The sequence below is a fragment of the Bacillus cereus group sp. RP37 genome (assembly GCF_040459695.1).
Lineage (GTDB): Bacteria > Bacillota > Bacilli > Bacillales > Bacillaceae_G > Bacillus_A.
This window is the reverse complement of sequence record NZ_JARVHP010000001.1, coordinates 2,122,505-2,237,000: the sequence shown is the minus strand read 5'-3', so window position 1 is coordinate 2,237,000 and position 114,496 is coordinate 2,122,505. Positions and strand designations below refer to the sequence as shown.

The following is a 114,496-nucleotide window of genomic DNA, read 5'->3' as shown; positions in this document are numbered from 1 at the left end:
TACTTCATCCCCTACTTTCACATTTGAAAATGAATCCATATATACACTAACAGGTTCTTCGTATTGCTTAGATTTTACAACAATTACACCGTTATCTACTTCTACCACTCGTCCTTCTAATGTTGAGAAATTCGATTCAATAGAAGCAGCACTCGCTTTTGTTAGTTCTAACCCTGGTAAATTCGTTCCTGATAATGCTGCGATCCCTAAAGCACCTGCTAAAATTATTTTTTTCATACCCATATGTAACCTCTCCATTCATGATGATTTTATTTTTGATTGGTATCGACCAACCTGTAACTATTATAGTTACAAGTTGTAGGAAATAGCAACCATCTTTCTTATGCAATGTTGCATACTGTAACTTTTAAATATGCAGCAAGAGGACTAAATTCTCGAATTATAATAGTTAATTTAATTCAAAGCTAAAATAACCTTATGGGCACGGTATAAAGAAATTAAGAGCCGCTTTCGGTCCTAAAGTTAGCGAATAGCTTTATAAAAACTCAATCAAAATCTATTCAACGAATTGAAAAATGAACCATGTCGAATTTTATTTTCATAAATTTCAAATTTCAAGGAGGTTTTACAAAATATTACACAGAATCATTCGTATATCGTAATATAATCGGTAATTTTTTACGATTTATTTCATTTTATCTACCACGTTTAGACAAAATGGAAAACCATAGCAAAAGGAGAGATATAGATTGAAAAGAAAAATTAGTACAGCTGTTGTAGGTTTATCGGTATTCAGCTTTGGTCTTTTTGGTATAAATATTGGGGATGGCGGCGTTGTAAAAGCGGAGCATGGCGATGTTCCTGCTCCTAAACTAGAGAGCCATGCTGATCTTCCTGCCCCGAAATTAGAGGGACATGGGGATTTCCCTGCTCCGAAACTTGAGAGCCATGCTGATTTCCCTGCCCCGAAATTAGAGGGACATGGGGATTTCCCTGCTCCTAAACTAGAGAGCCATGCTGATCTTCCTGCCCCGAAATTAGAGGGACATGGGGATCTTCCTACTCCTAAATTAGATTCACATGGAGATTCATGGGCTCCTGCTTATGATCATGGAAGACCTCCTATTTCATCATATAATAAAGGGGATACTTGGGCTCCTGCTTTCAATATTGGCGATACTCCTGCTCCGAAACTTGAGGGGCACGAACATTTCCCTGCTCCAAAACTAGAAGCTCACGGTGAAACTATTTAACACACACCCCCCTAGCTATATAACTAGGGGGGTTATCTTTTCATCCTATTCAGACCTCATGCATACTTTCTCAACTTTTATTTTAGTACTGTGCATGTGACATCATTTTATTAAGATTCTATAGTTAATTATGATCCCTTTCCCCCAAAAAACATGGACAATACTATAAAAACATATAGATTGACAAGTTTAAAAATTCAGAATATTATTTATCAAGAAAATATTCCATATAATTACTTTTTATTATGTTACCATTATAGTTACAATTATATAGAAAAATATACAAGGGGGCTAATATGAACATTTCATTAAAGGGACATACGTATACAACAAAACATTTAGAAGCTTGGTACCATGCAATCTTAACGCAAAACGTTAAGGAAGCACAAATTCAGTTTCAAGAAGCTAAAAAAGAACATGAAGAAATGCTTTTGAAAGAAACAGAAACATTTCCACTTTATCACTTATATTACGCATTACTCCAGTTCCGACATACAGCTCTGACAGATGGACTATCAATCACGAAAGATAGTTTTCAAATCATAGAAGACCAGGAAAAACCAGAAGATAAACATTTATCTTACCTATATCATTATTATAAAGCGATTCATTTTGCAGCAATTAATCATTATCAAGAAGCAGAAGAATATTTCTTAAAAGCACAAGCACTTTTATCCGGACACAGCCAAATTGAACAAGCTGATTTCTATTACCGATACGCTGCTTATCATTGTCACCAACAACAACCAAGTTTTGCGATTGTAAATGCTTCTAAAGCATTAGAATTTTTTGAAACGCAACACGGATGTGAAAGAAATATTTCATCCTGTTTAAGTGTACTTGGTGCTTCTTATGTAGACGTAGGACATTTTGAACAAGCTGAGGAAAGCTATAACAAAGCGTTAGATATTCTCCAAAAATTAAATGAAGAATCATTACAACTGTATGTGCGCGGTAATCTAGGTCATCTATATGCTAGCCAGAATCTTTCTGAAGAAGCGATTCGTCACTTGACACAAGTTGTTGAAAAAATCCCATCTCACTACAAAGCTATATTCTTACTTGCACAAGAACATGAAAAATTAGGACTTATCGACAAAGCAAACCACTACATTAAAATAGGGAAACAACTTATTTCTGAACTTGGTAATGAAGAGCACAAACATCACTTTGCTATATTAGAAGCTTTTACGAATCAAACTGAATTAGACAAAATTGAACCGATTGTTTTAGAAGGAATTGAATACTTCAATAAAGAATCTTTATATATCTATGTTTCTGAGTATCTTGAAAAACTAGCTCTTGCGTTTTATAACAAACAACAACATGAAAAAGCAAGTTTATACTTCTTTAATAGTACAATAGCAAAAAAATCAAATGAAAGAGGGTTAAAGAAATGAAAAAAACAATTGGTAAAATCGCTTTAGGTATTGCATTTACGGGTATTGCTGCATTTGGCTTAAACGCAGGTTTCACAAATCAAGCTGGACATACTCACTTCCCGTCTCCACCAGCTCCTTCTTTTTCTGAGGGCCATACTGGCGGCGCTCCTGCATTAAACATCGGTGACACTGGTGGGGCTCCTGCTAATTCTGAACATGGTACAGGTTGGTAAGTTAACAAAATTAAAATCTATTTAGATTACCATTTTCATATACTTACAAGGAAACCATTCGATGTAACGAATATTATGTATATACATGATTTCTATTGTGATACACTCTACCCGAGAGAAATTTCCAATACATATGTGGTTTTCAAGTCTAAAAAATACACCTAGTAATTAGGTGTATTTTTATTTTACCTCTCTATCTAATAATTAAAGAATACTCCCCTAAAAATCCCAACAAAAAAACCGAAGAAACTACCTATGCCTCAGACACTTAAAGTACTACGAACGTTGCGATTTTTAGTGACACTCCGTATCCAATCTCACTTTCATCCCAAGTGCCTAAAGGCGATAGCTTTCTTATTCAGGAAAAGCTGTAACCTCTCCATTCATGATGATTATATTTTTTGATTGGTTACGACCAACCTGCAACCAAAATAGTTACAATTAGTGAAAAATAGCAACCATCTTTCTCATGCAATGATGCATACTGTACTTTTTAATATAAATCGATTATTCCTATATTCAACACTACTGCTAAATTCTTGCATATCAGCAGGTAAACGGATTGATGATGAAGAAACTAATGTCATGCATCATGTTTTTTCAATGATACAGTTTGTATAATTGTAGTCCATTACATTATGTAGGAGCGGTGTTAACATGTTAATAAAACCAAAGAGGTTACAAGCAGGAGATATCGTAGCAACAGTAAGTCCTTCATGGGGAGGCGCAGGTGATTCTGAAATAAGCTGGCGATATGAACAAGGAGTAAAAAGATTAGAAGAAGTTTTCGGTCTTACAGTTGTCCCAATGCCGAATAGTTTAAAAGGTAGCGAATTCATTTATAACAATCCACAAGCTCGTGCGGAAGATTTAATGACAGCATTTAAAGATACGCGCGTGAAAGCAATTATTGCGAATATTGGCGGTGAAGATAGCATTCGCTTACTTCCTTATATAGATTTTAATGTAATACGTGAAAACCCGAAAATTTTTATGGGATACTCTGACGTTACCGTTTCACATTTATTTTGTCATAAAGCAGGTCTTTCCTCTTTTTATGGTCCGGCAATTTTGACCGACTTTGCCGAAAATGTAGAAATGGATCCATATACAATTGAAATGGTAAATCGAACTCTCTTTTCAAATGAAACGATTGGCGAGATTCAATCAGCTCATGAATGGACGAGTGAGCGTTTAGAATGGATAGAGATAAATAAGGATACAAGACGTACAATGCAGCAAAACAGTGGATATGAGCTACTTCAAGGCTCTACTACTGTACAAGGGCGCTTAATTGGTGGTTGTATAGAAGTATTGGAATTTGCAAAAGGAACGGAACTTTGGCCTGAGAAAAAACATTGGGAGAATAGTATTCTCTTCTTTGAAACTTCTGAAGATCATCCAGAACCAAGTTATATAAAGTATTGGTTACGAAATTACGCAGCGCAAGGCATTCTACAAAAAGCAAAGGGTATCATCTTTGGTAAACCAAAAGACGAAATGTATTATGAAGAATATAAACATGAAATACTGCAAGTTATGAAAGAACATAACTTAGAAGATCTGCCGATTCTTTATAATTTAAATTTTGGCCATACCGAGCCGAAGTTTATTTTACCTTACGGTGCGATGGCAGAAATTGATTGTGAAAATGGGTCTTTCTCTATTTTAGAGAGTGGCGTGGAATAAAGGGAAACTTTAAATAAGTATAGCCATTTTCCTGATCCTACAGAAAAAATAGCGTGTTTTTTCATGTTAGAGAGTATTTTATTTTGGTTAGCTTGATAGCGACATGAAAGGACCCCAATAAATAAAATTACTCCTATGAGATATGACTGTGAATTGATACTTTTTAAAAGTATATAATTGGAGGGAGATTACGTGTATGGAAGTAACATTTACAGTAAGTAAATGGGATGAAAAACTAATCGATGATACTAGAAAAGATTTCCCTATCAATATTGCCCATGTTGAATATGATATTGATGGTGAATTAAAAGGAAAAGCTTTTGTTGAATACTTGTTATATTATTTAGACTCAAATATAAATGATGGTCACTTGGCTACTGCTAAAATTTCTGGATTTTTACACTTTGAAGGAATTTATAAGGGGCAACAAGGGACATTTACAGCTATAGAGCAAGGAATATTTGATAAAGGAAATCTAGATTCCCCAGGAACAATTATTAAAGCTACTGGTAACTTAGAAAATCTGAGAGGATCCTATCATTATCAGTTTACAGTTCAAACTAGTAAACTAATTTTAGAGTTTGAATTTTAACAAAATACCTTACATTTTAGCGGAAAGGACATTTCTTGTAATACTAGGAATGTCCTTTTTGTTGACGAGCTTATTCAACTATTTCCTAATAGTTAAGAAAAGAACAGAGTATATTACATAAAATTTTCGTTCTGAGAGGAATTAAAACTCTAAGTCTGAGAGGCATGAAGCCCCCACCTATTCATTACTTTTCCTACTAACTAAAGAATAATCCCAGAAAAACTCCCCTTCATTACTTCTTTTTCAATTTGATTTATACAAGTAAACATCGCAATAATTTTTGTTCGATTTTTTTCATCGGGCTCAAATTGTTCAATGGTTACGTCACAACGAATTGTATCACCGCTAAAAACAGGACGTATAAATTCAAAATCCATCTTGCGAGCTAGTACGTTATAATCACCGCCAATTTTTGTAGGCAGCGTTGATGTTAACAGCCCTTGTACAACAAATCTCCCCTGCTCATCTGGAGTAACATGATGAACACCTTCATCTTTAGATACTTCTGTAAATAAAACAACATCCTCTTTCGTAAAAGTTCGTTCAAAGGTGATTTTTTCGCCTACTTGCAATTTCATCCCTCCCCCTCCTCAAAAACACTTTTAAAATAAGAAAAACCGAAACTAAAAATCATTTCGGTTTTTCAATCTAAAGAAGTCTATATTTACTTTAAAGAATGTACAAACAACCCGCTGCGAAGTTTCGGTTCAAACCACGTTGATTTTGGTGGCATAACTTCTCCGGCGTCTGCGATTGCTAATAAAGCTTCCATTGATGTCGGATATAACGAGAACGCTGCTTTATATGCACCGCTATTCACAAGGCGTTCTAATTCTTCTAATCCGCGGATTCCTCCGACAAAATCGATGCGTGAATCAGATCGCGGATCGTGTATTTCAAGTACTTGGCTTAATAAATGATCCTGCAGAATAGATACATCTAAACCTTTCACGAGATCATTCGCATCAAACGTTTCTTCTTTCACAGTAAGCTTATACCATTTCTCGTTTACATACATTCCAAATGATTTTGGCTCATTTGGTTTATACGGAGAAACAGATGCTTCTTCTACATAAAAGTATTGCGTGATTTGCTTTAAAAACTGATCTTCTGATAAGCCGTTTAAGTCTTTTACAACTCGGTTATAGTCCCAAATGGATAATTCATCGTGAGGGAATAAAACCGATAAGAAGAAATTAAACTCCTCTTCTCCTGTGTAATTTGGATATTGTTCTCTTCGCATTAGCCCTACTTTTGCCGCTGAGGCAGAGCGGTGATGTCCGTCTGCAATATACAAGTTAGGAATATCTTCAAATAAGTTTACTAAACTTGCAATTACTTCTTCATCAGCTATTTTCCAAGCAACATGCCTAACGCCGTCTTCTGCTGTAAATGTATAGATTGGCGCATGTTCTTCTTTCCAGCTGGCAATGAAACGTTTCACTTCTTCTTTTGTACGATACGTTAAAAAGATTGGACCTGTATTTGCGTCACACACATCTACGTGACGAATGCGATCTAGTTCTTTTTCATGACGCGTTCTTTCATGTTTTTTAATTGTATCATCTTCATACTCATCAATAGATGTACAAACGACAAGACCTGACTGCGTTCTTCCTTGCATCGTCAATTCATAAATGTATAGCGCTGGCTCTTCATCTTGAATGAACACTTCTTCTCGTATAAATTGATTTAAATTTTCACCCGCTTTTTCATATACACGATCATCATACGGTGAAAGTGCCGGGTCTAAATCAATTTCTGCTTTATCAACGTGTAAGAAAGAAAATGGATTCCCTTTTACAACCTCTTTTGCTTCTTCACTATTTAATACGTCATACGGTAAAGCTGCAACTTGTGCTGCTTTTTCTTCTACTGGACGAATGGCCCGAAACGGTCGGATTTTTGCCAAGTTTCCCTCTCTCCTTTACACAATCATTCGAACGGCTACAACACCTGTAATTTTGCTTATATTTTCCACAATGTTCTCTTTTATTATATCATCAATTCCGTTATCAATATCAATCATCGTGTACGCCCAAGAATGTTTACTACGATTAATCATATCCGCAATATTAATATGATGTTCTGCTAAACATCCTGTAATTTGTCCTACCATGTTCGGAACGTTTTGATGCATAATCGTAATTCGTTTTTTTCCGATATACGGCAGTTCGACGTTTGGATAGTTGACTGAATTACGAATATTTCCTGTCTCTAAATATTCACGTAATTGACGCGCTGCCATGACTGCACAATTTTCTTCCGATTCAGACGTAGATGCACCAAGGTGTGGCGTCGCTGTTACATTTTTCATCTTTATCACATTTTCATTCGGGAAGTCCGTTACGTAATGTGTAATAATATCTTCTTCTAACGCTTTTTGAAGAACCTTTTCATCTACAAGTTCTCCTCTAGAGAAATTGAATAGACGCATTCCCTTTTTCATCGTCTCGATAGCGTGTTCACCAATAATCCCCTTCGTTTGATTCGTAAGCGGAATATGCAGTGTAATATAATCACACGTTGCGAAAATTTCATCTAAACTAAATGCTCTTTGCACATGTGTAGAAAGACGCCAAGCTGTTTCAACTGAAATGTAAGGATCGTATCCGACAACGTCCATTCCTAAAGCTAACGCATCGTTCGCAACTAAAGCACCAATTGCGCCAAGACCGATAACCCCTAGACGTTTCCCCGCAATTTCAGATCCAACAAATTGTTTTTTCCCTGTTTCAACAAGCTGAGGTACTTCTTCACCTTCTAAATTTTTCGTCCAGCTTACTCCATTAATAATGTTACGTGAAGACATAATAAGGCTGGCAATAATAAGTTCCTTTACTGCATTGGCATTAGCCCCTGGTGTGTTAAATACTACAATCCCTTTTTCTGTACAGCGATCTACAGGAATATTATTTACACCAGCACCAGCTCTGGCAATCGCCTTTAAATCTTTTGAAAACTCTTCTTGATGTAAAGAATAGCTGCGAAGTAAAATACCGTCTGGGTGGTCCATTCTCTCCCCTATTTCATAGCGCTCTCCGCTAAGCACTTGCAAACCTTTTTCTGCAATTTGATTTAACGTTTGAACACGAAACATATCCCCATCTCCCTATCTATTCTCAAGCTCAAATTCTTTCATATAATTTACTAATTGCTGTACGCCGTGTGCTGGCATCGCATTGTAAATACTAGCGCGCATACCACCGACTGAGCGATGTCCTTTTAGCGTAACAAGACCGCGTTCTTTCGCTTTTTGTAAAAACTCATTGTTTAGCTCTTCTGACGGTGTTGTAAACGGAATATTCATAAGTGATCGATACGTAGGATCAACTGGTGAAGTAAACAATTTTGATTCATCTAAGAAATTATAAAGAAGTGAAGATTTCATTCTATTCTGTTCTTCAATCGCAGATACCCCGCCCTGCTCTTTTAGCCACTCAAGTACAAGTTTCGTTACGTAAATACTAAAGGATGGCGGTGTATTATATAAGGAGTTATTTTTGCTGTAAGTTTCATAGTTTAACATTGTAGGACAAGAGCGATCTGCTCCTCCAATTAAATCTCTTTTTATAATCGCAATCGTTAAGCCCGCTGGCCCTAAATTCTTTTGCGCTCCCGCATATATAAGACCAAACTTCGAAACATCATATTGTTCTGATAAAATATTTGAGGACATATCCGCAACGAGCGGTACTTTATCTACATGTGGAATGTCCACATATTTCGTCCCCTCAATTGTATTGTTCGTTGTAATATGTACATAATCTAGGTTTTCATCGCTTCGTAAACCATTCAGTTTAGGAATTGTCGTAAACTTCTCATTTTCAGAAGAAGCAATCACTTGTACTTCCCCTACTTTTTCAGCTTCTTGCATCGCCTTCTTAGACCATGAGCCAGTCAATACGTATCCTGCTTTTTTATACGTATTCATTACATTTAACGGTATCATAGAGAATTGTAATGACGCACCGCCTTGTAAAAACAATACCTCATACTCATTAGGAATGTTCATTAATTCACGAATTAGGCTACTCGCTTCATCAATAATACTTTGAAAATAAGAAGATCGATGACTCATTTCCATAATAGACATGCCTGTCCCGTTATAATTTACAAGCTCCTTTTGCACTTTCTCTAAAACTGGCAAAGGGAGTATAGATGGTCCAGCTGAAAAATTATATACTCTCTCCATCACCCTAATAACCTCCCTCTTTCTCATTCTTATTATTTTTTAAACTTTCTGAATTATAACCCGAAATATAATATACGGTCAATTTGTTTTCTATTATTACGGCGCAAGAAGCAATGGAATCGCTTGCATGTGCAAATACTTTTTTCACAAACATACAAAAAAGTGTTAAGTACATAATCGTACTTAACACTCTAGTAATAAAAGAATAATAGCTAATTGTTCGTAAAGAACCGATCAAAAATTTGATAAATAGCAGAAAGACCAAAGAGCCAATAAATAGTGTCCACAAGCGCCGGCATAGAACCAAACCATTTCTCAACTACATTGTAATCTAACGCCACAAATAACCAATTCAAACCGCCAAGAATCACCAAAATTACTGTAAGGTAAGACAAAAATTTCATTATGATTGCCCCCTAGGTGATAAGATGGTGAAAGGCCTTTCACTAGAAATATATGTGGTGAAATTCAAAACTTACCTATTTAATAAAAATTATTTTTGGTACCAGCCATTAATAACCATTTCGGCTTCTTTACTATGTATTTGATACGCATGTGTACTATCATTAGAGCCAATAAACCAAATTGAAAAACCTTTAAAATACGGTTTCGGTTCTAATACATCACGGTAAGCGCGCCATCCGTTTAATTGTACGTCTTTTGAAAACACATTTGAAACATCTGGATTCCACGGATTTTGTAGTCCAAGTTCACGCGCTGGAACGTTAAACCCACCAAAATAAACTGGCTTTCCTGTTGCTTTATGTAATTGTTCCAATTGCTGAACAACGTTTTGCCCACGATTATATACTGTCGTCGCATATAAACTTTTCTTCACTTCTTCGTATGTTGGATTTCTATTTCCTGAAACTTCAAACCAACTATCGATACTAACAATGTCTACCTTCTTTAAATACGGACGGTTTATTTTCTCTACAAACTTCGCTTCATGAGATGGATCCCAATTTGCTGTTAACCACCAATTCATTTGATACAAAATATTTCCTTTATACTGCTGGCGGACGAAATCAATCGTATCGCTCCAATATCCTTCTGCATATTCCATATTAACGAAATTAGAAGCAATCTTGAGCCCGTACACATTGTATTTACTTGTAATGGAATGAAAGATTTCTTGTAGAATTACCGTTTTCCAATTCCAGAAGAAATCATTAATATTACTTGGATTCCATTCTGTTTCCCCAACATTTCCTTGCTGAATATATGGGAACGGTTCCACAATAACTTGAATATTACGCTTTAATAATTCTTGAATTAAAATAATCGCCTGTTGCTTTTGCTCTTGATTAATTACCATGTTCGTAGAAGTCACGTTCGGAATATCTACCTGAATCGGTACATTTACTGTATTTAAATTTAAGCGCTCTACATCAGCTAACACTTTCGCCACATTTCCAACTTCCCATACCGTTACGTTTCCTGATTTTATTTTTCCAGATTGAACAGTATTTACATCTGCCTGTACATTTCCTTGAAAACAAAAAGAAAGCAACATAATAAACACTCCTAAAAAACTTATTAAACTCTTATTTTTCTTCACAACTTTCCCCCTATAATTTTTGGCATTCTTGCTTATTCTATACAATGTTTCACATATATTCCATAAAAAAAGGGGGGGATTTTCATCCATAAAAATGCTATTCATCCTTTATTCAACCCTTATTCATACTAACCTCCTAAAAATAGTAAGGTAAATAAAAAAGGAGCGTATTTCCGCTCCTTTTTTTCCCTTATATGATTGAATTTATTGACTTCCTTCAGGTAACTTAATTGGATCAAATTTATCATATGAATCAATTTTTATGCTCACAACTGTATCCAATTTTTCTTTATCCGCACTAGATTTCTTATCTGTATTACGTTCACTCAGTTTTATAGCTGTGCGCATCTCTTCAAATTTATAATCTTTCGTTATTATATATTCAACAGTTAACGCATCCATATTAAATCCTTCCGTTAATTTTTTCATATCTCCATTAATTTTCTGTAATGTATCTACTGCTTCTTTCCCCTTTAAGTCAAGTGTAAGTTTATATGTATCTCCATCCTTCTTTGCTTTCATTTTTTTAGCTAAAGCTTCCGGTAAATCTAACTCATTAAGTAAATTTTTACTTACCATTACGTCATCAACATTAAATTGATCATTTGGTATCGTAACTAACTCTCCTGTATTAGGATCTTTCACTTGAACAGCGACCTTTCCATCTACTTCGTACGTTATAATATCTGTTCCACTTATTTTCATTTCTGCTCTAGAATTCTTTCGTTTCGGCTCCATTTGAATGTTCATTTTAATCTCTTCTGATTGGCTGTTCCCCTTCATTGACATAAGAGACGTTAATGTGAGAAATTCCTCTTGTTTTAATTTATCACCTGCTTTTTTAAAAATATCTTTCGCTACTAATTCTTTTTCTTTTTGTACAGATACTGGTTTTGTAACATTCGTTTTCTCACTACTACAACCACTTGTCAAACCTACTATTAACGCCAAACTAGATGCTATAATCATTTTCTTCACAATGATCCTCCCCATTCCCTCTTAAAAATAATTACACTTCATATATAGTAAATGAAATGAATTAATACAAAAACAGATACCATACTTATTTAACTTCTAAACTAAACCAGTTATTCAATCCATATATTAACGTAACTAATGCTCCTATAACACCAAAAACAACAATATTTATACCAATTGACGAACCAAATAAAACAGCCATCATTGACACCACCAGTAATAGCATGGCAATACTATTTATCTTAATTTCTACTACATCGCCATCCTTTACTTTCTTTTCTTTACTTCCAAAAAAGAATTGTTTCACTTTTATATTTGCTTCATCTAACTCGCAAGGAAGCGTATATTCTTCGTTATTTTCAAGTTTCATTACTACTTCATTATCTACCTTTACAGCGACTCTTGCTGCTCCTCCCATCATTCCGGTTGCCCTTATTACTTTAATACTCATGCTAAATCCCCCCCTGTTTCAACACCTTGTAACTCTATTTTCCCAAGTAACTCTTCATATTTTTGCATCTCTTCTTGCGCATTATTCCAGCTCTCACCATAAATATGAGTTAACTTTCTTGACGTTATTTCAATAATAAAAGAGCTATCTCCATTTTGAAGTAATACATACGTTCTTGTATCTTCTTTATATATTTTCATAGGAGTTGCTTTTTTTAACTTCTCCCCGGCTGGCTGTCCTACTTTTTCTAACATAACCGGTACATAACTTTTCTCTATAGCTCCCTCGATTGTACTTCCATTCCAATCACCTTTTCTTAATACGTATAATACAGTTACTACTTCTAACTTATCGAATGATTCTTTTGTATCTTTGAGAGCTTTATCTTGTTGCTCCACAATAATATCCTTCGTTTCTTGGCTAATTTTCGGTGTCGTATGCGTCGCATTTGTATTATTTAAGTTATACAATTTCCCAACTTTAAATATAAAGGAGATCGATAAAACGATAATTAAACAAATATACCATTTATTATATTTAGGTGATTCAATATCTGAATATGATTGAATCTTTTTATGTTCAGCTGATGATAAAGCGGGCTCTTTCACTGCCGCAGCAACCTCTTGCTGCCCCTCATACACAGTTCCTTTACTCCAAAACCCTTCTAATTGTGCTTCCAGTTCCTCTTTTGATAGTTTCGCAGTCGGAATAGTAGTAGCCTCTTCTTTTTTAACTGTACTCTCCATATTGGAAATTTCACGATTTCGAATGATTTTATTTCTTTTCACATTGTATTCAGCATCAAAGGGGGTTCCTAATCCTACTTCTTTATGAATCCGTCCTTTTATAATAGATGAAATGCTATACATCATAAAAATAACTATATACACGGAACCGGCATACCAACCTGTTAAATATACAGGGAGGATTATCCAACCTAAAAGGCTTAAAATAACTAAAATATAATGCAATTTAAGATTCCTCTTACTTGCAAACGAAAATATTTTACAAAACTTAGAAAAAACATTCCAAAATGTATACGTAAAACTTGCCATAAAAGCACAATACTTGTTTTTCGTTCCGATTGTATCTCTATAAATTTTGTAGGCACCTTCATGATTCGGCTCTAATCGTATTGCAGTTTCAGCTAGCATTCTTGCTTTTTTAAAATTCCCTTTTTCTCTTGCTACATTTGCAAAAGAGACTAGATTTGTTACATTTTCCGGATTCAGCTCTAAAGCACGTTTTTCCGCCTTTATACCCTCTTCTATTCGTTTCGGATAATAACTCAAAAGAATAAAAGCATATCTTCCTACATACATATCATTTTCAGGTTCTAATTCTATCGCTTTGTTATAGTAAGTAATACCTTTATTTAGCGATTCGATATGTATTTTTGCCTCGCCCACATAAAAGTAATATACGCCTTCTTCCGGATAATTTTTTATCCCTATTTCTGCTATCTCTTTTAATCTCTCAAAATTTTCTTGCGCATAAAAAATATCTAGTGCTGTTAACAAAACATTTTCATCTAAGTGATCTATTTTTAGTGCTTCTTCTAAATATTTACTCGCTTCATCAATTTGACGAAAACCAAAGTAGTACACATGACTTAAACAAATATAACCAGTAGCATCTTCTGGATCTTCTTTAATCATCCATTCCGCTTCTTCTTTTGCGAGCTCAACATCACCAAGCTTCAATAAGTGCGAAATTCTCCTAAGTTGCTCTTCCATCTATTCCTTTCCCCCAATCTAATATCATTTACTTCAATTGGTGTTCTTCCATATACTCTAATACTTTGTCAAAATCTTTATTTACATCACTAAACGTTGCATAATTTTTTGCGGTTGAGAACCAGTCTAAAGTTGTCGGTTGTCGCTTTTTCATTGCTGTTAATAAATCTTCATTAGATAAGGGTTGTAACTGTCCTGTTTCAAATGAACGCTGAATAGCTTCATTAATAGCATCTTCCACTAAATACGTTAAATCGGCCCCTGAAAAATGCTCTGCATACTTCGAAACAAAATCTAACTGCAATTCCATTCTCGGTTTATCCTTTGTTTTCAACTCTAGTATTGTCAGTCTTTCCTCGTTATTTGGTGGTGCCACAAAAACAAGTGAATTAAAACGGCCTGGTCGTCGTAACGCTGGATCAATATACCATGGTGTATTTGTTGCCCCAATTATATAAACACCTTCATTAAAAGAATTGCTTCCGTCCATCTCCACTAGCAATTGATTAACTAGCGTTCTTTGATGATGAGCGCCCATCTTCTGTCTATTCCCCCCATATGCGTCTAATTCATCTATAAATAAAATACAAGGCTTTGTTTTTCTTGCCTCTTCGAACACTTCATGTAAATTTTTCTCTGCTTCTCCTGACCACATCGAGAGTATTACTTGCAGCTCTAAATGAATAAAATTAGCATTTATCTCGCCTGCAACTGCTCGCGCTAAAAATGTCTTACCACATCCAGGTGGCCCATAAAATAATAAACTGCCTCCTACTTTCTTACCAAAAGCCTGAAAATACTCCGGATTCTTAATCGGCATAATAAAGTCCATATTGATTTTCTTTTTAATATCTTCCATTCCGCCAACATCATCAAAAGTTATTTTACTCTCTTCCACTTCAACCATTTGATTTTTTTCTCTATCAAAAGAAATCACTTTAATTTTCTCACGATATTTCTCCATGTCGTTCATTCTTGTATTTATCCCCCTATAAAACCCTTTAATTTAGAATACATGTATCCCTATTGCTATAAAACCTTAAACAAAATATTCCAAAAAAAATTATAACAAAGTTCTACAGATTTTTTTGTCAAATTTTGTCACATGACAAAAAAGAGACCCTTACCTATAGTAAGAGCCTCTTCTAACATTATTTCGGCTGTAAAGTTAACACTTTCCCTTCTATCCCATTCGTATTCAATGTAGTCGTATGATACGTTCCATTTACCCAATCATCTATTTGATCATGATACCAATCACTTCTAAAATGTCCTGATTGTCCTGGCCCTACGATATGATAACCGTTTGACATATCTTTCGTATCAATCACGAATCGCCAAGATGCACCGTGGTTTACAATACCGTTATCTCCGTAACTCGCTGCTTGAACGGTAACTTGACTTCCGCCAATTGGAACTGGTTTTTCACGATTAAATGCAAGTAGTGCTAACATACTAGATGATTTTGAAATTGGATGTGTAAAAGCAAGCTGATGGTAGTCGCCCCACTTCCACTCCGCAACATCGGGTCCATATTCCTTCTGTAATTTCTTCATTACATTCTCGTACGATGTATGCACAACTTTCGTGAAACCTCCGTACTTCGTAAACCAAGCGCTATTTTCTCCCGCTACTTCTTTTCGAATCAATTCGTCAACAACTTGTGACTTCCCTTCAAATAACTCCATCACATCTTTCGGTATTTCTTTTGAAAATAACGTATTTGAGATCTCTTTCATTAACAAATGGAATAGTAATGGTGCCGCTTCATCTTTACTATCGTAAAAATTCCACTTTGTTAATTGTTTTACGCCTTCTTTCTCTACTTCATTTAAAGATGCTTTATTTAACTCTTTTAAAAATATAGGAGCAAACTCTTTCCCATATAAATTTTTTTGATCCATCTGTAAATTTTCTAAATCTTTCACCGTATACTTTTCCTTCTCTTGTAAAAACTCTTGAATACGCATTTGCCTATATGGCTGCGCCCATGTATTACTAATATGGTACGGATAATTATCATCAACAATTTTATTATTCGCAGTTGAAATAAACCCTTGTTTTGGATTTATTACTTTTGGAAGCTGATCAAACGGGATATACCCTTCCCATTCATATTCATCTGTCCATCCCGGCACTGGTAAACTACCATCTCCTTTTTTACGCACTGGTATATTTCCATTCGCTTTATAAGCAATTGTGCCGTCGTTTGATGCAAACACAAAGTTTTGAGTTGGTGTATGAAAATCTTGAAGTGCAGTTTCAAACTCATTCCAATCTTTCGCCTTATTCATATTTAATACAGCCTTTAATTCAGCGGACGGTTCCAAAGCAGTCCATTTCAAAGCGAATACTGTTTTCGTTTTCTCTTTCCCTTTATCCGCAAACTCTGAAATAACTGGCCCATGCCTCGTAACCGTAACGTTATACGGAATTGTTTTCCCGCCTTTTACTTTAATAGATTCATCAACAACGGTAGCTTTTTCCCACTTATCGTTATACAGAAATTCATTTTCATTATTAGGATTTCGCTTCTCAATATATAAATCTTGCACATCAGGACCTGTATTCGTAACGCCCCATGCTATTTTGTCATTGTGTCCTAATATAACGCCTGGTACTCCAGCGAAAATAACGCCACTCACATGCAAATCTTTCATTTCAAGTTTTGATTGATACCAAATAGAAGGCGTCGCAAGAGATAAATGAGGATCATCTGCTAAAATTGGCTTACCAGACGTACTCTTCTCACCGCTTATAACCCAGTTATTACTTCCATTAAACTCTGGTGGAATGATCGTTTTTGCAAATCTTTGTGCTACATTCACATTTGTATTTTCCAGTTCAGCTAGCAATCTAGGCGCATCTTTCGGATATGTAGGAAATAGCTCATTTGCTTGCTCTTTCGGTAGATTTTTCAGCGCCCAATATCGAAACGCCTGTCCGTGCCAATGTCCTCCTAAATCAAACGCCATATACTTTCCAATCGTCAAAGAATCCACGATTGACCATTCAGCAGGCTCATAGCCTAATACAGTAAACTCAACTGGCAATTTCTTTTCCTCTTTTGCCTCGCGTATAAAAGCGTTCACCCCATCAGCAAATGACTGCAGGGCATACTTCGCGTCTCCTTCATATTGACTAACAGACGCTTCTGCCGCGCGCCGTAAACCGAGCGTTCGAAACAACTTATCTCGATCAACTGCTGCTTCCCCTACAACTTCACTCAACATCCCAGAAGCTTGCCTCCTACTTAAATCCATTTGAAACAAACGATCTTGCGCTTGTACATACCCTTGCGAAAAATATAAATCATGTGCATTTTCCGCTTTAATATGCGGTACCCCTTTACTATCCCGCTTTACCTGAACAGCATGTTGTAAATCCTCTAGCTTAATCGTTCCATCTATCTTTGGCACAGATCTAAGCGTATATATGTTCAAAAAAATCGCTATACAAATAACTAACAAAAGAACGATGCTACTAGACCAAATAAAAATTTTCTTCCCTCTAGTTCGTTTCTTCTTTATGACGACTTCCATATAACCCCTCCTTTCTCAAACAATTCGCTTCTATTTAAGGAAGAACCTTTTAGAAAAGTTGAAAAACCCATACTTTCTCATACTATGGATCATACAAACTACATACATCTCCCTTTTGTACACCTTCCTTTCCCTCAAGGAAATCTACTTGCCCTTTCTTACACCAATTCCTCAAAATCCCCTTCACATAAGCCAGCGTTCTCTTATTCTGTTCAAACGCAATTTTAAGTGCCTCTAGTACTGTCTCTCCTGAAACTATTTGTATCCATTCCTTCAATTCCTTCACGATATATGGAGATAGATTACTTATATGTCGTTCGTAAAACTTATAAACTTCACTATGCGACGTATCTTCTTCTATCTCTTCCTCCTCAGCAACTTCTTGTAAACTACTATTATCCTCTTCTTTCGGCATACCAAAATGCTGCAATAACAATGGAATCTTCCATTCTTCTTCAAGACATGTACGTAAAAACATATGTATGAATTCTTTACTTTTTACAGTCTTTAGCTCACGTAACACACACTTCTCTACATTCGTATTTAAAATAGGGTTATAATGTAGCCAATTTATTATGTATAACTCTTTCGTTTCTGCATCGTATAAAATCTTTCCATATTCAACAAACCTATTTAACAGCTTTTCAACAGTTTCCATACTGTAACCTGTTTCCAGTTCTGCTAAACGTTTCGGTAATATGTAAATTCCACATTGCTTCGTTTTCGTACCAGTTAACAAATATATGTAAAAATAACGCTCCTCTGGCGTTAAATCTAATATGAATTCATCTTGCCAAAAGTTCACCTGCACATTACGGTACACGGCCATATGTTTACCTCCCCCTTGCAATCATAAAGTGAAACTTTAATCAGTGGGGTTTTGTTCCTCCCCCACTGATTATTAGTTGAACCAATCGGGCTTTTACGGGCAGTTGATCCCCCACCTAAGTTCTTTGCTTTTGCTGAATTTTGAGGTGGGGATCTTACTACCCGTTAATGCGGGATAAAAAGGCAGATTTTAATCCTTCAATATATAAATAAGACTGAGGGCTTAGTTTTTGCATTTGAATTCAAAATTTTTTTAACTACTACAACGACGGTTTTATTTTCTCGCGCCTTTTGTTCTTGTAGTTGTTTTTGTTTTGTATTGTTTTTTCTTAGTGATTTATTACTTGGTAGGTGCTTATAAGGGGCTTGGAAGGGGCTTAATAGTGGCTAATATAAAAAGGAGCTGTTCCATTTGAATAGCTCCTTTAAAATCCTTATTACTTTTTCTTGTACCAGTACCAACTACTACATACAATTCATTTATTTCTGCATAGAGTCTAACATCTTCACTAAAAAGGCAGCTGCTTCACCACGAGTTGTTGTACCTTTAGGGTTAAACTCATTATTTCCAACACCTGTTACTACCTGTAAACTGTATAATCGTTGAACAGGCTGTTTGTATGTGATCAAATGTTGATCTGTAAATGGTAATGCGACTAATTCACCTGTAACGCCTTTATACTGTAATGCCTTGTCAATCATAACCGATGCTTCTTCACGAGTGATTGGGGCATTCGGGTCAAAAATACCCCCACCACGACCGCTAATAATTCCTGCACTTGCACTACGTTTCATACCATTATGAAGTGACGGATGCGCTTTGTTAATATCTACAAATGACTTATTTCCTTCTGGTAGCTTTAGAGCATTTGAGATTAATGTCGCAAACTCAGCTCTTGTTATATTTCGATAAGGCGCAAATACACCATTACCTTCCCCATGCATAATTCCTAGGCTGTTCAGCTTACGAATATGCCCTTCAAACCATTTACCTGTAATATCATCTTTTGGTTTTTGTACTTCTTTATTTGGCACATTGTAGTTTATCTTAATCCAGCTTGGGTTATAGAAAATCCACTCATCGTTACCTACTTTATACCAACCGTTTTTAACCGCTAACACTTTGTAACGGTCTCCTTTTGAAGCTTTACGAACGGTACGATGTTCCAGTCCTGCACCACTACGTACGTTTATACCGTCACCATTCACTACAAGTTCCATGTTAGGTTCAGCTGGATTATATTCATTTGAATCAAATAGCTCGTTTCTTTCTTGTAAAGGCGAATCAATTTGTGCGTTAACATTTGCATACCATTGAACACCTTGTACAAAGCCAGTCCAATTTCCACGAGAAATTAAAATATCAGGACAGTTTTTACCGCTCCATTGTTGGTGCCTGTAGATATGGTCTGCACTAATTCCTTCTTTGTTCATTAAATAACCTGCAAGTCGCTTTGCATTCTCTAATGCTTTATTGTAATCTCCATCTTGGTTAACTGAAATTTCGATACCGATAGACTCTCTATTTCCTGAGCCATCCCCATCTCCTGCATGCCAACCGTTTTCGTTTGTTGGTAAGTGCTGATAGATTTGTTTATCGTCTACAGTAAAATGCCATGAAGCTGTTCGGAACGTACCTTCCGTTGCTTGTTTATACAAATATTTCGCATGATTTTCAGCATTCGCACCGCGAGCTGTGTTTGCAGTCTCGTGAATTGTAATATATCGTGCTTTCATCGGATTAGCAGGGCGAATATCAGGGTTTTCTGCTGGAACAATCCACTCTACAAACGGTACACCTGCAAGTGTTCCATATTTCTTTGTAGTCATCGATGCACTATACTGAATAGCTCTTGGCTTTTCAACCGGCTTCATCTCGCGAGTAGAACCATCATTTCGACCGTCTACATGTTCAAATGCCTTTTCAATATTTGAAATCGCTTCTTCATCCGCTACTTGACCTTTTTTCGCTTCTTTCATTTTATTTAGTTCTTCTGTTTCAGAATGTTTATGCTTATATTCTTCCAAAAGTATTTTCTCGTTTTCTGATACTTCCGCTTCGTTAATTTGCATGTGATCTGGAGTTTCTAGATTGAAATCAGAATAACTTAATCCGTTCGTTCCACGTTCCCCTTGTGCGATACGAAGTTGATCAGTTTTACTCTCTTCTGCTGATATCGCTATAGGTGCGCTCCCTAACATTACTAAACTTGTTGATAGTGCAATTACTCTTTTTTTTATGATTGTATTCATTGCTGTAATCGATATCTACACTGTTCGTGCAGTATCTCAACCTCCCTTTATATTCTCATTAGTGAAAAACTATGAATCTACTATGTACTTTTAACAAAACTTTCATCACCTATGTATATTCACCCTTTTATACATACTTTCATTTTATCCCCAGCAGGTGAATGATAGTTTCTATAAAATTCCTTAACAGACATTATTTTATAACCAATTGCAATTGTCGTCAAAAGCACTTATCCCCCTTACACGCCACTGCTTCTCAAAAAATAGATTAGGATACCTTTTACTCATTTTCTTCAACTAGAAGGACCTTTACGTTTTTTCATAACTACTATGTATCTATTAATTAGATCCTGATTTAATGTAATTTCTCTATTTGAAAATACTTACATTTTTCAATTTTCCACTATAATATAGTTATCATCTTTTTACATTGAAAGGAGTTTTTATATGGAAGAAATTGCTCATATTTTACTCACTAATATTGATACATGAAATGAAGAAAACCAAAAAATTGTAAAGAAACTAGCTAGTAAGTTAAAATCTTTTGCTCATGCACCACTACATAAAAATCACTGCTGTTGAAATATTAAAACAAACAGTACGAGTTTATGAGATAATACGTTAAAGGGGATGAACGAATTGTTAGATACGATAGTTTATGATAAAGCCAAGTACCATTATCAAGGTGATTTTCCTGAGGACTTACCAATCGATCAAGCTTTTGTACATACTGGCATGTTTTTAGGATGGATAATTGAACGTAATTTATGTAGTCAAGAATTTGAAGAAGAGTCTCAAGACGAAATCAACCAGTTTAAACTTAGACAAATGACTAGCACAGAAATTTATATGAACTGGGATGGCGTTTTAGCAGACGACATGTTAAATGATGAGGGGAACCAATTCACAATGTACTACTTTAACCATGACGAGGACTGGAAATATATAAATGATTACAGTAATGTTTTTATAGATGAAGGCGAAACCCTCTACCATGTGCAAGATACTTGGGACAACTATTTTAAATTAAAAGAAGTTATTGATAATAGCTATAATTTTTGGAAAGACAACTTACAAAATAAATAAGTATAAAAAGTCGATTTCTTATGTTAATAAGGAATCGACTTTCTTAATAGTAAACTTAAATATTTTTTCATTCTAGCCTCTATTACAAATTCCCTTTAACGTTTTCGACAATCTCGTTTATCGTATTTCGATCAAACTTATCACTAATTTCGTATGTATCACGATCTCTTACTAATTGCACCCCTACGATATCGTTGCGATCCTTACCATATTGCACTTCTATAATAGACCCACGCTCTATTTGCTTCCAAACGAGACCTGCTTCATCTTTATTATCTAAAATAATACAGTCCGCAATATTTTCATCAATCCCTACTAACTTGTTGTCATCTATAAACCCAACCTCGTATTGTTGACGTTCTTTCGCTTTACTGCTTACTAATATACCTTTGCTACCATATGAGTAATCCATATAATCCTTTTTCTCAGATTGTACCGCTTTCGTCTCTTGTACTTTAGTCTTTTCAGCAGTTCCACAACCTGTAATAAGAACGATTGGTATAACTACAGTTAATACTAGTCTCGTAAATTTCTTTATCATTTGTAACCAATCCCATATATTTAATGTGAAACTCCATTTATTACTTTATTAAAGAATTGCATGATACTAAGTAGACAAAACCAAAGATAACATATTATTTACATACTCACACTTTAATTAAGGACCAGGCCATTTAAACCTAGTCCTACTTAACTTTATCTTTGCTTCACATACTGAATTGTATTGAATGAAGTCTCATTAAATAATCGCAAGTTTTCTCCATCATAATCTTGAACTTTATATGCTATTTTCTTTTTTTGAATTGTATCTTCTACACCGTCTACTAAACGTTTATTGAGATGTAAATAGATTGTAAAAGCTTCCTTATCATATTCCCAAGTTCCTTCAATATAATTCTTTTTATTTGGATACTCACCTTTACCATACGTTTCAAATGTCTTATCACCTTTTAGAATAAGTGACATAATGAAACCGTCTGTTCCTTTGAATCCCCAATTACCGATTAATTCCGTACCATCTTTCACATTCTTCATAACGTTATCTGTATTAATTCCAGCATTCTTATCTAACTCTTTCAAATCTTTCATAGATACTGTACCGTCACCGATTTTAATATCCCTTTCAAGATCTTTGAATGCCTTAAGCCAGTAAATATCTCCTTCTTTCACTAACTTTTCGGATTTCTCGATTAACTCTTTATCAGTCTTATCGCCTTTTTCTCTTTTTTCTTTTCGGGTGAATACTTCATTTATTAAAGAAAAAGACTCTCTAAAATAACCAATTGCTTTTTCAAAATCCTTTTGTTGATTTACATACTCTGCAGGGGGATCTATCGACTCGAATTTATCTAACATTTTATTTAATTCTTTCACACTATCTACTACATCTGATTTCTTTTTCTTACCGTCAAAAACCTCTCTTGTAATATTGTTATGCTCCGCAAACAACTTATCAAACTCTACCCCTAATGTATACACTTTATTAGGATAGTCTTCCTTTGAAACCTTTTCTTTCTTACTATTAGACTTCGATTCTTTTACTTTAGACTCTTCCGTTTTCTCCTGTTTAGAAGTGTTCGTTTTCTCAGACACTCCACAACCAAATAACAACATGACCGGAACTGCTACCCCTAGTAGTTTCTTTGCATTCATGACTGATTTCCCCTTTTACTTGAATAAATTACTCTTACTATAGCCATCCTCTTTTTTATCTTGTAATTAAAGTTACAATCGCAATAACTCCTAGAATCGGTCCCCAATATTCCATTTTTATAAAAAATAGTGAGTGTTTTTTGTTAAACATAACTTTTTCACCAGTTTCAGCATCTATATAAACTTTCCCATCTGGTTTATTAATATATTTACCCAAATACCAAGACATAACCCCTGATATAATAAACATTACCGCCATTGGCCAACTATGGTCTTGAAAATATGTAGCGTCTCCCGTTATAGATCCAAAGATAACCTTACCTAAAAGAGCATTAATAATTACAATAATTGCGACTAAAAAACCCCAACCAGACCAAATAATCATCTATTTCTCCTCCTAGAACATACAACTTTGTACTTTATTTTAATTTGAACTGCAAACGAAAACGTTCAAAAAACCGAATATTCAGACGTAAACAATTATATTTAGCCTACATTCGATTCTAACTTTAATGTTCTAAATGCAAATGAACCAGACATAATTTGTAATATTGTTGGAATAAGTAAAAAGAATAATGACATAAATAACATAACTATAGGAATCACAATCATACAAACTCCATAAACTTTATTATTAACCTTGTTTACTAAACACGATAAAATAAGCAACCCTATTTGAACCGTTAAAATAATAGAGTAATAAGCTAAAAGTTCGTAATCAAAACCTTCCATAATATTGAACGCTACAACTATTAATAGTATGGAAATAATCATTCCCAAAATGCCACCAATTAAACCTAGTACGAATTCAGGCGTTCTTTTCAATACAATCCTCCTTTTATGAGCTACTAACAACTTGTATATTTTTCCCATTCACCATCATACCAAATATTCATTGGAAAAACTATACAAATGTATTTTTTATTCTACTGTAATTTGCTCGTAACTATAGATAACTTATAACAGTTACAAAATCAAATCCTTCAAAATCACTAACCGAATTGTCATACTGAAAATTATAAATTAAAACAATAGAATTATAGGATTTCTTTACTTTAACTACTTCCTTAATTCGAGATAGTATTTTATCATCATATGAACATCCCGTTAATAACATAGAAATGTCATCACTTGCTTCTTCTAACACTTCCTTTTCAATAAAATCCTCATCTACATCAATCATCTCTATATTAAAATCAACAAGAAATCTTGCTGGTATAGCGTCTCCTTCTTCATCATACGTAACATCCATATATGTATCCAATTGATCTTGCGTTTTTATATTACCTAACCATATTGAAACCATTCCGTGTACTTCCATTGTAGTTCTCCTTTATTTTTTATCTTGCAGAACCAATTTTAAAACTCATGATTTTTATAAAAACCATTTCTACTTTCCTTTCAGTCAAATAGGATTATTCGGAAATTCGTTATCATACTTAATAATTAGCGCTTTATCATTTTTATCAATTGGTACTTCACCTAAGTATTTATGTTTCCAAATAATCATTTGATCACTAAAACTATATTCTGTATCGAACCAATTTGTATAATCGAAATGCATGTTAAATTTCCCACTATGTTCAAGAGACATTGTAAAGGAATACCAAAGTTCTTGGTGGTTATCTTTGAAAACATTTCTTAATTCATCACTCAATTCAAATAACTTTCTTCTATTCCTTCTAAATTCTATTTTATCAACAGCAAAGTAAAACGGGATTTTCACACTATAATTAAAATCTTCTCTATCTTCAAGTGTATTATAGTAAAAGTAAGTTCCCCCTCCAGTTTCTGATATTTGAGCGTAAAAATAAAATTTCTCCCACTCTGCTGGAATCATTTCATTAACCGTTTCCGCTATCTCTCTATATAATCGATTCAGTTTTTTTTCCAATTGAATTCCCCCTATTTGATTTTCATCGTCCACTTTTTCTATATTATACCATCCTTTTAATTAGCTCTTTATTTACAATAAAGCGTAATGTAGTTCATCCAAAAATCAAATCAAGTTTCGATAGCTTTAGAAAGTAGACATACCTCTTGAATACAATTAGTATTAACATGAGAAATATGAAAGACTTAAAAAGGCTTTTATATGAAGGAAGGAAGTGCACAACTATGGATTTTAAAACAGTTATGCAAGAACTTGAATCTTTAGGTAAGGAACGAACGAAAAAAATATACATATCTAACGGTGCGCACGATCCAGTTTTTGGCGTAGCTACAGGTGCTATGAAACCAATCGCTAAAAAAATAAAATTAAATCAAGAGCTAGCTGAAGAGCTTTATGCCACAGGCAACTACGATGCTATGTACTTTGCAGGTATTATCGCAGATCCAAAAGCTATGAGTGAATCTGATTTTAATCGTTGGATGGATGGGGCGTATTTTTATATGCTATCTGATTATGTAGTAGCAGTAACTTTATCGGAGTCAAATATTGCACAAGATGTTGCTGATCAATGGATTGCAAGTGGGGACGAGCTTAGAATGTCTGCGGGCTGGAGTTGCTACTGCTGGCTTTTAGGAAATCGTAAAGACAATGAATTTTCCGAAAGTAAAATTTCCGATATGCTTGAAATGGTGAAAAATACGATCCATGATTCGCCAGAACGAACAAAATCTGCTATGAATAATTTCCTAAACACCGTGGCAATTTCATATGTACCACTACACGAAAAAGCAGTCGAGACTGCAAAAGAAGTTGGTATAGTTGAAGTCAAACGTGCTAATAAAAAAAGCAGTTTGTTACATGCTTCCGAAAGTATTCAGAAAGAACTTGATAGAGGCAGACTTGGTTTCAAACGTAAGTATGTAAGATGTTAAACAGATTCGTACCTGGGTGTCAATTCGAGAAAGATTGACACCTTTTTCATTCAGGTTATATATATATCCCCTAACTTATATTAAAAAATAATATCCTGATAACCTACTTTCATTACCTTTTCATTTAATAAACGAACTCCTACACCATTTTCTATATCCCACGTACAATTAAATGTAATTCCAACCTCTCGTCCTTCCGTAATATCTGCATACGGAACAACAATACCATCTAAACTGATCATCTCTAGTATTTGATCAGTTGTTTCAACTAATGGATAATTTTCTTGCACTCTAATATCATATCCTAATTCACATCGCCTTTGTTTGTAATAGTCTAATATAGACTGTAATAAACTTATTTGTACCTCTTCCCAATTTTTTATTAATGATTGATACGCTACATACTGCTCTTCATCAAACATCCCATCTTCTTCACCATCTATCATCAAATCAATCTCAGTTACATTGCCTATAAAAGTTATAGGCATACACTTAGCCCAAGCATAATTATATTCAATCTCTCCAAAAACTGAATCGTTCACTCTCATTTATCCATCATTCCTCTCACACTTATTACTAAGGTATCCCTACCTATTGTTAACTTCCATCAACACTTAACACTTGAAATACTCTTTCAAAAACACATAAAACGTTGGCCAACTCTCCTTTAATTCTCCATTTAAAAGTAATTCATCTCCACCTTCAAAATTTACTGAGTAAACTTTATCAGTTACACTATCAAGTACCAATGCAGCATTCGCTGTCATTTCCGTTAAAACTAAATACTTATTAGGAAATCCTAGTTCCTGTCGAGCAATAATTGTGTAGTATTCAATATTATTCTCTTCATCTATAATATCAAGTAATTCATAAGGAACGTGCTCGTCCCAAAATGGTCCTGCAAATCGATGATAAAACTCTCTAAATGTATTAGACACTTCTACACCTAACCTATTTATTACTTCATTCACCTGATCTTTATCTTCCCGTTTATATATATCTTCTTCCGAAACTTCTTCTAAACAATTTGGCAAAGCTTGCATTCGTATCCCTCCTTTATAAGGTTTATCCATGTATTTATGAAATAAATTAGCAGCTCCGTACAAACTACCTGTATGGCATAGAACCAATAAATGTAACCTCTAAACCATCAAACATATCTTCGCTTTTCGCTTCATTATATTTAAAATCATAAAGAACAATAGCAAAGTTAATATCGCTCGCTAAACTATCTCCATTTATTAGCTTTTTTATTTTAGGAATAATTCGTTCACTATAAGAAAAATCACTTAAAATATGTTCAACGTCCCTTTTATTATTCTCATAAAAACAAATTTCAATATTATCTTCATCATAATAACCGAATTCAAAGCTCGTCCCAAACTTTGAATGAATTGAATCACCATCTATCGTGTAATCTATATCGACATACTCTTCAAGATTTTGGAGTGATTTAGAAATTCCAAACCAAACTGAAACCATTCCACTATATTCCATTTCCCCACCCCATCTAGCCGTTCTATAATTCATATAAACATTATTTTTGTAATCTCAAACTAGAAATCAGCTCATTTAAACTATTCGAAACCTCTATAAAGTGAAACTTTAATCAGCCCTCACCAATCGGACTTTTACGGGCAGCCCGACCCCCACCTAACTTCTTTTCTTCCGCTGAATTTTGAGGTGGGGATCTTACTGCCCGTTAATGCGGGATAAACAACCCACGTTTGAATTCCTCCAATTGAGCCTTCCACTTACATTATTTATAACAACTAGTGAACCATTTCCTTCTACTCCTATAGGAATCGTATATAGTCCCTTAATAACTCGTGATTAAGTCTTCGCCCTCATATCTAGGGTCTTTCTCAACTTTACCATCTTTTGTTTTGATGACTTTTAGTCTACCTAGCCACTCTGCTCCGTTATATGTCTCTTCACTTACCCATACATTATGCTTTTTACCATCTACCTCAACTACTAATGTGGGGTGTGTAAACATGAATTCCTTCTCTACATGCCTACCTACAATTTCTGCATGTAATGATGTACCTTCTTCAACTAATTTACTATTTTGATACCCTTCGATAATAGGTAATCCAATAAATACAAAGAATATCAGTCCAAATACGATTACTTTCTTCTTTGTACTCCATTTATTCTTTTCTTTCAATTCCTTCTGTCTCGCTTCTCTTTCTTCGCGTTCATCCAAACTCTCATTTAAAGCATCTTCCCATGCCTTAATTTCCGCTTCGATTTCTGCTTCAGCTCTTGCTAGTTTTTCTAGTTGTTCATCGGTTGCTACCATCTCATATGAGTTATCTCCAACCACACGAATTTCAGCACCATTTTCTTTTACTTTCCGCAAGTCTTTTTCTGTACAATCAAACTCTCGAATGATTTCCCCTTGTGTGTTTACAAGTCTAACGTAAATGTTTTTTTTCTCCTTCTTCTTAAACATCTGAACTCCCCCTTATTTGTTTCCTATCATAGATAACCCTACTGCAATTAAGAGAAAGAAAACGATAATAAGGAAAGTCTTCCCTTTGCTTACTTGTGTTGTAGAACCTTCCAAGACAGCCCATATAAGAATTGGGAAAAGAAGAATACCTAAGAGAATATCAACCAACTTGTTGCTACTCTTCTTTAGTGGTTTTTCTTCTTCTACTATCGGTTTTATCCGAACAGCTTCTTTTCTTATTTGTTTCGGCTTCTTTTTCTTGCGTCTATGATTCACCCAACATACCCCTTTTAGAATAACTTTTTACAACTATAAAAATACCGGAATATCCCCTTTTCACTTCCACTTATTCATATAAACTCTCAATTTCAATACACCAAAAAGAACCCTTTTCCATACACTTATCATCAATTTTTTTCAATTCTTCCTTCAACCAACTTATTGTACACCCCGGTATATTATTATCAATAAAGGCATCCTCACCATTTATCTCTACTGCCTTATCAATCATTTTTGAATATACTAATAAACATGCTGCAAATTGTTGTATAGAAGAATTCATAAACACTTCTTTATACGCATCACTATTATTTAGAAATACTATTTTTTCTTGTTTTTCAATTATACAAATTGGATCTCCAGAACTAATTGTTCCTAAATACCAATATTTTCGAAACTCTTCTGGCATATGAAATACATTTGTAACAGACCTTACGAAAGACTGAGATGAAGTAAACTCTAAATATGGTGACGGTGTTTCTGGTAAGCCTCCTATAGACAAAAATCGTTTCACTTCATCTGAAAAGTTTTTGTTTATTAATTCTTTTTCAGGAAATGTAATGAGTGGCCCATCTTTATTAACATCCCATTTCTCTCGAAAATCCTCTGGTAGTATCATTTTTTCACCTTCTTGATGTGTTTATATCTTTTAATATTTAATTGGGCTACTAGATGTATTTTTATTTTTTTCCACACTAAAAATACCATCTAGTATTATCTACACTTATTCACTAAAACTCCCTAGTTCCTCTGTCCAAAAACATCCTTCCGTTAAAGCAGCTGCATCAATTTTTCGAAGTGCACTAGAAATCCACTCCACCAAACCTTTAGGTATATTTTTTTCAATATAAGCCTTTCTTCCATTGGCAGCCTTTACTTCTTTTATAAATTCCACATAGACAAGTAAAGATTCTGCAAACTTCTCTATCGTACTATTTATAAGAACGACTTTATTTTCATTGTCATAATCTATATATACGAGTTGAGATTTAGATTCATCAATACAGATTGGATTTCCACTACCAGTAAATCCAAAGTATATAAACTTATCATACATCGTACCTAATTCATTATGTATCTCGCTCAACTTTATCCCACCACCGTTATCTGCAGATTCAAATGTAAGAAATGGAGGAGCAGACTCCGGAAAACCTGCTTTAATTAAAAAGTATTTCGTTTCTTTCGAGAAGGAAAACGAGTGAATGATTTTTTCATTATAATGAATTAAACCGTATATTTCTTCATTCCAATTCACTAAAAAATCTTGTGGTGAGATCATTTTATCCTCCTGCATATCATATTATTATCTCTGCTCCATTTTTAAATTACTTATCAACTCAACTAGGGAATTAGAAAGAAACTCTTTTTCTTCTGTTTCAAAGTTTTCTATTAATACTTCTCCTGTTTCATTGTCAAAAATGATAGCCCTATCTTCCGGAGAGACAAATCCTATCTGTATATACCTAAATTCTCTCCCTTCACTCTCCTCATACCGTTTCATTATTTGAATAAATTCTACTATAGATTTATTCGGTTCCACAGGTTCAAGGACAACTAATTTTGTACCGTAAAAGCCTTGTATGTCTAAGAACCAATAAGAATTAAAGTATTCTTTTATCGCATCGTGAATATTTACACTCAGTTCTTTCTCAATTTCTATAAAATTATCTATCTTATTTTTCTCAAGAGGTTTCCAATATACATATCCTTCTTCATCTGGATTACTTAAATATAATAAAGGATCCACTTCTGCATCCCACGGTACTTTAGGATACGTTCCATATTTTTTCTCCCATACATTCATAAGTGCTTTAAAATACCGATCTAACGCTTTTTTTATTTCCATGTTTTCCCCTTCCCACTAACACCTAATAAGATTTCATTTCCTACTGAATTATTAATAAATGAAAAATAATTGGATTTCATATCCCACCTTCATACTAATAATAAAGTTATATAGCGATTCTTATTACTTTTTCACTACAAATCTCTTCAATTGATCCTGCCTTATTTACACGTATTCTCTCGATTAAAGTCAAATGCTGCTTCAACACCATTTTTTAGTAATTTTTGTAATAACGTATCTAATCCTGCTTCGAAATAACATTGGATTTCTTCTTTATATAACGGTAATAAGGTATGAAAATAAACCGGCCAGTCACCCTCTATTCTTTTACCATCTTCACGAAATTCCATTTTGAATGCCTCTGAACACTGTGGAATTGGTGGCACAATCATAACACCAGAAAATTCCGTCTCTTTACTATATGGGTGAATTGACGCATTGTAATCTCCCTTACCTTCATCTAATTGATTCGGAAATATAAGCCATTGCCCTAATCCATATTCCCTTGCCATTTCTCCAAATTCTTGTAAAAGACGCAAAGGCCAACTGTATTTCGAACTCGCCAAAGCGGTTACTGAAACATCCCAATCCTTCGGCAGATGCATGACAAGTTCTGCATAACCACTATCTACACTTGATGGAGCTGGCATACGGAAATAGCTATTCCGATATGTTACTACTGTATGGTAATCAACTATTTTATTTGGTCCAACATCATATAATTCTACATCGGTAATCCTTTTTGTATTTGCTTCTATATGATTCGTAATCAGTCCATAATGCAGCTGAATATGTGACTTAAAATCTTCTATTGACGTTGGGCGTATCATTGGATTATTTTCTATTTTTTGTTCATCATTTTTCTCATCAGATTCCCATACTAATTCAAACTCAAATCCTTTTAGTTCACTTTTTGCAACTCTCTCTTTAAATTCGTTTGATACGAAAGTTTGTACAGATACAATCGGAAAATCCCCATATTTATGCTTTGTATTCAATGCACAAAAAATATGCTCCCCCCTAATTTTCTCTGTAATAAAAGCGAATTTATCAAATCCACCGAAATCATCAGGGTCCGCATTCTCATAATCAATACAATCTAATACATTTAATACATGTATTGCATAACATTCATATCGTTCATGAACAAGTGGAAGAATTTCAACTTTCCTTTTAATTAAATCAAGTACTACTTCTATCGCTTTTTTTGTAAAAACAAGTGGTATTTCACTTAATAAATCTGATGGTTCCCCCTCATTTAAAAGTTTCATTTGCAGTGGATCCCATTTATCAATTACTGATTGACCTTGACAAGCATTATCAACGATTTCTTGTCCTTCCTCATTCTCACACTCTAATTGATCAAAATTAGAATTGCTAATAATTTTCCATATTTTCATTATACTCCGCCTTTTACTCTATATAAAATACGCATTTTCCCTGCCAACAACCATTTCTCATCTATTTTATCCTTTAATGCTTTTTATCGTCCACTGCTTATATGTATTTTTCATCCCACTATCTGCTTTACTATTTCCTTTTTACGATTTAACTTCTTCTAATCATGTAACTTATTTAAAAACTCCGTAAAATTATTAGCAATATAGAATACATTTTCTCTCGCTACTTCCTCTGCTTCCTTAGCCGTAATCCCTTCGCTTTCCATCAATGTTTCCTTTTCCCATGCTCCCTCATGTTCCCAAAAGACGACAATTGGATCTTCTTCATGATTTTTATAATCAAAGCAAATTAAATTTCCTGCTGGATCAAATGCGAAAGGAAATAATTCTTTAGGTAATGTATCGATAAAGTCACTATATACATCAACTATATATTCATCACTATTTTCATTAAAAGATAATAAAGTACCGAAAATTCTTTCGTGATTATTCACATTAAATAATTCTGGTTCTACATTGGCACCATTATTTACAGCTACACATTTTATATAATCAATTGGAAATTTAAAACCTATTTTATTACTAATCTCTCTCACAAGATCTTCATTTACAGCTTCATCAGCAAATTGCCATTCTACTTTTCTCACCAAGTTCCATCACCCCATGGTTATTTACTCTTAAGTAATTTTACAAACTGTCCTATATGTTACCAATAATATATTGTAATTTTTATATCAACGGATTATCTTCTCGTTTAGAGCATCGGTTGATGAATGCTAATTCCTCTTTTGTCGGTGCAACTTTTTTGCTAATTACATCCCCATGTTTATCCCATTCTGTATAATGTAAGCAAATGCCAAACTTAAATTCCCCTTCATATTTGAGTACTTCGCATTCATACCATTTTTTCCGTATCCCTCTTGTCTGTCCTTTTATCATGTAATCCGTAGTTTTCACTTTTCCGCTCTGATAAAACTTAACATAATTCCCTTCTTTAAAACCATCCCTATAGTAACAATAATACGCTAGGGTGCCATTGTCATATAACTCATATGCTAAACCAGTAAAAGGTTTCCCATTCTTTTCTTCTGGCTTATCTAGCACTTCATCACTGGATGAGGTAAACCATAGTTCCTCATCAAAATTTATTCCATGCTCTAATACGTATTTTTTACTTAGTACATCCATCTTATTCTCCAATTTTATTCACCTCTAAACAACAATCAAAGCTTTCCGTTATAGTAAAAATCACTCCTTAACAGAGTGCCATAGAATGGTTTTATATTCATCACATATATCGTTTTCTTATACGACTACATGTCCATAAAAATACTTTTTACCAATCTTCCATTCTTTCTCTGTTAGAACATCGATATATGAAATCAACTCTCTATTTTTTTCATCTGTTATTATCGTATCGTATTGAATTGGACATTTGATTCCACTCCAAATTGATAAAACGGAAGGTATAGTAACAACATTATAAGTAGTTCTATCTCTTAAAGAACTCATAACTTCCGAAACTAACTCCTTTGCCAAATCTCCAGGAAAAGATAGTCTATTACGATAATAATATTCTTGCGTATCGTTATTTTCGATAAAACCAAAATAAGCTTCATTAAATTCTTCTAACGGTACTTCATAATACTCGTCCTCCATTCCAAGCATCCATGAAAGTTCATTTCTTATAGCTTTTTCAACAAAGGTATCTTCCCACTCTTCTAGTAACGCTAAAAGATATGGTACTACATGATATGAAAGAGTTTCACCAGCACTTACTACAAAATTATGAACTCCATCCTCTGAAGCACTTGAAAGGAATTTCAAATTATTCGTTTCTAATAAATCATCGTGAGTAGCTACTGAACAAAATAGTCTAGTGCATAAATGTAAAACAAGCCCATTTCGAGTACTATTCATAAGTTCAATTAGTAATCCCTTAACGGAGAAATCACCTAACTTTAATAATTCGTTAATTAAAATAAAGCATTCTGTCTCTGTTACACTATCCCTTAAGTTAGACTTAAGAGTTTTAATTGTATGATTAGAAACTTCTCCATACCAAATATCTTTTTTTAAATGTTCTAAATCCATCATTCTCCCGCCTTTTATTGCTGCTTACATTTATACGAACCATTTCATATGAATAATATTATTAATCATGTAACTTATTTAAAAACTCCGTAAAATTATTAGCAATATAGAATACATTTTCTCTCGCTACTTCCTCTGCTTCCTTAGCCGTAATCCCTTCGCTTTCCATCAATGTTTTCTTTTCCCATGCCCCCTCATGTTCCCAAAAGACGACAATTGGATCTTCCTCATGATTTTTATAATCAAAGCAAATTAAATTTCCTGCTGGGTCAAATGCGAATGGCACCAATGCATTTGGTAGAGTAGATATATACTGATTATATACTTTAACGATATATTCACTACTATCCACATCATAAGAAAGTAAAGTTCCAAATACCTTTGTTATTGTGTCTATTTCAAATTTATAAGGTAACACAGCTGAACCATTATTATTTGTAGCACATTCTACATAGTCACATGGAAATATGTAGCCTATCTCTTTTCCCACATTGTTTATATATTCTGCTGAAACTGGCTCATCCGGTACTGGCCATGTTAAGTCATTTCTCATTTAACTTCACCTCCTAACAAATCACATCACGTTTATCCGAAATAACTTATTGCATCATCTGAACTTTTATGCAAATTCAAGTCTAATTACGACCTCGCTTCTTTTAACTTTCCAAATACTTCTTCCAGGCGACATTAGGAGAATAGGTTACAACCATCCGACTTTCATGAAATCTTGGTATAGCTATTACTTGAGCTGGTTCCAAATGATTCATTACAGATAACCAACTATCGAGTAACGTATCAATATGTGCTTCTAATGGATTTTGTAAAAGGTCTATACTCAGCCCGCCCCAATTCAATTCCGATACAACCCCCGGGCTATTTAACAATAGTTTCTTATCAAAAGCTTCTAAAATATAACTACTAAAATATGTTCTAGCTCCTACCCCCAAAGGACCGTTAGGAAGAAACCTGACTGGTATAGGTAGCGAAGATATATTCATTTTCATATGTAAACTCTCACGTTCCGTATTCCACGGATAATTTGCTTTCCAAAAAATATGCGCCACTCCAAAACTTGGCTTTGCGATTTCTGCGATTTGATCAGATAACTCAAAAAAAGCACACCACAATTTTTTAGGTATCGATTTATGAAACTCAAACTCCAAATATGAGCGACGATTCAATTTAATTTTAAAACTTCCTCTATAAATTACCGATTTATCGCGATACAAATGAACTTCAGATACCCTTTGCTCCAAAATTACTTTTTCTATGATTTCCTGGCGATTATATTCTACCTGCACCGTTTCACAGTTTCCCCAATGAGTAGGAGCGAATTTTTCATTTGACTCAAACACATCTAAAAGACGATTTAATATCTCTTCTTCGTTAAATGCTACAGTCGGATACATTGCGATTGTAAAATAATTCGGTTTCATTTTACTACTCCTTTTATTTGCTTTATCACAGCCAAATAAGTTTAAATCCCTTTCCCACTATTAATCACGTAACTTATTTAAAAACTCCGTAAAATGATTAGCCACAAAAAATACATGTTCTCTCGCTACTTCCTCTGCTTCCTTAGCCGTAATCCCTTCGCTTTCCATCAATGTTTCCTTTTCCCACGTCCCCTCATGTTCCCAAAAGACGACAATTGGATCTTCCTCATGATTTTTATAATCAAAGCAAATTAAATTTCCTGCTGGATCAAATGCAAATGGCACCAATGCAATCGGTAATGTGTCATTGTAGTCATTGAATACCTCAATAATATTTTCATCATCATCCATATCATAAGTTAGTAATGTACCAAAAACTTTTCTCTTCCCCTCAACTTCAAATACTTCTGGGCTAACATGTGCTCCGTTATTCTTCATTACACATTCTATATAATCTAAAGGAAAATGAATGCCCAACTCTTTTTCAACATTCTTTACATTTTCTCGCAATAAAGGCTTATCTGGTGATCTCCATTCTACTTTATTCATCTCCTACCACCCCACTGAATCTCCTCAAGTCTTTTTTTCATTTATATTTGTTCGCGCCATAAACATACTTCTATATTTCGATACCTCTTCACATTTCCTATATATCTTTCTATGACTATCTCTCAGTCGAATTATAATTCGTTATTTTATTAATATTCAATATTTTTAATGTAGTGTTCCTTACTTGTTTAAACCGCTACTGAATTTTTCCGCATATAATATATCGAATTCAGTTGGTTCTATTTTTTGTTTTACAACATTCCCTTGTTCATCATACTTTTTAAAAGTCATTTCACGTCCCGCAATATATTCAGACTCATGCTTCTTCATTCCGTTTTGAAAAAATTCAACATAGTAGCCTTCAACCGCGCTTCTATTCATATTGCTGATTCTTTTTAGATTTCCATCTATGTAAAACTCCACATACTCTCCTTGTTTAACACCATTTTCTACATAGAAATAACATTCTATATTTCCATTCTCATAAACATCATAAGCTAAGCCAGTAAATAATTTTTCTTTATCATCATCTGCACACTCTACTATTCCTAGCCCATAAGGTCCCCCATATTCTAAACACTCTTCAAACTCAAGGCCATTCTGTATTATATACTCCTTCGTTAACACATCATTTAACATCTTCAATCCTCCTTTACAATATTAGCTAATGGTTATGTTATGTAAAAGTAAGTTTTTATCGTGATATACTTCTATTTTTATTATGTAATTTCTATATACAATGAGAGGTATTTTCTAATATTTGTTTATAACGTATGCTATCCATCATAGGCCTTTAAATGTTCAAAATTCATTTATTTCTCACCATATTTCATATTTGCTTTTTCATACTTCCTTTAAACTTGGCTCCTTCTATCTTTGCTCCCTTCCAAACTGTACCGTCAAGTTTAGCACCAGTGAAATTCGCATCCGTAAAATCCCCATTTAAAAGGATCGCTCCTGTTAAATTTACATTTCCCAAATATGCTTTTTCAAAATTTCCTACTCTAGCCTTTCCCCTTAATTCACTCTCACCTTCAACGAACTCATATATTTCTATACAATTTGTATTATCTATTCATTCATATAACTTATCACCAGACACACTTTTCTGTTCAATCCAAACCTCTCATTTACACAGTGCATCTCTTTCAGTAAATTAAAGCAATAGAAACTATCTTTAGTTTTTCCTCTTCTCTTATTTTTTCCCACAACTGTTTGCTAAGTGAACATGTTCATTAAAAATGTTGTTGTTAATTTGTTTTTCATATTTTTTTAATTCTTCATTGATTTTACTGCCAGTTTTACTTTCAAAACTTTTCTCTAATTCTGCTGCTATATCTCTTAGACTCGTTTGTAATTCATGAAATGCCCCTATGTTTTTTTGAAGAGTATATGTATCTTCTTTTATAATGTCTATTGATTTAAACCCTACTTCTGTTTTTAACATCATACGCTGCATTTCTCTTTCAATCTGTTTTTTAGCAGCTTGTAACTCCTCAACTACCTGATCCGCTAAATCTCCTGTAACACTTTCGATTTGCTTTTCTATCTTTTTAATTTCCCCCATAAAATCCATCATATAATTATCTCCTTATCTAAACTGAAAATTCCCTGCTAATTGATTGTCTTTATCCCTAAGTGAATTTGCTGCATCACTAATTTCGTCCCCAAATCTACTTAAACTTTTTTGTTCTTTTCTTAAAAGATGAATTAATTCTTCTGCCATGTGTACATCGTGAAAATAGTCATTTCCACCTTCTTTCGTTTTAGCAATTCGTGAGATGGCTTCATCTATTTCGTATGCTTCTAATAGATGATATTTCCCACCTGGCCCTGTTTCATATTTTAATTGACTTTTCAACTTTTGAACCGCTTCAGCTTCTCTTCTTTGAAACTCTTCTATATTTTTTGCTATATCTGATAATCGATTGCTGAGTGTTTGAATTTTTTTTGCTTGTTTTATAATATCTTCAGGTTCTAATTTTAATATGGGGCTTCCATTTGAATGAAAGGATCCCATAAATGTATCTCTGCCGTGTCCGTCCATAGTTAAACGTGTAAAAAGTCCTTGTTTTGTATCGTTCTGTCTCACTGTGTATTGCTTACCAATTAGAGGTGCACCGAATTGAGTGTGGTTACCAATCGGGTCATTTTCATGTGTATAATCAGTTGCTTTATTTTCCATTTTTCCTTCATTTACTCGTTTTTTTGCTTCAGGACTTAGTACACCATAGGGATTCGGTGCAGCCCATGTAGTTGCATAACAATCTAATTCTGCAGCGATAAGGTCCGCTTCTGCACCACCTTTACTATGTCCAGTAGTATGAAGAGAAGAAGGGTTATATTTTGCTACGATGTCATTTTTTGCCCATTTTAATCCAGTATCAAATGATGTTGCAGAATCAGGTTTTATAGTTTGACTGTTACTTGGAGTAATTACTTTAGAATGTGTTTTAATTCCAAACGTAATCTGATCGATATCTGTTTCGAAATCTGCTAATTGCGTAGGCTCTGTTCCACGAAATGCTAGGATTATATCATCATAATGTGTTGCATTTTCATCATATTTGTCTGCTGGTACTACTGCGATAGCTTCTAATCCATTTTTTACTTTTTGACAATCTGCATCAATTGATTCTATAACTACCCACTTTTTACCATCTGCCATTTTTATTTCTTTACCTTTTTCTAAAACTTGGTCATCATAAACTTGATCTGCTAGTTCGAAATAATTTTCATCTGTCGCAATTGGATTCTTTTTAAATTCACCCATATGTTTCAACTCGTTTCATGGTATATTTTAACTATATTTAAATACAAGGGGATTTTCTATGAAGAAAAAAACGGTAATTATTTTATCCATTATTTGTATTATAGCAGGAGGGTATTTTACAATGGAATACTTAAAACAAAAAGAAGAAGAGGAAAAGTTTTGGAAAGTACAAGAAGCAAGGGTAGAAAAGTATATTCGTTATAATATTCAGGATGTAAAATCGATTACGTTTACAGAAAAGAGTGTAAGTCCTATGGGAGTCCCTAGATTAAAAGGCTATATAAATAATAATAAAGAATTAGATTTCATAGCTCGTATAAGTACAACTGAAAACTTTGAAGGCCAATTTACGCGTTCTGGGAAATTAGGAAAACTGATAAAAGACCCTGAAAAATCGGTATCCGAAATTGAAAAGGAGGAGAAAGAAAAACATCAAGAGTAGTCTTTGCACTACTCTTATTTTCTGTATCCTATTTTAAGAAGAGTGCAATGGTAAGTTTTTTATAAGGGGATTTTTTATGAAGAAAGTAATGATTTTATCCATTATTTGTATTATAGCAGGAGGATATTTTACTATGGAATACTTAAAGCAAAAAGAAGAAGAGGAAAAGTTTTGGAAAGTACAAGAAGCAAGGGTAGAAAAGTATATTCATTACAATATTAAAGATGTTAAATCTATTACATTTACAGAACGTGAAACTAGTCCTATGGGCATTCCTAGACTAAAAGGGTATATAAATAATGACCAACAATTAGATTTTGTAGCTCGTATTAGTACTACAGATAATTTCGAAGATAAATTTGACTGTTCCGGGGAATTAGGAAAACTTATAAAAGACCCTGAAAAATCCGTATCCGAAATTGAAAAGGAAGAGAAGGAAGAGAAAAAACAATAGTCTTTGCCCTATTTTTGTCTTCCCTACCCCATTTTAAGAAGAATGCAATCGTAAGTTTTTCATAAGGAGATTTCCAATGAAGAAAGTAATCATTTTGGTTGTATCTGCTTTGTTACTCATGGCAGGAGGATTTTTTACTTTAGAATACTTAAAACATAAAGAACAAGAAGAAAAGTTTTGGAAAATACAAGAAGCAAGAGTAACGAAGTATATTCATTATAATATTAAAGATGTAAAATCGATTACATTTACAAAACAGGATGTAAGTCCAATGGGTGTTCCTAAATTGAAAGGGTATATAAATAAAGATGAAAATTTATGGTTTATAGCTCATATTAGTACTACAGAGAATTTTGAAGATGATTTTGGATGTTCTGGAGAACTATACGATAACTATGTTAAAAAACCGAAAAAATCAGTATCCGAAATTGAAAAGGAAGAAAAGAAAAAAATCAAAGAGTAGTCTTTAAGATTACTCTTTTGTTTTCCTATAAAAAATAAACCAAAAGTTGGTTATTTTTTATATAGTAATAATCATTTTACTATCTATAAGATAAATTTTTTTATATTTGATACCCATATGCCTATTAATCTCTTTATTTTAGTCTTATTCCTTTTCCAATCTTTATTATCTCTCATCTATCTTACGTTTTATGTATGCAGCGATTTCTATTCTCTTGTTTAGCTATGTCTCTTACATTTGTAGAAACATGAATTATTCAACCGAAGATTTATAATCACTCTTTACATTTTTTAATCCTTCTATTACATTATTAATTCTTATCGATAAATCTTTTATTTCCTCTACTGTCAATTCACCTTCTGCCTCTTGAAGATTAAACATACTTAGCTTCTTTGTTATACCTTTAACACGCCCAACAAAAGCCATATTGATGATTGACTGCTATTTCTCCTATGGCAGTATCAACGATAACATCTTCAATCTTTCCTACATTATCAAATTCATCCGCTAGTTTTGCCATAGCATATCGATACCCTCTCTCTTCACCTAATAACTCTTCATACGCCTCCCGAATTGCATGAAATAATTCATTATACTCCCAATCTTTCATACATGCTCCCTCAAAAAAATCCCCATGCTTATGTGAAAATAATCTTTCAACACAAATATGAGGATTTCCTTATTTCATTACTATACTTTATACATTTTATTCGTTAGAATCTTCGTCTTTCAATTTATATACTCTATCTCTTTTCTCATCACTTTTGACAAAAATAAGCTTTTCTTCTTTAACAAAACCTTCTAATAGTAAGCATACTTGCCCATATGCTTTAGGCTTATTCGTTGTGAATCTCTCATCTGATATTTTACCAGCTCGTATTAATTGTTCGCATAACTCAAGTGCACTTATTTCTTCAGAATTAATTAACTCTAAAATATCCTTTTGTAAGGGCGATAAAGGTTCGGGAATCTCAGCTACCTCCACCTTTTCTCGTTTGTTTTCTTCTTCAAATAAATCTTCGAATGAAATTTGATTCATACTTCTTTTCCTTTCTAACGATTGATTTGTATAACATGAACTGAATCCTATAGCATATGTATTATTATGTATTACTTACCTTTTTCATAAATCTCAAACTCATGTACATCGTTTCATATAGTATATTTTGATTATACCAAATATACGTTCTGTTTTCTATTGTAGAATTCGTTATAATAGGAATGAAAGTAATTATGAACATTTTTCTCGTTGTTAGTCGTATAACCCCTGTAAAAAAATAGAAATACAATCTATAAATTTGTATAATAAAATAGCACGAGTGAAATTTTATTATAGAAAGGTTCTGGTAATATGTTAGGTATTCATGTTGAAAAAACAAAAGATGAACTAATTATTTCATGGCAATTCTCTAAAATTCATATTCCATTATGTGAAATCACTGAGGTAACGGAAGATAATACATATGCTGGTGTTGAAGAAAAAAGCGTAATCCGAATTGGAACAGCATATGGTACAACTGATCGTATTTTAATTAAGACAGTAAAGCAAAATTATTTACTATTCACTACTAATAGAGTATCCATTTTAAATAAAATAAAAGCTTAATTGTTTTTCTTCCTATATTTAAATGTTAAACGCCTACATTCTATTATAGGAAACGCTACAAAAGATTCGTTGATTACTCCTGCTCCTAATTCGGAAGCATATGGTGAAACTATATAACACAAACCCCTAGCTCTTCGCTAGGGTGTTCTTACTTTCAACCATAATACAACCCTTCTTAACCTTTATTAATACGATGTACTTATAACATCATATTAATAGTTTTATAACGGATTGATGTCTTCATTTTTCTACTTAAATCGCGACATCCTAATAACCTATTCTTGTTATTTCTTCATTTATTAAACAAATATCTAACCCAAGAAAAGGAACAAACCCGAAACATTCATTCTATGTAAGTGTTCCATACTTTTCTATTACATCAATATATGGCTTCCATCTCAAGTGTACATTTTTAAATATTCAGCAATTTCTACTTCTCCTCTTTCAATAGCAAATTCGTAAGCTCCCATCTCTTTCATAGTATCCCCTGTATACTTTACAGTACTATCAATACCATTCTGAACAAGATACTTTACAATATTAAGATGCCCACCATAAATCGCTGAGAATAGAGGATTTCTATTTGGGTCACTAACATCTAATATTGCACCATTATCAAATAAGTACTCTACAATACCAATTTCACCTTCACTAGCTGCATGTGCAATAGGCGCTGACTTTGGTACACCTTCATTAAGGTTAATATCCATACCAGACTCAACAAGAAATTTGATCATATCCAATTCACCAGCTCTAGCCGAAACATGTAGCCAAGTTCCAAACGGTGTTACAAAATCAAGTAAACTTTTATCAGTGATAATTATCTCTTTCGCTTGTTCTATATCACCATCGCCAATTAAATCATAGATTTTTATCGCTTTTTCCCTACTTTTCATAGAATCCCCCTGCATTATTTTCATCTAGCTTAAGTAGTTACACATTGACTACGATACATTTAGCTTATTGCTGCTGAGAGAGCAGATTTAAGCATAGTATCAAAATCGCAAAAAGTTTCCATATGCTCGCCTGAAGGCTTGTCTAGTTCAACAAATTTCTTTTTGGAAACATTATAACAATACCAAGCTATATCTGAATCTCCGAAAAAAATCAGCTCCTCTTCGTCTTTAATTGATTCCCATATTTCATTAGCATCAAAAAAACTATCTACCTGATTTATTGGCTTAAAATCTAAAAAACTTTGGTCAATCCCATATATTATTAATCCATTAAATTCAATTCCATTAACTGTTTGTAAAAATTCATAGTACTGCTGTGGCAGGACATCTTCACCAAATTTTTCTACTACAGATTTACGAAATTTTGATAACTCCTTTTCGTTGATAGGTAAATTGAGTTTTCGATTTCGTTTCTTTCCTATTTTGGATATATGATTAATCTTCTCTCTCCACATAACTTCACCTTCTAATAAATATTCAATCCTTTTTTAGGCTAGAATTACACAAAGTTATCCTCAATAGTACGCCCCATTACAAGGATTGGTTTCAAATTGCCCATTGCTTTTGGCGTGCTATTCAAATATTTTTGGAAGCCACTCTAGCTAGTATTAACCATATGATTTATCTAGATTGATATTTTAATGAAATATATTAAAGCTATTTTCATGATCCTACACGCAAACTTTAGAGTTATTTTATAATTAAAGTATTAAATAACCTCTTTACAAATCAAATCAACTTTTTCAAAATATTGTTGTGGTTGTTTCTCACTTATTTCTTTCAAAATTTTAATAACGCCTTCTTTATTTGTAGTTTTAACCTTCTTCAATACATTAATAAATGGAATAATAAAATCATCTGAAGCTAGAAGACTTCTATAGAACCTTTTAGCACAATATTTAGCTTGTGGCAAAACAATACTTATCCCTTCAATAACTTTACTTAAACCATCTTCAACTCCATTTTTTTCGATTATATAAAAAATCGATTCAATTAAATCACCAACAATCGAAGGTTCATCTATTTCATCATGAAATACACTGCATAGATCAATAATTACTTTATTATCTGCCTTTTGCAATATTTCATTTAAGATTTCTTCAAATAGCTCAATGCTATCATCTTCATGCTCCAGAAAACGTATTCTTTTTAAAATAGATATCTTTTTTTCTAATGACATTTATTCCCCTCCATACTTTGAGTATAGTTTATTAAAGCGTTTCAAAAAATTCATAGTTTAATAAAAGAATTAACTTTTAGAATACGAGTCTATCTTTTGCTATTAATTCAAATAGATTGGTAATTGATTTAACCATTCTTCAAAATTATCGGCTTCCTTAGTTACACCATGTTCTTCATGAAAATAAAAGTAAACTCCCGTTTGCTGGCTCTCTTTTGAATGAAGACAAAAGTAATCTCCATTACCTATACTATAAAAAGGGATTAGTTCGTTTTTCCAAAAACCTTCTTTCATTTCATAATCATAAATAAATTCAATAGTATCATTTCCGTTCGTCTTACCACTAGAAACATTTAAAATATCCCCTGGAAATACATATTCAGACATTAGTTCAATAAAGCATTTAAATTCTTTAGGAAATTGACATCCAAATTTTTTCTCCAGTTCCCTCCAATCATTATCTGAAGGGGAATCTAAATCCTCTAATTCTTTATCTAACATACTGTCTAATAAGTTTGCAATTTCATCTTTTCCCACAAACTATCCCCCCTTATACTGGAAAAAAGGCTGAATTCTATTTTATTTACAAGTATTCTCTCGATTAAAGTCAAATGCTGCTTCAACGCCATTTTTCATTAATTTTTGTAATCATACATCAAGCCCATTAGTAAAATAACAATATTTTTTCCTCAACTATTACTTGTATCTAGTTCTATACATCTATTCCTTAGTAACATTTTGTTTACCAACCAGTATGTTACTAGGAAAAGACCCTCTTTTGAAAAAACGAATCAAAAGAGAGCCTTTCTTTATGACTATATTTCCTATCCATATCTTCTGTCTAAAAGACTATTTAATTATTATGCATTTCTACGTTTCATAAATAATATTGCTCCAAGAGTTAATAACAAAAGACCGGCCCCGACTGAGAACCACGTAAAGTACATATTTCCACCTGTAGCTGGTAATGTTCCAGCTTTTGATGTTTTTCCTGTTTTAGGTTGCTCTAATTGCGGCTTTTCCTGCTGTGTTTTTTCTAATTTTTCCACTTTGAACTTCACTGTATGGTCCGCATCTTCAATGTCAACGTTGATTGCTACTAAGATATCATCTTGATATAGTTTTTCAAATACTACTACTTCTTTACCTTGTAGTTTAGAAGCATTAAATGTGAAATCAAGTGTGATAGAACCATTCTTCTCTTTTGCAGTAAATTTAGATTCTACTGCTACTTCTTTACCGTCAACTAGTAAAGGTTTCTTTGTTGCTTTATCCATTAGTTTACCTTTTGCTACATATTCTTTTCCTACGATTAAGTCTTTGTATTCCACTTTATCTTGGATCGTGACAGATTCGTTTGCATGTATCTCTTTTCCACCATCTGCTTTGTTTGTTGCTGTTGTTTTGATTGTTGGTTCTACGAATCGAACTGTTTGCCCTACATCGTTAATGTCAGATTGAACTGCCACTAAAACACCGTCTTGATATACCTCTTCAAACACTACTACTTCTCTTCCTTGCTGCTCTGCACCAACGAAAGGAAAGTCTAGTGTTACAAAACCATTCTTTTCTTTTGCTGTAAACTTAGTCTCAGCTGTTACTTCCTTTCCATCTATTAATAATGGTTTGTTCATAACCTTGTTCATTAATTTACCTTTTACAACATATTCTTTTCCTACGATCAAGTCCTTATATTCCACTTTATTTTGGATCGTGATGGAATCTTTTGCATGCATCTCTTTTCCACCGTCTGCTTTGTTTGTTGCTGTTGTTTTAATTGTTGGTTCTACAAATCGAACCGTTTGCCCCACATCGTTAATGTCAGATTGAATTGCCACTAAAACACCGTCTTCATATACCTCTTCAAATACTACCACTTCTCTTCCTTGCTGCTCTGCACCAACGAAAGGAAAGTCTAATGTTACAAAACCGTTCTTTTCTTTTGCTGTAAACTTAGTCTCAGCTGTTACTTCCTTTCCATCTATTAATAATGGTTTGTTCGTAACTTTGTTCATTAGTTTACCTTTTACAACATATTCTTTCCCTACGATTAAATCTTTGTATTCCACTTTATCTTGAATCGTGATGGAATCTTTTGCATGCATCTCTTTTCCACCATCCGCTTTATTTGTAGCTGTTGTTTTGATTGTTGGTTCTACGAATCGAACCGTTTGCCCTACATCATTAATGTCAGCATGAGTTGCCACTAAAACACCATTTTCATATAGTTCTTCAAACACTACCACTTCTCTTCCTTGTTGTTCTGCACCAACGAAAGGAAAGTCTAATGTTACAAAACCATTCGTTTCTTTTGCTGTAAACTTAGTCTCAGCTGTTACTTCTTTTCCTTCAATTAATAATGGCTTATTTATAACTTTATTCATTAGTTTACCTTTTACAGTATACTCTTTACCAACAACTAAGTTAGTGTACTCTACTTTGTCTTGGATCGTGATAGACTCCTTTGCATGCATCTCTTTTCCGCCATCAGCTTTGTTTGTAGCTGTTGTTTTCAATGATGGAATCTTTTCAATTTCTGCGCTAGCCTTTGGTAACATTAAGTTAAAGAAAAGAGATATGACAGAGAGTAAAGCTAGAATCCTAATTACATATTTCCTCCCCATATTTACAACCTCCTGTTTGATTTAGATTACAAACATTTAAAATATTCTTACCAAAACACAATTCCATTATAAAACAAATAATTACATACTTTAACATTTTATTTTAATTTTCCGAATTTTGATTATTGGGATTTGCCAATGACTTGTTATGAAATGAAGCGTATTTCCTGAAACAAACTAGGAATTACGTGCTCGATTTAATTTATACATGAAAGATGATTCGGTGAGAATCATTGAGGAAAATAGATTGTTGGCAAGAGTAAACGATGAGTTGTGTGTAACCATAGATAATAAGTATAAAAACGTATGAGATGAGATATTCGATACAGTAAAAAATGAGACACCTACCCTATGATAGGACAGCTATCATAGGATATCTATTTTCAAACACCTTATATCTATAACCCTAGTAAAGATCATTTTTGTGTATGAATATATTCTCTAATTAGTTTCACATCACTTTCTCTCTTTTCATCAGGAGAAACTCTTAACTTTTTATACTTCCATATAAGTAATCTCTCATAATAATTATAATTATTTTCTTCCTCTAATAAAGTATAATCAAATTCAACATCAAACTTACCAGTAGAGTATAACTCAAATGTTATATTAGTCCATGGTTCCTTCTTATTTCTTTTAAATTCTTCCCATAACTCTCTAAAGATACTGTCAAGAAGATTTAATTGGTGATCAGTCTCATCTTCATCAATCCCTTCCATATCTTCAATATCTAAACTGTATATCGGTTCCTGCTTATTTTTTGGATAGTAGAAAAATACCGTCGAATCACTATATTCATCAACTTCTGAATATACCATTACTTTTTCCCACGGTTCTGGAATAATACTGTTTAACTGCATAACTACTTTTTGATAAATACTTTCCACGTTCTCTACATTCATTTACTTTACTCCCTTACAGTAATATCCTTTTGTCAAAATAATAAATCTGAAAGCCTCTTTATCTTGCCTCCAGTTTCTTCGTTCATTATTCTATTGGACCTATAAATTGAGTAATGAAATAAACATGCTCGATAAGTTTAACCTTTTGTAAGTTTTCTACTTTTTCTGATTCACCTAATGGAAGTAACGGTGTGTAACCAAAACATTCATCAATTTCAAGGCTTCCGTACCTGTGTATTGCCTGTTTGTAAGGCATCCAATCCAATACTTTCTCTAAAAAATAGTCATCTTTCGTATTTTTAAAGAAAAACTTAAATTTTCCACCTGCTACATCTACCGTACCTTTTCGATACTTAAGTAATAATAAATAGTTATTTTCCCACACAAGAATATCTCCCATACCTGTTGTAAAAACCGGGATAGCCTCTTCATAACGGATATAACTTTCCTTTAATATATCTAAGTATTCTTCTGGATTTATCAACCTTAAATATCCGTTTAACATACTTCCAAATCCATATTGTTTCCATAAAGCTATTATTTGTTCAGGAACTTTACCTGTATACTTTTCAACAATCTCTTGTGACGACTTTTCGAAACATATAAAATCACTTATCTTTTCCATAGTATCTCCTTATCACAATTTCCCTAAGATTGAATTTACTTGTTCTAAATATAAATCTGGGTCGTCCTCTCTTATCTCAAGAAGAATTCCTTTAATTATTTGCTTTGTTGAACTATTTATATTTTCTAAAACATTCATATACGATACGACTAAACCTTTTGAATGTAAAAGTGTCCGATGAATTCTTTCCGCCCAGAATTCTGCATGAGGTAACATTTTAGGAATACTAATAGCTAATTTGTATAGCCCTTCCTCTACCCCGGAATGTTCAGCAATATAAAAAATCGTTTCAATAAGGTAGTCACCCGCTGATGGCTCAGCAATATCATCCTCAAAAATTATACAAAGATCAGAAATTATATCATTTGTCCCTTCATTCGCTAATTCATTGAGAATACTCTCAAAAACTTCAATATCATCCCCTTCATTCTCTAGAAAACGCATTTTATATAAAATGGAGATTTTCTCATTAAAATCCATTTACTTCTCCTCCTTTTTACAACATCGTTATTATAATTTATCACATATTTTCACATCATTATGTTCATAATACGTTCAATTAATCTATTATAATAAATTATTACTTTCTAATAACTGATACCAATCATCCTCTTTACTACCAACAGTTTCACTAATCCCTCTAAATTGAACAAACTTATTACCTAATTCACAATATTTTTTTCCTACATAAAAATGTTGTAAGAAATTATTAAAATCACCATATGATTCAATAATAAAATTTTGATTACTTAAATCTCCATACAAACAAGAAACTTCTCCATTCATCTTATTAATAAACAATGGATACCTTTCAATTTTCCCTATACAAATCCACTTATCAGCACCACCTGGCATGTCCTCCGTATAAAATTGAATACTTTCGCGTTTTAGATGACCATATATAGTAATTACTCCACCGTTCAACCTTTCATATTTTTTTATAATAAAATTATAATCTTTCAATGGGCCTTCTTCTAATTTTTCATCAAAAATTTTTTCTACCTCTATAATTTCACCAATAAGCAAACAAAATGGATTATTACCTAAAATATCCTTAATTAATTCTATTTTTTCTAATACTGATTTCTCCATTTTCTCCTCCCATTCATTATCTATCTAACTAAAATATAACTATTACTGTACCCCTTTTAAAGGTTATTATTTTTCACTTCATCAAACCACTCATCAGCAATATGGCTAGCTGTTTTAACTTCGTCATTCGTATATACTAAATCATACTTATATTGAGCTTTAAACTTGCCACTTTGAACATCATATATCAATTTCATCTCAGTTAGCATGTCACGCTCATACCCTCTGCATAATTCTTCAATTTTCTCAATATCTTCACATATAATGCGCAATGCCATAGACTGTCTTTTGATAGACACATCATATCTGCCGCCTTCATCTTCCAATGCATCATTTACTTTATGACGTTCTACATACTTATTGTTAATGCAATAAAAGAAACTTCCCGAAATAATTCCTTCCTCACGCGAAGCATAAACGTACACTTTATCCGCTCTATCTTCAACATATTCCATGCATATAGATATCATATCAGCTTGCAATTCACTAAACTTTTCCTCAAATTCTTTCATACTACTTTTTCACTCCTTAGATTAAAATTCAAATGGCAACGTCTTGATACCCCACTTCAGCTACTTTTTCATTTAGTAGACGTATTCCTAGTCCATTCTCTGTATCCCACGTACAATCGAAAGTTATCCCAATATCTCGCTCTTCATGAATATCTCCATATGGGACTACAATTCCAACTAAAGTGATTCTCCTAAGTAATTGGTCAATAGTTTCGATATACGGATAATTTTCATTAAATCCAATATCATACCCTAATTGTTGACGCTCTTGCTTGTAAAAAAACTTGCTGCAATTGTTCCCAATTTTGCAATAATGAATTATAAGCAGTATATTGTCCTTCATCAAACTTACCGTCTTCTTCACCTTTTACTATCAATGCTATTTCAACTTCTTTTCCACAAAATTCAACGTTAATGTCCTTAACCCATCCATATGTATACTCAATCTCACCAAAAACTGCATCATTTATAATCATTTTTAACTCTCCCTATTTACTCCCTTGGATCCATATCGATTTCTCTATTCGTATGAAAGTTACCCTCTGATATTAACTGTTTTTTCCAGTAGTTTCTATACTCAGTATAGTACTATCAATTGCTAATTTTTCAATGAGTTTTTTCGCCTTCCCGTATGGAAATCTCTCTACTAATATATAAGGCAGATTTTTTGAACCCTTTAGCAAATCAATTGCGGAAATCTCAAGCCCTAATACGTTCTTTATTCTTATTACATCTTTCAAACCTTCACTAGGAGTTTTCACTAACACTATATTACAAATATCAGACGACTTATGTATCGTTTTCTGTTCTATTTCACTTACACAACCACTATTTACCCATTTTTTAAAATCAGTGGTAATTACAGTAGCATGGCTTGGATTCATGTCCCCAGAATCAGTTACTACCACCTCTTTTTCCTCTGCATGTTGAGCCATTAAAAATACATTACCCCCACCGTCATCACCAATTGAGACATACCCCCTCGCATACTCATCTACTTCCCAAACCTCGTTCCTTTCTGCAATATGCTCCGTACCATAAATAAGTAACCCACCACCTATTGAAAAGCCATTTGTACATCTCAATAATTCCTTATATACATTAGGTAATGTAACATTCATGCGATTTTCTACTGCTTGAATTTCAATATCACTCGCTGCTGACTTTTCTATCAAATCTGGAATATTAAATAAATTAATCATTTAATAATCCCTCCTAAACTATCAAGATATTTAAACGTATCGCCTGTCCTCTCTCTATAATCGTTTCGCAATAGAGTTCATGAAATTCATAAAGTATGTCGGTATGTAAGCCTTCATTTTTAATTTGGTAAGTAGACAATCATTTTCCCTTTCATGTACTCACCTTTCCATCCTCCCATTTTATACACCTTAAATACCTTTTCATAAAAATTATCCACTTTTCCATTTACTAAACGATTTAGTGCACACATCTCAAGATCTCTTTCTACTTCTTCAAGAATATTTATATGATCAATAGAAATAAACGCCTGATAATAATTATAGTTATCAGAAAAAACTTCATATAACATCTCTTTTTTTGATTCCATATTAGGGTTATAAGTTCCTTCTAATAATTTTGCACTTTCATCCGATTTCATATCATCCCAAACGATTTGGGTAACATCCAAATCTTGAGACCAAGCCAATTCCTGTGCTTTATCAAAATCATGAATCATTTCAATGTCATGTAATAATTCATGTAACTTTATATCATTCCTATCAAATAAGCTTCTTTTTTGTATATACTCGATAACTTCCTCAACTAACTTAGTATTTTCACCATACTTCATCCCTGTATCCACCTTCCGCGTCCTTCGTCCTTCAGTCCCATTCTCCATACTGTATTCACTTATGGATATTCATTTGAATTTCATTGATTTTTTGTAAGTATCTTTGCTCATGCAGAGCTGCCTCGAAACCCAATGCCCTAAAGTCTAATCAAAAACAACTCTTAATCCTAGGTTTTACAATAAATAAAAAGAATCCATTTTGAAAAAAAGATTGATCAAAATGGATTCTTCTTCAGCAGATTTTTTGTTTCGGCTTTATAAAAATTCGAGCATTTTCTGCCTGTATTGCTCCATTCATCGTGCTTGATTATTCTCTTAAAAGTGAAGAGTTTCTATTAAACTTTTTTAATATACTCATACACTTCTTTAGGTTTTATATTAAGCATGTGAGCAATCTCCGTTATTTTCTTTCCTTCTTCCTTCATCTTTTTTACTTTTATCTCCATTGTTTGCTCATATTCTTCTGCAATATCAAATAATGGACTTAATAAAGAGTGCCATATTTCAAAATCAGTAAATTTATTTCTTTCCAAAAACTCATTTAGCAATATTTCCAATTCTTTAGTTTGTATCATTCTTTTACCTTCTTGTTTCTCAGTAAGAAAATCACCTATATCTTTCATAAAATTAATAAATGAGTCCATCGAATCTGCAAGAAAATCGCCACCACTCCAACTGTCCATTCCGTGCATGATGGAAGATATAGGGTATCTTTCCTCACTTAAATCAATAATAATTGGATCTCCACACATCGTTTCATATGCAATAACAATCCAATTTGCGTCCCAAGTATCTTCCTCATCGGTTACAAGGGAGTTTCCATCGGTGTCAATACTGTATCCTACTTGAAATTCATCTAATTGCTCAAAAGAACATACATCAAAATTTACATACTCTCTAATTTTTTTATGTTCTAAGTTAATAAGTTCTAAATTTCTCTTTATCTCTACTTTTTGATGATAAGAATTAAATTGTATCATTGTCATTTTTACTACATCCCTATTTATACTTTATATGTATTCTTTTGTATCTGGTTGTTTACTAACAAACTAAGCCAAGAATATTAATAATAGATATTGTTATTTTTTCTTTACCTCATATGAAGATTCTGTATATACAGTCAAAATAAAGTAATTTATATCCGAATATGTATTTGCAGGACTACTATGCCGAGGGTATAAATAAATTGTTTATAAGATCTGTGAAACCTCCTTTAATATTTCATCTTCCTAACTTAGAAACTCCCGATATCATTTTAAAATCCTTCAATTTAGTCGATTGGAGATTATTTCATTAACTCTTTAAAAAAATCAAATACTCTCCATCCTCTATACTAAAACATCTACCTCTAGATTTCTTATTAGCTATCTCTAAATACCCTCTAGCTTTAGAGAAATCTCCTACTTCATAAGCCACCTTGCCAGCCCAAAATTCTCGTTCGCCTGTATCTCCTCTTTCAGGATCTGCGACAAATATTTTATCAACCCATTTTTTCATCCGTTCAACATCACTTAATATAATCGAGATATCTAAAATACCCCATATTATTAAAAAACTTTCATCATAAGTTATTTTATCATTTGGAAGCTCTCCCCATGCTTGCTCCAATAAAAAAACAGACTCTTCTAAATTCCCTTTATCAAACTCTTCATTACTCTTATCCATTAATTTTTGTATAAAGATACCTTTTTCACCTGTTACATAAGCCATTCCTATCTACCTCCAAAATTACCTATGTAAAAAAGCACCTTTTGTCTTTTGAAAAGAAAGGCTTTTCTTTACTTCAAAAAATACTTTAATACATTTAATCCGGTGTAATATATATACGTGGTCATTACATTAAATTTCTAATCTTCATAAATTACCGACCCTATATACTTAAAGTTCCTACTATCCAGTTTTGCTTCTTCAACAAGTTCTTCATACTCAAAATCATATAACCTAATGACAGTATTGTATTGTTCTTCTAAATTTTCACCATAAAAGTCTATAAGTTCACTTATAATTAATTCAGAATACGAAGCATTCTGTAGTAATTCAGACAAAGACGATGTAACATGTTCATTATATGTACATTCTAATAAGTCTTGGTTATACTCAATGAAATCTATTTGAAAATCAGTCATAAAACACGAAGGGATTCTGTTCCCCTCATTATCATATTTTATTTCTACATACTTTCTTAACACCATTTTGCTAGTACAATTTCCAAACCAAAGAGAAACAACTCCTGGACTTTCCATATTAATCCTCCTTTCCAATTTTTCTATGTTCTAATAGTAATAAATTAGGCACACTGTTTTAGATATAGTGTAATCAGCTTCTTAAATTCTTTTTAAATATTTCAATTATTCACCAGTTAAATTATTAATAAATCTTATTTTTCCATTTTCAGAAACTAATTGTAAATCACTACCTATTGGTAGCTCGTATATTCCCAGAATGGCCAGTTCAATATTTGCTACGGCATTAAAATCACACAACGCTAAATTTTCAGAATTATTAATATAATCATCATCATCAATTTTCGAAAATAATTTCCAACCATCATCTGCTGCTTCTATTAAATTTTCTCTCAATATCCGTTTCAATTTTCCTGTTTTATTAATTATATTTTTTGAAACAATACAGGCACCAGTTTTTTAATAATTTAATAGGTTTTTTTGATTCATTTTTCCCCATTCCTCTAATTAATTATGAAATAACCCTTTCATTTTAACTTTCTATTAATCATGTAATTTACTTAAGAACTCTGTGAACGTATTAGCAACAAAAAATACATTTTCCCTTGCAACTTTCTCTGCTTCTTCTGTTGTAATCCCTTCACTTTTTATTAACACTTTTTTCTCCCATGCGCCTTCATGCTCCCAATAGATGACAATTGGATTTTCTTCATGATTTTTATAATCAAAACAGATCAAATTTCCTGAAGGATCAATTGCAAAAGGAATAACCTGATTAGGAATTGTTCCTTTATAATTTTCATAAATCTTTAATATATTCTCTATGCGTTTTTCATCATAAGAAAGTAACGAGCCAAATACCCGCTCTACTTCGTTTACATCAAAAGCTTCGGGTTCTGCACTTGCACCATTATTTTCAAGTACACATTCAATATAATCTTGTGGAAAATGAACGCCCATTTTTCGGGCTACCTCTAGCACATAATGCCGACTAACAAGTTTATCTGGGTTATCCCATTCTATATGACTCATCTAATACCATCTCCCCATAATTTATTTTCATCTAAGTGGTTGATACCAATTGCACTTTATCTGGAATTTGGTATTATCGCTATTCTACAAATGAATGCTCAAACTTTCATGAGTTATTAATTCAATTTAAATATATCTATTAATTTTGATTTTTTAAAGGTTATTATTTTTCACTTCCTCAAACCACTCATCAGCAAAATCATCCGCCGTTTTTATATCATCATTTGTATGGATTAAATCATACTCATATTCAGCTTTAAACTTACCACTCTTAGCATCGTATATTAATTTCATCTCAGTTGGCATATCTTTTTCGTATTCTTTGCATAACATTTCAATTCCTTCGATATCTTCACTTATAATTTGTAGAACCTGAAACATTTGTTCTGGAGATACATCATATCTTTTTTCTCCATTTTCCAATGCATCATTAACCTTGTGACACTCTACATACTTATTGTTAATGAAATAAAAGAAACTACTAGAAATCATATCTTCTTCACATGAAGCGTACACATATACTTTATCAGCTCTATCTTCAACATATTCCATACATATGGATATCATATCAGCTTGCAATTCACTAAATCTATCTTCAAACTCTTTCATACTACATTACACTCCTTTTATAAAATTTTAAATTTTGCATTACCTGGCTTACCACCTATATTGTAAGTAACTATAAATTTGTATAGACTCATATCATTCCCAAAGTATATTACATCAACCTTAACTGTTACTTCTTTTGGTGATTTTTCTTTTAAAGCTGCAGCTCATTTATTTTCAACTTATTTATATTTCTTCAAATTCACATCAGTTAATTGCGAAACTAAACTTTCAATTTCAGGTGAACCTTCAAATCTATCACCTGCCAAATGTCCTGCATAATCTTGCCCTTTTACGCAGCTAAACATTTAACTTTTTAATAATTTAAGATACTTAGTATTCTTCGGATTCCCAAAACATCTACCTTCTGATTTTTTATTGGCAATACTAAAAAATTCTTTTGCGGTTTCTAAATCACCTAATTCAAAAGAAACTTTTCCTGCAATAAATTCCTTATCACCGGAATCTATACGTGCAAATCCAGTTAAAAATATTTTATCTGCCCACTCTTTTGCTTTTTTTAAATCATTTAGCATAAAACAAGTGGAGATAATATCCTTAACTAAATGGTAACTCTCTTCACAATAAATACCTTTAGGGTCAGGTATTATATCCCATGCCTCTTCTAATAACACAATAGAATGATTATAGTTACCATTATTAAATTGTTCATTGCTTTTTTCCAAAAGACTTTCGAATTCTTCTTTTATAGGTGATTGTAAAATGGCCATATTTATCCTCCTCAAATCATATCCTTAATCAATTCAAAATACTTATCATCCTCATTAAAAAAGAGTTTATAGCCTTCTAAAATGTAAGCTCTTAACAGATACTCCTTAGCTTTATCAAGCTCCCCACACTCGAATAAACTCTCTCCAAGCCTCAGTAAAATAAATGGATTTGAAATACCATCCGGACAGTTTCGTGCATTATATAAATTACTTTTTGCTTTCTCATACTCACAATTTAAAAAATAAGTATCTCCTAATGCTGTATAAATCCATGTACTTGTTTCCCAATCGGTCTTCGGTAACGGAACCAAATCCAGAGCAGCTATATAGCTCTCTATTGCTTTATCATCTTTTCCTTTTTCAACAAAAGCATCTCCTTTGTTACATAATCTCACAATTCGGTCATACACTTGATCGTTGAGTTCCAATATAAATCCTCCCAATAATTATTTATTTGTTGGCAAGTAGTTTTCATTTAACTTTGTACCTGCGAATCGATTTAAACTATCATGATCTAATACATAATTATTGGAGTCTAACATCCATTCTCTAACCGCTGGGGACTTCACTCCATAATGTCTACCTGTATGTACTATTCCACCATAAAACTACATCAGTTAAATGAGTCATATCTGCTTGATCTAGAGGATACCATTTATTATCACTTGCCATAAATTCTATTTCACCATCACGTTTTGTACGGATTTTTGATGAAATTGAATTTCCCATTCTTTCCATTTACTTCTCTCCCCGTATTGGAGCCTTTCCCAGGCGTATTCCCCAACAGGTCGATGCCATTTTCCATTTGATCTTGATTGATAATAGCCTTTAGGTACATTACCCGTACCCTATGTTGTAATCTTAAAATAAAAAGCACTTGTTGTCTTTAGCTGACAATCAAGTACTCAAAGTTCATCTCTTTTAAATAGCATTAATTTTGTAAGTTTTAGAGTACTATGGCACCTTTTATATGTATTGACAACTACTACGTAAAAACTTATGGGTTTATTGGTTTCATGCCCATTCCATGTGTTTATATTCACCACTATGTAAAATTTCATTTTGCCTAAGCTCGTACTTTGTTTTCTATTCTATCATCGTACATTGTACTCCATGATGGTACTACCTTCATGGGCTCTGAATTTCAGCATATCATCTTTCATGTTGTCCAAAGTAAATATCCATAAAAAGCACATCATTAATTCATAATTTAAAAATATCCTTGTTCAATTTCGCAAATAACTACTCGAAATAAAGGTTATAATCTATCTCAACCTTACTAAGACCATCTAGTACTTTCTCTACCCTATTAGTCAAGTCTACTATTTCTTCATGTGTCAGTTCGTTTGTAACATCTAAATCTTTAAACATACTTAATCTCTTTGTTATCCCTTCAACATATCCAATAAAGACCTTATTTTTGGATAACAATATTTCACCTACAGCAGTATCAACAATAAAGTCTTCTACCTTTCCAACATTTATATATTCATTAACAGTTCTCGCTATTGCATAATCATGTCCCCTATTTAATTTTAAATAATCATTATAGTCTTCGTTAATCACCTCAAATATTTCATTATATTCCCAGTCTTCCATGATATCACTCCTCTTTTATAGTTTAAGTCTTTCATCGTTATTGCGAATAACTTCCAATTCAATATTCTTATATTTATTAGCAAATTCAGCTATTACTTTGCTACAACTATCACACGTATCTATTTATCTAAATGATATAATTTTACCAGTAATATTTACAGCATACCCCAGTTTTAAAGCAATTTCATTCAAAAACATATACTCAATCTTACAATTTTTTATATCTGTTAAAAAACCAGCATCCATGGTCAATGGATACTGGCATAATATTCTTACGTATCAAACATATTATAACAAGTAAATGTAATACCTCTAGTCTTGTTCTTTTAATCCAATGTTTTCTCTTTTAATATCAAGTACATCTGAAACACCACATTCATCAAATTTTCCTATTAAATATTCATGTCCTTTTTGTAAAGCTTTGATTCTTTCTTCTGTATAAATAGGTATTAAAGTATAAAAATTAATCATTCTATTTTCTGAATCTACAAAACTTCTTACCTCTTTAGATCTACCGATTAAAATACATGATAATTCTGTATTAGAAGCAAATGGCATTGGAGGTTCTCCATTTGGAAGAATGACCCCTTCCTCTAACCAACCATCATATTTATGAGGTATGTGAGCAGCCATTCTCACCCACTTCAAAGGCCAATAATTATCTTTGTTCGTCAATTCTGTTTTGTTTATTGGCCAATTTGCAGGCAACTTTAATACTAATTCAGCATACTTAAATCCCTTACTGTCTTCCGAATCATCCATTGCAAAATCACTCATCCCAGTAGTCACAAGAGTTATAAAATCATGTTTTTTTGATGGCAATATAATTTGAATATCAATTGATACCTTACTACCGGGTATGATTTCACTGATAGTATCCTCAATGGGGCCGAATTGTTCTGTTATATAATCTAAAATCTCAGTTTTTTCATTTTCCCCAGTATCTTTATATGCCCCTCTTTTAGTAGCATCCAATAAATTCGCTATTTCTATTTGCCCTTGTTCATGTGCAAATGCTAACGCATTCATATTTTTCATATATTCTCCCGTGTACTTAACGTGAATGTCAATTCCATTTTCAATCAGAAGTTTTACAATATCTATATATCCACCCTGAATAGCACCAAACAAAGGATTCCTTTCCGGTTCACTCGTATCCATTTCAGCTCCACAAGTCAATAGATACCTAACAATTTCAAACTGTCCTTTTGAAGCCGCTTGGTTAAGTGCCCCACCACCATATACATCACCGCGCTTATTTATATCAGCACCTAATTCTATAAGTCGCTTGACTATTTCAAGCTTTCCATGTGTGGCTGCAACATGAAGAAAAGTTCCAAACGGTCTCATCGACATATTCAAGAGCTCAGTATCTGAACCAATTAACTCAACTACACCTTTAACATTATTTTGCTTAATGGCTGTACGAATTCCTTTAGCTAGTTGAATATTTTGCATATTAATCCCCTTATCTCAACTTCTTTTTTTCTCCGTAAAGATGCCGATAATTTTCTTATAGCGTTATTCAAATTAACTCGTAATGGTACTACATTTTAAAGTTCATTGTATCCACACCCAAAACACTATTCTTTATGCTGCTCTTTTAGCATTTCCATTCCGTACAAAAATCTCTTAATAGAATCCTCGTTCTTCAATAATTTACTTAAGTATAGTAACACATCAAACTCTTCAGGATCTGCATCATAATAGATCATTCCCGGATCAATAAAAGGCTCGTAAACTATATGGCAGATATTTCGGCCTGCTATTGTTACACTAAAACATCTTTCATATTTGGAAATATACCTATTTACACAAATGAAATTGCCTATCGATGTTTCAAATGAAAGTCCATTATAGAAAAAATATAATTTGTTATTTTTAATATATATACCAACTACCTGCCCATCTTCACTAAATCCTCCAACACCTTGTCTAACCAACTCTACCTTGTTCTTTTCGACTATTGAATATCCGCTACTTTCTAACATGATATATGTTCCTACCTTGGAGTAATTATTCATTATTATCATAAATTGCCTCTCCTAATGCTTTCATTCTAATAGTATATGTATTACATCATCTTTTTACATTGATTATTAAACTAATATGAATTTGTATTAATCTACTATAAGTTTTAATATGCTCAATCCAGTACTAGTACAATCCACTGTACTCAAACTTTCTTCCCTTCATGAATGTCCAAATATTTCTTTTTGAAATTAGATTTAGGTATGAGGTTAAATTGTATATTCCCATATTGTCATTCATACGAATTTACCTCTGGAAGATACTCATAATTATAGCCAACTTTAAATTTACCATCTATCATCAATAGGTATACTATATTGATAAATTCCAACAAATTCTAATTCGTTACTTTTATATTTAACCTTTCTTTGCTTAGCATTGTATCCCATATTGTAAATTAAAATGGCTGCGTTAAATTTCTTTTCACAGTTTGTATACTTAAATCGTTGAATAAATTGATCAACGTAAGAAAAACCTTTCAATAAATCCTTTATATTATTTTTTGATTGACTAACCCATTCCTTTTCAACTAAATCACGATCATAATAAATCAAATTAAAGTCCTTTTCGAAATTAGAAGATATACTATCTCCATCTTCTGTATATTCATTATTTGTATAATTCAAAAATTCATCCTTACTCTCAAAATTTCCAACCCATATGGATACTTTCTCTTTCATAATTCTACTACCTTTCTATTCACACATTCTTTTATACATAAACCTACAAACTATTTATTAAACTTTCTTCTCATCATTATTAGTAATAGGATCGTCATTTAATACATACTTTTTGCCTATAGTTAAAAATTCAGTTCTATCATTTGAATCCTCCTAGTTATTTTGTATTAATATTACTAGCTCCTATGTTGGTAACTTCACATGAAGCGTAAATATATACTTTATCCGCTCTATCTTCAACATATTCCATACATATGGATATCATATCAGCTTGCAATTCACTAAATCTATCTTCAAACTCTTTCATACTACATTTCCCTCCTTTTATAAAATTTTTAATTTTGCATTACCTGGCTTACCATCTATATTGTAAGTAACTATAAATTTGTATAGACTCATATCATTCCCAAAGTATATTACATCAACCTTAACTGTTACTTCTTTTGGTGATTTTTCTTTTAAAGCTGCAGCTCATATATTACGAATGAATAATTAAACAATATTATTGTCTCTATAAAAATAGGCTTCAAAATTTAAAGTACAACATCCTGATAACCTACCTCTGTTACTTCACCTTTCATAAGACAAAGACCTAATCCATTTTCCATATCCCACGTACAGTCAAATGTAAGTCCAATATCAAGAAAATCGATAAGATCATTATCCGGAATAAAAATTCCAACTAAGGTTATTTTTTCAAGAACTTGAGTAGCTGTTTCTATTAAAGGATAACTTTCGTTAGGCTCAACATCGTAACCAAGTTCATCTCTTTTTTGTTTATAATAATCTAATATAGACTCTAAAATACTTTGTTGTAATTGTAGCCATCTTTCTATTAAAAAGTTATATGCCGTATATTGTTCTTTCTCAAAATGACCATCATCTTCTCCCCTAACTATTAACGTCACCTTAACTTCGTTCCCAAAAAAATCAATGTTTTTATATCCAATCCAATCATAATTATTAAACTCAAGTTCGCCAAAATCGGCATCATTTATTTTCATTACATATCTCCTTTATTGTTTACTCTTTCTCCCGAAGTTCGTTCCACCCTATTTACGTGTACTTCCATTAAGTAATGTTTCTTGATCTTTTATGAAGAATGGGGTATTGTCCATGTCTTTTGCTAATATATTTTCAATTATATAATATTAGCAAATTTTGTTAACTTGAATTCATATAAAATAATTTTATAGCATTGCATGCACTAATAAAAAAAGCACTTGGTTGCCTTAAGTTCATTTTTTTGGGTGAACATACATTTATAAGCTTTATAATAGCAGCACGATACCTTTTATATCCTACACAAATGATATATTAAAATTTATGTTTTTGTTATTTTAGTACTTGTATCATTTGAAACCCCATCCAATATACTTATTTTTTTAACTGAATGTCTAATATAAGTTGTTCAATACTATCAGCTAAAATTTCATACGTTCCATTTTCAAAGTCTTCTAATTTAACTACACCCGTATTATTATCAATTACTATCAAAAAACCAGTTTCACCTTCTACACCTAATGGTATATTATCTAATTTATCTTCATGAGTTTCTTTATAACCAATTAATTGAACAACAAAATTATTTAATTCAATCCCTGGTAATACTGGTTCGAGTATTATATTATACGATTTATAAAAACCGGCCAATTCTGCAAACCAATAAGAATTAAAATACTCTTTAATTGATTCATGAAAAATAATCCCTAGTCCTTCCTCTATATCTAGAAAATCATGAATTACATTTTTTTCAACAGGTTTCCAACATATATATTCCTCTTCGTCAATTTCATCTTCATATATAGTCGGTATAACTGCCTCATTCCATGGTACCTTAGGCAATGAATTATTAAATCCATGCCATACTTCTATAAGTTGTTCAAAATATTTCAGCATCTCTGCCTTCATCTTAATTCACTCCATTTAAAAAATTATTATTTATTAAGAAGTTTTTGGAGCATCTCTGCATACGGACTATCACTACCCTATATACCTAAACGCTTCTCGGCAGTACGAATTCCTCCAAATTCCGGATGTAAAGGTTTCGGTATTTCAGCCGCTTGTCCTCCACCACCAATAGGATGGTGAATTAATTGAGTTCCTCGCAAACCTTGTGCGTCATATTAATCAAAATATCTTTTAAAAACAGCATTATTAACCGGCGTATTTAGAGTTGGATGTTTTCCTTCATTTTCACCATCACTTTTTGTACGGATTTTCGATGAAATTGAATTTCCCATTCTTTCCATTTACTTCTCTCCCCGTATTGGAGCCTTTCCCAGGCGTATTCCCCAACAGGTCGATGCCATTTTCCATTTGATCTTGATTGATAATAGCCTTTAAGTACATTACCCGTACCCTATGTTGTAATCTTAAAATAAAAAGCACTTGTTGTCTTTAGCTGACAATCAAGTACTCAAAGTTCATCTCTTTTAAATAGCATTAATTTTGTAAGTTTTAGAGTACTATGGCACCTTTTATATGTATTGACAACTACTACGTAAAAACTTACGAGTTTGTACGAGTTCATTAGTTTCATATATTTATATTCGTCGCATAGTATTAAGGCACATGCTCCTTATTATTACTGAACTGGCCCCATAAAATGAGTAATAATACGAATATGTTCTTTCAATTTGATTTTTTTTAAATTCTCTACTTTTTCTGCTCCACCAAGCCCTAACAAAGGGATGTATCCAAAACACTCGTCATAAGACACTTCTCCATATGTTTCTACTGCTTTTGGATATGGTTTCCATTTCAAATACTCTTCTCGAAATTTTTCCGAATCCAAACTTTTAAAAAAGTATAGAAAGTTTGGCATAAGTGTTTTAAGTACCCCGTATCTAAAATTAAGCAATCTTACATAACCATCAGCCCAGATGACTAAATCCCCCATACTTGTTGCAAATAAAACTAAAGAATCCGTATATCTTTGGCTACTCTCTTGTAAGATATCAATGTACTCTTCTGGATTGACACTTTTAAAATACCCCGCCATAAATGTTCCAAATCCATAATCCTGCCATAAATCTATTATTTCTTTAGGGGTTATATTTTTATACTTTTCAATGAGTTCACTCGGAACTTTATTATGTAACTTAAAATCTTTTACATATTGCTCCATTTATACTCCTCCACTACGTTAACTTTACATTTAGTCCTTCTTTATTAATAGCGTCTTCAAATTCTGCTATCGTACCTTCTTTTTCGTGTTGCATAAACTGTTTATGGTAAGGATTTTTTTTCGTAAATCACTCGCAATTTCCTCATCCTGGTAACCATATAATAAAGAACTTATTCTCTGTATATAACCATCTGAATTTTCTATACACTTTTCAAAACACTCAATACAATGGTTTACTAATGTGTCATCAACTAAAGCAATTGGTTCTGGATAATATTTGACACCTTCTTTTTCAAATGCTTTTCTACTAGTGTAAGCAACTGCATCAATAATGCAGTTCCATGCTATGACATCTACTTCATTAACTGACATCTCTTGAATTATAGTTATACCATTTTCTTCATTATCCAATAAATCATAAAGAATATCCCCTATATTTTCTTTATCTTCTACCCACTCCCAACACTTATATATTACTTCTTGGGCAAAAATTTTCTCTTCTTTTTGAGAAAATACCGACAAAACTTTTTCTGAAAGTCCAAGAAAAAATATTACTTTGCCGTCTTCTGTTAACCTATCGAAGTTTATATTAGCCATAATCAACCTCCAACTATTCAACTTACTTTCCATTTCTTATTTCTAGATTAAGCCTACCATTTACTTTAATACTTTCGTCAATTTCTAAAGTTACTTCGATTATTAACTGAATCGCTTTAACACACCAAGTGGACCTTTATCTTTCGCCAATTCCTGATAACATTTTATACATACAACTGAAGGATTTGTTAGTTAAAATAGGATTATTCGGAAATTCCCCTATGGAGCACACTCATGAAAGTTTACTAAACATGGTAATTTTATAATTTAAACCTTATCACCAAGATCTTTGTCATTACCGTGGACAAATACTATGATAAAACCACCTTTACCTAGTTACGCTTCAAAACCAATTACAATCCACTCATCTACATAACTCCAAAAACTGATATTATATTTGGGCTTTACTTTTGCAGACCAAAAGGTAGCAGTGTTATCAATACAATTATTGTAATCTATAGCTACGTAGCTCCCCATACCATTAGTGAAAAAACCAAACGATGAATCTAGGTTGATTTTTATAGGCTCTTCTAAATCATCAATAATACTCCATTCAATATCCTCGTCCCCAAGATATGTTACTGATTCAAGTGGAACTAAGCCCATTGATTCACTCGCATAGTAATAAAATCCATCATGAACATTTTCATAAAAACTTCGAATTGAAGCAGGTATTTTATCCCATGCATCCTCTAATTCTATGTTTTTTTGTCCCTTTTGAGGATTACACCCTTCGTAATATAATATGTCTCCTTTGGAATTTCTTATTGTGTATAAAATCGAATAAGTCCCTTCTACATCCATAATTTCAACATTTGTTAGATGTTTATTTAGATAGGAGATCGTATTCCGTAATTCAGTCCCTACATTTCCCCCCCATATGTTCAGAAGTAAATCAATTCTCCCTTTAATATCGTCATTATAAAACAGTTCTCTCCATTCAATTGGTATCTCATTATCATCCAGTCTACTAATTTCATCGATTGTTAATATTCGTACATTTTTATTGTACCTTTTTAAATAATTAAGTTTTTGATCCATCTACTATTCATCTCCCATTTTTCTTTGTTTATTAAAGTCGTCAATCTGTTCCTGTATCTTTCTTTCAAGTACTTTTTCTTTAACCATCCTTTATTTGAGCTAACTGATTCTGCTTTATTTAGATTTTTATACGTTCTTATGTCACCTTCTATTGGTAACAGTTTTTTTGAAGCTACTTCTTTTACAAGATTACCTGTGCCCTTAACAACATAACTTTCCAAGTTCGAGGTTCTACTCTGCATACTGAATACCTTCCTTAAAGGCCACAAAAACTTCTTTTTACACTTTCATTAATTCATACTTCTACACCTTTAATAAAAGAAAGTCTATTATCGAAATATTTCGTTAGTTTATTTTTAATTATATAATATTACTAATATATGTTAGCCTTAATTCATAAAAATAATTAAATTTATAACATGCCTATCTATTAAAAAAGCACTTGTCTTTAATCGACAAGTGCTTTAATTTCATATGTGCTTGTAAAATATAAAATAAGCAGTAAGTCTAATTCATTAGAACGAACCTTATACCTCTACTGGCCCCATAAAAGCAGTAATAATAAGAATATGTTCCTTCAATTTGACCTTTTTTAAGTTCTCTACTTTTTCTGCACCACCTAACCCTAATAGAGGTGTATACCCAAAACACTCATCATACTCTAACTCATTATATTGTTTAAGCGCTTCGGGATAAGGTTGCCAAGATAAATCTTCATCTCTAAATTCTAAATCAGCAATATTTTGAAAGAAAAATTCAAATGTAAACATAATGGTCTTTACTATACCATACCTGTAATTAAGTAATCTAACATATCCATCTGACCAAATAACCAAGTCTCCCATACCCGTAGCAAACAATACTATTGAATCCTTATATCTTTGACTACTCTCCTCCAAAATCTCTTTAAATTCCTCTGGATTTACGCTTTTAAAATACCCTTGCATAAATGTACCAAATCCATAGTTACTCCAAAAATTTATTATTTCATTTGGTACTAAGTTTTTATACTTTTCAATAGTTTCACTAGGAACTTTATTATGTAACTTAAAATCTTTCAAATATTGCTCCATTTAAACTCCTCCTTTAATGTATTAACTTTACATTCAAATAAGTATTTTTTTGTTGTTCTGGTGTCATGCTTTTTTCTATTTTCTCAATGTGTTTATCAGTAATATCTATTCTATACCGCCATTGATTACCTAAGAAATAAATTATCCTTTTATACCCCATACCATCAATTCCCTAACAGCTACTTGATTAAGAACATAAAGGTCTGCTTCGATTAGGTAGTTTCTATATTTTCAAATCCTACTATGATGTTATCTATCGTTTCTATTCATTGAATTTAAATTATTTATATAATCTAAATAATCTCCTAATAAAATTATAACATGCCTTTGTATAAAAAAAGCACTTGTTGCCTTCGTAGACAATCAAGCACTTTAAGTTCATATGTTTTTTAAATAGCATAAATTTTGTAGGTCTTAGCCTGATCTTTTATTACATCTTTCTATAAAAAACTGCAGTCCAATTGCATCTAACACTTAGGCTACACTTCATATCAGACATTTTTTCATATAAATGTTCTTAGTATATTATTTTTGTAACTTTAAATTAGAAATCAACTCATCTAGACTATCCGAAATCGCTTTAAACGAACCTCGTTCAAAATTCTCCAATTCAACCTTACCACTTACATTATGTAACACAACTATCAAACCGTTCCCCTCTACACCTATCGGAGTCTTATCAACCTTATTATGATTGTTTTTATACCCTTCTAAATTACTTTCGAAGGAATCCAATTCAATATTTGGTAATACAGGTTCTAGCCTAATATAATGATTACCAATAAATCCATCTAAATCAGCAAACCAATAAGAATTAAAATAATCATCAATTGAAGTGTGCAGTTTAATTTCAAACCTTTCCTCAATCATCGTTAAATCATTCTTATTATTTTTTTCAATAGGTTTCCATGAAATTTCTTTTTCATCATCCATTTCACCCTTATATATAAATGAAGCCACTTCTTCGCTGTATGGCGTTTTAAATAAAAAATCTAACCCTTTATCAAAATATTCTTTTCTTAAATTAAAATATTTGCTCATAGCATCCTTCATTACCAAAATAATCACCCTTACTTTTCTAATCGTTCAGCATATTTTTGGTCATTTCCCCAAACTCCTGCGCTTTTCTCAGGATGATGAATCCACCCTAACCCTGGGTATGGCTTTGAGGGTACAGGCATAACCTGACCTCCACCAGGTAGAATCGGATTATAGTTCCATATGTGAGTCACTTTACCACTACTTGGATCAGTATAATAAATTTCACTATTCTTCCCCAAAGTCTTGGTTGAGGAGGAATCCCATTTAAATCGGGTTTATCACTTGATATTATCACAACAGGACTACCGTTTTTCGAAAGGATAGTGCAAGTGGGGAAACGATTGTTCGTTTCTAGTACCAACAAAAAACATACTTGGGGCATTACCATAAGGTGGCATGAATGCTAGAGCGTCAAACTTCCTAGCGATAGACGAAAAGACCTATCGTTCTAACTCAAGCCCCCACTGAAATGTTTCATCTCAGTGGGGGCTTGAGTTGATAATCTACAGCTACTTGCAAACTATCAGTCTTCTTTTCTTCTGCAACGTCTTTGCTAGAACAAGCTATTCCTGACAATGACATGATTGGAACAACTAAAGATAACAATTTACGTTTCATTTACATATTCCCTTTATTATTTTGATTTATCTGCAATACCCTTTGTTGCTTCATCAAATATCTTTGCACCTATACGTGTCTTACCCATTGACTCATGAAGTTTAGCTTGATCTTCTTGCTCTATTGCATCAAATAGAAGTTGGAAAGCATCTTCATAATATTGCATGGATTGTTTTATCTCGTTTTGTTCTCCCTCAAATCCTGAAGGTGCTTTTAATTCCTTTAGTTTCTTAGCATTTGCTTTTGCTCCACCTACACTTAGTTGGATTTCACTTTTCTTCTGTACATAAGCCTTGATGTCTGAACCTGCTATTCCTTCAATTAAGTGCATTGTATCTGCAATTGCATTCGAACTGTCTATAATGTCTTGCTTATACTTCGTAACTTCTTCTAAATTAGATACATCGTTTGACTTAGGGGCATCATCTGTTCTTTTTATCGTGTCAGAGTCCGTATCCCCCAATGCACTCTGCTTATCCTTTACAGCTTTATTTGCATTCACAGCGCCTACTCTAGATGTTTCGTCTTGGACAGGTTGGAATCCTGATATCCAATACTTATTACCTCGTTCGATTAACTCTGTGATTTCCTGTTTCTTATCAGGGTCTATATCCTTCTCATTTGCTTTAAAATACTTAGCTTGTTTTGAGTAAGCTTTACTATAACAATCAACTGCTTTTAGTAAATCTTTATGTGATTTTGCATACTCTTTTGGTGGTTCAATCTTATCAAACTTAGCAATGATTGTTTGTAACTCAGATTCTTGTTTTAGGACTTCTTTCTTTAAAGTTTTCTCATCCTTTTCTTTATTCATTGCTACTTCTACTATATTCGTGATTTTTCCCATTAACTCAGATGATAAGCTAGTCATACGTACTGGATAAATGTCTTTCGATAACTTCTCTTTTGTTTCTGCTTTAGACTCTACTTTATCCTTCGCTTTTGAGTCTACTTTATCTGTCCCACAACCTACTAATAACATAACTGGAATTGCTAACATTACGAGTTTCTTTGCTTTCATTATGTATACTCCTATTTAAAAGTTTTTTAATTGACTACCATATGGAACTGTAACATAAAATAAATAAACAAATATAAGCTCATTTTTGTTCTTAAAGGAAATTTTAGGGATTTTAATAATATGATAACATGTATTACAGTTGTAGAGAATCCCCCTTTGTATACCTTTATTCCAAATTTATCCTTATTCATCCCGAAACAAAAATACATGTGATTTTTAGAATGGGTTGTTATAAAAATATTAAGTTGATGGGTTTGGACTGAGACGTTCAAATATTGTGCGTTCTCATCAAATACCAAACATAAAAAGGATTTTACATTTAATTCACAGGAAATCTCTCTTTTACAAGATCTTCGATATTATTTGCTTCTTTAATTTCTTTTGATGATAACCAAGTTGTGTATAATGTTCCAGTCTTATTGGTTAAATCTATGACAAAATTTTTATTATCTAGTTCTTCTTTAAGCATGATGGTTACTTTGAGCAAATCCTCAATGAAAGGGGGATTATTTTCAAATATACCGTCGCTATTAAGTGCTAAAATTACTATATATTTTCGAAGTCCCTCATGATCCGAATTTATATAAGTAATATCTTTAATTGCAAATCGATCGTTTTGCATTTCATGTAATCTTTCTTCTACTTTGGTATGCGTTCTAATCCAATTTCCCCAATATTTATGGTATCTGACATCGTAGATTTCATTGTTTGTTTCCTTCATTTCTTCTACTATTTTTCCTTTTTCATCATATTTTTTAAAACTCACTAATCTCCCTAAAGCTCTATGTTCCATTAATCTTATAACACCATTTTCATAAAATTCTTTTTGTATACCTTCTAAAGTATTATTCTCTATATGTTTAATTTCTTTAATTTGTCCATTTGGATAAAAATTAACCATTTCTCCATTTTTAATTCCATCCTTAACCATATAGTAATTTGCTAAATTACCATTCTCATAACAGTCATAAATGATTCCAGTAAAAATATGCTCATTATTGTCTCGATCATATTCTACTATAAAAGAATCGTATTCATCTCCTCCATATCCAAAATCCTCTCCAAACTTTTTGCCATTATTCATAACGTATTCTCCATTTAATATTTTATCTTCCAAATTTAGAAACCTCCGATATCATTTCAAATTCCTTCAATAAATATGAGCAATGTGGACAACACTTGAACGTAATTTCACCAGGCTTATTCTTATTAATTCCTGTTCTTATAACATTTACAGTTAAATCTTTTACTCGAACATTAGGATTCCTCTTTAGTGCTTCTTTTACGCTTTCACTGAAGTTCGTTCACCGTATCTACGTACACTTCCATTAAGTAATACCTCTTGATTTTTTATGAAGAATGGGGTATTATCCAAGCCTTTTGCTACGGGAAATAAGTCTTATTTAAAATAAAGGTGACTACCATTAAATAATCTCTTGGTCTACAATCATTTATTCAATCGGCCCCATAAACTGCGTAATTAAATAAATATGTTCAATCAATTTAACTTTTTGCAGATTCTCTACTTTTTCTGTCCCTCCTAATCCAAGAAGAGGAATATAACCAAAACACTCATTATAAGCTGGTATTCCGTATTTTTGGATGGCTACTAAATAAGGATTCCATTCCATGTCTTCTTCTAAATATTCTTCTTCCTCAAGAAACCTTAAAAATAGCTCAAATTTAGAAGCAATGACTTTTGATTTTCCTTTACGATAATTTAATTGAATAATATATGATTTATCACCATATTTCTCAAGCAAAAGGATATCCCCCATACTTGTTGTAAATAATGGTATTGTATTTTGATGTCTAATATATGTTTCTTTCACAATTTCAAAATAATCTTCAGGATTAATTAACCTAAGAAATCCATTCAAGGTCGTTCCAAATCCATACTCTTTCCAAATACCAGTTAATGATTCAGGAAGTGTATTAGAATATTTTTCAATTATACTTTCAGGGACTTTTTGTTCCAGTTTAAATTCACTCATTATTTTTAAGGTATGCAAAATTTTCCCTCCTTCAATTTGTTAATTTGACATTCAAATAGATATTTTTCAATTGCTCTTCATTCACGTTCGAAGATATTTTTCAAATTTGTTCATCTAGTACATTTATTCAATCCTCCATTGAGAACATAAATACTGAATCTCCTCAGCGACTTGACCTGGATTATATAGGACTGCTTGAGTTTTCATTCATTCACTTCCTTAAGTGTTAATCCTTATTCAATTTATCTCTTAATGCTCTTTCTCCTGCTGCTTTTTGTGCTGCATTTCCTTCTATTGCTCTACATTCATCAATAAATCGCTTCCGATTTTGCTGATACTCATATACGGTTAATGCATTCATACCTTTTTCTTGATCCTTTAACTGTCTTGCAAATTCTTCTGAATCGAATTTAGTTACGTAATTAAAGTCTACTTCAATTTCATCAATTCGCGGAACGTTATCTAGGTCCTTTACTTCCCACGTATCCTTAGTAGGTACTTAAACACAAATTTAAAAAATCCACAGTATAAAATTTTATCACTGTGGATTCTAATATTTATTTTTCTTGGCAATGCACCATATCATAAGGGTAATATGAACTATCTTTCAAGGTTGAGTCATCTAATTTAAAAATTTTAGCGATTGCTCCACTTTCAAAACTCCAGTAACCACTATAAATGTCATGTTTATTTTCATGTGCATCATACCATGCTTCTTCTGAATGTCCCTTATACCAATATTCCTTTATATATTTCTCTAAATTTTTTATAGCATTCTCTTGTGAAATTTTATTACTCTCAATTACTTCTTTTAATTTTAAATATGGATCTTTTACATAAAACTCACTTTGCTCATAAAAATCTGATGGCTCACCATTTCTAAAAGCAATAAAATAATTAATCAAATAATCATTTAATCCTTCTTTCCTTACCATCGCTATTAGTCTATTAAATTCTTTATCTTCAACATTTAGCATTACTGCTATAGATATCATCCATAACATACGTATATATCCACTTTCTTTATTCCACACTTTTTCCATTATATTTATTACTTCAGGTAAAAAATCACGAATAGTTTGAATAGAACAACCCGCAGAGTACATTGCCCTTAATTTATTAAAATGATATCCCTGTAGCGCTATATATCCATTCCTTACACCTTTATCACCTTTGCCTCTTTCCCCAATAACCTTTTCAACCAATATTAAAAACTTTTCTATTCTCTTTTCCTCATAATCGATAAATTCGTTAAAATATATATCATTTTTGATTTTATCCCTTAGCATAATTTCTCTTCCACCTTTTATATGTGGTAACAACTATTACGTTAAAACTTACGAGTTTGTACGAGTTCGTTTAATATACATTCCATAATTTATATTCAGCCTCCAGTAAGATGTCATCTCGCCAAAGCTCGTACCTCTTTTTCTATTCTATCATTACACATAATACTCCATGATGGTACAACCATCATGGAGTATATAGTTCAAATATCCTATTATTTTTTATCCACTTCACATAAACTTTATTTTTCATTCATCATTATATTTTTTAATCGTGTAATTTACTTAAAAAATCAGTAAATGTATCTGCAATGTAAAATACATTTTCTCTTGCCAGTTCTTCTACTTGTGCTTCTGTTAACCCTTCTTGACGCATTAACATTTCTTTTTCGCCAGCATTCTCATGTTCCCAAAATACCACAACAGGGTTACTTTTGGCATTTTTATAGTCAAAACATATTAAATTTCCTGCTGGATCAATTGCAATAGGGAAAATCTTTTGCGGAAGCGTAGGTTTGTATATTTCATACTTTTTAACAATGTACTCACTACTTTCCTCATCAAAACTAAATAAACTGCCAAAGCAACGCTCTACATTGCCTACATTAAATTCTTCTGGTAATACACTCGCACCTCCATTTATTTTTACACACTCAATATAATCTTGAGGTAACTGGAAGCCTAATTGTAATCCAATTTCTTTAATCTTAGTTTCTGATACTTCTGCATCAGCATATTCCCACTCTAAATCTTTTCTCATCTCATACCCTCTCCCCATCATTTATTTCCACCAATATGGTTAACTGCCCCATGAATATCTTCTAATACTAATTACATCTTTCCAGGAACCTGATGATGGTGCCAAGTAACCTCCTTTATTCTAGCTCTTCCCTTTTCAATCTGATCAAGCTATTGTGGAGTAAAAAGTTCTCTTGGCACTTCACCTTTTTCAATTTTTAAACTGTATATCATCTAGCTTAATATATAAACTTTTATCTAGTTTCATTGTAATCTTAACATCATTCCCTTTAAAATATTGGGAATCTTAAAATATCAAGCCGACAAACTATAATATCAATGGTATTGCCGATGAAATTAATATTATTGAGGATTTGCGAGCGAATGTCGGTTTTTGTTGAAAAAATAAGAATGAAAAAGGCGAGCTTTTTTATTTAGATTGATTGATTCGAGTGCATGTTGGAAGTGGCAATGAATGCTTTAGAGCATTTACAGAACTTCTTTACAAGCAACGAATCGAACGAGACATGAGAAAAGCTATCCTTGAAGTTCGTAAAAACAAATTGAATAATCTACGAATTGCTGGTAAAAACAAAGAAACCATTAACTTAAACGAAGATGATAAATAAATCTTGTCATGAAATGACACTATAAAAAAAGTCAACAGACCATTACGTTCTCCTAACGTCGCTGTTGACTTTTCTTATTGGAAATGTATTTTTGTTAGTGATCAAGGAACTCACAAAATAGCATCAATTTCCTTTTACAATTTGAACAATATCTTTCTCATCTTCACTTATCAAATCATAAAATCCTACATGAACACCTTCTTTATACAACCAACATAGGTCTGTTCCATAGGGAGCATCAAAAATTTCTAACATAACTGGGGCTATTTCTAATACAGAGTTTGCTCCTAAAACTTGAAAATTACTAGAATCATTTACATATTCATCATTATCTTCTGAAGAGTAAATAGTCCACCCATTTAATTGAGGAACTTCTGATTTTTCTCTAAATGTATAACGTATTGGTTTTCCGGCTACAACATTCTTAGAAACAATAAAACCTCCATAGTCAGAATGATTAACTTTCATATTCACACTCCTCAATAAGAGTTAATAAATCATTTCTCAAAGAATACTCTTCGGTATAACCCACACCTTTTGCTCTTCTAATTTCAATTATACAATATTAACAATTTATTTTCTTTTATTAATATATACCGCGCATTATTCATTAAGTTTAAATACATCTATGAAAAAAGCACTTGTTGTCCAAAATAACAATCAAGTTCTTTAATTTCATATGTTTTATAAGTAACATTAATCCGTCACTATTCTTTTTTTTCAATAGTCCAACTAAAGCTAGTTAATTTGGATATTTTACATGTTTACTCGGTAATTATGCATTCCTTAATTTAACAAAAAATATTTTAAGATTTATTTTGCTCTTCATATTCTTTCATCTCTTCGAATTTTCTTCGCTCATTTTCATTACTAGGTTTCTTCCCTAAATATTTATATTCAAAATAATTCACTCGGTCACTCGGTCCAAAAGTAGATTGATACCATTTAGTATACCCATAATGAATTTTTACTTTACCCTCAGATGTCACAATCATGTCAAAAGAATACCAAGGTTCCTGATTATTTTTTGTAAATATTTCCTGTAACTCTATACTTAAATGAAATAATTCATCATATTTCTTATCATATTCTTTTTCACTTACATTAAATACATCTGGTATATCATGGGAATATATATATTCATCTAATCTATCTGGGGTATTGAAAAAGAATAATACCCCACCCTCTTGGTTATGAATCTCTGCATTAAAATAAAAGATATCCCATTCTACGGGAATTGTATCATTTATTTTTTGAGCTATATTTTGATAGATTTTATTTAATTCTAATTCGAACACTTTTACATCAACCTCCTGTTTTATTAAGTATTTCACGTATTACCTTACGTTGACCTTCAATTTGGTATTTTATTTTAAATAAGTTTGGTCTTAGCGATGAACCTAAGTATACTGGTTCAATCTTTACTGATACTTTTTTAGGAGGCTTTCCACCTAATGCATTAGCCCATTCTACACCCGAACGATTAATTTGTTTATTTTGAGCGACTAAATTATCAATATGACCGGATCCATGGAATTGCGTTCCTATCAAGTGCCCACCATCATCATAATCATCATCAGGCAATCTATCTTCTCTTCCTGCAGCCACTTGCATTCCTGTGTTTCGTTTTCCTTTTTGAAGTATTAATCCTTCCGCCTCGACATCTACTATTCTACCAAGTTCATCTGTTGTATATTTATAACCGTCCTCAATAATATAGCGTACGTTTGGCGCAAGTTCTTTCCTTCCATTTTCCCTTTAATAATGTGCTTCCTAAGATCTTTCTCTTTTATTTCAGCTATCTTAGGAGTTTCACCCGTACCCTTTAGTTAAAACAAAAAGCGATAACTGGAGTACCAATTATCACTTACTAAGTCAAACTATTTTATATACTATAAAGTAACAATTATTTTATTTTCTATGATAGTTCTAAAATTAGTGTAATTTCTCATCATGTTATTACCATATGTACTAACTGCTTCATTACCACACACCATACTTTCATAGTTGTCTTTAAATTCTTTTTTTATCGAATCTTCCAAACTATTATGGTATCTTTTGATAGCTTCCTCTGCCAATTCGCGCGACCCGTGTGTTAATATAAAATTTATATCTACCATATAACCCTTTTGAGGATAAAAACCCCTTTCAACAACCTCTTTTACAAAGTTGTTCAAATCATTCGTGCACCTTTCTACAATTGGCATAAATACACTATTTAACCAATTAGTGAATTCGTTAACTGTCCGCTCCCACTCTTCCTCATTTGCAATGTTCCAATATAACTGACCGCTTGGTACATTGCACTGACGTGTATTAATATGAAATATTTTATCTTTAGATTTTAAAGGGAGAATTGCGCATTCACCATAAAATACTACATTTTTATCAGATATATTATTCCAACTTGTATAAAAGAGTACCTTATAAATGAAATTTTTATCTTTTTTACTCATCCAATGACCAGACTTAGAATACTTCCAACCATTATCTAAATACTTTTCAGATATTAGATTACATACGCATTCAAATGCTTTATTAGCTTTCACATTACACCTCCAATAATCCCTTGCAATTTTCAATTAATTTACATTTACATCATTTAATATAGTTCCAACTAATTCTCCATATGAAAAATCAACTTCATCAAAACATGTTTCAAAACAACTAGTTATATTTACCTTTGCATATTTCATATTGGCCTTAGAGAAATTAGCTTCACCAAATCTACAATCTGCAATATGCATTTCCTCTAAATTACAGCTCCTGAAATCAGCCAACTCAAAATCACAATCAAAAAAAGATGCTCTCATTAATGAAGACGCCCTTAACAGAACTCGTTTTGCCATGATACACTCTGCCCTCATCTCTGAAAAATCTGAAAAAGTAAGATCTAAATCACTCATATCTAGTCCATCTATAACCTCATCATTGTATTGAGATCGATTTAATATTTAATATTTCCATGACTTTTATTCTATTGTTGCTATTCTCCTTCATTATTACTATCTCCTTTGATTTATCTTTTAAGATAAATCTCCCAAACGACATTTGGAGAATAAGATACCCCCATCCGATCCTCATCAAAACTTGGTATAGCTATTACTTGAGCTGGTTCTAAATATTCCATTACATGTAACCAACTATCTAGTAATATATCACCATCAGCCTCTAATGGGGCCTTTAAAAGATCTATGCAAATACCACCCCAATCCAGTTCCGATATAACTCCTGGACTCTTTAACAATAAATCTCTACCAAACATGTCCAAAACATGACTACCAAAATATGTTCTAGCTCCTAGCCCCAAGGGACCGTTGGGAAGAAACTCGACTGGTATAGGTAGTGAAGATATATTCATCCACATAAGCAAACGTTCACGTTCCGTATTCCACGGATAGGGTACTGGCCAACAAATTTGCGCCACTCCATAAAGTGGTTTCACAATTTCTGCGATTTGATCAGATAGTTCAAAAAAATCCGGCCACATTTTTTTTGGTACAGACTTTTGAAACTCAAACTCCAAAAATGAGCCATGGCCCAAGTTAACTTGAAAGCTCCCTCTATAGTTTACAGATTTATCACGATACAAGTGAACTTCAGATACCCTACGCTCCGAAATCACTTTTCTAATAATTTCCTGGCGGTTATATTCTACCCGTATTGTTTCACAGTTGCCCCAATGAGTAGGAGCAAATTTCTCATTTGACTCAAACACATCCAGAAGACGCCCCAGTATCTCTTCCTCGTTAAAAGATACTGTGGGGTACATTGAAATTGAAAAATAATTAGGTTTCATTTATATCCTCCTTAATACTAAAAATAAAGCCATGTAACTATTTTATATTTCCCCATTTATCTTCACCAGGTAAATCTGAATCAGTTTCCCACTTATGAGTGACTTTATCGGTATTTAGATCATCCAAATAGTAAATGTCATCTCACCAAAACTCGTACTCCTTTTTCTTTACTATCATTTGGTCCAACCATCATGAAGTACGTACTTTCTAACAACCTATTCTTTTTCTTTCCACACAACATATACTTTATTTTCATTAACCTTCTTATGAGTTATTGTATATTTAATTTTAGCAATACGGACATTGACATATGTGCAAATGAATTAGTAAGTATAAGTTATTAAAACTAATCCTATATATCCATTCGCATAGGATCAAAACACATGCTGCTTTTTCTATTATTGGACAGGGCCCATAAACTCAGTAATAATTAGAATATGTTCCTTCAATTTCACCTTTTTTAAATTCTCTACTTTTTCTTCTCCACCAAGCCCTAGTAAAGGTGTATAACCAAAACATTCTTCATACTCTGGTTCATTATATTGTTTTATTGCCTCTGGATAAGGTAACCAACCTAATGCCCTTTGTTTAAATGCTTCTTCCTCTAAAAATCTAATAAACAAAGAGAATTTTGAGGCTAACACTTTTGTTTTACCTTTCCGATAGTTAATCATCACTATATACGACTCTTGATTTTCATCTTTCTCAAAAATTATAATATCACCTAGGGATGTAGTAAAAATAGGAATTGTTCCTTTACTCCCTAAGTATGTGTCGCTTACTAAAGAACTAAAATCATCCGGATTTATTACTTTTAAATAGCCATCCATAAAAGTCCCATAGCCATAAATTCTCCATGCTTCAATCAATTCTTTAGGAAGGTATTCTTTATACTTATTTATTGTATACTCTTCTACTTTACTATTTTTTTTAAAATCACTATAAATACTCAATTGACATTCCTCCTTTACTATGTAAATTTAACATTTAAATACGTACTTTTCCGTTGTTCTAAGGTTAAACTGTTTTCAATTCCTTGATTTGTTCATCAACAATATCAATTCTATACCGCCATTGACTACCTAGTGAAGAATTTATCCTTTTATCTCCCAGCCCACCAATATGCAACGGATTCCCCCCTGCTATTTGATCCGGATTATGAAGTGCTACCTGTGTTTTCAACCAACTAGCTGCTTGTTGTGCTGCATCTCCTTCTATTGCTCTACCTTCATCAATAAATCGCTTCCGATTTTGCTGGTACTCATATACAGTTAATGCATTCATACCTTTTTCTTGATCTTTTAACTGTCTTGCAAATTCCTCTGAATCGAATTTAGTTTTATAATTACAGTTTACTTCAATTTCATCAATTCGCGGAATGTTATCTAGGTTCCTCACTTCACCCGTACGCTTCGCTTTTTACTATAAGCTTTTAATTTCAGTATAAAATTATAAAAACCTTGAGAGGCATATAGCCCATCAAGGTTCACTTTAGCAATTACTTTTCTCCACTTCCTCAAACCATAAATCAAAAATATCATTCGGTAATAGTTCTTCATCATTTGAATAAACTAAATCATATCTATATTTTCCTTCATAATTAACTTTAACATTAACAGAAACCTTTTTTTCACCTTTTATAGCCGCAGCCCATCGATTTTCTAACTTCTTGTATTTACTCAAATTCACATTACTCGATTGAGATACAAGATTATCTAAATCTGGAGACCCACCAAATCTATCACCAGCTAAATGTCCAGCGTGGTCTCCTGGTTCTTTTCCTGGTGTATTCGATTTATGTGACAATCTACTATCTCTTTCTGTTAATTTTAAGTCATCTGCATTAAACTCTTTAAGTCTCCCCATGTTGTCTGTCTCATATAAATACTCATATTCACCTGCTTGATACTTAACATCTTAACATCTGGTTTTAATGTTCCATCTTTAAGCAGATGACTTCCGTCCCTAATGATATCATCCAGAACCTGACTAGTTTTATTACCCGTACCCTTAACCCCACCACTCTCCAAATTCGAGATCCTACTCTGAATACTCGCCTTCGAGGCATCATGGGCTTCTTGGAATTTCCCGCTATAGTTCGTTCCAGATCTAGCAACACTTCCATCTGGCAGTATTTCTACACCTTTAAAGATTGGGGATACGGAGTCCACACCTTTTGCTAATGTATTTTCAATTATATAATACTAGTAATTTCTGTTAGCTTTAATTCATAAAAATAATTTCTATAAATTTATAATACCTTTCAATTTAAAAAGCACTTGTTGCCTCAAATAGACAATCAAGTGCTTTAAGTTTATACGTTTTTAAGTAGCATAAATTTGTAAGTTTTGTAGTTACAGTATGACACCTTTTATATGTGGTGAAAACTACTACGTTAAAACTTACGAGTTTGTACGAGCTCGTTAGTTTAATATACAATCCATGTGTTTATCGCCACCAAGTAAAATGTCATCGCACCTAAGCTCGTACTTCGTTTTCTATTCTATCATTGCACGTAATACTCTATGATGGTACAACCATCATAGGAGTATTTACTCTTTTAACAGTTTATTTTTTTTCATCCATCTTCCGCTTTAAATATTCAGCAATTTCTGTTTGCCCAAATTCTCTAGCATATTCATATGCATCCATATTCTTAATACTCTCTCCAGTATATCTAATTGAAATATCTATTCCTTTTTCAACTAGAAACTCAACTACTTCTTTATGCCCACCATAAATTGCTCCAAATAATGGATTTCTTTTCGCTAAGCTCACATCTAATTCTGCGCCGGTCTCTATTAAATACTTTACTATCTCCAAATGCCCCTCTCCTGCTGCCAAATTTAATGCAGAAGCATCAAATGTACCACCTTTAGCATCAATATCTATACCTTTATTAATTAGATACTCAACTATTTCAAGGTGTCCTTTCTTGGCAGCTACATGTAACCACGTGCCAAATGAAGTCATTGTGTTTAAAATTTCATTATCATCACCTATTAATTGTTTTACTTCACTAGTATCTCCCAATTTAATTGCATTCCTTATTGCTTTGTTTACAATTTTTTTATCCAAAACATATCCTCCTTAAATTCAATTATCTTCTGCTAGCTAATACACCTAATTCTTTAAGAGCTTCAACGATATCGTCAAGCTCACCACCCTCAAATTCAACAGCCCTTAATCGAGTTACGACATTCTCCAAAGCATCAAGACTATGTTGTCCTATTACAGCATTTGGTGCCCAAACAAGGTTTTCTTTACCAATTATTGAATCTATTCCATACCTTCTTAATATTTCTTGACCTTCTCGAACCAGTTCTTGTTGCTTCTGACGAAGGCCTTTTTTAAATAAAATATGATGTGCATGTGGTTTTATCATATCATTAAGATAATCACTTACGGTTTTACCCGTACCCTTAACCAAAAACATAAAAGAAGAAAGAGGTATTCATTACAAACTACTAGTAGAAGAACGCAAACGTTCAGATAGACGAGAAATAGAATTGTTCATAAACTTAGAAAAGAATACAGAACAATTAGAAGGTATTGCTACTACCCTTTAAAAAGTTCAATTTAGTTATGCTAGCTTAGAGAACAAAGTAATGCAAAACTTCGAGTATCTTGAAAGTAAAATTGAAAATGTAAAAATGCAAGTAACCAAAAAGGAAGGCCACGAATAATTCCTGGCCTTCCTTTTTGGTTTCTAAACCTAAAAATCTCTTTAAGTTTATAGACTTTGTATCAAAATTTTAAAAACCTTTTATTCAAAACCGATAACAATCCATTCATCTACAAAATTCCAAAAGTGAACATTATATTTAGGCTGGCTCTTAGCTGACCAAAAAGTAGCATTGTTATTCTTACAATTTTCATAATCTATAGCTATGTAGCTCCCCATACCATTACTAAAGAATCCAAAAGATGTTTTTAAATTAATCCTTATAGGTTCTTCCAATTCATCTATAATCCCCCACTCTAAGTCATCATCCCCAAAGTAAGTTATAGCTTCTAATGGCATCAATCCCATTGATTCACTTGTGTAATCATAAAATCCATTATGAACATTTTCGTAAAAGTCCCTAATAGATTCAGGAATTTCTCTCCATGAAGATTCTAATTCCTCATTATTAAAACTATCTTTAGGATTTCTTCCTTCATAATATAAATCTTCTCCACCTTGATTTTTTATTGTATACAAGATTGAATAGGTGTCCTCACTTACCATCAGTTCAATATCCTCAAGGTATTCTGATAAGTAAGCAATAGTATTAGATAAATTATTATCTACATATTTTTTCCATATACTTAAAATTTTCTTGATTCTCTTTTCTCTATCCTGTTCACTAAATACTTCCACCCATAAATCAGGAATTAAAGATAAGTTTATATTCTTAAATTCATTTGCATTAATCAATTGAATATCTTCATTATACTCTCTTAATATATCTAACTTAGAACTCATTTTTTCCCCATCCTTTTTAATATTATTTTATATTATTCTTTGTTAAAATCATCAATTTGTTTTTGCAATATTCTTTCAAGTTGTTTTTCTCTTGTAAACATCTTGCTCCTAAAGTCAGGACTAACTTCTATCTCATCTGGTGTTCCCTTTTTATAATGTGTCCATTCTCCATACGATTTAGATTGCTTTGAAGTGTTTGCAGATTTACTTAATCCTGTAAAGTTTTCCGGGTTATTTAATACTTCTAACTGTTGTTTTTCTGTTAAATTACCAAAACCCTCCATACTTGCAATTCTGTCCATAGACACAATATGATCTGCTTCTAGTGAACCTATAAAAGTTTTTCCAGGAAGAGCTTGATCTTCCGTTTCTATCTTTTTATTGTGGCCTTTATTTACTTGTTTTCTTATTTTTGCTGTCGGTGTTTTTTTTCTTAATGCTTCATATTCTTCATCTGTAATCTTTCTCTCACCGTACCTAGGAGGAATTCCACTTTCACCCGTACCCTTAACCCCACCACTCTCCAAATTCGAGATCCTACTCTGAATGCTCGCCTTTGAGGAATCATGGGCTTCTTTTACGCTTTCACTGAAGTTCGTTCCACCATATCTACGTACGCTTCCATCAAGTAATACTTCTTCACCTCTAATGAAGGCGGTTGTTTCGTCCACACCTTTTGCTACTAAACCTTTAATGAAATAGTCCGCATCATTAATCTTATCTACGGTTTTCCAGCCTTGTATTTTTAAATTTTTTAATAGATTATTTTCCTTAAGCGATTGTACCACATTTTTACCCAAATTTGGATTAAAACCAGGCATTCCTTCTTTGAATTTTAATAATTTCGCTAAATCAGCTAATTCATTCGTGCCTTTGAATGCTTTTACTCCTTTTCCTACTGCTCCAACAACTGGGATTGCATCTAATCCGCCAAAAATGATGTTTCCTACCCGCTCTTCTTGGCTCAATTTCCGGTGTGTTCCCCAGTCTTCTCCGTCGATACCACTTTTTATTTGTACAGCACCGTATACAACTGCGGCAGCGGTTCCGAGTGGCGGGCAAAGGATTGTTGTGATGATGATCCCTACGCCTATTCCTATGTCTCGCACCATTTCTAGTTTTTTCTGTTCATCTTCTATCGATTTGTATTCAAATCCTCGTGTGGATGGGACTACTTTCTTATATTCTTCATAATTTAGTTTTGCATCTGGGTTTTGTTTTTTTAGTTCTTTGTACTCCGCTCTCAGTACGTTATCAAATGCAGGTGAATCTCTAAAAATATCTTCTATTGTTATTTTATCTTTTTTTGTTTTTATTGTTTGTGGTACACTTCCGTACCCTGCGTGCGCATCTGGTAATACTGTCGTTGTTGTAGAGCCAATTCGGTTATTTGTTTCGAAGCTAAGAATAGATGTATCTCTCATTTTTTGAGCGAATTTATCCATTTCTACTAAAAAAGGTTTATCTATATGTTCAGAGACCAATCGCCCTGCTTCTCCGCAATACCTTTGTAATGTCGAATAGCTATCAAGTAATTCCCCGATTTTTTGCGATTGATCTTTTGGGTTAAAATGTATACTGCCATCTGAGTCTAAATCTCGTATTCTTCCATCAATTTTTTTCAATAATTCATTTGCGCGCTGTAATTTTATGAGTGCATCTTTTGTAATTCGATTCATACCATCCCCCATGTTTTGCCATGGTTCAGGTCTATATTTCACATCCATTTCGTTTTCATCCCCCAGCCGTATGGTGATTTCTACAACTTACTTAATATTTCACGTAATTGTTCGTCCTTTTCAAGCATTTCTACACATGCGACCCTTACAAGTCTCGCCGACCTAGAATAGTGTTCAGCAAATTCAAGTGTTTTGTGTAATATATCAGGATATTTTTCAATTACTCTCATCGCTTCACCTTTTTGATAAAAATCACTGCTTAATAAACTCTCAATATTCGTTCCAATGACGTCTACATGGATTTTATATATATCTTCTAATTTCATTACTATATCAAGTAGTTCTTGAAAATTAACTAATACTTCTTCTCCACCACCAGAACCACCGTCTCCCATTGATACTTGCATTATTCAATACCTCCTAACGAAAATTGTCTCGGGTCAATTAATTTTTTATACGGCATTTTTAACACGTCATACAATTTCTTATTCACCGCATAGAGGCTCACCCAGTCATATCGATTACGTTCTACATCTATTTGAACGTAATCTTCTCCTTCAGTGAAATATAAGAAACATTCCCATTTTCCTCCTCTATTACTACGAGGCCTCTTATACGTTTCTATCGCTATAACATCTTTATTTGATAAATCTTTTTCCTCAAATGTTTGTTGTTCTGTTTCTGTCATTCTCTTTGAGAAAAATGTATCTTCTATGTCCCTCGGTTCTCTCAATAAGAAGGGGATGCGTGTTAATAAGGAAAAATATACGTCTGGCTTTGGTATGTAGTCGATCTCGTATTTTTTATTTGGCTCAATTTCCGTTAATACAGCCACTCGGTCTTTATCCTCTTTTAAAAATCCAATTAATACATTATTCATTCTCGTGTATTCATGACAATTTTCATATTCTTTTAATAGCTCAATCATTTGAAAAGCTGCAGGGGTAATTCCATTTTCACTTGTAAGTAAGCCTTTTTCTTTTAAACTCGCAGTTGCTTTCGTGACACATTCTTCATCAAGTAAAATAATTGCGTCACGGTTTGGCAATCCAAATATATCGGTAACCCCAGCTGCACCTGCGAGAACATATAATTCAGCAGGTGCAAAGTTCATTTCTTTCCCCATTCTTTTATCCCTCATTTCTCCATCACAATTGTTTTATCGCCCTTACTTCCGATATATCGCCGTACGTTTGAATACTTTTCTCTAACTCTTTCAAAGCTTTCGTATGTCCTTCAAATGCCTCTACCATTTCTGAATTATATTGAATAATTAAATCTAGATAACTTAAAAAGGCATCTCTCGTTTTTCCATTCCAGTTCGCACATGTAACGTATGCTTTTAAGTTTTTCGCTTGATTTAAAGAATCCTTCATACCATTTTCAATATTTTGCGCGTAAGAAATGGCACTTGCTGTGTTACTTCCTATAATTTCAACCTCTTTGCCACTCATGTGGATTCCCTCCATTCTTTCTATACTTAATGGATAAGTTTTTCAATTTCCTTTTTCTTTTCTTCAAAAGCCTTGGTCGCTGCAGCGTATGCTGATGCTTTCTCCGCTTCTGCTTTCGCTTTATATTCCAAATACTTTGCATAAGCTGTACTTTTTGCAGATCCAACATCGCTTAATGCACTTTTAAAATAGGATACTAATGTATGTAATTCTTCATCCTTTTCATGACGTTTTTGTTCAAATTCAACTGCCGGAATTTTATTAGCTTCTAAGCCATTACTTTTACTCTCATAATCTCTCTTCGCTGATTCAGCCTCTTGAATAAATTGCTTCAACTCTCTTTCTTGATTTTTTAAATAATCATGTAAATCATCATATCGATCTCGTTTCCTCGCACTTTCTGTAAAACCAGACGCATTTAAAAAGGCATTGTACAATTCATCTAACATCTTTCTCCCCCTTTAGCACAATAACTACGTAGTTAAATTCGTATATTTAAACATGAATATTCATTACATTGAGAATTTATAAATAATTATTTTTGCATATTGCTATTTTATCAAAGGGGTTTTAACATTTCCATATTTTATAAAAAGCTTTCGCATTTTTCTTCAATTAAATAGCAATGAATATTTATCATCTAAAAATTATAGTTTTATATAGGTCATTGGAATTTTATCCACATTAAGTGAATTAATGACAAATAATCATCATTTACATGTTATAATTGCGATGTATACATTTAATTGTATTAAATGTATATGTGTAATACGTATATTTAATAAAGTTAAATTAAACTGGGGAGGCTTTCTCAAATGGGCAAGAAAACAAGCAAAGCTAAAAAAATTTTCGGATTCGTAATCACCACAGCACTAGCAACTACAATGCTGGTAGGCACAGCAAACGCACAAACAACTACGAATAACTATAAAGTAGTTGGCAATATGAACACTGTATTTACAGATGTACCAAAGGACCACTGGTCAAAAGATGCTATTGATTACTTAGCAGCAGCAGGACTTTTTAACGGATATGGAAATGGAAAATTTGGTTTTGGGGATAATATTACTAGAGGCCAGGTAACTTCTTTAATCGCTCGTCATTTAGGTTTAACAGCAAATAATGAACAGAGCAATATGTTTAACGATATTAAAAATCATATGTTTGAAAAGGATATTAAAGCTATTGTACAGGCTGGAATTATGACAGGTGATGGAACAGGTGCTTTTCGTCCAGATGATGCATTAACTCGGTATGAAATGGCAGTAGTATTACAAAAAGCATTTCAATTACAATCCAAAGGAGAAAATAACTTTAAAGATGTACCTCAAGATCATTGGGCTTATAAATTTGTAAATACGCTACGTAGTAACCGAATATCCTACGGTGATGGGGCAGGTAATTACAATGGCAACATGCTTGTGAAACGTGAGGAGTATGCACAATTCTTCTATAATGCAATAGCAAAAAACAGAGATTATAATTTCAACATCAATACAAAAGAAGAAATGAAACAAATGTTAACAACAGCTTTACAAGATGGGACGTTTGGTCCATTTAAATTAAATGCATTGGGTAAAGATATATCTGAGGTGAAAAAAGAATTTGGAGTACCTGATGTTTGGAAGCAAGCACCATGTACAGAATGTGATGCACCTAATACAGCGGTATACGGAGATTATAATATTGACATGTACCCTTCGGACGCTAGATATATATGGGTAAAAATGGATATCTCTATCAATGAATTAAAAGAGTGGTTTGGTGAACCAGATGGAATCGGAGAGGATATGACTAGTGAAGGCTTTATATATAATCGAGGTAGCTATTCTCTTTATTTCAGCTTCTCTGATGGTTATATTCAACGTGCTGAAATATCTAAAAGTGAACATCATTAATACGTTACAAGCAATATACAATATATAAAGCATAAAAAAATCCTTCAAGAACGTGCCTTTTCTTGAAGGATTTTATTTTGTTCCTACCTATTTAACATAATACAAAGCTGTAAAACTACTACTGATTAAAGTTCCACTTTATTTTTCTTAGTGCTCCGCATTCCATTCACTTAAATACGTTGCATATTCAAATTCATCTGGATCATCATCTAGTATAGAAATAAACTCTAATTTATTTCCATCACAATCTAGAAAATATACGCTTGCAGCTGGCATCCACCTTTGGACAATTGGCTCTTCATTTCCTTTCCCCTGACTCCCTACTACCTCTATTCCACACTTCTCTAACCATAATTTGGAACCCTTTAAAAACTCTAAATCTACACGAAAAGCGAAGTGTTTCGTCTTAAAATCTTCATTACTATGTACTTCCCATAATCCGAGCATTTGTTTTTTATTTTCTCCTACCCAAAAGAACGCAACTCGTCTTTTCGATAGTCTTTTTGCTAATGTTAAACCTAACTTATTTTGATAGAAATCTATCGCCTTTTCTAAATTTCTTACATGTAAATGAGTTTCATATATGCTTTGTATCATATTATATTTTCCCTCCTCTACATTCTGATTTTTAAAATATATTTTGTTTTTATCATACAAATATTTATATTTTTAAGCATCCTACTTTTGTATCATTGTTCTTTCCTTCAAATGTATAGGTATCCAGCTTTAACGAATACCCCAACGCTGGAATTCAATACAATGAAACTAGTGAGGTTTTATTCCCCCACACTAATCATGCTTTTATGGAAAATTGACTCTCACCTTCTTTCCTCCCATTAGAAGCTTTACTGCCCACAAATAGCAGGGTAAAAATTCTATTTACATTCATAAATTTTTATAATGTAATAAGATTAACATCTTACTAATAAGAGGAGGAACCATTCTGGATAAAACCAAAGTTATGGCTTATTTTAGTGCAACGGGTGATGTATTTCCTGTTGAAGCAATTACCAATGCCCTACGTATCGAGCCTACAAGAACTTATAAAAAAGATGATGTTGTTGCAAGACGTGATAATCCGAATCTTGTATCCACCAAAACCCTATATAGAAAAGAGACGGATTGGACTTTAAGCACTGGCTATCAAGAATCATACGATATAAATAATCAGTTACATGTTATTCTACAATCTCTTGAAGGAAAAACAGAGCAATTAAAACATCTCAAGAAGAAGTATGGTTTACAGTTTCTTTTTATGGTAGTAATTCAAGTGGAGAATAACGAATCACCTGCAATGTATTTACAAAAAGAGATTATTGATTTTGCTAGTTTTATTCAAGCAGAAATTCATTTTGATCTATATATTCACTAAAAACAAAAACGCTATTGATATTGAAATCAACAGCGTTTTTTTATGTGACTATATGTTTTATCTTTCTTGTACCCAAAAGCAAATTCTTTTTATATAGCGTATTACTTCAATTTCCCCTCAAAGACAATTTTTCTACCGCACGGTTCAACTTCTGTTTTGCCATCTTTCTTCACTTCATGAAAGATTGGCTCTTCCATACGACGAGACGGTGCGTATCCTTCTTGTTCCATACGTGCTAAGCAGTCTGTAATTGTTTCATTTTCAAGTACTTCAAATTTCTTTTTATTAGGTTGTTTTGTCATGCCCTAACCTACTTTCTATTTTTCTTGATGCGAATTGATTCTTCATGTAGATCATATATACCATTGCGAGAGTTCCTATTATAATCATAACCGCAATGAAAAAGCTTGTATACTGTATTTTTTCTATAAATAAGCCTCCTAATACAGGCCCCATAATACTTCCTAAACTAAAGGCGATTCCAGATAATATATTACCCGCTGGTAGTAAGTGTCTCGGTAATAAATCAGTCATAAATCCAAGCCCTAAAGAGAAGCACGATCCAATGACCATACCAGCTAACAACATGCAAGCAAAGACGATCCAGTAATATTGATCAAATACGGCTGCAAGCAAGAAAATACCCGTACTTATGCTAAACGTCCATGTTAATATACGGTCTCTTCCGTATTTATCACTTAATATACCGAGCGGAATTTGTGTAATGATGCCCCCAACTGCAAACGCTGGTAATAAGAAGGATACTTCTGAAACAGACCATCCTTTTCGAAGCGCGTATACTGGTAAGTTACTGTTTAACATTGCTTCCAGTACGCCATATGCAAGTGGTCCCAGCAGTGCAATCCATCCTAATCCAACAACTTGTTTATAACGAGAAAATGATGATTCACTTTTCACTTCTCTTTCATCTTGTGCTGGGAATGCATTTTTCGTTGGTAATAGTAAAAGCCATCCTATTAAACAAAGTATCGTAGATATCATAAACGGCGTCGCAAGGCCGTATTGAACAGTGCTCGCTAAATACGGACCAACAGCAAAACCGATTCCGAAGAATACACCGTATATCGATACTTGTCTACCTATTTTACTTGGGTCCGATGTTGTCGTGATCCACGTTTGTGTTCCGACATGAAGCATATGATCTCCGACTCCAACTAGAAATCTAAGGATAAACCATACCCAAAACGAAAATGTTTGTGTAAAAAAGAATAATGAAATAATAACGAGAAACCCACCAATGACGATAATTGGCTTCATTCCAAACTTTTGCATCGGTTTTTCAAGAAACGGTGAAATAACTAATATCCCAATATATAATGCCGTCGCATGAATACCGTTAATACTTGAACTAACCCCTTCTTGTTCAAAAATCATTGCAATGGCAGGTAAGAGCATCCCTTGTGACAAACCCGAGATTGCTACAATTCCAACCATAATCCAAAAAGTAAAACGCATCGACATTCCTTTCCCTCTCCCCCTCCTTCTCACGCTTTCCACTTTTCATTATAAACTGTTTCTTCAAATGCGTGTACGAATATTCATAATAAAAAAGAAGCCAAAAGAATGAACCTTTCAGCTTCTTAACCTTCCCAAACTTGTGCTTTCACATTGTTATGGAATTGCTTGAAATACGGATGTTTATAAAAAGCAGTTTCATACGCGTATTGCTGTGCACTAGCGATTGGTGGCTGCGGATATTGAAGTTGTAAAGGAACTACAGCTGGTGAAACTTGCATATACAGCGGAGCTATCATTATTTTTGTATATAAGTGATGATTATATGGCGAATGCGCAATTAAGAACGGATGATGCATTGATAATCTCCCCTTTTACCTACAATGTTATAGTATATGCAATACGTTTCATTTCGGGGATTATTTCTGTTCTAACCAATCCTCTACATGCTTTATAAACACATCTAAACAATCAATAAACGGCGAATGACCGCAATCTTCTAACACTTTTAACTCTGCATTTGGCAAATATTTTGCTAATTCCTCACCGACTACTTGCGGTACGACATAATCTCTGTCACCTTGTATGACGAGTGTCGGAGCTTTAATACGATGAATTTGTTTATTTCCCTCTACAACCCCGTTATGTTCATCCGAAATATTAAATGTAATGAGCGCATAATTCACATCTACGAAATTACGCTGCGTTAACATATCGTCTAAATACTTTTCATAACGATCCGGTTCAGGTTGATTATGTGTATATATTAATAAATTCCATACTGTACGGTAATATAATTTATTCATGTTTTTTATCGCATCTAGTACTGGAGCAATTTGTACGGGGTCTTGCGCGATTTCTTCTTTCGTCTTTACTAAGCTTGATACGATTGGTTGCCCGTTTATATCCTTTTTAAAAATCGGATATCCTTTCATGCCCACTGATTCTACTAAAATTAACTTTTCAACAAACGTTGGATGATTCGCTGTAAATTGCATCGCAACACCACCGCCCATTGACCAGCCCATTAATGAAAATTTCTCTAATTTTAATTGATCAATAACTAGTTTTAGATCTTCTGCAAAGTCTTGTATTGAATCTATCGACTTATTATATGTTGATTGTCCAAACCCTCTTAAATCAAGAGCGTAAATATGGTATTGATCTTGTAGCTTTTCAATAACTAAATCCCAGTGTTGTGACGATGTCATGTTCCCGTGAATGAGTACAAGAATTTCTGTATTTTGCCTTCCAACTTCCTGATACGCAATCGTTTCTCCGTTCGATAGTGAAACAAACTCCATTGTTGCAGGCTTAATCATCACAAGTTCCCCCATTCTTTTTAATAGAAAGAAAATTCTTTACTTACTTAAAGAATAACATACAGAATGTATGTTCTCAATATAAAACCTATACAAAATTTTTACATGAATCAACATGTCTATTACTAGACAATTATAATAAAAAAGTATATAGTTAGCTAGGTAACTAATTTGAAAGGATCAAAATACATGGACGAAAAACAACATTTTTTTCACATTGTCAGCCAAACTTCTCGAAAATTCACAAAGAAATTTAATGAACGCGTATCTCCAACTGGGTTATTTAGTGCGCAATGGGCTGTTATTTTCCGCATTAATCAAACCGGTTCTTGTACGCAAACAGAATTATGCCAGTATTTAAATGTTGAATCACCAACGATGACTCGCACGTTAACACGTATGGAAACGATGGGCTGGATTATTCGTACAGAAGGAAAAGATCGCCGTGAAAAGCTTATTTCATTGTCTGATACAGCATTAAAGATGATACCTGTATGGCAAGAAGAAGTTGATACTTTCGAAGAAAAAACGCTAGATGGTATTAACGAAGATGAGTTACATCAAGCATTTCAAGTGTTACAACAAATCATTAAAAATTTAGATTAAATTGGAGGGATGACGATGCAAAGTGAAAAACTTTGGACGAAGGATTTCCTCGGAACTTGTTTTAGTAGTCTATTTCTCTTCTTAACATTTTACATGCTTATGACTACTCTGCCCGTCTACGTTATAGACAACCTAAAAGGAAAACCTGAGGAAATTGGTTTAGTTGCAACTGTTTTTCTTATTTCATCTGTTTTATGTAGACCATTTACAGGTAAATGGCTCGATGATTTAGGAAGAAAGAAAATATTATTTATTTCACTTTCATTATTTTTAGCTGCTACTGTTATGTATTTCGGTGCGCAAAGTTTATTTTTATTACTTGCCCTTCGCTTCTTACATGGTATTGGGTTCGGTATGGCAACGACAGCAACTGGTACGATTGTCACAGATGTTGCGCCAGCTCATAGACGCGGCGAAGCACTTGCCTATTTCGGCGTATTCATGAGTCTGCCGATGGTAATCGGTCCTTTTTTAGGTTTAACAATTATCTCTCATTTTTCATTTACTGTACTATTTATCGTTTGTTCCGTATTTTCATTGCTTGCATTTTTATTAGGACTACTTGTAAATATTCCGCATGAAGCACCAGTGAAGAAACAAAAACGAGAAAAAATGAAATGGAAGGACTTAATTGAACCATCCTCTATTCCGATCGCTCTGACAGGATTTGTTTTAGCCTTTTCTTATAGTGGCATTTTATCCTTTATTCCTATTTATGCGAAAGAGATCGGTTTAGGAGAAGTTGCTAGTTACTTCTTTATTGTATACGCACTTGTTGTTGTAATTTCTCGTCCATTTACAGGAAAGATTTTTGATCGCTTTGGTGAAAATGTACTTGTTTACCCTGCTATCATTATTTTCACCATTGGGATGTTTATTTTAAGCCAAGCACAAACTTCATTTTGGTTCCTTGGCGCAGGTATGCTAATCGGTTTAGGCTACGGGACATTAATTCCTAGCTTCCAAACGATTGCAATTTCTGCCGCTCCAAATCATCGACGTGGTTCTGCAACAGCTACGTACTTCTCATTCTTTGATAGTGGTATTGGATTTGGTTCTTTCATTTTAGGTATCGTCGCAGCGAAATCAAGTTACCATAATATGTATTTCATCGCAGCTATTATCGTTGCGTTCACTTTACTTCTCTATTATGGATTACATGGACGAAAACAAAAATTCAAGAAACAACATACAGACGGAAAAGTTTCCGCTTAACAGGAATAAGGAAAGTAAACTTCCCCGTTTACTTTCCTTATTTTGTATTTCTTTTAATAGAAGCGTATACTTATAATAGAAATAAAAAGGAGGGACCTCTATGAAATTTAAAAAATCTCCCCTACTCTTACTCATAATCACATTCATTTTTGTAATTACAGGGCTCGGTTTTACATACTTCAAACATAATAAAACAACCCCATCAAAACATAACGTGACGAAGAAAAATTGGTTAGATGATCCATACTTACGTTGGTCGTATACACATATGAAAGAATTCACTTTAATTAACGAGGTAAATCATAACCCGGATCAAGTTTCCCACTTCTCTACCGCGTTGCAAAACTTAGATGATTTTGCCGTGGAGCGTATGTTTGGAAATACAACTCCTCTAAAAAAACTTTTGGACGATAACAAAACGGATGCTTTTGTTGTTGTACATAATGGACAACTTGTTTATGAACGATATTTCAATGGATATAACGAGAGTGAACCTCATGGCATGGCGTCATTAGCAAAGGTCTTTACCGGAGCAATGATACAATCTCTCGCTGAAGAAAACCGTATTGACTTAGAAAAAACAGCTAACACATATATAAAAGAATTAAAAAATACACCGTTCGGTAATGCCACACTTCAGCAATTAATGGATATGCAAGTTTCTGTAGAATACCCTACTCATGGATATGAACATCCAGCGTTAGAAAATCAAGATGCACAACTATATTTAGCTAGCAATATTTTATCACGCGGTAAAAACTACGACGGTCCGATGAAAATTTATGATATGTTACGAGAAGCAGAAGAAACTGCACCGCCTGGTTCCGATTTTTCTTACGATAACGGATCAGCGGAAACACTCGCTTGGGTGATTCGAACGATCACTGGTAAATCATTAGCTGAAAATGTTAGCGAACAAATATGGTCTCAAATTGGTATGGAAGAAAACGCGTATTATGTTACAGATGAAACGAAGATAGAGCAAGCAAGCGCTGGCTTAAATGCAACTGCTAGAGATATGGCTAGATTCGGGCAATTACTATTAAACAACGGGGAATATAACGGAAAACAAATTCTCCCTTCTTCTATTACTGAAGATATAAAAAATGTCCAAGAAGGTGAACTTGCAGTTGGCCCTGGAGCTTCCATTTCTTATCATAATCAATGGTGGATTCCGCACAATGAACAAGGTGCTTTCGAAGTGTTAGGTAGTTATGGACAGACACTTTACATCGATCCGAAAGCAAATATGGTCATTGTTCACTTCTCTTCTAACGCTACGCCAAGTAATGAAATACATTCAGTTTACTCAAATATGTATATCGATATTGCACATCATTTAGAGAAGCTTCCACAGTAGTGGAAGCTTTTTTTATTTACACAAATTCCATTCCAATTAGCACTTGGTTAGTAGGAGTTGCCGAAAGAATTACTATTTGAGCCACGCCTAAACCCTAATTATCGTGATAATATTTTATACATTTGAAAACACTAGTGGTTCACTTATCTAACCTAAAGATAAGTATGTGATCCTTTTACAATTTGAATTTCTTTTTAAGCTTCTTATATGTTCTATACGAACGTCTAACAATGTTTAACATAAAATACGGTATTTTAACAGGAAAAGGAAATTTATAAATGAAAGGCAAGTAAAAGGCAAAATATGCCTTTTCCAGGTCTCTCCACTTACTATCTTCTTTTGTTTTTAAGAAATCAGATACATCGACTACATATCCCCTTCCGTTTTCCATCATCACATTTTTCCCGTGAACATCACAAGGAGTTAGTCCTTGCTTCCTTGCATACTCTATAGCTCCATTGATATCAAGGATTACCTGCTTAGGAATTTTAATCCCCTTATGAATAGCATCGTATAAGGTAATTTCTTTTAAACGTTTTAATACTATGAAATTTTCTCCTTTATATATAAGCTTCGAATAAGAAGGATGATTTCCGATTCTTCGGTATACTTCTGACTCTTTTTCAATTCCTTCTCCTTCTCGCGCGTAGACTTTCACTACCCAATCTTTGTATTCTTTGTGCATAAATACTGCGGCGTAATTACCTGTACCTAAACACTTCCAAAGTCTAGGAATATCTTTAACTACTACAGGCTCAAATTCATCCTCACTTCTTATGCTTACCTCTTTTAATAATTCATCTTTTATCAATCTCACAAAAATATTTATACTCATCATTTCCACTCCGGTTTTGCTACAAGGGGTCCCACCCCATGCCCATCAAGTTAAAAAGTACATTCTTCCCTAATACGAAAAAAACGAGCAGACTTCACTAAGTAACTAACTTTAGAGAAATACATTTTCATTTAGGAGCGTACTTCAAAATCTTAAAATGGATATTCTAGGCAAATATATACTATTGATACAATAAGTTATGTTAACTTCACATAATTATATTATACAAAAACTTAGCAAATACCGTTACGAAAAGTGTACAAATTACATTTATTAATAATATACAACTTATACAGGTTGTTCAAAGAAGAAAAGGAGGTCAGTCATTTTAAAACACGCCTAAACATATTCGTCTATTCCCATCTCTTCCCCTTGTATATAGAGCATCATTTTCAATTTCAGTTCAAAATGAAATAACATTTCAATATAAATTATCAATCTACCTAGACATTATGACAATACCCTTAAATTTCTGAATTTTCTATATATTAAAGGGTATTACTCAAATAACCTCGAATAATTGTAATAAACATACATTAGGAGGTTGATCTATTTTGTTTCGTTCTTTTACTAATGGTTGCGTCGCCTTAGTGCAACGTTTCTTGCCAGAACCGTTTATTTTATCATGTTTATTAACTGTTTTTGTTATCTTCTTCGGCATGTTTGCAACGCACCAAACACCTGTGGAAATGATTAATCACTGGGGTAATGGCATTTGGGGACTACTCGCCTTTTCTATGCAAATGGCACTTGTACTCGTAACAGGATCTGCTTTAGCAAATGCTCCTCTTATTAAAAAAGGATTAACGAAAGCTGCAAGACTACCGAAAACGAATGGACAAGGTATTATTGCCATTTCAATCGTAAGTTTACTAGGAGCATACATAAACTGGGGATTTGGTATTGTTGTATCTGTTTTATATGCAAAAGAAGTGGCCAGGCAGCTTGAAGGATTAGATTATAGACTAGCAATTGCTTCTTCTTACTCTGGATTTCTCATTTGGCATGCGGGGCTTTCTGCTTCTATTCCTCTTACGTTAGCAACTGGCGGCGAAACGTTAATTAAAACGACAGCGGGAAGTATAAAAGAAGCGATTCCAATAACAGAAACATTATTTTCACCATACGCACTCGTTCCAGTTATTATTTTTCTCGTTACGATGCCTCTCATTAATAAAGCGATGCATCCAGATGAAAAACATACGATAACGGTAGATCCTAGCGTATTTCATGAAGAAGCTGCCGCTCAAGAAGTAGGGAACAATACGTTCGCTGAAAAAATGGAAAATAGCATCATTATTACACTTTGTGTTGGATTGTTAGGTCTCATTTATATTTTCAATTACTTTTATACGAAAGGCTTTAACCTTACTCTCGATATCGTGATTTTTATGTTATTAATTGCTGGACTTATTTTCCACCGTACTCCGATTCAATATATTCGCGCTTTTTCGGACTCTACGAAAAGTGCTTCTGGTATTTTACTTCAATTTCCGTTTTACGCAGGAATTATGGGAATGATGATTGGAGCAAATAGTGAAGGACTTTCACTTGGAGGAGCTATTTCGAATTTCTTTATTAGCATTTCAAACGAAACGACTTTCCCGCTCTTTACTTTTTTAAGTGCTGGCATCGTTAATATTTTCGTTCCGTCTGGCGGCGGTCAATGGGCTGTGCAAGCACCCATTATGATTCCAGCTGGTGCTGAACTTGGTGTCCCTGCTGCAAAAACAGCAATGGCAATTGCGTGGGGTGATGCTTGGACAAATTTAATTCAACCTTTCTGGGCATTACCGGCATTAGCGATAGCTGGTTTAGGTGCTCGTGATATTATGGGATTTTGCGTTGTGAACTTACTATATGCAGGATTTATCATTAGTCTATGTTTCTTATTTATCTAAATGAAAAGCTAGTTTTATACTAGCTTTTTTACATAATAAATTATTTATTTCCCACGCAATTTATAATCCTTTCCCACTCTATCTCCGTAAGATGTAACGCCTCAAATGCAAAAAAGTCTTCACATATTTTTTCAATTAAATCTGGATTGTTCTTAAGGAAATTCCACTGTAATGCTTTAGGAAGAAAATATGTTTCATATTCTTTACTTCCTCTTACCACCTCATCAACTTCTCTTTCACAAATCCCTCTTATTAGATAATCATTTCTTAATTGAATCGTCATTTGTTGAAATGTTTCGCTACATTTTTTCAATTGAAGTAAACATGTAATATACGTTCGCAAAAGTTCGTTATCATACCCACAACAGTTTAGAATACGATCGATTTCATTCATAATGTACGAGCCTTTTCTTCTATTTGTACTAACCATTTTTCCCGCTTCTCTAGTTTACTCGTTTTCACTGATTGGAACACTGACCGTTTTATATCGCGAATACCGCAAAAACGTAAAACGCCTCTCTTCATCATAATCCAATCTGCTGATCGGTATAATAATGCGACGTACCATAAAGGCGAGTCCAACGTATTAATAACCCACGCTTTCTTTCCGTTCAATAATCCTTTCGGCAGGGCACCTTCATATTTATAAGCAAATCCAGCTACGAAAATGCGATCAATAAATCCTTTTAAAATAGCAGGCATCCCCCACCACCATATCGGATAGATGAAGAGAAGCGTATCTGCCTCTTCCACTAATTTTCTATATCGCGCTGTCTCTTCCTCATTTACTAAATCACGTCTTTTCTTCTCTTCATTAAATACAAGGACTGGATCAAATTGTTCCTTATATAAATCAAGTACCGTAACCGAATGATTTGTTTCTTGTAATCCTTTTTGCACATGCTTTAAAATCGCCGCGTTAAAACTGGAAGGACTAGGATGAGCGTATACAATTAGTACATTCACTACAAAACAACTCCCTCTATAAGTTAAAGTTTCCCCTTCTTTAACATCTTCTCTACAATTTGTACGTTTTTCGAACTTTGTAATAAACGATTTAATACTGTAAGTAACTCTTCCTTTTCTAAATCTTTCAGTTTCTCTTTTACCGTACTTTCACCAGCACCTTGAATATCATAAACAACTGCCGCCATATGCTTGCAAAGATTCTCATAAGGACACTCGCAGCTACTTTCTGTAAAATCTTCAAGATCAATAATCACTTCATAGTTTCCTGCATTTCCAGTAACGAAAGCAAAAACTTTCTTATCGTGTATTTCAACATCTTCTACATGTCCATCTTCATAATATTCGTATCCTCTATCTACAATGTATTTCGGAATCCATTTCGTTATATCATGTAATAAGTAAGCGTACATAACAACACCTCTTCCTTTAATTCCCTTTTGACTTCCAAAACCCTGCATGTTATTCTAATAACTGTCAAATAGTAAGTCTATATGACAAAACGACTGACACCTATTCGGCGGAGGTGTCTCTTTTCATTTGCAGCCGATATGAAGTGCCTCTTTCAGGCACATTCAATCTTTGACACTACACACTCAACACCATTCCCTTGTATCAGGCTGCTTCAGCAGTCTTTTACTCTACATACTTCAAAAAAAGAGAGCTTAGCTCCCTTTTCTCGCCTTATAAAATACCCCTTTTTCAGTATAGAGATATTCATCAGCTAATGTAATTTTCCCATCCAGTTTCAGTTCATCTAATAGTCTTGATAAATAAAATTGATGTAACATCTTTTTCGTGAATTTTCCTTCATGATGCGAAACGATATGTTCTTGAATATCTAACAATGATATTGGCTTATCTTGCTCTATCATATATTCATAAACTGTACTACGCAGTTTTACGTATTTTTCGAGTGTCACAGTACTTCGCAACCCCTTTCTTCTTAATATAAATTTTCGTAATCGGTTTTTTTGACAACAAAAAAACCTCTCCGATAAGAAGAAGTTACGTATATATCTTCGTCTTATCTCCCAGAACAAATATGTTCTGCTGGAATTAGCACCTGCATCGCGGTTGCTGGGTTTCATCGGGCCAGTCCCTCCACCTCTCTGGATAAGAAAATATTCACTTAAATCTTACTATACGTAATTTCATTTCAATTGTCAAACAAATACAACAAATTATATTTTCTTTCTTCCTGTTCATACTATACATATATGAATATGCAAGGAGGAGTATGAAATGCACGAAAATGCTCGCGGATATGTACAAGATTCTTTTCAATCATTACAAGAAGCAAAACATTGTTTAGAAGCAGCGCTACAGACCGTTGAAAAAGATTTTAATCGCGCACGTATTGAACAATCCCTTTATGCGATCGAACAAGCTATTCAACGTTGTGATTACACGGTTCACATTTTAGAACAAGATTGAAAAAACTTCCCATCATAAGATGGGAAGCTTTTTCAAATGGCATACTTCATAATTATTACCGTTATGATTAAAAAATATACAGAATTAGCAATTTCTAAAATACCTACTTTTATAATAGAAATTTTTTTACCGTACAACATAATTGCTCGCATGACACTTGGTATAAAAATAAGAGAACACCACGGATTCATAGCAAATACAATGATTGTTAATACAATATGATAACCCCAAGATATAAAACGATACTTCGGGTTATTTTTCTCACGTATCATCGTTTTCACATAAAACGTACTTCCTAAAAAATATAAAAATGATATAAGTGCAATAAATAGTGCTGTTTTATCTATAAGTTTCATTGAAAAATAATAACTAACTAAACCGCCAATACAGAAAACAATAATCGCACTAATGTCATTTAGTAACGCTCTTTCATTCTTTTGACGAGCGTAATACATATTTACAATAAATAATGGAATCATTACTGCTACGAATAAAAGGATGCGCCATTCATATAATAGAGAAATCATTCCAAATACGAACGCGATGATAAAATATACAATTGCAGCATGTAACAACTCTTTTTTTCGTCTTTGCTTTATGTACATAAGAAATGGATACGTAGCTAAATAGATAAAGAACCAAGCTAAAAACAATGGAATATGATACATAGTAGGTTTCCCAAGAATAACACTTACTAGAAATGGTATAACGAGCATAGCCCATGCACCGTGTTGCTTCGGAATAACTAACTTCATTAACTATACACCTCCCTTTTGAAAATAACTCTCACCTACTATTATACAAATAATTTTATATAATAACGGATATATATTGAATCGATTTTTTGACAATAAAAAATGCTCCTTACAATATGTAAGAAGCATGAAAGAGGCAAACGAATATGTAAGTCGCGACCCTACCTTATATGAGTATGCTTTTCTATGCCATGTTATGCTTTTCTAATATGCCATATTTCTTTTTAAATCTTGTAAGAATCGTAATCCAAGACGTACTAAATAATAGTAAGAAAACAACATTCGAAATCGCATGGCTCAAATCGAAATAAAAACTTGCGATATAATACGAAATGACAGCTTCCCACGTTGCCTCACGTATGAAACCGAGAAGCCCCCAGAAGTTCATAATCCAGCCAAATAAAAATCCAACAAACAATCCGTATAGAAGTCTTCCCCATAACTTTTTCATTAAAAATGTATTACGTAATAATCCAGCTATAAAACCAATCATACCCCACGAAAACATTTGCCACGGCGTCCACGGACCTTGTCCTAAAAAAATGTTAGATACGATAGCCGCTGTTGCACCAATCATAAAACCAGTTTCACTCCCAAACACAATTGCAGAAACGATAATGACAAATGAAGTCGGTTGTACACTTGGCAATATCGAAAATGGTACGCGGCTAACTGCTGCAATTGCCGCTAACACAGCAACGAGTACAATTTCACGTGAAACAAAAGCCTTTCTTTCAAAGCGGATATAAAACGGTAACATAATAACAACTAATAAAAACAAACTACTTAACATGTAATAACCGTCCATGATAAGTGTAGTAAAGAGTAATGTGCCTATTATTACTGCAAAAATACATATTATGAATGCAACATATCGTTTGGACACGCTTCGTACACATCCTCCCACGTTAATGCATATGGTAACTCTTTTCGAATAAATCGATTAATAGAGGTTGTATAAAAGAAGTTGCCACTAAAAAATTCTTTCGGTGTATCATTCATAATGACTGCTCCGTCAAATAACATCATACATTGATCAACGTATTTCGCTGCAAACTCAATATCATGCGTTGCCATTACAATTGTTGTACCTTCTTTTTGTAGCTTTCTAAATACCTCTCCTACTCTTTCTTTTTTCCACGGATCTAATCCCTTTGTCGGTTCATCAAGTAATAATAAAGTCGGCTTTGATAATAACGTTGTACATAACGCAAGTAGTTGTTGCTCTCCCCCGCTACAATCATGCGGATGGCGTTCTTTAAGCGAGCACAACCAAAACTTCTTCAACATATCTTCTGCTATTTCTTTTCCTTGTTCTCCGTATAACTCGCGTGCACGTTCATACACTTCTTCCCACACTGTATCAAATGTAAAATGATAATACGGATGCTGTGATACATACCCGATACTTTTAAATCGTTCTTTCGAATCAATTTTATGTATCACTTTCCCATTCCACTTTACTTTCCCTCTTCTCGCTTTTTGCAATCCCGCTAAAATCGTCAAAAGCGTGGACTTCCCGGTACCGTTTTTTCCAACGAGAGCTACCCATTTTCCTTTTTCAATCGATACGGTTAAGTCTCGTAAAATAAGTGGACTATTTTTTTCATATTGAAACGAAATATGCTCTGCACTTAAAATAACTTCGTGTTTTTCACTTTTTGCTACTGGCTCATTCACATATGATATCTCTGAAAAGTTATTCAGTTTCATTTGCGCTTCTCGCACTGTAAACGGAATATCTTCTACATTCCATTCTAAAAACAATCTTGGAATTTGCGGAATAAATGGACGGAACTTTTCAACTTCCCACATGTTCGCTATAACCGTTTTAGGGCTGCCATCATACACGATTTGACCATTATTCATACAAATAACGCGTGTTGCAAGTGGTATCACTTCATCTAAACGATGTTCACTTAAAACAATCGTAATGCCAAGTTCTTCGTTAATACGTTTTAACAATCCTAAAAACTCTTTCGCTGCAATTGGATCTAACTGCGCCGTCGGTTCATCTAATAATAATAGTTTTGGCTGCATAACTAATACCGCAGCTAAATTGACGAGCTGCTTTTGCCCGCCAGATAACGTATGAACAGATTGGTGCAATAAATCTTGAAATCCTAAGAAGCTAATAAGCTCTGCTATTCGTTTTTGAATAATCTGTGATGGTAACCCGATATTTTCTAAAGAAAATGCTAATTCTTGAATGACCGTATCCATTACGAGCTGATTTTCTGGATTTTGAAATACCATACCAATTTCTTGTGCAGATAATAAATCAGGTACTTCCTCTAATAAAACGTCCTCATAAAAAATTTCTCCTGAACGTGTACCGATTGGAAGTAATTCCTTTTTAAAATGTTTCAATAAAGTCGTCTTTCCAGAGCCTGACCCTCCAGCAAGTGCAATAAACTCTCCTTTTTGAATAGAAAGAGAAATATGCTGTAACGCATATTCGTTCTCATCAGCATATACAAATGATAAATTGTTTATTTCTGCATGCGCCACCATATCCATTCCTTTCCTTCCATTATAATTGGTAGACTAATAAACATCATAAATACTCCGAACATCACTCCATCGTATTGCTGAAATAGAATAGATTCGACTTTCGGATAAATGATTAGCTTTCCCCCGCCATACGTATTACATATAATAGCAATGATAAGTAGAATACTTAAATAACTGAGCGTACACCAATCTCGTCTTTCCATTCTATACCGAATATATGTCGTACGCTTCGTTACACCAAATCCACGGGCTTGCATAGAATCTGCTGTTTGCAGCGCATCTTCTAATGAACAAATTAATAATACTTGTAGCAATTGCATACCGTTTTTCACCCGTTCCACAATGGAACCTGCATCTACTTGTATACCTTTTGTCTTTTGGACGAATGTTATTTTCTGTAATCGCCTCATAAACAATGGAACAAACCTCACCGTAATCATCGTTAACAATGCTACTTTCGGTGAAATTCTAGAAAACAAATATAAAAATTTATGACTTGAAATAATATCATTATACGAAGCAAACGTAAACATAATCGCAACTAATAATAACCCCATTACTAGTCCGAACATAATCGCCTCAAGCTTAATACGGCTATCACCTAACCAAAATAATGTAGTTCGGCCTCTATGCGTTAATAACGAATTAAATAAAATGACCATAAAAAAGAAAACGATTGTGCTCGGTAACATCTTTCTTATCTTTTCGCTATTCCCTTGCATCACATTGATTATAACGATTAATAGAATTGCCCCAATTAAAAAAAGAGGATGAAGACACATCATACATAGTATCATCACCCCGATATAATAGAAAAAATTCACAAAAGGATGTAAAGAAGAAAAACTTATTTTCATAGTCCTTTACCGAATGCCTTTCTTATTTTAATACATACACCCACTCGATTGTATCTCCTGGTTTAACTGTTACTACACCTGCACTATGGTTTGGAAACGCACCGTTCACACGATATTTCCATCCACTAGTAGCTGTAATATCTTTTTCATATAAATCATTAATCCCTTTTACATAAACATCGCCTTTAGATCCACTCGCATCCACATCTAAACCTGTACGTTGCAATACTTTATACACTGTATCGCCTTCTTGTACATCCATCTTTTTCGCACCTAATAAGTATCCTTCATTACCTTTTACTGAGATCGTAACTTGTTTTGCTTGTGGTTTTGGTGGTTCTGGCGGATTAGGTGGCACTGGTTTCGGTGGTGTTGGAAGAGTAACTTCGTTTCCACCTTTATTCGGATCTTCTTTTTGCTCCTGCTTCGGTGTTTCTTTCGGCTGATTCACAACCTTCGCTTCTTCTTTTACTTCTTGCGCTTTCGGTTGTTGCTGTTTCTCTTCTTGTGCTTTTTGCTGTTCTGGTTGCTTAGTAGCAGGCTGTTCCTGCGGTTTCTCTTCTTTCTTTACTTCCGGTTGTGCCTGTGTTTTTTCTTCTTTCGGCTTCTCTTCTACTTTTTGTTCTTGTTTCTCTTTCTGGTCGTCTTGCTTATTTTGCTCTTGTTCAGCTTGTTTCTCCTCCGGTTTTTCTTCCGGTTTCGCTTCATCTTTTTTCTCTTCTTGTTTTGCTACCTCTTCTTGCTTTGGTTCTACTTTCTTCTCAGGCTTTACAGCTGCTTCTTCACATCCGGCAAGTAACCCAAGTGAAAGCATGAAAGAAATAAACCACTTCATCTTACTCATGTTGTCTCTCACCTTTCATATTAAAAATTAGGAGCAAATGATTGCTCCTAATTTTTGTTAAGCTGCTTTACGTCTCCATAATACATATGCAGAAGCAATACATAATACACCCATACCTACTTCTGTAGCTGCACTATGAGAAGATGCTCCGGTTTTTGGTAGCATACTACCGTTTCCGGACTTTTTATTTTTAACCAGTTCGTTATCAACAACAACTTTTAGAGTGTCATCTCTCGTTTCTTGTTGTACTTGCTTTTGTTCTTCTGGTTGTTCAGTAACTTCTTTTTCTACTACAACATTTTCTGAATCCACATTTGGTTTCGTATCGATTTCAGGAACAGATACATTTGACCAGTCATAAATCGATTTTTCAAGATCTTTAAACTGAAGTAGTGCTAATAACGCTTGCTCTGTAGCCATCCCGCTACCGTTTTGATCACTTGGTAACCATTTGAATTCACCATTTGGAAGTTGATATGACAGTAGATTTTGCACTGCCTTATGTAGACGGTTTTGATCTACATCTTTCACAAGTGATAGTCCAATAATTGCTTGCGCAACACTATTAGAGTTTTCTTGTCCATCAGCAGAAAAACCACCATTTTCTAGTTGCTCTTTATATAAATAGGCAACAGCTTTTTCTACAGCTGTCTTCACATCTGGTCGATCTTGATATGGAGCTAATGCTGATAAAACCATACCTGTTACATCAACGCTACTAGCACTGTCTTTACTGCTTGCGCTATCGTAAGTCCAGCCGCCATCTGTATGCTGTGAGTTTAAAAGCGCATCTACTAAAGCAACTCGATTCCATTTTGAATTCACTGGCACTTCATATTTCTTCGTATCAAATGCAAGTAAAGCAAATGTATAACCTGTAACAGAATTTACTTTATCTGATTCATACAATTTTTGAACTAAATTATGTTCGCCAACCTTTGTAGGGTCTGCTTGCATTGCATTCATCATAATAATCGTTCTAGCTAAATCTGTCGCTGAAAAACGGTTAATGCGCTTTTCTACTTTTTCAGTTACTGACTTAACATAATTTAATTTCGCCTCAATTGGAACATTCTTTCCAGAAAGAGAAAGGCCTAAAGCTACCCAATCACTTTCAATTCCATCTTGTAACATCTTTTCAGATGTCTTAGAGATCGCGTCATTTACTTTCGCTGCTGGAACTTGAATGTTCTCTTGCTTTGGTTGTTCTATCTTTTCATCATTTGTTTTTGGTTCTTCTGGTTTTTCTTGTTTTGGATCATCCGTTTTTGGATCATCTGTTTTTGGTTCTTCTGGTTTTGGGTCATCTGTCTTTGGTTCTTCTACAGTTTTACAAGTACCAAATTTATCTAATGTTTGCTGTAATGTTTCCTGGCTCATATTGCTCCAGTCTGCAACAAAACGAAAGACAACAACATCTCCAGACTTTAATTTATAACTATCTGCTCCAACTTCTGCAGATTTATCATTTACATCATACAACCAGCCGCTTGTGTCCCCAGCCATTAAGCCGTCAATGCCTTTAACATACGTTCCAAACGACATCGTCTCTGCTGTTACTTTGTCCCCCATGACTTTTTGCAGCAAACTTAAAGCTGTTTCCCCATCTGTAATTTGCTCTTCTTTCGGACATAACATAATGCCCTTTTGTGATTCACCAATAATTGCAAGTTTTGCTGTATTTCCTTCAGCAAACGTAATATGTACTGTATTCGCAAAAGAAACAAATACAAGTGTAACTGCCATTAACGACGTAAGCAGCCATTTTTTTAACATTGCCATCCCAAAATTTCCTCCCTTACTACTATTCACACAAAAAAAGGCCCTTCAAGGGCGTGCAATTGACACTCTTTTTTTGTAAGTGTCGAACAAACTGTGCAACACCTCCTACCCGCATCATGCGCGGCTATATTTGTATAGGAAAAATAATTTTGTTTATGAACGTATCATTGCGATAACATTCACTTTTCTAGGCACTTCTTACTTCCATTTCAGTTATCGTAAAACGATAAACCTATACATTCTGTAAATTATAAATTTCTGTATTATTTTACTATTGACAAAGAATTTTGTCCATGCTTTATCGGATTTATTTTCTAAGAATAGTAACTTACTAGCCTTTAACGATGCAAACTCTTTTCACTAATAATGACGCCATCTTCATCCGCATACACATATTCATTCGGCTTCCATTCTACTTGTCCAAATTGCAATGAAATATTTCGTTCTCCTTTCCCTTCTTTTACACTTCTATTTGGTAATGTCCCTAACGCTAAAATACCTATATTCATATTCTTTAGTTCACTAGAATCACGAACATAACCATATACAATAATTCCTGCTAGCTTTCTTTCCTCCGCAATAGCTGCCAAATTATCACCAAGTAACGCACAATTCGTAGATGCTCCGCCATCAACAACTAATACCGTTCCTTCTGGTAGTGTTTGCAATCCTTCCTTCACTAGTACATTATCATCCTTCACTTTTACCGTTGCAATTTTCCCGTGGAATTGTTCTTTCTTCCCAAAAGACCGAAAAGACTGGCGACATATTTGCAATTCATTTTCAAACTCATCACATAGATCCGTAGTTTTCCACATCTTTTTCCCTCTTTTCCTTATTCTTTCTATATAACATATTCTTGGATTATTTTCGTTTCCCTGTCTAATGTTGCAAGAATTTGTATGTGCAGAAAAAGGACAGAAAAACTATTGCCTTAGGAAGCAACCTTTATTATAATCGATTTCACAGATAAGTTTCAGAATATTAAAAATTAACCAAGTGAAAAAGGAGGAGTTTTATGCAATTACAGACTGAGGCAAAAAAACAGCCGCGTAAACGAAAATTTAAAATGCCTGACGCGTACGTACTACTATTTTTTATTGCCTTACTTTGTGCAATAGCTACATATTTCGTTCCTGCTGGAGAGTTTAAAAGAGTTACAAACGGGACTGTTACAACGACAATACCAGGAAGTTATCATTCTGTTCCACAATCGCCGGTAGGATTTGTTTCTTTTTTTACCGCTATTGAAAAAGGAATGACCCTTGCTGCTCCTATCATCTTTTTAATTTTATTTACAGGTGGAGCTATTGCCATTCTTGAAAAAACAGGTGCTCTTGACGGTTTAATCTATCATGTGATTAACAAATTTCGTAATCAGCAATTACTTTTCATTTGCATTGTCGCCGCACTCTTTTCTATTCTCGGAACGACTGGTATTATCGTTAACTCAGTTATTGGCTTTATCCCCATCGGCATCATCGTTGCACGTACATTAAAATGGGACGCTATCGTCGGCGTAGCAATTATTTATTTAGGCACTTATGCCGGTTTTAATGCTACTATTCTATCTCCCTCACCTTTAGGCATTTCACAAAAAATTGCAGAACTTCCGATGTTTTCGGGGATTGGTTTACGCACGGCAATTTATATCTCTTTTTTAATTGCTACCATTTTATATATTAATTGGTACGTAAAACGTTTAAAGAAATCGAATAAAGGAAGCATTCTCGGTGACAACTGGTTTCCAAGTAATGCTCTTTCAAGTGAGAAAAAAATAGAGAAAACAGAAGTTCCTTGGACAATACGTCATAAATTAATTTTACTCGTTTCAGCTTTATCATTACTTGTATTTTTAATAGGTGCTTTTCGTCTACATTGGACAGACGCCGAAATGACCGCTACTTTTATTTTTATCGCAATTACAGCGGGAATAATAGGTGGTATGAAAGCAAACGATATCGCTTCTACTTTTCTAGCAGGCTGTCAAAATCTCATATACGGCGCTTTGATCGTCGGAATGGCTCGTTGTATTTCAGTCATTCTAGAACAAGGCAAATTACTTGATACAATTGTGAATCAACTCGCACAGTCTCTCGAAGGACATAGCCCTATATTTGGCGTTATCGGTATGTATGTAAGTAGTGCCGCATTACATTTCCTCATTTCATCCGGGACAGGAGAATCTGTTATTTTCATTCCGATATTAGCTCCATTAGCTGATTTCATGCACATTACACGCCAAGTTACAGTACAAGCTGTTATGCTCGGCGAAGGTGTGGTAAACTGCCTCAATCCAACTTCCGGTGTTTTAATGGGCGTACTCGCAGCGAGCGGCATTTCTTACGGAAAATGGATTCGGTTTATGGCTCCTCTTGCATTCATCTGGTTTATCATCGGACTTATTTTTCTTATTGTTGGCGTGAATATTGAGTGGGGACCTTATTAAAAGACTCATATTATACTTAACTTGATAAAATATCTATTCTATTCCCCTCTCCAATCCTATAAAAATCACTTATTCTAGTATAGATATAAATAGGGATTGATCATAGTGATCAATCCCTTCTCTCAAAGTAAAATACCTTTAAGTATTTTAGTTCCAAATTTTATTTACCCATTCCGGATGATCAATAAAAGGATTACGATTATGTTGATATTTCGTAAAAATCACTTCATTACGCTTTCGCTCTAAATCATCTACCGGGTCTTGTTCATTCCATTTTAGTAAAACGGATAGTTTGCCCATGTATGGATCTTTATTGTTATTCACCTTTTCATTTAATTCTAAGTCTATTTCCCCATTGTCTCCTTCATAACGAACAGCCATGTAAAATAGCATTCTAGCGATATCTCCTTTTACACTATCACGAGGCTCCCAAGAATCACTATCATATTTACATTCTGTCGCTTCCGAATGATTCACGCCACCATTATCAAAATCCAGATTTCCACGTGAACTATTTACAGATACATCCGTCGCTCTTAAATGATGCAAATCTGTTCCAGCTCCTGCAGTCGTGCCAAAATCACCGTGTGATTTTGCCCAAACATGCTCTCGATTCCAATTATCCACTCCTGAACCATTCGTAAGTTTCCCTTGCGAACGCCCAGTATATAAGAGTATCACATTGTTTTTATTATTTGGATCTTCATCAGTATCTCTTAGCGCTTCCCAAACCGCACTGTATGATAACTTTGTATGATCATCAATAATATTATGAAGTTCCTTCTTTAATTCTAAACCCGTTTTTCCTATTGCATTATTATAATATGTATCGTCATAGCTTTTTACAGTAATCTCTTGTGGTGATGCAGAAGCTACTTCACCGTGTATGATATCTGTGAATGATAGAGATGCAGTACCTAAAATAAAAAATGAAGATAGTGTAACCATAGCAAGCTTTGTATTCCGAAACTTCATATACCCATTTCCCCTTTAAAATATAATTTGAAGCTATTAACTAAAAAGAACTTTCTATCCCCCCAAAACTTTTAGAAAGCCATACCCACCCTTTTCTTTTTATTTAATACAAAAACTCTATTGAGTCTGTATCATTTCCCCACTTTGGTTTATCTACTTTTCAAGCAATTTCACTTTTCACAAGGAATATCCTTCTCTAGTAAAGATTATTAAAATATTCCTTACAATTAAAAAGTAGTTTAATGTTAACTTATATATTTCAATTTTTTTATGCAATTATGCATATTTGATAAATCGTTCAAAAAACATTTTGAATAAAAATTAAGATGATAGTTCGACTTTTCCTTTTTCTATAATTGTCTTTATTTTTTGGTGTAAAACCCTTCTTCCTCTGAAGAATAAGTACAAAAATAGATTGGATACCATGTAGGCACCAATCTATTTTAATTAGAGAAACTGTGTCAATTCTGAGTTCACAACACGTTGTGCAGTAATGATAACACTTTCAGCTGTTAGTCCATAAACACTATATAGTCCACCAGGTTGATTAGGAACAATTTGAACTTCATATTCAAATGCTTGTCCAAAAGCAGGATGAACTAAACTTAGAGTTGCAAAAGTAGAAGCATTAGAATTCACATTGAAGTTTACCTGTTCAATTAATGCTAATGAACCGTCAAGTCTAAAAACTCTAGCTACTCCAGTAAGTGGGCCCGCAGTACGGTTAAGGATCTTCACCCTAACTCTATTTGCATTAGCAGGTTGATTTCCTACGTTTTCAATTGGTCCTGTAGTAAGAGCCATATAACATCACCCCCATTATATTATTATGATATTCAATGATACACATTGATGTTATAGTTTAATTACCCAATTTATTTCAAATAAAAAAGCTTGTTTCTTATATTTTTTATAAGAAACAAGCTTTTCTTTTTCAACTACCATTCCTAAGATAAGTTCATCAATCTCGGAAACTTTTAAAGTTACTTGACGTTTATGTTGGGACAGAACTACTACTATTTATTTTGCATCGAATCTATATACTTTTTAACTACTTCATATACATATTCTTGATTTGCCGCCGCTGTATTTGGATTGTATTTTCCGCCGTTTGTTTTATTGTTTGATAATACTCGAATCCCTAAAAATGGTACGTCATAAGCTTTTGCGATTTGCGCTGCTGCAGCGCCTTCCATTTCTTCTACAGATGTACCGTATTTTGTATGGAACCACTTAATTCTATCCACTTCATTATTCCAAAGATCTGCTGAACCTATAGTCCCTTCAACCACTTTACCTTTTGTATATTTATCTTTTACCGCATTAGCTGCTGCAAGTAAATCCTTATCTCCTTCGTAGTATCGGATTTTCTCAGCATTTGGATCTTCTCCTGCACTTCCTTCAGAAGCCATTAAGTCCATTGAAATCCATTTTGTCGGTTCAATCCCTTGATTCTCATCCATATTTGTTGTTTTTAATGAACCTATATTCGCGACTTTTTTTCCTAAAACAATATCAAATACATGTAATTTAGGATCATGTCCACCTGATGTTCCTTGGTTAATAATCGCTATAGGCTTATATTTTTCAATAGCCACTGCTGTAGCGGCTGCTGTATTTTCCATTCCTTTACCTGTTTTCGCAACAATTACAGGATAATTGTCGACAGTGCCTTTATAAAATGTAAAAGTTCCAGACTTTTCTTCCTTCACATTTTTTAACCTTTTGGCAAACTTCTCAGCCTCTATCGGCATTGGCCCTTGAATTAAGATTGGTTGTTGATTATTTTTTGCCTCTACTACTTGTTTTGGACTTGCATTACACCCCGCAAGTATTGAGAATGACAATACCGTAGTAGTTACTAGCGCCGCACACTTTTTCAGCATATTGTTCTTCATAAATAATCTCCTCTTTCTCTTGTTGTTTTCTATACTCGATGCTTTTGGTCCAAACAAAAAAGTTCTAGAAATTGTAGAAAAATCTCTACTTTCTAGAACTACGGTAGTCAAAGTTAATTAAGCAAAAGATAAAACAATTGCCAAATTATAGATCGGTAGCGCTCATTGAACAGCACGGCCGAATACTTTAACCCGTAGTCCAGTTCTTTCATTGGGAACTAGGTAGAAACGCTCGGACCATATTACCGAGTATATACGAGTGATGATGTGTAAAATTATTATATTGGTAATATATCAAACTTTTAGTGTACACGCAATCTAAATGTGAACATTTTTATCAAAAATGTCTAAAACGTTCGTTTTTAAAACTAAAACCAATAGGTTTTTTCATTATACAGGGGATAAAAACACAAAAAACTTACAACGCAAATACTAAACTAGATTCACCTACAACAACCGAGCGTATATCAACAATTGATTTTCCTCACTTCCACCTTATATTGAGTTGGAAGTCTTATTCCTCTCGTATTGCGAGATAAAATGCGCCTCTATCCAATTCACAATTATTTCTTCTAGCATCGGGTGAAGTGGCTTTCCCGCTCCCTCTTTATAGTTCTTTTGAAGCTCTAATACTTTAAAATCTCTTTCAAAACTTTTTAAACTATGATCCATATTTTTTATTACATGTACTGCTGAATCACCCTTCACATAATGACCAATTCGCTTCATTTCCCATAAGCTATGACGGTAATTACAAAACCTGAACACTACAAGATTATTATCTACTTTCATTGTTATACCAAACGTTACCTCTTATAAGACGGATTATATGAGGGGCGAAATAAATAGGAACACCAAATGTTTGGCTAAACCAAACCGAAATTCATCTCCCACCTACCGCTAGACTATCGCCTTTCACACGCCCCAGGAAGGAGACTCCTTTCGGATAATACGTTAACACTATGCAACTCTCTACCTAGTATTTCACCGTTATCTTATAATAATGACAAAAAGGATTGATTATAGTAATCAATCCTTTTCATTTTCATCGCTCAAAACTAAATCTCTGCAGCTAATAAATTGTACTCATTGTCAAAAGAAGCATGGATTCTATGTCCACCAAATAAATCTCCATCATTATATTCGCAATATATATCATTTTCTCTCATTACAATGTCCATCAGAGTAATAGACCGCTCAAATGTTTCTTTCGTCATATCATATTCTCCTGCATCTACAGCATCCCAATCTAAATGTTCATCATTCTCATCATATTCAGGCCAAAAATCATTTTTATACTCTATTAATTCTTCCGCTATAGCGACCTTAGCTTTTTTATCAAATTCCTCTAAACATACATAAAGCTTTTCTGCTCTTTTCATCATTTCATGTACATGTACACGTTCATTTCTAATATCCAATTCCCAATGTACTTCTCCTTCGTTTTGTTCATATGTATGAAAAGTTTCATTAAAGATAAACATTCCAATCAATTCACTTTTTATTGATTTTTCCATGATTTCATTTCCTTTCTATATGTGAAAGAGATACTGTTATATTTTAAGTAGTTATAGCGTTGACTTTCATATTATATAAAACCTGCATTATGGAGAAAGTAAAACTTTAATTGAATTGCAGTGAAGTATCCTATACTTCACCCCTCTGCCGATAAAACAGCAACCCCCTCCCGTTTTGGGAGAGGGTCAATCCTTATTTTGTTTTTCTAACAATTGAATAATCCTATCTAACTTTTGCTCAACTGGACTTTGCTTTTTGCGATTACTAGTATGCAAAATTATACGTATAATTCCTCCCAACAATACACCGATAATCAATGCGGTGATGGCGTAATAAATACTAGTTCCTAAAAACATTATCCAAACCCCTTTTTCCTTATTATACCATCCGGAAGATGTGATTTGTTGCGTAATTTCGATTGTATCAGTTATTCATGATACGTTAACATAATGTCTCATTGATGCTAATACATTTCCACACCTCTTATTATTAACACACAGGTCTTCTACAGGTCATCGCTCTCCCTTCCACTCTCCTCAAATCTGCCTAATTTTGATGCGTAAATCTTACTGCCCGGCAAATAGCGGGAGACATTTATTAATAAAAAGTCAAAAACACTTGAAGTTGACGTTGGGTCATTTTATATACTGTTAAGTAGCTACTATTTAGCAATTTCATAAAAGAAATTAGAAAAATAGGAGGTTTTCAGATGAAACAGGGCGATATTATTATTTATGGATGTGTCATTATAGGTGCAGGTATTGGACTATCACTGGATCATGCATTTCCTGGTGCACTGATTGGATTAGGAGCAGGCTACTTACTTAAAATTTTTTTTAGTAAAGAAGAATAGATGTGGAATGAAGAAAATAATCGTTAACGATAGAATCTCAACGTACAGAAAGGTAGGTTTATCAGTTGATACACATTAATAAAGTGGGAGAACTAACAGGCGTTACAGTAAGGACACTGCGTTATTACGATAAAATCGGATTATTAAAACCAGCATCCAAAACAGAGGGTGGCCATCGTTTATATACAAATGAAGAAATAAAAAAACTTCAGCAGGTTCAATTTTTAAAAAAGGTTGGATTTCCGTTACAAGAGATTAAACATATGCTCGACTTCAATAAGTGGGATTGGTCGGATAGTTTAAAGAGTCAATTATCTTATGTAATAAATGAGCAGGAAAATTTAAAGAAAATAGAATTATCCTTACGGGAAATGATAAATGGAATTGCGATAGAAGGAGAAGAAAGCTGGATCGCGATTCAGAAGATCATGCAATTATCCAGCAAAGATAAAGAGATACAACAGTATTATCGCGAATCTGTATTTAAAGAAAAAGAGATACAACTATTG

The 114,496-nt window shown here is 33.4% G+C and carries 141 protein-coding genes, 7 pseudogenes and 2 riboswitches (2 of these 150 cut by a window edge); of the genes and pseudogenes, 21 read left to right on the top strand and 127 right to left on the bottom strand.

The window, feature by feature from the left end; genetic code table 11:
* Positions 1-243, bottom strand: partial view of a F0F1 ATP synthase subunit alpha gene (locus tag QCI44_RS11970; RefSeq protein ID WP_016134908.1) — the start only. Its footprint begins 399 nt before the window's first position; 243 of the gene's 642 nt are visible here — the first part of the coding sequence; the start codon lies at positions 241-243; the stop codon falls past the left edge of the window.
* A 467-nt stretch (positions 244-710) separates the two neighbouring features.
* Here QCI44_RS11970 and QCI44_RS11965 point away from each other — a divergent pair, with 467 nt between their 5' ends.
* The 5 genes from QCI44_RS11965 (at position 711) to QCI44_RS11945 (ending at position 5,110) form a co-directional block, all read left to right on the top strand.
* Positions 711-1,214: a hypothetical protein gene (locus QCI44_RS11965; protein ID WP_353811150.1), complete on the top strand. Its 504-nt coding sequence runs from the start codon at positions 711-713 to the stop codon at positions 1,212-1,214.
* 296 nt (positions 1,215-1,510) lie between these two features.
* Positions 1,511-2,614, top strand: coding sequence for a tetratricopeptide repeat protein (locus tag QCI44_RS11960; protein WP_088084502.1), 1,104 nt, complete (start codon positions 1,511-1,513; stop codon positions 2,612-2,614).
* Positions 2,611-2,829 (top strand): hypothetical protein, encoded by a 219-nt coding sequence (locus QCI44_RS11955; protein WP_016134911.1) that lies wholly within the window; start codon positions 2,611-2,613, stop codon positions 2,827-2,829. Before QCI44_RS11960 ends, QCI44_RS11955 begins: the two co-directional genes overlap by 4 nt.
* A 657-nt stretch (positions 2,830-3,486) precedes the next feature.
* Entirely contained in the window at positions 3,487-4,518 is a 1,032-nt protein-coding gene (locus QCI44_RS11950; protein WP_016087187.1) for a S66 family peptidase, read from the top strand.
* A 196-nt stretch (positions 4,519-4,714) separates the two neighbouring features.
* Entirely contained in the window at positions 4,715-5,110 is a 396-nt protein-coding gene (locus QCI44_RS11945; RefSeq protein WP_088084503.1) for a DUF3224 domain-containing protein, read from the top strand.
* A gap of 200 nt (positions 5,111-5,310) precedes the next feature.
* Here QCI44_RS11945 and QCI44_RS11940 read toward each other — a convergent pair whose 3' ends face one another.
* From QCI44_RS11940 to QCI44_RS11880, 13 genes are all read right to left on the bottom strand, one after another.
* Complete coding sequence (locus QCI44_RS11940; RefSeq protein WP_016087186.1) at positions 5,311-5,688, bottom strand: hotdog family protein; 378 nt, start codon at positions 5,686-5,688, stop codon at positions 5,311-5,313.
* Positions 5,689-5,774: 86 nt separating this feature from the next.
* The gene (locus tag QCI44_RS11935; RefSeq protein ID WP_098486728.1) at positions 5,775-7,022 is read right to left on the bottom strand and encodes a DUF1015 domain-containing protein; all 1,248 of its coding nucleotides are present in this window, start codon (positions 7,020-7,022) and stop codon (positions 5,775-5,777) included.
* 15 nt (positions 7,023-7,037) lie between these two features.
* Positions 7,038-8,210, bottom strand: coding sequence for a 3-phosphoglycerate dehydrogenase family protein (locus QCI44_RS11930; RefSeq protein ID WP_353811149.1), 1,173 nt, complete (start codon positions 8,208-8,210; stop codon positions 7,038-7,040).
* 12 nt (positions 8,211-8,222) lie between these two features.
* Positions 8,223-9,305 (bottom strand): 3-phosphoserine/phosphohydroxythreonine transaminase, encoded by a 1,083-nt coding sequence (gene serC, locus QCI44_RS11925; RefSeq protein ID WP_353811148.1) that lies wholly within the window; start codon positions 9,303-9,305, stop codon positions 8,223-8,225.
* Positions 9,306-9,517: 212 nt separating this feature from the next.
* Complete coding sequence (locus QCI44_RS11920; protein WP_000670802.1) at positions 9,518-9,709, bottom strand: DUF378 domain-containing protein; 192 nt, start codon at positions 9,707-9,709, stop codon at positions 9,518-9,520.
* A gap of 89 nt (positions 9,710-9,798) precedes the next feature.
* On the bottom strand, positions 9,799-10,866 hold the full coding sequence (locus QCI44_RS11915; RefSeq protein ID WP_353811147.1) for a glycoside hydrolase family 113: 1,068 nt from the start codon (positions 10,864-10,866) through the stop codon (positions 9,799-9,801).
* Between the two features lie 204 nt (positions 10,867-11,070).
* Positions 11,071-11,844 carry a DUF6612 family protein gene (locus QCI44_RS11910; RefSeq protein ID WP_098506108.1) on the bottom strand — a complete coding sequence of 258 codons (774 nt, stop codon included), beginning with the start codon at positions 11,842-11,844 and terminating at the stop codon, positions 11,071-11,073.
* An 85-nt stretch (positions 11,845-11,929) separates the two neighbouring features.
* Positions 11,930-12,295, bottom strand: coding sequence for a hypothetical protein (locus QCI44_RS11905; RefSeq protein ID WP_016087180.1), 366 nt, complete (start codon positions 12,293-12,295; stop codon positions 11,930-11,932).
* Complete coding sequence (locus QCI44_RS11900; RefSeq protein ID WP_353811146.1) at positions 12,292-14,031, bottom strand: tetratricopeptide repeat protein; 1,740 nt, start codon at positions 14,029-14,031, stop codon at positions 12,292-12,294. The genes QCI44_RS11905 and QCI44_RS11900 overlap by 4 nt, the downstream gene beginning before the upstream one ends.
* A gap of 28 nt (positions 14,032-14,059) precedes the next feature.
* Positions 14,060-15,004, bottom strand: coding sequence for an ATP-binding protein (locus QCI44_RS11895; protein WP_016134917.1), 945 nt, complete (start codon positions 15,002-15,004; stop codon positions 14,060-14,062).
* A gap of 178 nt (positions 15,005-15,182) precedes the next feature.
* A complete protein-coding gene (locus QCI44_RS11890; RefSeq protein ID WP_353811145.1) occupies positions 15,183-17,573 on the bottom strand; it encodes a penicillin acylase family protein in 2,391 nt (796 codons plus the stop codon).
* An 82-nt stretch (positions 17,574-17,655) separates the two neighbouring features.
* Positions 17,656-18,402, bottom strand: coding sequence for a DnaD domain-containing protein (locus tag QCI44_RS11885; protein ID WP_353811144.1), 747 nt, complete (start codon positions 18,400-18,402; stop codon positions 17,656-17,658).
* Positions 18,403-18,881: 479 nt separating this feature from the next.
* The gene (locus QCI44_RS11880) at positions 18,882-20,654 is read right to left on the bottom strand and encodes an S-layer homology domain-containing protein (protein WP_353811143.1); all 1,773 of its coding nucleotides are present in this window, start codon (positions 20,652-20,654) and stop codon (positions 18,882-18,884) included.
* 639 nt (positions 20,655-21,293) lie between these two features.
* Between QCI44_RS11880 and QCI44_RS11875 the strand changes: the two genes are divergently transcribed.
* Positions 21,294-21,740, top strand: coding sequence for a DUF7832 domain-containing protein (locus QCI44_RS11875; RefSeq protein WP_016087173.1), 447 nt, complete (start codon positions 21,294-21,296; stop codon positions 21,738-21,740).
* An 82-nt stretch (positions 21,741-21,822) separates the two neighbouring features.
* Here the strand turns inward: QCI44_RS11875 and QCI44_RS11870 are convergent, their stop codons facing one another.
* From QCI44_RS11870 to QCI44_RS11845, 6 genes are all read right to left on the bottom strand, one after another.
* Positions 21,823-22,281: a hypothetical protein gene (locus QCI44_RS11870; RefSeq protein ID WP_016134921.1), complete on the bottom strand. Its 459-nt coding sequence runs from the start codon at positions 22,279-22,281 to the stop codon at positions 21,823-21,825.
* Positions 22,282-22,436: 155 nt separating this feature from the next.
* Positions 22,437-23,393 carry a DUF3994 domain-containing protein gene (locus QCI44_RS11865; RefSeq protein WP_016134922.1) on the bottom strand — a complete coding sequence of 319 codons (957 nt, stop codon included), beginning with the start codon at positions 23,391-23,393 and terminating at the stop codon, positions 22,437-22,439.
* Between the two features lie 55 nt (positions 23,394-23,448).
* Positions 23,449-23,778 carry a hypothetical protein gene (locus QCI44_RS11860; RefSeq protein WP_016087170.1) on the bottom strand — a complete coding sequence of 110 codons (330 nt, stop codon included), beginning with the start codon at positions 23,776-23,778 and terminating at the stop codon, positions 23,449-23,451.
* Positions 23,779-23,879: 101 nt separating this feature from the next.
* Positions 23,880-24,218, bottom strand: coding sequence for a DUF4064 domain-containing protein (locus tag QCI44_RS11855; RefSeq protein WP_016087169.1), 339 nt, complete (start codon positions 24,216-24,218; stop codon positions 23,880-23,882).
* Between the two features lie 121 nt (positions 24,219-24,339).
* On the bottom strand, positions 24,340-24,714 hold the full coding sequence (locus QCI44_RS11850; protein ID WP_353811142.1) for an immunity 22 family protein: 375 nt from the start codon (positions 24,712-24,714) through the stop codon (positions 24,340-24,342).
* Positions 24,715-24,798: 84 nt separating this feature from the next.
* Positions 24,799-25,287: an antitoxin YezG family protein gene (locus QCI44_RS11845; protein WP_353811141.1), complete on the bottom strand. Its 489-nt coding sequence runs from the start codon at positions 25,285-25,287 to the stop codon at positions 24,799-24,801.
* A gap of 224 nt (positions 25,288-25,511) precedes the next feature.
* Here QCI44_RS11845 and QCI44_RS11840 point away from each other — a divergent pair, with 224 nt between their 5' ends.
* Positions 25,512-26,219, top strand: a complete 708-nt coding sequence (locus tag QCI44_RS11840; protein ID WP_016087165.1) for a DNA alkylation repair protein — start codon at positions 25,512-25,514, stop codon at positions 26,217-26,219.
* Between the two features lie 80 nt (positions 26,220-26,299).
* Here QCI44_RS11840 and QCI44_RS11835 read toward each other — a convergent pair whose 3' ends face one another.
* The 19 genes and pseudogenes from QCI44_RS11835 to QCI44_RS11745 all read right to left on the bottom strand — a co-directional run bounded on the left by QCI44_RS11835 (position 26,300) and on the right by QCI44_RS11745 (position 39,054).
* Positions 26,300-26,767, bottom strand: a complete 468-nt coding sequence (locus QCI44_RS11835; RefSeq protein ID WP_016087164.1) for a DUF6985 domain-containing protein — start codon at positions 26,765-26,767, stop codon at positions 26,300-26,302.
* Positions 26,768-26,833: 66 nt separating this feature from the next.
* Positions 26,834-27,262, bottom strand: coding sequence for an SMI1/KNR4 family protein (locus QCI44_RS11830; RefSeq protein WP_016087163.1), 429 nt, complete (start codon positions 27,260-27,262; stop codon positions 26,834-26,836).
* Between the two features lie 64 nt (positions 27,263-27,326).
* The gene (locus QCI44_RS11825) at positions 27,327-27,716 is read right to left on the bottom strand and encodes an immunity 22 family protein (RefSeq protein ID WP_033659722.1); all 390 of its coding nucleotides are present in this window, start codon (positions 27,714-27,716) and stop codon (positions 27,327-27,329) included.
* 322 nt (positions 27,717-28,038) lie between these two features.
* On the bottom strand, positions 28,039-28,677 hold the full coding sequence (locus tag QCI44_RS11820; protein WP_016087161.1) for a hypothetical protein: 639 nt from the start codon (positions 28,675-28,677) through the stop codon (positions 28,039-28,041).
* A gap of 12 nt (positions 28,678-28,689) precedes the next feature.
* A complete protein-coding gene (locus tag QCI44_RS11815; protein WP_098986318.1) occupies positions 28,690-28,953 on the bottom strand; it encodes a hypothetical protein in 264 nt (87 codons plus the stop codon).
* A gap of 70 nt (positions 28,954-29,023) precedes the next feature.
* Positions 29,024-29,575 carry an SUKH-4 family immunity protein gene (locus QCI44_RS11810; RefSeq protein WP_098986316.1) on the bottom strand — a complete coding sequence of 184 codons (552 nt, stop codon included), beginning with the start codon at positions 29,573-29,575 and terminating at the stop codon, positions 29,024-29,026.
* Positions 29,576-29,680: 105 nt separating this feature from the next.
* A complete protein-coding gene (locus QCI44_RS11805) occupies positions 29,681-30,235 on the bottom strand; it encodes an SUKH-4 family immunity protein (protein WP_016087158.1) in 555 nt (184 codons plus the stop codon).
* 24 nt (positions 30,236-30,259) lie between these two features.
* Positions 30,260-30,802 carry a SecY-interacting protein Syd gene (locus QCI44_RS11800; RefSeq protein WP_016087157.1) on the bottom strand — a complete coding sequence of 181 codons (543 nt, stop codon included), beginning with the start codon at positions 30,800-30,802 and terminating at the stop codon, positions 30,260-30,262.
* Positions 30,803-30,963: 161 nt separating this feature from the next.
* A complete protein-coding gene (locus QCI44_RS11795; protein WP_098560902.1) occupies positions 30,964-32,202 on the bottom strand; it encodes a suppressor of fused domain protein in 1,239 nt (412 codons plus the stop codon).
* 158 nt (positions 32,203-32,360) lie between these two features.
* Entirely contained in the window at positions 32,361-32,849 is a 489-nt protein-coding gene (locus tag QCI44_RS11790; RefSeq protein WP_098560914.1) for an SMI1/KNR4 family protein, read from the bottom strand.
* An 82-nt stretch (positions 32,850-32,931) separates the two neighbouring features.
* A complete protein-coding gene (locus tag QCI44_RS11785) occupies positions 32,932-33,390 on the bottom strand; it encodes a toxin-antitoxin system YwqK family antitoxin (protein ID WP_016087153.1) in 459 nt (152 codons plus the stop codon).
* A gap of 117 nt (positions 33,391-33,507) precedes the next feature.
* Positions 33,508-34,296 (bottom strand): Imm47 family immunity protein, encoded by a 789-nt coding sequence (imm47, locus tag QCI44_RS11780; protein WP_016087152.1) that lies wholly within the window; start codon positions 34,294-34,296, stop codon positions 33,508-33,510.
* Positions 34,297-34,357: 61 nt separating this feature from the next.
* Complete coding sequence (locus QCI44_RS11775; RefSeq protein WP_016134930.1) at positions 34,358-34,849, bottom strand: SMI1/KNR4 family protein; 492 nt, start codon at positions 34,847-34,849, stop codon at positions 34,358-34,360.
* Positions 34,850-34,952: 103 nt separating this feature from the next.
* Positions 34,953-35,732: a hypothetical protein gene (locus QCI44_RS11770; protein WP_016134931.1), complete on the bottom strand. Its 780-nt coding sequence runs from the start codon at positions 35,730-35,732 to the stop codon at positions 34,953-34,955.
* 60 nt (positions 35,733-35,792) lie between these two features.
* The gene (locus QCI44_RS11765; RefSeq protein WP_016134932.1) at positions 35,793-36,281 is read right to left on the bottom strand and encodes an SMI1/KNR4 family protein; all 489 of its coding nucleotides are present in this window, start codon (positions 36,279-36,281) and stop codon (positions 35,793-35,795) included.
* A 180-nt stretch (positions 36,282-36,461) separates the two neighbouring features.
* The gene (locus QCI44_RS11760; RefSeq protein WP_016134933.1) at positions 36,462-36,920 is read right to left on the bottom strand and encodes a toxin-antitoxin system YwqK family antitoxin; all 459 of its coding nucleotides are present in this window, start codon (positions 36,918-36,920) and stop codon (positions 36,462-36,464) included.
* A gap of 190 nt (positions 36,921-37,110) precedes the next feature.
* Positions 37,111-37,281: pseudogene (locus tag QCI44_RS11755) on the bottom strand (pentapeptide repeat-containing protein); the annotation flags it as partial.
* A 195-nt stretch (positions 37,282-37,476) separates the two neighbouring features.
* On the bottom strand, positions 37,477-37,860 hold the full coding sequence (locus tag QCI44_RS11750) for a hypothetical protein (protein WP_016134935.1): 384 nt from the start codon (positions 37,858-37,860) through the stop codon (positions 37,477-37,479).
* Positions 37,861-37,872: 12 nt separating this feature from the next.
* Positions 37,873-39,054 (bottom strand): alpha/beta hydrolase family protein, encoded by a 1,182-nt coding sequence (locus QCI44_RS11745; RefSeq protein ID WP_016087147.1) that lies wholly within the window; start codon positions 39,052-39,054, stop codon positions 37,873-37,875.
* A 58-nt stretch (positions 39,055-39,112) separates the two neighbouring features.
* Here QCI44_RS11745 and QCI44_RS11740 point away from each other — a divergent pair, with 58 nt between their 5' ends.
* The 3 genes from QCI44_RS11740 (at position 39,113) to QCI44_RS11730 (ending at position 40,413) form a co-directional block, all read left to right on the top strand.
* On the top strand, positions 39,113-39,496 hold the full coding sequence (locus QCI44_RS11740) for a DUF1433 domain-containing protein (protein WP_016087146.1): 384 nt from the start codon (positions 39,113-39,115) through the stop codon (positions 39,494-39,496).
* Positions 39,497-39,572: 76 nt separating this feature from the next.
* Positions 39,573-39,950: a DUF1433 domain-containing protein gene (locus QCI44_RS11735; RefSeq protein WP_098560904.1), complete on the top strand. Its 378-nt coding sequence runs from the start codon at positions 39,573-39,575 to the stop codon at positions 39,948-39,950.
* 76 nt (positions 39,951-40,026) lie between these two features.
* Complete coding sequence (locus tag QCI44_RS11730; RefSeq protein ID WP_098986842.1) at positions 40,027-40,413, top strand: DUF1433 domain-containing protein; 387 nt, start codon at positions 40,027-40,029, stop codon at positions 40,411-40,413.
* 252 nt (positions 40,414-40,665) lie between these two features.
* On the opposite strand, the pseudogene QCI44_RS11725 reads toward QCI44_RS11730, so the two are convergent.
* Together QCI44_RS11725 and QCI44_RS11720 are read right to left on the bottom strand one after the other, a co-directional pair.
* Positions 40,666-41,023: pseudogene (locus tag QCI44_RS11725) on the bottom strand (Imm3 family immunity protein).
* Positions 41,024-41,119: 96 nt separating this feature from the next.
* Positions 41,120-41,452 (bottom strand): DUF3895 domain-containing protein, encoded by a 333-nt coding sequence (locus QCI44_RS11720; protein ID WP_098560906.1) that lies wholly within the window; start codon positions 41,450-41,452, stop codon positions 41,120-41,122.
* 312 nt (positions 41,453-41,764) lie between these two features.
* Between QCI44_RS11720 and QCI44_RS11715 the strand changes: the two genes are divergently transcribed.
* Entirely contained in the window at positions 41,765-42,019 is a 255-nt protein-coding gene (locus QCI44_RS11715) for a SunI/YnzG family protein (RefSeq protein ID WP_000900622.1), read from the top strand.
* Positions 42,020-42,417: 398 nt separating this feature from the next.
* Here the strand turns inward: QCI44_RS11715 and QCI44_RS11710 are convergent, their stop codons facing one another.
* The 63 genes and pseudogenes from QCI44_RS11710 to QCI44_RS11400 all read right to left on the bottom strand — a co-directional run bounded on the left by QCI44_RS11710 (position 42,418) and on the right by QCI44_RS11400 (position 85,603).
* Positions 42,418-42,915 carry an ankyrin repeat domain-containing protein gene (locus tag QCI44_RS11710; protein ID WP_098560907.1) on the bottom strand — a complete coding sequence of 166 codons (498 nt, stop codon included), beginning with the start codon at positions 42,913-42,915 and terminating at the stop codon, positions 42,418-42,420.
* 59 nt (positions 42,916-42,974) lie between these two features.
* The gene (locus QCI44_RS11705; RefSeq protein ID WP_098560908.1) at positions 42,975-43,430 is read right to left on the bottom strand and encodes a YrhA family protein; all 456 of its coding nucleotides are present in this window, start codon (positions 43,428-43,430) and stop codon (positions 42,975-42,977) included.
* 254 nt (positions 43,431-43,684) lie between these two features.
* Positions 43,685-44,155, bottom strand: a complete 471-nt coding sequence (locus QCI44_RS11700; RefSeq protein ID WP_098560909.1) for an Imm30 family immunity protein — start codon at positions 44,153-44,155, stop codon at positions 43,685-43,687.
* A gap of 102 nt (positions 44,156-44,257) precedes the next feature.
* The gene (locus QCI44_RS11695; RefSeq protein WP_016087134.1) at positions 44,258-44,692 is read right to left on the bottom strand and encodes an SMI1/KNR4 family protein; all 435 of its coding nucleotides are present in this window, start codon (positions 44,690-44,692) and stop codon (positions 44,258-44,260) included.
* A 323-nt stretch (positions 44,693-45,015) separates the two neighbouring features.
* Positions 45,016-46,779: a VaFE repeat-containing surface-anchored protein gene (locus QCI44_RS11690; RefSeq protein WP_353811140.1), complete on the bottom strand. Its 1,764-nt coding sequence runs from the start codon at positions 46,777-46,779 to the stop codon at positions 45,016-45,018.
* 416 nt (positions 46,780-47,195) lie between these two features.
* Positions 47,196-47,681, bottom strand: coding sequence for an immunity protein YezG family protein (locus QCI44_RS11685; RefSeq protein WP_098560911.1), 486 nt, complete (start codon positions 47,679-47,681; stop codon positions 47,196-47,198).
* Between the two features lie 85 nt (positions 47,682-47,766).
* Positions 47,767-48,306, bottom strand: coding sequence for a T6SS immunity protein Tdi1 domain-containing protein (locus tag QCI44_RS11680; protein WP_241950175.1), 540 nt, complete (start codon positions 48,304-48,306; stop codon positions 47,767-47,769).
* 12 nt (positions 48,307-48,318) lie between these two features.
* The gene (locus QCI44_RS11675; protein WP_016087129.1) at positions 48,319-48,786 is read right to left on the bottom strand and encodes an Imm30 family immunity protein; all 468 of its coding nucleotides are present in this window, start codon (positions 48,784-48,786) and stop codon (positions 48,319-48,321) included.
* An 87-nt stretch (positions 48,787-48,873) separates the two neighbouring features.
* Positions 48,874-49,398 carry a hypothetical protein gene (locus tag QCI44_RS11670; protein ID WP_016087128.1) on the bottom strand — a complete coding sequence of 175 codons (525 nt, stop codon included), beginning with the start codon at positions 49,396-49,398 and terminating at the stop codon, positions 48,874-48,876.
* A gap of 56 nt (positions 49,399-49,454) precedes the next feature.
* Positions 49,455-49,910: an immunity protein YezG family protein gene (locus tag QCI44_RS11665; protein ID WP_353811139.1), complete on the bottom strand. Its 456-nt coding sequence runs from the start codon at positions 49,908-49,910 to the stop codon at positions 49,455-49,457.
* A gap of 28 nt (positions 49,911-49,938) precedes the next feature.
* Positions 49,939-50,386 (bottom strand): annotated as a pseudogene (locus tag QCI44_RS11660) (DUF2004 domain-containing protein).
* Between the two features lie 72 nt (positions 50,387-50,458).
* The gene (locus QCI44_RS11655) at positions 50,459-51,112 is read right to left on the bottom strand and encodes an SMI1/KNR4 family protein (protein ID WP_353811138.1); all 654 of its coding nucleotides are present in this window, start codon (positions 51,110-51,112) and stop codon (positions 50,459-50,461) included.
* 119 nt (positions 51,113-51,231) lie between these two features.
* Positions 51,232-51,723 (bottom strand): cytoplasmic protein, encoded by a 492-nt coding sequence (locus QCI44_RS11650; RefSeq protein WP_098986840.1) that lies wholly within the window; start codon positions 51,721-51,723, stop codon positions 51,232-51,234.
* Positions 51,724-52,058: 335 nt separating this feature from the next.
* Complete coding sequence (locus QCI44_RS11645; RefSeq protein WP_353811137.1) at positions 52,059-52,709, bottom strand: SMI1/KNR4 family protein; 651 nt, start codon at positions 52,707-52,709, stop codon at positions 52,059-52,061.
* 307 nt (positions 52,710-53,016) lie between these two features.
* Positions 53,017-53,433 carry a hypothetical protein gene (locus tag QCI44_RS11640; protein ID WP_098560913.1) on the bottom strand — a complete coding sequence of 139 codons (417 nt, stop codon included), beginning with the start codon at positions 53,431-53,433 and terminating at the stop codon, positions 53,017-53,019.
* 137 nt (positions 53,434-53,570) lie between these two features.
* Positions 53,571-53,966: an immunity 22 family protein gene (locus QCI44_RS11635; protein WP_000445625.1), complete on the bottom strand. Its 396-nt coding sequence runs from the start codon at positions 53,964-53,966 to the stop codon at positions 53,571-53,573.
* A gap of 105 nt (positions 53,967-54,071) precedes the next feature.
* Positions 54,072-54,302, bottom strand: a complete 231-nt coding sequence (locus QCI44_RS11630; RefSeq protein WP_483299558.1) for an immunity protein Imm33 domain-containing protein — start codon at positions 54,300-54,302, stop codon at positions 54,072-54,074.
* A gap of 147 nt (positions 54,303-54,449) precedes the next feature.
* Positions 54,450-54,938 (bottom strand): SMI1/KNR4 family protein, encoded by a 489-nt coding sequence (locus QCI44_RS11625; RefSeq protein WP_016087121.1) that lies wholly within the window; start codon positions 54,936-54,938, stop codon positions 54,450-54,452.
* A 153-nt stretch (positions 54,939-55,091) separates the two neighbouring features.
* Entirely contained in the window at positions 55,092-55,547 is a 456-nt protein-coding gene (locus tag QCI44_RS11620; protein ID WP_098413140.1) for an immunity protein YezG family protein, read from the bottom strand.
* Positions 55,548-55,852: 305 nt separating this feature from the next.
* Positions 55,853-56,275, bottom strand: coding sequence for a hypothetical protein (locus tag QCI44_RS11615; RefSeq protein ID WP_000996346.1), 423 nt, complete (start codon positions 56,273-56,275; stop codon positions 55,853-55,855).
* An 11-nt stretch (positions 56,276-56,286) separates the two neighbouring features.
* The gene (locus QCI44_RS11610) at positions 56,287-56,703 is read right to left on the bottom strand and encodes a tetratricopeptide repeat protein (protein WP_000422370.1); all 417 of its coding nucleotides are present in this window, start codon (positions 56,701-56,703) and stop codon (positions 56,287-56,289) included.
* Between the two features lie 18 nt (positions 56,704-56,721).
* Positions 56,722-56,844, bottom strand: a complete 123-nt coding sequence (locus tag QCI44_RS11605; RefSeq protein ID WP_255290093.1) for a hypothetical protein — start codon at positions 56,842-56,844, stop codon at positions 56,722-56,724.
* A gap of 10 nt (positions 56,845-56,854) precedes the next feature.
* A complete protein-coding gene (locus tag QCI44_RS11600; RefSeq protein WP_211481063.1) occupies positions 56,855-57,013 on the bottom strand; it encodes a hypothetical protein in 159 nt (52 codons plus the stop codon).
* Between the two features lie 504 nt (positions 57,014-57,517).
* The gene (locus tag QCI44_RS11595) at positions 57,518-57,874 is read right to left on the bottom strand and encodes an Imm3 family immunity protein (RefSeq protein WP_098986737.1); all 357 of its coding nucleotides are present in this window, start codon (positions 57,872-57,874) and stop codon (positions 57,518-57,520) included.
* Positions 57,875-57,889: 15 nt separating this feature from the next.
* The gene (locus QCI44_RS11590; RefSeq protein WP_223261054.1) at positions 57,890-57,997 is read right to left on the bottom strand and encodes a deaminase domain-containing protein; all 108 of its coding nucleotides are present in this window, start codon (positions 57,995-57,997) and stop codon (positions 57,890-57,892) included.
* Between the two features lie 189 nt (positions 57,998-58,186).
* Complete coding sequence (locus QCI44_RS11585; RefSeq protein WP_016087116.1) at positions 58,187-59,332, bottom strand: suppressor of fused domain protein; 1,146 nt, start codon at positions 59,330-59,332, stop codon at positions 58,187-58,189.
* Positions 59,333-59,457: 125 nt separating this feature from the next.
* Positions 59,458-59,907, bottom strand: coding sequence for a hypothetical protein (locus QCI44_RS11580; RefSeq protein ID WP_016087115.1), 450 nt, complete (start codon positions 59,905-59,907; stop codon positions 59,458-59,460).
* A gap of 285 nt (positions 59,908-60,192) precedes the next feature.
* Positions 60,193-60,585 (bottom strand): immunity 22 family protein, encoded by a 393-nt coding sequence (locus QCI44_RS11575; RefSeq protein WP_353811136.1) that lies wholly within the window; start codon positions 60,583-60,585, stop codon positions 60,193-60,195.
* A 157-nt stretch (positions 60,586-60,742) separates the two neighbouring features.
* Positions 60,743-60,892 carry a hypothetical protein gene (locus QCI44_RS11570; protein ID WP_176542258.1) on the bottom strand — a complete coding sequence of 50 codons (150 nt, stop codon included), beginning with the start codon at positions 60,890-60,892 and terminating at the stop codon, positions 60,743-60,745.
* Between the two features lie 226 nt (positions 60,893-61,118).
* Complete coding sequence (locus tag QCI44_RS11565) at positions 61,119-61,589, bottom strand: DUF6985 domain-containing protein (protein ID WP_000700046.1); 471 nt, start codon at positions 61,587-61,589, stop codon at positions 61,119-61,121.
* A 373-nt stretch (positions 61,590-61,962) separates the two neighbouring features.
* Positions 61,963-62,496, bottom strand: a complete 534-nt coding sequence (locus QCI44_RS11560; RefSeq protein WP_098986738.1) for a SecY-interacting protein Syd — start codon at positions 62,494-62,496, stop codon at positions 61,963-61,965.
* A 77-nt stretch (positions 62,497-62,573) separates the two neighbouring features.
* Positions 62,574-62,696, bottom strand: coding sequence for a hypothetical protein (locus QCI44_RS11555; protein WP_255302416.1), 123 nt, complete (start codon positions 62,694-62,696; stop codon positions 62,574-62,576).
* A 15-nt stretch (positions 62,697-62,711) separates the two neighbouring features.
* On the bottom strand, positions 62,712-62,837 hold the full coding sequence (locus tag QCI44_RS11550; RefSeq protein WP_262984261.1) for a hypothetical protein: 126 nt from the start codon (positions 62,835-62,837) through the stop codon (positions 62,712-62,714).
* A gap of 335 nt (positions 62,838-63,172) precedes the next feature.
* Positions 63,173-63,715 carry a T6SS immunity protein Tdi1 domain-containing protein gene (locus QCI44_RS11545; RefSeq protein WP_098413139.1) on the bottom strand — a complete coding sequence of 181 codons (543 nt, stop codon included), beginning with the start codon at positions 63,713-63,715 and terminating at the stop codon, positions 63,173-63,175.
* A 66-nt stretch (positions 63,716-63,781) separates the two neighbouring features.
* Positions 63,782-64,312, bottom strand: a complete 531-nt coding sequence (locus QCI44_RS11540) for an Imm6 family immunity protein (RefSeq protein ID WP_098413138.1) — start codon at positions 64,310-64,312, stop codon at positions 63,782-63,784.
* A gap of 336 nt (positions 64,313-64,648) precedes the next feature.
* Positions 64,649-65,353, bottom strand: a complete 705-nt coding sequence (locus QCI44_RS11535; RefSeq protein ID WP_098413137.1) for an SMI1/KNR4 family protein — start codon at positions 65,351-65,353, stop codon at positions 64,649-64,651.
* On the bottom strand, positions 65,329-65,595 hold the full coding sequence (locus QCI44_RS11530; RefSeq protein WP_353811135.1) for a hypothetical protein: 267 nt from the start codon (positions 65,593-65,595) through the stop codon (positions 65,329-65,331). Before QCI44_RS11530 ends, QCI44_RS11535 begins: the two co-directional genes overlap by 25 nt.
* 285 nt (positions 65,596-65,880) lie before the next feature.
* A complete protein-coding gene (locus tag QCI44_RS11525; protein WP_061672657.1) occupies positions 65,881-66,426 on the bottom strand; it encodes a T6SS immunity protein Tdi1 domain-containing protein in 546 nt (181 codons plus the stop codon).
* 13 nt (positions 66,427-66,439) lie between these two features.
* Positions 66,440-66,586, bottom strand: coding sequence for a polymorphic toxin type 15 domain-containing protein (locus QCI44_RS11520; protein WP_116349016.1), 147 nt, complete (start codon positions 66,584-66,586; stop codon positions 66,440-66,442).
* Positions 66,587-66,951: 365 nt separating this feature from the next.
* Positions 66,952-67,467, bottom strand: coding sequence for a SecY-interacting protein Syd (locus tag QCI44_RS11515; protein ID WP_016087113.1), 516 nt, complete (start codon positions 67,465-67,467; stop codon positions 66,952-66,954).
* Between the two features lie 634 nt (positions 67,468-68,101).
* The gene (locus QCI44_RS11510) at positions 68,102-69,106 is read right to left on the bottom strand and encodes a DUF7018 domain-containing (lipo)protein (RefSeq protein ID WP_016134950.1); all 1,005 of its coding nucleotides are present in this window, start codon (positions 69,104-69,106) and stop codon (positions 68,102-68,104) included.
* Between the two features lie 319 nt (positions 69,107-69,425).
* Positions 69,426-70,223 carry a toxin-antitoxin system YwqK family antitoxin gene (locus QCI44_RS11505; protein ID WP_353811134.1) on the bottom strand — a complete coding sequence of 266 codons (798 nt, stop codon included), beginning with the start codon at positions 70,221-70,223 and terminating at the stop codon, positions 69,426-69,428.
* Between the two features lie 334 nt (positions 70,224-70,557).
* Positions 70,558-71,100, bottom strand: a complete 543-nt coding sequence (locus QCI44_RS11500) for a T6SS immunity protein Tdi1 domain-containing protein (RefSeq protein WP_098986744.1) — start codon at positions 71,098-71,100, stop codon at positions 70,558-70,560.
* A 226-nt stretch (positions 71,101-71,326) separates the two neighbouring features.
* The gene (locus QCI44_RS30625) at positions 71,327-71,539 is read right to left on the bottom strand and encodes a polymorphic toxin type 15 domain-containing protein (RefSeq protein WP_223261053.1); all 213 of its coding nucleotides are present in this window, start codon (positions 71,537-71,539) and stop codon (positions 71,327-71,329) included.
* A 118-nt stretch (positions 71,540-71,657) separates the two neighbouring features.
* Entirely contained in the window at positions 71,658-72,389 is a 732-nt protein-coding gene (locus QCI44_RS11490; protein ID WP_098413134.1) for a PoNi-like cognate immunity protein, read from the bottom strand.
* Positions 72,390-72,654: 265 nt separating this feature from the next.
* Positions 72,655-73,146 carry an SMI1/KNR4 family protein gene (locus QCI44_RS11485; protein WP_033660170.1) on the bottom strand — a complete coding sequence of 164 codons (492 nt, stop codon included), beginning with the start codon at positions 73,144-73,146 and terminating at the stop codon, positions 72,655-72,657.
* Between the two features lie 730 nt (positions 73,147-73,876).
* Positions 73,877-74,221 (bottom strand): DUF2185 domain-containing protein, encoded by a 345-nt coding sequence (locus QCI44_RS11480; protein ID WP_061672664.1) that lies wholly within the window; start codon positions 74,219-74,221, stop codon positions 73,877-73,879.
* 338 nt (positions 74,222-74,559) lie between these two features.
* Positions 74,560-75,051, bottom strand: coding sequence for an immunity protein YezG family protein (locus QCI44_RS11475; protein WP_098413133.1), 492 nt, complete (start codon positions 75,049-75,051; stop codon positions 74,560-74,562).
* Positions 75,052-75,058: 7 nt separating this feature from the next.
* Positions 75,059-75,582, bottom strand: a pseudogene (locus QCI44_RS11470) (DNA/RNA non-specific endonuclease); the annotation flags it as partial.
* 63 nt (positions 75,583-75,645) lie between these two features.
* On the bottom strand, positions 75,646-76,302 hold the full coding sequence (locus QCI44_RS11465) for a hypothetical protein (RefSeq protein ID WP_098413132.1): 657 nt from the start codon (positions 76,300-76,302) through the stop codon (positions 75,646-75,648).
* Positions 76,303-76,353: 51 nt separating this feature from the next.
* Positions 76,354-76,753: pseudogene (locus tag QCI44_RS11460) on the bottom strand (pentapeptide repeat-containing protein); the annotation flags it as partial.
* Between the two features lie 19 nt (positions 76,754-76,772).
* Positions 76,773-77,552, bottom strand: coding sequence for a hypothetical protein (locus QCI44_RS11455; protein WP_098413131.1), 780 nt, complete (start codon positions 77,550-77,552; stop codon positions 76,773-76,775).
* A 399-nt stretch (positions 77,553-77,951) separates the two neighbouring features.
* The gene (locus tag QCI44_RS11450; protein WP_016087098.1) at positions 77,952-78,506 is read right to left on the bottom strand and encodes a T6SS immunity protein Tdi1 domain-containing protein; all 555 of its coding nucleotides are present in this window, start codon (positions 78,504-78,506) and stop codon (positions 77,952-77,954) included.
* Between the two features lie 64 nt (positions 78,507-78,570).
* The gene (locus QCI44_RS11445) at positions 78,571-78,951 is read right to left on the bottom strand and encodes a polymorphic toxin type 15 domain-containing protein (RefSeq protein ID WP_223261050.1); all 381 of its coding nucleotides are present in this window, start codon (positions 78,949-78,951) and stop codon (positions 78,571-78,573) included.
* Positions 78,952-79,044: 93 nt separating this feature from the next.
* A pseudogene (locus QCI44_RS11440) lies at positions 79,045-79,739 on the bottom strand (DNA/RNA non-specific endonuclease); the annotation flags it as partial.
* A 382-nt stretch (positions 79,740-80,121) separates the two neighbouring features.
* Complete coding sequence (locus QCI44_RS11435) at positions 80,122-80,631, bottom strand: ankyrin repeat domain-containing protein (protein ID WP_098413130.1); 510 nt, start codon at positions 80,629-80,631, stop codon at positions 80,122-80,124.
* A 22-nt stretch (positions 80,632-80,653) separates the two neighbouring features.
* Positions 80,654-80,938, bottom strand: a complete 285-nt coding sequence (locus QCI44_RS11430; protein ID WP_098413147.1) for an AHH domain-containing protein — start codon at positions 80,936-80,938, stop codon at positions 80,654-80,656.
* Positions 80,939-81,319: 381 nt separating this feature from the next.
* Positions 81,320-82,021, bottom strand: a complete 702-nt coding sequence (locus QCI44_RS11425; protein ID WP_098413129.1) for an SMI1/KNR4 family protein — start codon at positions 82,019-82,021, stop codon at positions 81,320-81,322.
* 32 nt (positions 82,022-82,053) lie between these two features.
* A complete protein-coding gene (locus tag QCI44_RS11420) occupies positions 82,054-83,748 on the bottom strand; it encodes a hypothetical protein (protein WP_098413128.1) in 1,695 nt (564 codons plus the stop codon).
* 32 nt (positions 83,749-83,780) lie between these two features.
* Positions 83,781-84,107, bottom strand: a complete 327-nt coding sequence (locus QCI44_RS11415; RefSeq protein ID WP_001198193.1) for a hypothetical protein — start codon at positions 84,105-84,107, stop codon at positions 83,781-83,783.
* Entirely contained in the window at positions 84,107-84,826 is a 720-nt protein-coding gene (locus tag QCI44_RS11410) for a DUF5081 family protein (protein ID WP_088091667.1), read from the bottom strand. The genes QCI44_RS11415 and QCI44_RS11410 overlap by 1 nt, the downstream gene beginning before the upstream one ends.
* Positions 84,827-84,848: 22 nt before the next feature.
* A complete protein-coding gene (locus QCI44_RS11405; RefSeq protein ID WP_016087084.1) occupies positions 84,849-85,154 on the bottom strand; it encodes a WXG100 family type VII secretion target in 306 nt (101 codons plus the stop codon).
* 26 nt (positions 85,155-85,180) lie between these two features.
* The gene (locus QCI44_RS11400) at positions 85,181-85,603 is read right to left on the bottom strand and encodes a hypothetical protein (protein WP_098413127.1); all 423 of its coding nucleotides are present in this window, start codon (positions 85,601-85,603) and stop codon (positions 85,181-85,183) included.
* Between the two features lie 366 nt (positions 85,604-85,969).
* Here QCI44_RS11400 and QCI44_RS11395 point away from each other — a divergent pair, with 366 nt between their 5' ends.
* On the top strand, positions 85,970-87,052 hold the full coding sequence (locus tag QCI44_RS11395; RefSeq protein WP_098486222.1) for an S-layer homology domain-containing protein: 1,083 nt from the start codon (positions 85,970-85,972) through the stop codon (positions 87,050-87,052).
* Positions 87,053-87,199: 147 nt separating this feature from the next.
* On the opposite strand, the gene QCI44_RS11390 is transcribed toward QCI44_RS11395, so the two are convergent.
* Positions 87,200-87,649 carry a VOC family protein gene (locus tag QCI44_RS11390; RefSeq protein WP_098413125.1) on the bottom strand — a complete coding sequence of 150 codons (450 nt, stop codon included), beginning with the start codon at positions 87,647-87,649 and terminating at the stop codon, positions 87,200-87,202.
* Between the two features lie 364 nt (positions 87,650-88,013).
* On the opposite strand from QCI44_RS11390, the gene QCI44_RS11385 reads away from it, so the two are divergent.
* The gene (locus tag QCI44_RS11385) at positions 88,014-88,424 is read left to right on the top strand and encodes a DUF4279 domain-containing protein (protein ID WP_016087080.1); all 411 of its coding nucleotides are present in this window, start codon (positions 88,014-88,016) and stop codon (positions 88,422-88,424) included.
* 101 nt (positions 88,425-88,525) lie between these two features.
* Here the strand turns inward: QCI44_RS11385 and QCI44_RS11380 are convergent, their stop codons facing one another.
* From QCI44_RS11380 to phaZ, 4 genes are all read right to left on the bottom strand, one after another.
* Positions 88,526-88,726 carry an NETI motif-containing protein gene (locus tag QCI44_RS11380; protein WP_000166302.1) on the bottom strand — a complete coding sequence of 67 codons (201 nt, stop codon included), beginning with the start codon at positions 88,724-88,726 and terminating at the stop codon, positions 88,526-88,528.
* The gene (locus tag QCI44_RS11375; RefSeq protein WP_016134993.1) at positions 88,710-89,906 is read right to left on the bottom strand and encodes an MFS transporter; all 1,197 of its coding nucleotides are present in this window, start codon (positions 89,904-89,906) and stop codon (positions 88,710-88,712) included. Before QCI44_RS11375 ends, QCI44_RS11380 begins: the two co-directional genes overlap by 17 nt.
* Positions 89,907-90,025: 119 nt before the next feature.
* Positions 90,026-90,259, bottom strand: a complete 234-nt coding sequence (locus tag QCI44_RS11370) for a hypothetical protein (RefSeq protein ID WP_016087078.1) — start codon at positions 90,257-90,259, stop codon at positions 90,026-90,028.
* A 60-nt stretch (positions 90,260-90,319) separates the two neighbouring features.
* On the bottom strand, positions 90,320-91,237 hold the full coding sequence (gene phaZ / locus QCI44_RS11365) for an intracellular short-chain-length polyhydroxyalkanoate depolymerase (protein WP_116329296.1): 918 nt from the start codon (positions 91,235-91,237) through the stop codon (positions 90,320-90,322).
* A 174-nt stretch (positions 91,238-91,411) separates the two neighbouring features.
* Between phaZ and QCI44_RS11360 the strand changes: the two genes are divergently transcribed.
* The 3 genes from QCI44_RS11360 to QCI44_RS11350 all read left to right on the top strand — a co-directional run bounded on the left by QCI44_RS11360 (position 91,412) and on the right by QCI44_RS11350 (position 94,403).
* The gene (locus QCI44_RS11360; RefSeq protein WP_016087076.1) at positions 91,412-91,828 is read left to right on the top strand and encodes a MarR family winged helix-turn-helix transcriptional regulator; all 417 of its coding nucleotides are present in this window, start codon (positions 91,412-91,414) and stop codon (positions 91,826-91,828) included.
* A gap of 15 nt (positions 91,829-91,843) precedes the next feature.
* Positions 91,844-93,043: an MFS transporter gene (locus QCI44_RS11355; protein ID WP_016087075.1), complete on the top strand. Its 1,200-nt coding sequence runs from the start codon at positions 91,844-91,846 to the stop codon at positions 93,041-93,043.
* 100 nt (positions 93,044-93,143) lie between these two features.
* Positions 93,144-94,403: a serine hydrolase domain-containing protein gene (locus QCI44_RS11350; RefSeq protein ID WP_016087074.1), complete on the top strand. Its 1,260-nt coding sequence runs from the start codon at positions 93,144-93,146 to the stop codon at positions 94,401-94,403.
* Between the two features lie 175 nt (positions 94,404-94,578).
* On the opposite strand, the gene QCI44_RS11345 is transcribed toward QCI44_RS11350, so the two are convergent.
* Positions 94,579-95,238, bottom strand: a complete 660-nt coding sequence (locus tag QCI44_RS11345; protein ID WP_033660097.1) for a serine/threonine protein kinase — start codon at positions 95,236-95,238, stop codon at positions 94,579-94,581.
* 554 nt (positions 95,239-95,792) lie between these two features.
* Here QCI44_RS11345 and QCI44_RS11340 point away from each other — a divergent pair.
* Positions 95,793-97,139, top strand: coding sequence for a short-chain fatty acid transporter (locus tag QCI44_RS11340; RefSeq protein WP_016134996.1), 1,347 nt, complete (start codon positions 95,793-95,795; stop codon positions 97,137-97,139).
* A gap of 40 nt (positions 97,140-97,179) precedes the next feature.
* On the opposite strand, the gene QCI44_RS11335 is transcribed toward QCI44_RS11340, so the two are convergent.
* From QCI44_RS11335 to QCI44_RS11320, 4 genes are all read right to left on the bottom strand, one after another.
* A complete protein-coding gene (locus tag QCI44_RS11335) occupies positions 97,180-97,533 on the bottom strand; it encodes a hypothetical protein (RefSeq protein ID WP_016087071.1) in 354 nt (117 codons plus the stop codon).
* Complete coding sequence (locus QCI44_RS11330) at positions 97,530-98,105, bottom strand: NAD(P)H-dependent oxidoreductase (protein ID WP_016087070.1); 576 nt, start codon at positions 98,103-98,105, stop codon at positions 97,530-97,532. Before QCI44_RS11330 ends, QCI44_RS11335 begins: the two co-directional genes overlap by 4 nt.
* Before the next feature lie 23 nt (positions 98,106-98,128).
* Positions 98,129-98,566: an SWIM zinc finger family protein gene (locus tag QCI44_RS11325; RefSeq protein ID WP_116329297.1), complete on the bottom strand. Its 438-nt coding sequence runs from the start codon at positions 98,564-98,566 to the stop codon at positions 98,129-98,131.
* A 204-nt stretch (positions 98,567-98,770) separates the two neighbouring features.
* Entirely contained in the window at positions 98,771-99,028 is a 258-nt protein-coding gene (locus QCI44_RS11320) for a hypothetical protein (protein WP_000171478.1), read from the bottom strand.
* Positions 99,029-99,129: 101 nt separating this feature from the next.
* A riboswitch (SAM riboswitch) is annotated at positions 99,130-99,228 on the bottom strand.
* Positions 99,229-99,350: 122 nt separating this feature from the next.
* Between QCI44_RS11320 and QCI44_RS11315 the strand changes: the two genes are divergently transcribed.
* Complete coding sequence (locus QCI44_RS11315; protein ID WP_000544998.1) at positions 99,351-99,542, top strand: hypothetical protein; 192 nt, start codon at positions 99,351-99,353, stop codon at positions 99,540-99,542.
* A 32-nt stretch (positions 99,543-99,574) separates the two neighbouring features.
* Here the strand turns inward: QCI44_RS11315 and QCI44_RS11310 are convergent, their stop codons facing one another.
* The 7 genes from QCI44_RS11310 to rraA form a co-directional block, all read right to left on the bottom strand.
* On the bottom strand, positions 99,575-100,297 hold the full coding sequence (locus tag QCI44_RS11310) for a YwiC-like family protein (protein WP_353811133.1): 723 nt from the start codon (positions 100,295-100,297) through the stop codon (positions 99,575-99,577).
* 184 nt (positions 100,298-100,481) lie between these two features.
* Positions 100,482-101,183 carry an ECF transporter S component gene (locus tag QCI44_RS11305; RefSeq protein ID WP_353811132.1) on the bottom strand — a complete coding sequence of 234 codons (702 nt, stop codon included), beginning with the start codon at positions 101,181-101,183 and terminating at the stop codon, positions 100,482-100,484.
* Positions 101,156-102,817, bottom strand: a complete 1,662-nt coding sequence (locus QCI44_RS11300) for an ABC transporter ATP-binding protein (RefSeq protein ID WP_016087066.1) — start codon at positions 102,815-102,817, stop codon at positions 101,156-101,158. The genes QCI44_RS11305 and QCI44_RS11300 overlap by 28 nt, the downstream gene beginning before the upstream one ends.
* On the bottom strand, positions 102,790-103,668 hold the full coding sequence (locus QCI44_RS11295) for an energy-coupling factor transporter transmembrane component T (protein ID WP_353811131.1): 879 nt from the start codon (positions 103,666-103,668) through the stop codon (positions 102,790-102,792). The genes QCI44_RS11300 and QCI44_RS11295 overlap by 28 nt, the downstream gene beginning before the upstream one ends.
* A 22-nt stretch (positions 103,669-103,690) precedes the next feature.
* The gene (locus tag QCI44_RS11290) at positions 103,691-104,512 is read right to left on the bottom strand and encodes a DUF4430 domain-containing protein (protein WP_353811130.1); all 822 of its coding nucleotides are present in this window, start codon (positions 104,510-104,512) and stop codon (positions 103,691-103,693) included.
* A gap of 57 nt (positions 104,513-104,569) precedes the next feature.
* Complete coding sequence (locus QCI44_RS11285; protein WP_353811129.1) at positions 104,570-106,294, bottom strand: DUF4430 domain-containing protein; 1,725 nt, start codon at positions 106,292-106,294, stop codon at positions 104,570-104,572.
* 338 nt (positions 106,295-106,632) lie between these two features.
* Positions 106,633-107,112, bottom strand: coding sequence for a ribonuclease E activity regulator RraA (rraA, locus tag QCI44_RS11280; protein WP_016087063.1), 480 nt, complete (start codon positions 107,110-107,112; stop codon positions 106,633-106,635).
* A 200-nt stretch (positions 107,113-107,312) separates the two neighbouring features.
* Here rraA and QCI44_RS11275 point away from each other — a divergent pair, with 200 nt between their 5' ends.
* The gene (locus tag QCI44_RS11275; protein ID WP_098413123.1) at positions 107,313-108,743 is read left to right on the top strand and encodes a YfcC family protein; all 1,431 of its coding nucleotides are present in this window, start codon (positions 107,313-107,315) and stop codon (positions 108,741-108,743) included.
* 147 nt (positions 108,744-108,890) lie between these two features.
* Here QCI44_RS11275 and QCI44_RS11270 read toward each other — a convergent pair whose 3' ends face one another.
* From QCI44_RS11270 to QCI44_RS11245, 6 genes and pseudogenes are all read right to left on the bottom strand, one after another.
* A complete protein-coding gene (locus tag QCI44_RS11270) occupies positions 108,891-109,718 on the bottom strand; it encodes an endonuclease I family protein (protein ID WP_016135002.1) in 828 nt (275 codons plus the stop codon).
* Between the two features lie 447 nt (positions 109,719-110,165).
* Positions 110,166-110,522, bottom strand: coding sequence for a hypothetical protein (locus QCI44_RS11265; protein WP_001229419.1), 357 nt, complete (start codon positions 110,520-110,522; stop codon positions 110,166-110,168).
* A gap of 212 nt (positions 110,523-110,734) precedes the next feature.
* Positions 110,735-111,616: a 5'-methylthioadenosine/S-adenosylhomocysteine nucleosidase gene (locus QCI44_RS11260; protein WP_353811128.1), complete on the bottom strand. Its 882-nt coding sequence runs from the start codon at positions 111,614-111,616 to the stop codon at positions 110,735-110,737.
* Between the two features lie 175 nt (positions 111,617-111,791).
* Positions 111,792-111,895, bottom strand: a riboswitch (purine riboswitch).
* A 216-nt stretch (positions 111,896-112,111) separates the two neighbouring features.
* Positions 112,112-112,342, bottom strand: a pseudogene (locus QCI44_RS11255) (hypothetical protein); the annotation flags it as partial.
* A 332-nt stretch (positions 112,343-112,674) separates the two neighbouring features.
* Entirely contained in the window at positions 112,675-113,133 is a 459-nt protein-coding gene (locus QCI44_RS11250; RefSeq protein WP_016087058.1) for a DUF2262 domain-containing protein, read from the bottom strand.
* Positions 113,134-113,319: 186 nt separating this feature from the next.
* Positions 113,320-113,490, bottom strand: a complete 171-nt coding sequence (locus tag QCI44_RS11245) for a DUF4083 family protein (RefSeq protein ID WP_016087057.1) — start codon at positions 113,488-113,490, stop codon at positions 113,320-113,322.
* A 353-nt stretch (positions 113,491-113,843) separates the two neighbouring features.
* On the opposite strand from QCI44_RS11245, the gene QCI44_RS11240 reads away from it, so the two are divergent.
* Both QCI44_RS11240 and QCI44_RS11235 read left to right on the top strand, forming a co-directional pair.
* Entirely contained in the window at positions 113,844-113,987 is a 144-nt protein-coding gene (locus QCI44_RS11240; protein ID WP_016087056.1) for a hypothetical protein, read from the top strand.
* A gap of 65 nt (positions 113,988-114,052) precedes the next feature.
* Positions 114,053-114,496, top strand: partial view of a MerR family transcriptional regulator gene (locus QCI44_RS11235; RefSeq protein WP_016087055.1) — the 5' portion only. The gene runs 315 nt beyond the window's last position; 444 of the gene's 759 nt are visible here — the first part of the coding sequence; its start codon is at positions 114,053-114,055; the stop codon falls past the right edge of the window.

What these genes read in the sequence shown, in the direction of transcription:
- QCI44_RS11560 (WP_098986738.1), bottom strand. Translation starts at nt 62,496, where the DNA reads ATGAAGGCAGAGATGCTGAAATATTTTGAACAACTTATAGAAGTATGG.
- QCI44_RS11690 (WP_353811140.1), bottom strand. Translation starts at nt 46,779, where the DNA reads ATGGGGAGGAAATATGTAATTAGGATTCTAGCTTTACTCTCTGTCATA.
- QCI44_RS11820 (WP_016087161.1), bottom strand. Translation starts at nt 28,677, where the DNA reads ATGTTTAAGAAGAAGGAGAAAAAAAACATTTACGTTAGACTTGTAAAC.
- QCI44_RS11675 (WP_016087129.1), bottom strand. Translation starts at nt 48,786, where the DNA reads ATGGATTTTAATGAGAAAATCTCCATTTTATATAAAATGCGTTTTCTA.
- QCI44_RS11710 (WP_098560907.1), bottom strand. Translation starts at nt 42,915, where the DNA reads ATGAAAAGTAGGGAAAAAGCGATAAAAATCTATGATTTAATTGGCGAT.
- QCI44_RS11295 (WP_353811131.1), bottom strand. Translation starts at nt 103,668, where the DNA reads ATGAAAATAAGTTTTTCTTCTTTACATCCTTTTGTGAATTTTTTCTAT.
- QCI44_RS11735 (WP_098560904.1), top strand. Translation starts at nt 39,573, where the DNA reads ATGAAGAAAGTAATGATTTTATCCATTATTTGTATTATAGCAGGAGGA.
- QCI44_RS11410 (WP_088091667.1), bottom strand. Translation starts at nt 84,826, where the DNA reads ATGGGGAAAGAAATGAACTTTGCACCTGCTGAATTATATGTTCTCGCA.
- QCI44_RS11525 (WP_061672657.1), bottom strand. Translation starts at nt 66,426, where the DNA reads ATGGAGCAATATTTGAAAGATTTTAAGTTACATAATAAAGTTCCTAGT.
- QCI44_RS11375 (WP_016134993.1), bottom strand. Translation starts at nt 89,906, where the DNA reads ATGTCGATGCGTTTTACTTTTTGGATTATGGTTGGAATTGTAGCAATC.
- QCI44_RS11700 (WP_098560909.1), bottom strand. Translation starts at nt 44,155, where the DNA reads ATGTCATTAGAAAAAAAGATATCTATTTTAAAAAGAATACGTTTTCTG.
- QCI44_RS11540 (WP_098413138.1), bottom strand. Translation starts at nt 64,312, where the DNA reads ATGGCTAATATAAACTTCGATAGGTTAACAGAAGACGGCAAAGTAATA.
- QCI44_RS11960 (WP_088084502.1), top strand. Translation starts at nt 1,511, where the DNA reads ATGAACATTTCATTAAAGGGACATACGTATACAACAAAACATTTAGAA.
- QCI44_RS11290 (WP_353811130.1), bottom strand. Translation starts at nt 104,512, where the DNA reads ATGAGTAAGATGAAGTGGTTTATTTCTTTCATGCTTTCACTTGGGTTA.
- QCI44_RS11650 (WP_098986840.1), bottom strand. Translation starts at nt 51,723, where the DNA reads ATGAAGTATGGTGAAAATACTAAGTTAGTTGAGGAAGTTATCGAGTAT.
- QCI44_RS11800 (WP_016087157.1), bottom strand. Translation starts at nt 30,802, where the DNA reads ATGGAAATAAAAAAAGCGTTAGATCGGTATTTTAAAGCACTTATGAAT.
- QCI44_RS11825 (WP_033659722.1), bottom strand. Translation starts at nt 27,716, where the DNA reads ATGGAATATAGTGGAATGGTTTCAGTTTGGTTTGGAATTTCTAAATCA.
- QCI44_RS11680 (WP_241950175.1), bottom strand. Translation starts at nt 48,306, where the DNA reads ATGGAAAAGATAAGTGATTTTATATGTTTCGAAAAGTCGTCACAAGAG.
- QCI44_RS11705 (WP_098560908.1), bottom strand. Translation starts at nt 43,430, where the DNA reads ATGTGGAGAGAGAAGATTAATCATATATCCAAAATAGGAAAGAAACGA.
- QCI44_RS11250 (WP_016087058.1), bottom strand. Translation starts at nt 113,133, where the DNA reads ATGGAAAAATCAATAAAAAGTGAATTGATTGGAATGTTTATCTTTAAT.
- QCI44_RS11595 (WP_098986737.1), bottom strand. Translation starts at nt 57,874, where the DNA reads ATGGAAGACTGGGAATATAATGAAATATTTGAGGTGATTAACGAAGAC.
- QCI44_RS11895 (WP_016134917.1), bottom strand. Translation starts at nt 15,004, where the DNA reads ATGAACGACATGGAGAAATATCGTGAGAAAATTAAAGTGATTTCTTTT.
- QCI44_RS11600 (WP_211481063.1), bottom strand. Translation starts at nt 57,013, where the DNA reads ATGGAAAGAATGGGAAATTCAATTTCATCAAAAATCCGTACAAAACGT.
- QCI44_RS11665 (WP_353811139.1), bottom strand. Translation starts at nt 49,910, where the DNA reads ATGAAAGAATTTGAGGAAAAGTTTAGTGAATTGCAAGCTGATATGATA.
- QCI44_RS11455 (WP_098413131.1), bottom strand. Translation starts at nt 77,552, where the DNA reads ATGAAACCTAATTATTTTTCAATTTCAATGTACCCCACAGTATCTTTT.
- QCI44_RS11640 (WP_098560913.1), bottom strand. Translation starts at nt 53,433, where the DNA reads ATGGCTTATGTAACAGGTGAAAAAGGTATCTTTATACAAAAATTAATG.
- QCI44_RS11300 (WP_016087066.1), bottom strand. Translation starts at nt 102,817, where the DNA reads ATGGATATGGTGGCGCATGCAGAAATAAACAATTTATCATTTGTATAT.
- QCI44_RS11930 (WP_353811149.1), bottom strand. Translation starts at nt 8,210, where the DNA reads ATGTTTCGTGTTCAAACGTTAAATCAAATTGCAGAAAAAGGTTTGCAA.
- QCI44_RS11285 (WP_353811129.1), bottom strand. Translation starts at nt 106,294, where the DNA reads ATGGCAATGTTAAAAAAATGGCTGCTTACGTCGTTAATGGCAGTTACA.
- QCI44_RS11835 (WP_016087164.1), bottom strand. Translation starts at nt 26,767, where the DNA reads ATGAGAGTGAACGATTCAGTTTTTGGAGAGATTGAATATAATTATGCT.
- QCI44_RS11385 (WP_016087080.1), top strand. Translation starts at nt 88,014, where the DNA reads ATGGCTTATTTTAGTGCAACGGGTGATGTATTTCCTGTTGAAGCAATT.
- QCI44_RS11670 (WP_016087128.1), bottom strand. Translation starts at nt 49,398, where the DNA reads ATGGAGAAATCAGTATTAGAAAAAATAGAATTAATTAAGGATATTTTA.
- QCI44_RS11860 (WP_016087170.1), bottom strand. Translation starts at nt 23,778, where the DNA reads ATGATTATTTGGTCTGGTTGGGGTTTTTTAGTCGCAATTATTGTAATT.
- QCI44_RS11955 (WP_016134911.1), top strand. Translation starts at nt 2,611, where the DNA reads ATGAAAAAAACAATTGGTAAAATCGCTTTAGGTATTGCATTTACGGGT.
- QCI44_RS11870 (WP_016134921.1), bottom strand. Translation starts at nt 22,281, where the DNA reads ATGATAAAGAAATTTACGAGACTAGTATTAACTGTAGTTATACCAATC.
- QCI44_RS11620 (WP_098413140.1), bottom strand. Translation starts at nt 55,547, where the DNA reads ATGAAAGAGTTTGAAGATAGATTTAGTGAATTGCAAGCTGATATGATA.
- QCI44_RS11720 (WP_098560906.1), bottom strand. Translation starts at nt 41,452, where the DNA reads ATGAATCAAATTTCATTCGAAGATTTATTTGAAGAAGAAAACAAACGA.
- QCI44_RS11510 (WP_016134950.1), bottom strand. Translation starts at nt 69,106, where the DNA reads ATGAAAGCAAAGAAACTCGTAATGTTAGCAATTCCAGTTATGTTATTA.
- QCI44_RS11400 (WP_098413127.1), bottom strand. Translation starts at nt 85,603, where the DNA reads ATGTTAGATGAATTGTACAATGCCTTTTTAAATGCGTCTGGTTTTACA.
- QCI44_RS11940 (WP_016087186.1), bottom strand. Translation starts at nt 5,688, where the DNA reads ATGAAATTGCAAGTAGGCGAAAAAATCACCTTTGAACGAACTTTTACG.
- QCI44_RS11350 (WP_016087074.1), top strand. Translation starts at nt 93,144, where the DNA reads ATGAAATTTAAAAAATCTCCCCTACTCTTACTCATAATCACATTCATT.
- QCI44_RS11715 (WP_000900622.1), top strand. Translation starts at nt 41,765, where the DNA reads ATGTTAGGTATTCATGTTGAAAAAACAAAAGATGAACTAATTATTTCA.
- QCI44_RS11515 (WP_016087113.1), bottom strand. Translation starts at nt 67,467, where the DNA reads ATGAGCAAATATTTTAATTTAAGAAAAGAATATTTTGATAAAGGGTTA.
- rraA (WP_016087063.1), bottom strand. Translation starts at nt 107,112, where the DNA reads ATGTGGAAAACTACGGATCTATGTGATGAGTTTGAAAATGAATTGCAA.
- QCI44_RS11360 (WP_016087076.1), top strand. Translation starts at nt 91,412, where the DNA reads ATGGACGAAAAACAACATTTTTTTCACATTGTCAGCCAAACTTCTCGA.
- QCI44_RS11685 (WP_098560911.1), bottom strand. Translation starts at nt 47,681, where the DNA reads ATGAATGTAGAGAACGTGGAAAGTATTTATCAAAAAGTAGTTATGCAG.
- QCI44_RS11830 (WP_016087163.1), bottom strand. Translation starts at nt 27,262, where the DNA reads ATGCAAGCTTTGCCAAATTGTTTAGAAGAAGTTTCGGAAGAAGATATA.
- QCI44_RS11325 (WP_116329297.1), bottom strand. Translation starts at nt 98,566, where the DNA reads ATGCAGGGTTTTGGAAGTCAAAAGGGAATTAAAGGAAGAGGTGTTGTT.
- QCI44_RS11840 (WP_016087165.1), top strand. Translation starts at nt 25,512, where the DNA reads ATGGATTTTAAAACAGTTATGCAAGAACTTGAATCTTTAGGTAAGGAA.
- QCI44_RS11635 (WP_000445625.1), bottom strand. Translation starts at nt 53,966, where the DNA reads ATGGAAAGTCCAGGAGTTGTTTCTCTTTGGTTTGGAAATTGTACTAGC.
- QCI44_RS11750 (WP_016134935.1), bottom strand. Translation starts at nt 37,860, where the DNA reads ATGATGGATTTTATGGGGGAAATTAAAAAGATAGAAAAGCAAATCGAA.
- QCI44_RS11245 (WP_016087057.1), bottom strand. Translation starts at nt 113,490, where the DNA reads ATGTTTTTAGGAACTAGTATTTATTACGCCATCACCGCATTGATTATC.
- QCI44_RS11370 (WP_016087078.1), bottom strand. Translation starts at nt 90,259, where the DNA reads ATGCATCATCCGTTCTTAATTGCGCATTCGCCATATAATCATCACTTA.
- QCI44_RS11500 (WP_098986744.1), bottom strand. Translation starts at nt 71,100, where the DNA reads ATGAGTGAATTTAAACTGGAACAAAAAGTCCCTGAAAGTATAATTGAA.
- imm47 (WP_016087152.1), bottom strand. Translation starts at nt 34,296, where the DNA reads ATGGATTTAGAACATTTAAAAAAAGATATTTGGTATGGAGAAGTTTCT.
- QCI44_RS11415 (WP_001198193.1), bottom strand. Translation starts at nt 84,107, where the DNA reads ATGCAAGTATCAATGGGAGACGGTGGTTCTGGTGGTGGAGAAGAAGTA.
- QCI44_RS11265 (WP_001229419.1), bottom strand. Translation starts at nt 110,522, where the DNA reads ATGGCTCTTACTACAGGACCAATTGAAAACGTAGGAAATCAACCTGCT.
- QCI44_RS11615 (WP_000996346.1), bottom strand. Translation starts at nt 56,275, where the DNA reads ATGGCCATTTTACAATCACCTATAAAAGAAGAATTCGAAAGTCTTTTG.
- QCI44_RS11395 (WP_098486222.1), top strand. Translation starts at nt 85,970, where the DNA reads ATGGGCAAGAAAACAAGCAAAGCTAAAAAAATTTTCGGATTCGTAATC.
- QCI44_RS11770 (WP_016134931.1), bottom strand. Translation starts at nt 35,732, where the DNA reads ATGAAACCGAATTATTTTACAATCGCAATGTATCCGACTGTAGCATTT.
- QCI44_RS11920 (WP_000670802.1), bottom strand. Translation starts at nt 9,709, where the DNA reads ATGAAATTTTTGTCTTACCTTACAGTAATTTTGGTGATTCTTGGCGGT.
- QCI44_RS11775 (WP_016134930.1), bottom strand. Translation starts at nt 34,849, where the DNA reads ATGAGAAATGACTTAACATGGCCAGTACCGGATGAGCCAGTTTCAGCA.
- QCI44_RS11425 (WP_098413129.1), bottom strand. Translation starts at nt 82,021, where the DNA reads ATGAGTTCTAAGTTAGATATATTAAGAGAGTATAATGAAGATATTCAA.
- QCI44_RS11570 (WP_176542258.1), bottom strand. Translation starts at nt 60,892, where the DNA reads ATGAAAGAGTTTGAAGATAGATTTAGTGAATTGCAAGCTGATATGATA.
- QCI44_RS11335 (WP_016087071.1), bottom strand. Translation starts at nt 97,533, where the DNA reads ATGAATGAAATCGATCGTATTCTAAACTGTTGTGGGTATGATAACGAA.
- QCI44_RS11545 (WP_098413139.1), bottom strand. Translation starts at nt 63,715, where the DNA reads ATGGAGCAATATGTAAAAGATTTTAAGTTACATAATAAAGTTCCGAGT.
- QCI44_RS11945 (WP_088084503.1), top strand. Translation starts at nt 4,715, where the DNA reads ATGGAAGTAACATTTACAGTAAGTAAATGGGATGAAAAACTAATCGAT.
- QCI44_RS11520 (WP_116349016.1), bottom strand. Translation starts at nt 66,586, where the DNA reads ATGGGGTATAAAAGGATAATTTATTTCTTAGGTAATCAATGGCGGTAT.
- QCI44_RS11655 (WP_353811138.1), bottom strand. Translation starts at nt 51,112, where the DNA reads ATGATTAATTTATTTAATATTCCAGATTTGATAGAAAAGTCAGCAGCG.
- QCI44_RS11645 (WP_353811137.1), bottom strand. Translation starts at nt 52,709, where the DNA reads ATGACAATGATACAATTTAATTCTTATCATCAAAAAGTAGAGATAAAG.
- QCI44_RS11885 (WP_353811144.1), bottom strand. Translation starts at nt 18,402, where the DNA reads ATGGCCGTGTACCGTAATGTGCAGGTGAACTTTTGGCAAGATGAATTC.
- QCI44_RS11315 (WP_000544998.1), top strand. Translation starts at nt 99,351, where the DNA reads ATGCACGAAAATGCTCGCGGATATGTACAAGATTCTTTTCAATCATTA.
- QCI44_RS11740 (WP_016087146.1), top strand. Translation starts at nt 39,113, where the DNA reads ATGAAGAAAAAAACGGTAATTATTTTATCCATTATTTGTATTATAGCA.
- QCI44_RS11810 (WP_098986316.1), bottom strand. Translation starts at nt 29,575, where the DNA reads ATGATACTACCAGAGGATTTTCGAGAGAAATGGGATGTTAATAAAGAT.
- QCI44_RS11730 (WP_098986842.1), top strand. Translation starts at nt 40,027, where the DNA reads ATGAAGAAAGTAATCATTTTGGTTGTATCTGCTTTGTTACTCATGGCA.
- QCI44_RS11530 (WP_353811135.1), bottom strand. Translation starts at nt 65,595, where the DNA reads ATGCAGAGTAGAACCTCGAACTTGGAAAGTTATGTTGTTAAGGGCACA.
- QCI44_RS11950 (WP_016087187.1), top strand. Translation starts at nt 3,487, where the DNA reads ATGTTAATAAAACCAAAGAGGTTACAAGCAGGAGATATCGTAGCAACA.
- QCI44_RS11805 (WP_016087158.1), bottom strand. Translation starts at nt 30,235, where the DNA reads ATGATCTCACCACAAGATTTTTTAGTGAATTGGAATGAAGAAATATAC.
- QCI44_RS11480 (WP_061672664.1), bottom strand. Translation starts at nt 74,221, where the DNA reads ATGAAAGTTAATCATTCTGACTATGGAGGTTTTATTGTTTCTAAGAAT.
- QCI44_RS11625 (WP_016087121.1), bottom strand. Translation starts at nt 54,938, where the DNA reads ATGAGTCATATAGAATGGGATAACCCAGATAAACTTGTTAGTCGGCAT.
- QCI44_RS11905 (WP_016087180.1), bottom strand. Translation starts at nt 12,295, where the DNA reads ATGAGTATTAAAGTAATAAGGGCAACCGGAATGATGGGAGGAGCAGCA.
- QCI44_RS11310 (WP_353811133.1), bottom strand. Translation starts at nt 100,297, where the DNA reads ATGAAGTTAGTTATTCCGAAGCAACACGGTGCATGGGCTATGCTCGTT.
- QCI44_RS11890 (WP_353811145.1), bottom strand. Translation starts at nt 17,573, where the DNA reads ATGGAAGTCGTCATAAAGAAGAAACGAACTAGAGGGAAGAAAATTTTT.
- QCI44_RS11580 (WP_016087115.1), bottom strand. Translation starts at nt 59,907, where the DNA reads ATGATAATAATGAATAATTACTCCAAGGTAGGAACATATATCATGTTA.
- QCI44_RS11575 (WP_353811136.1), bottom strand. Translation starts at nt 60,585, where the DNA reads ATGAAAGAGAAAGTATCCATATGGGTTGGAAATTTTGAGAGTAAGGAT.
- QCI44_RS11880 (WP_353811143.1), bottom strand. Translation starts at nt 20,654, where the DNA reads ATGAATACAATCATAAAAAAAAGAGTAATTGCACTATCAACAAGTTTA.
- serC (WP_353811148.1), bottom strand. Translation starts at nt 9,305, where the DNA reads ATGGAGAGAGTATATAATTTTTCAGCTGGACCATCTATACTCCCTTTG.
- QCI44_RS11275 (WP_098413123.1), top strand. Translation starts at nt 107,313, where the DNA reads ATGCAATTACAGACTGAGGCAAAAAAACAGCCGCGTAAACGAAAATTT.
- QCI44_RS11490 (WP_098413134.1), bottom strand. Translation starts at nt 72,389, where the DNA reads ATGCTAAGGGATAAAATCAAAAATGATATATATTTTAACGAATTTATC.
- QCI44_RS11535 (WP_098413137.1), bottom strand. Translation starts at nt 65,353, where the DNA reads ATGGATCAAAAACTTAATTATTTAAAAAGGTACAATAAAAATGTACGA.
- QCI44_RS11900 (WP_353811146.1), bottom strand. Translation starts at nt 14,031, where the DNA reads ATGGAAGAGCAACTTAGGAGAATTTCGCACTTATTGAAGCTTGGTGAT.
- QCI44_RS11565 (WP_000700046.1), bottom strand. Translation starts at nt 61,589, where the DNA reads ATGAAAATAAATGATGCCGATTTTGGCGAACTTGAGTTTAATAATTAT.
- QCI44_RS11270 (WP_016135002.1), bottom strand. Translation starts at nt 109,718, where the DNA reads ATGAAGTTTCGGAATACAAAGCTTGCTATGGTTACACTATCTTCATTT.
- QCI44_RS11795 (WP_098560902.1), bottom strand. Translation starts at nt 32,202, where the DNA reads ATGAAAATATGGAAAATTATTAGCAATTCTAATTTTGATCAATTAGAG.
- QCI44_RS11765 (WP_016134932.1), bottom strand. Translation starts at nt 36,281, where the DNA reads ATGAATAAAGTAGAATGGAGATCACCAGATAAGCCTTTATTGCGAGAA.
- QCI44_RS11485 (WP_033660170.1), bottom strand. Translation starts at nt 73,146, where the DNA reads ATGAGAAAAGATTTAGAGTGGGAATATGCTGATGCAGAAGTATCAGAA.
- QCI44_RS11345 (WP_033660097.1), bottom strand. Translation starts at nt 95,238, where the DNA reads ATGAGTATAAATATTTTTGTGAGATTGATAAAAGATGAATTATTAAAA.
- QCI44_RS11430 (WP_098413147.1), bottom strand. Translation starts at nt 80,938, where the DNA reads ATGATAAAACCACATGCACATCATATTTTATTTAAAAAAGGCCTTCGT.
- QCI44_RS11865 (WP_016134922.1), bottom strand. Translation starts at nt 23,393, where the DNA reads ATGAATGCAAAGAAACTACTAGGGGTAGCAGTTCCGGTCATGTTGTTA.
- QCI44_RS11850 (WP_353811142.1), bottom strand. Translation starts at nt 24,714, where the DNA reads ATGGAAGTACACGGAATGGTTTCAATATGGTTAGGTAATATAAAAACG.
- QCI44_RS11240 (WP_016087056.1), top strand. Translation starts at nt 113,844, where the DNA reads ATGAAACAGGGCGATATTATTATTTATGGATGTGTCATTATAGGTGCA.
- QCI44_RS11550 (WP_262984261.1), bottom strand. Translation starts at nt 62,837, where the DNA reads ATGGAAAGAATGGGAAATTCAATTTCATCGAAAATCCGTACAAAAAGT.
- QCI44_RS11380 (WP_000166302.1), bottom strand. Translation starts at nt 88,726, where the DNA reads ATGACAAAACAACCTAATAAAAAGAAATTTGAAGTACTTGAAAATGAA.
- QCI44_RS11355 (WP_016087075.1), top strand. Translation starts at nt 91,844, where the DNA reads ATGCAAAGTGAAAAACTTTGGACGAAGGATTTCCTCGGAACTTGTTTT.
- QCI44_RS11390 (WP_098413125.1), bottom strand. Translation starts at nt 87,649, where the DNA reads ATGATACAAAGCATATATGAAACTCATTTACATGTAAGAAATTTAGAA.
- QCI44_RS11420 (WP_098413128.1), bottom strand. Translation starts at nt 83,748, where the DNA reads ATGGATGTGAAATATAGACCTGAACCATGGCAAAACATGGGGGATGGT.
- QCI44_RS11260 (WP_353811128.1), bottom strand. Translation starts at nt 111,616, where the DNA reads ATGAAGAACAATATGCTGAAAAAGTGTGCGGCGCTAGTAACTACTACG.
- QCI44_RS11745 (WP_016087147.1), bottom strand. Translation starts at nt 39,054, where the DNA reads ATGGGTGAATTTAAAAAGAATCCAATTGCGACAGATGAAAATTATTTC.
- phaZ (WP_116329296.1), bottom strand. Translation starts at nt 91,237, where the DNA reads ATGGGGGAACTTGTGATGATTAAGCCTGCAACAATGGAGTTTGTTTCA.
- QCI44_RS11785 (WP_016087153.1), bottom strand. Translation starts at nt 33,390, where the DNA reads ATGGATGTACTAAGTAAAAAATACGTATTAGAGCATGGAATAAATTTT.
- QCI44_RS11760 (WP_016134933.1), bottom strand. Translation starts at nt 36,920, where the DNA reads ATGTTAAATGATGTGTTAACGAAGGAGTATATAATACAGAATGGCCTT.
- QCI44_RS11405 (WP_016087084.1), bottom strand. Translation starts at nt 85,154, where the DNA reads ATGAGTGGCAAAGAGGTTGAAATTATAGGAAGTAACACAGCAAGTGCC.
- QCI44_RS11585 (WP_016087116.1), bottom strand. Translation starts at nt 59,332, where the DNA reads ATGCAAAATATTCAACTAGCTAAAGGAATTCGTACAGCCATTAAGCAA.